Source organism: Bacillus sp. FSL H8-0492 (assembly GCF_038006145.1).
GTDB lineage: Bacteria > Bacillota > Bacilli > Bacillales > Bacillaceae_G > Bacillus_A > Bacillus_A mycoides.
This window is the reverse complement of record NZ_JBBOUP010000001.1, coordinates 4403557-4518899: the sequence shown is the minus strand read 5'-3', so window position 1 is coordinate 4518899 and position 115343 is coordinate 4403557. Positions and strand designations below refer to the sequence as shown.

The window sequence follows — 115343 nt, the reverse complement described above, 5'->3', positions numbered from 1 at the left end:
TGAATCGTTCGTTTCATCACTTGAAAAAGAAGGTGTGAAAATAGTTGTAAGAAAGGGAGAAACCATTTCTTATGCTACAAAAATATTTGAAGGTGTATCTTTAAAAGAAGCCATTCCGAAATTTGAATCAGCAAATATTAATAGTCGTGGTACAACGGAACTAGGCGATACATTTTATCGATATGTAAAATTTGATTTTTATTTTCCCGGAGATGAAGAAGGGAGTATATTTGTACTAAAAAGGCAAAGTTCATTTGTCGATCTCACACAAAAGTTATTTCCAATTTTGTTCGGAGGGCTTTTACTGTTAGCCATTTTACTCATAGGGTTATTAAGTTATTTCGTCTCAAGAAGTGTGATAAAACCAATTTTTGTATTGAAAGATGCGACTGGGAGAATTAAAGAAGGGGATTTAGATTTTCAAATTCCAGTTACATCCCATGATGAGATTGGGCAATTAAATCAAGGGTTTGAGGAAATGAGGAAGAGATTAAAAGAGTCGATAGAGATGCAAACACAGTATGAAGAAAATCGAAAAGAACTCATTTCAAACATCTCTCATGATTTAAAAACACCGATTACATCTATTATTGGATATGTAGAAGGCATAAAAGATGGAGTCGCAAATACGCCAGAAAAAATGGATAAGTATTTAACGACCATTCATACGAAGGCAAAGCATATGGATACACTCATTGATGAGCTCTTTTTGTTTTCGAAGCTTGATTTGAACCGAGTTCCCTTTCAGTTTGAAACGATAGAGTTAAACGTGTTTATGCAAGAATTATTAGAAGAGATGCAGATGGATTTAAGTGAGGGAGGTATAGAAGTTTATTTACAATTACATTCATCACCACTATATGTAACGGCCGATTGTGAAAAGATAAATAGAGTGATATCAAATTTAATTCATAATAGTGTGAAATACATGGATAAAGAAGCGAAGAAAATTAATGTAACAGTATTAAGTGATAACAATAAAGTTATTGTAAAAGTGATGGACAATGGATCAGGTATAGAAGCTGATACGCTGCCGTATATATTTGAGCGGTTTTATCGTGCAGAGCAATCGCGAAATTCTAGCACAGGTGGAAGTGGACTTGGCTTAGCGATAGCGAAACAAATTGTTGAAGAACATGGCGGGGAAATTTGGGCGGAAAGTAAGCTTGGGGAAGGTACAAGTATTTTCTTCTCATTGAAAAAAGTACAGGAATGTGGTGAGTAGAATGAAGAGAATTTTACTAGTAGAAGATGAAATAAGTATTGCAGAATTACAGCGAGATTATTTAGAAATTAGTGATTTTCAAGTCGATGTAGAGCATTCAGGTGAAATAGGTCTACAAAGGGCTGTTCAGGAAGACTATGACTTAATTATTTTAGATATTATGCTTCCGAAAATGAATGGTTTTGAAATTTGTAAACAAATACGTGCTATAAAAGACATTCCGATTTTACTTGTTTCAGCAAAGAAGGAGGATATAGATAAAATTCGCGGACTCGGATTAGGTGCAGATGATTATATAACGAAACCATTTAGTCCAAGTGAGTTAGTCGCAAGAGTAAAAGCACATATTTCTCGTTATGAAAGATTATCAGGAAATGTGAGTAAGCAACGCGATACGTTATATATTCATGGAATTTCTATCGATCAGCGAGCGAGAAAAGTTTTTATAAACAATGAAGAAATTGCGTTTACAACGAAAGAATTTGATTTATTAACATTCTTTGTAACGCATCCAAACCAAGTATTAAATAAAGAACAGTTATTTGAACGTATTTGGGGACTAGAATCAGCTGGCGATTTAGCCACTGTCGTTGTTCACATTAGAAAGCTACGTGAAAAAATTGAAAGAGATCCTGCTCACCCGCAATATATTGAAACAGTGTGGGGAGCTGGTTATCGCTTTAACGTGTAATGTACCTGCCAAGTAATTGGTAGGTTTTTTATGTTATTCGAACAAAAAGGGAATAATAGGTAATTTATGTTAAAATATAAAGAGAGATAAAACATAGGAGAGCATGAGAGGACGTGCTACATTTTGGGAGATACATTAAAAGATAATAAATCAAACAAGGCTTTAAAGATTGGAACCAATATCATACTTATCTTATTAATTATCGGTGCAATACAAATGTTTTATGATGAAGATTCTACGAATGATCATTTCGGTGGGTTATTTATGATGGTCTTTTTTGGAATTAAAATAATTTCTAATTTTATGATGAGTATAAAAGCAGGAGATAAAAAGTCGATATTCATTGATGTAGGCTTAATGATTTTTTTGTTCTTCTTGTTGTTTCTAGTGTGAAATATTTCTTTTGAAAAAAGTTCATATTCTTATAGAGGCTGTGAGCTTTCCTTAGTAATAACGGTACTAGTGTAACGATTTATAAAATGTTTGAGTAGTAGAAGTAAACTGAGCAGCTTCTTCTAAAAAAGGATAATGGTTACTCTCCTCAAATATCACAAAGATAGAATTACGTATACCCTCATGCATCTCGATAGAATATTGGATCGGGCACTGTACATCATATCTTCCGCATATAATAAGGGTCTTTGTTTGGATGGAAGGTAAATTCTCTCTTAAATCAAATGACGGATATTCATTGGCGAAAGTGTTCATCCGGTTAGCGGACATAGTTTTTTTGATTGGTTTACAAAAATAAAATTTGTAGTTTTCGGGTTTATACAATGATAATTTTGTTCTCTTAGTAGATAGTTCTTTCCGTTCTTCACTTGTAAGGTGAGGGCTTTTTAAAGTTTCGATGAGTTGTTGCATATAATGAAACTGAGGATGTGCTGGGTGATAAATGCAAAATAGTGTTTCGGTATAGTTACTTGCTGCGGCTCCGGCCATGACTAATGATTGTAAGGAATTTGGATATGTAATCGCATATAAAAGTCCAAGCATACCGCCTGTTGAGTGGCCAGCGAAATGCCATGTTGGGAGTTGTAAAGCTTCTCGTATTGCTTCTAAGTCGTGAACGGTTTCAATCATACTTAATTCTTTTTCTGAATGGGCTTTTGCTGAGTTACCAGCGTTTCGTAAATTAATGAGCAATACACGATGCGTAGCAGTGAAAACATCCGCAAAGTAATCGCCAGTTTCATTAAATTGTGAATAGTGATGTGTAATGCAAAGCGGTTCGCCATTTCCTTTTGTAAAGATTTCAAATGTGCCACGTTTCGTGTTGATTATTTGTTGTGTCCACATAATATCACGACCTTTTCTCATAAAAGTTGGACCGGCTAATTCTTAAATAAAATATAGCAGCGAATCTCAAAATATATCGACTTACCGACAGAAAACGACAATAATAGCTAGCTATAAATAAAAGGAGGCTGTTCAAAAGCGAGCCTCCTCTCTGTTTAATATAAAGATTTTGTCATATTATTCCGAATAATTTCAAGAGATTTCGCTACAGTTAATGCATTTTTTTCTTCGATTTCTGGTTTTCTAGGGATAGGTTGATACATGTTGTCTGGATCTTCCCATGTAAGGGGAAGGTCGGTTTCTGCTTGTCCTTTCCAAGCGTCAATCCATTCTGGAGGGAGATAACCTGAGATGTTTTGGATGTTGTTCATTTCGAGCCAAATGAGTGCCCAAGCTCTTGGTACGACGCGCCAGTGATCATAGCCACCACCGCCGACAGCAATCCAGCGACCGTCGCAATATTCATTAGCGATTTCACGAGCGAGCTTCGGTATTTCACGGTAAATGTTCATCGTTGCGCAAAGGTGTGTAAGTGGATCGTAATAATGTGCATCAGCACCATTTTGCGTTAAAATAATATCCGGTTTAAAGTATGCTGCCACTTCTTTTACAACTGTTCGATATGAATCTAAAAACGATGCGTCTTCTGTAAAAGCGTCGAGTGGAACGTTAAAAGAATAATTATATCCATTTCCTTGTCCACGTTCATTTACTGCGCCAGTTCCAGGAAATAAATAACGCCCAGTTTCGTGTAATGAAATGGTGCATACGTTAGGATCGTCGTAAAAAGACCATTGTACCCCGTCACCGTGATGAGCATCTGTATCAATATATAAAACGCGTAAACCGTATTTCTTCTGAATATATTTCATTGCGATAGAGCTATCGTTATAAATACAAAAGCCAGATGCTTTACCACGGAAGCCATGATGTAAGCCGCCGCCTAAATTGAGGGCGTGCTTTACTTTTCCGGAAAGAACAGCATCGACAGCTGTTAATGTTCCGCCAACGAGTAATGCACTTGCTTCATGCATATTTGGAAACATTGGTGTATCTTCTGTTCCAAGTCCATATGTCATCGCAATTGATTTTTCTAACTTTCCTTCTCCAGCAAGTTTTACCGCATTTATGTACTCCTCTGTATGAATGAATGCAATTTCCTCATCTGTAGCCATTCTTGGCGAGATGACTTGAGAAGGGGAGATAAAACCACTCTTTTGTAATAAGTCATACGTAAGTGTGACGCGTAGTTGGTTAAAAGGATGATCAGGGCTAAAAGAATAGCCCCGAAAGTCATCCGAATAAATGAAGGCGCTGCTCATGCTTGCATCCCCATTATGTTTGGCCATAATACGCGGTAGCCCTCTGCTTCGAGTGCATCGATCACTTTTAGAGGATTCATCGTTTGAATGCGGAAAACGAGCACTTTATCATTCTCATCTTTTGCTGGATAGACGAGAACGCTCACAATATTTATTTGTAAATCACTAAAAATAGCAACGACTTTTCCAAGAATACCAGGCTCATTTTTCACTTGAATTTCAATTTGTGAACTCGGTTGATGAGCTCCTGTTAATTTTACTAACGTGTGCAGCACTGTAGATTCAGAAATGATACCTACGAGTTTTCCAGCTTTCGTAACAGGAAGACAGCCTATTTTATTTTCAAAAAATAAAGTCGCAATTTCCTCAACGAAATCGAGAGGGTGACAAGTCATAACAGGGTGTTTCATTATGAGTTCAAGCGGTTGCTGTAGCATATCGAGTGAAACTTGTTCATCTAAAATAGACGGACTTGCATCTCTTACATCCCGATCAGAAATAATGCCTACGACATGATTATTTTGATCGACAATTGGAATGTGCCGAATGCCTTTCGTACGTATCGTTCGGATTGCTGTTTCAATTGTATCGTTTGGATGCAGTGTCACTACATCTTGACTCATAATTTCTTCTACAATCATTCCAGTTGCCCCCTTTATTAATACATAAAACGATTGTGAAAACGTAGACGATCGAATGCTTGAATGGAATCCGTATCAACACGTTTACCGATGCGGACCATTAAACAGTTGGCAGGATGTGAACAAATTTCAGGATCATCTGTAGCCATCCATTGTAAACCACCAGCATTCATCATTTTTTCCATTACTTTTCGGTATTCCCAAACATTTAAGCCTGTTTGTTTTAAATCCCAGTGCCAATAATATTCAGTCGTTAATATAATGTAATCTTCCATATGATCGTCCATCATTGAAACTTCTAATAAATTTTTTCCGACAGAGCAACCACGAAAGGCTGGGACAACTTCAATCGCCCCGAGTTCAATTAAGTTTTCAATCTTTCCTTCTGACCATCGCTCGAGCGGATCAGGATATAAGTATGTAACATATCCAACGATCGTTTGGTCATGTCTAGCAATAATGAGACGAGCTTCTGGTAATTTAGAAATTTCGACAATTGCTTTATATTGCTGCTCGGCAGGACGAAACGCAATTAAGTCTGGATGAAATTCATACATTTCAAGATTATGTGTAGAGACAGGACCTTCAATAATTAAAGTGCCTTTCGCTGTTTTTAAGTTTCTGGCATTATATATTTTTTTATGAATCAATTTATTGCTCACCACCTTGAGGGTTTGTGAATCTATTAATATCGTACTTTATAATATATGCGATGTGAATCGAATTTTGTCATTAAAAATTTGTCTAAAAATCAACAAAAATACTGAAAATTTTAAATAATGTCATTATAATAGATAATAGAATACATAGGAGGGGGATGTAAAGTATGAAAGTGGAAACGCTTCCTGTCATTAAAGGAGAAAATAATTTGCCGAATTATGAAGAGGCATACGCGAATTTTAACTGGGAAGAGGTTAATAAAAATTTTACTTGGAATGAAACAGGACGAGTAAATATGGCGTATGAGGCAATTGATAAGCATGCGAAATCAGATCGAAAGAATAAAGTAGCACTTTATTATCAAGATGGATCGCGAAAAGAGAAATATACGTTTAAGGAAATGAAGGATTTTTCTAATAAAGCAGGAAATGTCCTGAAAAACTATGGCGATGTTGAGAAAGGCGATCGCGTTTTTATTTTTATGCCGCGTTCCCCAGAATTATATTTCGCACTTTTAGGTGCAGTGAAATTAGGGGCAATTGTTGGACCATTATTTGAAGCATTTATGGAAGGCGCAGTTCGCGATCGTTTAGAAGATAGCGAAGCGAAGGTGTTAATTACAACTCCTGAATTGTTAGAGCGCATACCATTAAATGATTTACCTGCTTTAAAAACAGTCTTCCTTGTTGGAGACAATGCAGAAGAAGGCGGTAAAACTGTAGCGTTCAATCCTTTATTTGAACAAGCTTCAAAAGAATTACATATCGAATGGTTAGGCCGTGAAGACGGTTTAATTCTACATTACACATCTGGTTCTACTGGTAAGCCAAAAGGCGTCCTCCATGCGCAAAACGCAATGGTTCAGCACTATCAAACAGCGAAATGGGTATTAGATTTAAAAGAAGATGATGTATATTGGTGTACAGCTGACCCAGGCTGGGTAACTGGAACAGCTTACGGTATTTTTGCACCGTGGTTAGTGGGAGCATCAAATGTTATTTTAGGCGGGAGATTTAGTCCAGAGGCATGGTATGAAGCACTGCAAGATTACGGTGTAACAGTTTGGTATAGTGCACCGACAGCGTTCCGTATGTTAATGGGAGCTGGACAAGACGCAATTAAAAAATATGATTTATCACAAGTGCGTCACGTATTAAGTGTTGGTGAGCCATTAAATCCAGAAGTAATTCGCTGGGGTATGAGCGCATTTGGACTTCGTATTCATGATACGTGGTGGATGACAGAAACAGGTGGACAAGTTATTTGTAACTATCCTTGTATGGAAATCCGTCCAGGTTCAATGGGGAAACCAATTCCGGGTGTGAAAGCAGCGATTGTTGATAATGAAGGAAATGAAGTGCCTCCATACACAATGGGGAACTTAGCGATTGGTAAAGGTTGGCCAGCTATGATGCGTGGAATCTGGAATAACCCACAAAAATATGATTCTTACTTCATGCCGGGAGATTGGTACGTATCAGGTGATTCAGCTTATATGGATGAAGACGGATACTTCTGGTTCCAAGGGCGCATTGATGATGTAATTATGACGTCAGGTGAGCGCGTTGGTCCATTTGAAGTAGAAAGTAAATTAATCGAGCACGCTGCTGTTGCAGAAGCCGGTGTAATTGGTATTCCTGATCCAGTACGCGGGGAAATCATTAAAGCATTTATCGCGCTTCGCGTGGGATACGAACCGTCTGATGAATTAAAAGAAGAGATTCGTCAATTTGTGAAAAAAGGTCTAGCAGCTCATGCAGCGCCAAGACAAATTGAATTTAGAGATAAATTACCGAAAACGAGAAGTGGTAAAATTATGCGCCGCGTATTAAAAGCGTGGGAATTAAATTTACCAACAGGCGATTTATCGACGATGGAAGATTAAGAGAGAAAGGTCTGAACGATGATACGTTCAGACCTTTCTTTTTGTGTTATGATAAACTTATATATACGTGTTGGAAGGGGAGAAGGAAATGAAAACAGAAAAAGAAAAGATGATACAAGGGGAAATGTACATACCGGCTGATCCCGTTTTAGTAAAGGACAGGGAGCAAGCTCGTATATTAACGAGAAAATTAAATGAAACACCAGAAGTAAAACTAGAAGAACGTAGTGCAATCGTAAAAGAATTATTCGGAACGACTGGAGATAACATTCATCTTGAATCTTCTTTTAGATGTGATTACGGTTATAACATTCACGTTGGTGAAAACTTTTACGCAAACTTTGACTGTACGATTTTAGACGTATGCCCAGTTACAATCGGAGTGAACTGTATGTTAGCTCCAGGTGTTCACATTTATACAGCAACGCATCCGCTTGATCCGGTAGAGCGCATAAGCGGATCAGAGTACGGAAAACCAGTTACAATTGGCGATAACGTATGGATTGGCGGAAGAGCTATCATTAATCCGGGCGTAACAATTGGAGACAATGCAGTTATCGCATCTGGCGCTGTTGTAACGAAAGATGTGCCAGATAATGTAGTAGTTGGCGGGAATCCTGCGAGAATCATAAAAAAAATAAAATAATATTTGAACGAAGCGCCTTCCTCGTCTGTATACATTTATGAAAGAATAGATGAGGGAGGCTTTTTTATGTCTAATAAATTGATGCTGACTTTTGCTTTAATTGGAATTATAGTTGTGTTTTCTTGTGGTATGTTATTACCTATACCAATTGGATTTAAAATTTCAATGATTACAGTTGGGATTATAATGATTGTTATCTTTTCAATCATTATTCCGTTTGATAAGAAGTATATTGTACGAAAAAATGGAAATAAAATTGATTTTACAAAAACAAAAATATATTTTCGTTGGAATGTATTTGATACAATTTCGGTCTGTCTTGCAGTGTATGCATGTATATGTGTGCTGGCGTTAAATATTTTAGTTTCAACCGGCCATACGATTCAAAACCCATATGTTCAATTTTTTACGAATCAGTCACAAGCATGGGTCATTGTCGCAAGTGCATATTTAATTTCCCGTATTTCATTAACGTTAAAAGGAATAAAGGAGATCAAAAAAAATGGCGCAGATTGGGATTGAGGAGGAGCTCATGCTTGCGTACCAAAATGGAGATAAGCAAGCGGGAGAAAAACTATATGTTTTAATCAAACCAGCGCTATATACATTTTTGTATCGATTTAATCGTGATGAACAACTGAGTATAGATCTCGTTCAAGATACGTTTTTGACTTTAGAGCGTAAGAAACATATGTATGAAACCCGAAAAGGAAAAATTAAAACGTATTTATTTCAAATCGGTTATCGTCTTATGATTAATAAATTAAATAGAAGAAAAAAGTGGCGTTCGCTCTTACCGTTTTTAGTACCAGTGCAAGAGGTAGAGTTTTCCCACGAAGACCGGCTTACGGTAAGAGAAGCAATTTTGAAAGTTCCTGAAGAACAGCGAGCGGTCCTGATTCTCTCTTATTATCATGATATGCAGCAAAAAGAAATTGCAGAGGTACTGGATATTCCTGTTGGAACAGTGAAGTCGAGACTTCATAACGGGATAAAGAAATTGAAACAATTGCTGGAGGTGGATGAAATTGAACGAAAATCCCTTTAAGAATGAATATAAATTAAAGCAGCATTTAGATAGCGATCATGTAGAAATACCGGATTTTCCAAAAACGGTAAGCCGCTTCGAGCGATTTCTTGGATTTCTTGCTTCTCCAGCGAAAGATCCTGTGGAAGCGACGATTGGGAATGATTTATCGGTTGTGTTTCATGTGTCGTTATTAGTTGGTGTTCCAGTTATTTCTCTTATTACGATATTCCTTGCGACTTTATAAAGGATTGGTAGGGAAAGAACTCATACCTCTATTTGACACGCCTATATAAATGATGGTATAAAGAAAAGTATATGAATAATTGAGCGTGGAAAGGGAGAAGTAGTGATCATTTCCCTGTTTTAGAGAGCTGATGGTCGGTGGAAATCAGCACATAGATGATCGCGAATTACGCCCCTAGAGCATCTTTTTTCGATTGAAGTGTATTCAAAAGGGAAAAGACGGTGCTAAGCCGTTATGTAAATAAGGTGGTAGGCTTTTTTTGCCTGCAACTAGGGTGGTAACGCGATAATCAAAATCGTCCCTTATTTAAGGGGCGATTTTTTTATGTTTTCAACCTTCACGCCAGTAATGAACTTAAAGGAGAGTATGTAGGATATGGGTATTTTACAAGATCTTGAATTTCGCGGTTTAATTAATCAGCAAACAGATGCTGAGGGACTTGAGCAATTATTAGAAAAAGAAAGCGTTAAATTATACTGTGGTTTCGACCCGACAGCGGATAGCTTACACATCGGTCATATGTTACCAGTATTAATGTTACGTCGTTTCCAATTAGCTGGTCACCAACCAATTGCACTTGTTGGCGGTGGTACTGGCATGATCGGTGACCCAAGTGGTAAAAAAGCAGAGCGTACATTAAATACGAAAGATACAGTTGCTTACTACACAGAAAGCATTAAAAACCAACTTTCAAACTTCTTAGAGTTTGAAAACGTGGACAACCCAGCAACAATGGCTAACAACTATGATTGGCTTGGTAACTTAGATGTAATTTCATTCTTACGCGATATCGGTAAAAACTTCGGTTTAAACTATATGTTAGCAAAAGATACAGTAGCATCTCGTTTAGATACTGGTATTTCATTCACTGAGTTTAGTTATATGATTTTACAATCATACGACTTCTTAAACTTATACCAAAACCATAATTGCCGTCTACAAATCGGTGGTAGTGACCAATGGGGTAACATTACAGCTGGTCTTGAATTAATCCGTAAATCAGAAGAAGATGCGAAAGCGTTCGGTTTAACAATTCCACTAGTTACAAAATCTGACGGTACGAAGTTTGGTAAAACAGAAGGCGGCGCAATTTGGTTAGACCCAGAGAAAACAACTCCTTACGAGTTCTACCAATTCTGGATTAACACAGATGACCGCGACGTTGTTAAATACTTAAAATACTTCACATTCTTATCTCATGAAGAAATTCTTGAGCTTGAAAAGCAAGTAACTGAAGCACCAGAAAAACGTGCAGCACAAAAATCATTAGGATCTGAAATGACAAAACTTGTTCATGGCGAAGAAGCGTTAGAGCAAGCAATTAAAATTTCAGCTGCATTATTCAGTGGCTCTGTAGCAGAACTTACTGCAAGCGAAATCGAGCAAGGATTCAAAGATGTACCATCTGTAGAACGTACTGCAGAAGATACAGTATTAATCGACTTACTTGTAGAAAGCAAAATTTCACCATCTAAACGTCAAGCACGTGAAGATGTAACGAACGGTGCAATCTACGTGAACGGTGAGCGTACACAAGCGTTAGACTACGTTGTAACAGAAAACGACCGCATCGAAGGTAAATTCACAATCATTCGCCGCGGTAAGAAGAAATATTTCTTAATTCGTTACTAATCAGAAACGAATTTAAAACAAATAGTACCCCGAATGTTAGGCTGAAAAGTCTATCGTTCGGGGTTTTTATGTATGCATTTAAATTGCCTCATGATTTCTTTTAAATAGAATATGAAGAATTAATACGAGCATGTAAAGTAAGCTAATTAGCATAACGACAAATGCCCCGGGATAAAATTTTGCCGCATATATAAAGAAATCGATTTGATAAATATCGTCATAATGTGAAACGTACCCTTTAAAATAATTCGTAAACTTAGCGCTATATTTCCATTCATCAGGATAATCTATTAAATTACTCCCTTGATACCAACTCATAAGTGCTGAAGTAATAAACAGCATAAATGCACTGCCTAACTGAACCATTTGGTTTATTGTCAAAATGAAACAACCTCCTATTTAATGGTTATTATAGCGTGCATTCGTATTCCTGTAACCTTTTTGTTGTAATCTCCTTTTCGAGTTCATACGGAAATCACATGTAAGCGGTATGATAAATGTATAACAAATAGAAAGGAGTGGTAAAACAAAATGTCACTAGAAGCGCTCATTATTTTTTCTTTGCTAAACGCTGGTCAGCTTGCAGAGCATTCGAAGGTTGATGTACATAAAGAGCAGAAAGATGCTTATGTATATGTTCAAAAAGAGGAAAATAAATAATTTTATTTTATATATAAACGAAAAAAGCCAATCCAGAGGATTGGCTTTTTGTCATTAACGAGAGTAGAACTCGATAGTATCAAAAAGCCTTATTATATCAGTGTTCGTAGCATGTTTATTATTAACTAGCCCCAAAATTAGCCCCACTTTCCGCTAAACTCTGGCTAAATAACTCTACTGACATGGACTCCATTTCCTTCAATACATGTCCATAAATTTCATAAATCATTTGTGGAGTATTCCCTAAACGTTCGGCAATTACTTTCACATTTAAACCTTGATTTAGTAGTATGGTACAGTGTGTATGACGTAATCCATGTATCGTAATTGAAGGAAGGCTTGTTTTATTTAATACTCTTCTGAATGCATAAAGAACACTGCTATCTGTTATAGGTTTCCCGGTTTGGTACGATGTAAATACAAACGATTCATCTTGTAGCTTGTATCCAAAAGATAGCATTACTTCTATGCACCACTTACGATATGTTTTTAGTTGGCTTATAAGTACATCATCTATTAGAATTGTTCGATAGCTATTTTTGGTCTTGGGTGATCGTATTCCCTTATTATCTCTGGTACGTTCAATAGTAATTGTTTTATTCTCGGGTTATTTTCAAGCAATCATACTTTACATTTAAGGTAACAAATTAGCAGAAATAGTTGGCGGAAATTTGAACCTTTAGATGACGAAATTCCAATTGAAGAGCCACAAGTACTAAAACAAGCCATTCAAGTTCTCTTAAAGAATAATATAATTACTGTTGAAGAATTGGAAATGGAGCTAGGGTTAACAATGGAGATGATACAAGAATATTGCTTGGGGCGTAATTGTTATGAAGCGAAGGAAATAAAATTTCAAAATAATGTTGTATCATTGTTTTAAAGTATTTTATCATTAATAAAAAAATTCCCTCTGTATAGTTAAGTAGGGAATTTTTTATAAGCTTTGGATGCTTGAATATTATAAACTTTAGGTGTATTTTGTTTTTGTGTTTTTAAATCATTCTTATATAGTTTTTTATATAAGAACGAACACTTCTAATGAATGCCTATTTAGCTTGTTTCTTCTAAATTAAAAAAGAATTCTACTATATCCCTCCCGAATTTAGATATCTCGAAACTGTCTTTCGAATTTAGCTTTTTTAATTTTAAATTGGATGTTCTTTTTCCTTTAGCTTGCTTTTCTAAATAATCATGAATGTCTTTTATGGATTGAAAAAGATTTTTCAAATCATCAAGAATCTTTTTCTCTGTCTTTGTAGTGAGAATACCTAATCTGAAGAGATTATTTCTGATAGAGTCATATTGATCGTAACTTAATCCATGTTGTTTCATCACATCTTCAAAAGTTAGACGTTCTTGATCGTAGGAGTAATTATATAACCTTAATACTGCAATATCGACTATTCTTAGTTCTTTTAAAACATCATAATAAGTCAACACAAAATCCTCAGTTACATCTTCGTGTTCTGTTAATTTAACAAAGCCATTTACCATGTACTTTATTTTATCTTCTTGTTGCTCATCGATAACATAATCCATTACATATCCGTATAATTTGTCAATTTGTTGTTTTTGTTCGCTTGTTTTATTTTCTAAATTAGCTTGAAGCTCAGTAATTTTAGAGGCTAAATCCTCTGAAAAAGTTTGCATATTTCTTTCAAGTTTCGCTCGTTTAATACTTCCATAAACTCCGGATAGACCTGGTACTAATGAGGCTGCTCCATCTATTGCTAACTCTGCAACAAGCCCGGTAACAGATTCTTTTGCGAAATCAGCTACAGCATCACTTCCGACTTCAAGAACTGTGGTTATTGTTGTTTCTTTTGTTATTTCTTTTAGATCTTGCTTCTTGTTCCTATTCATTTATGTCCCTCCATATTCCTAGATGATAAAATTTATATTTCTACAAAAACAAACAATGTCTTCTTTTATTGAAAGGCGTTGTTATGTAGTATTTAGCCCATATCAGAATCACAAATATTTTTTCTATAGTTACTAATAACCACTAATGGATATCTGTTTCCTGTTTCTTGTTCTATTAAACTTTGTAACTCTTCAAGATTCTTTTCTAGATTATTTTTAATAATGTTTAAAACTTGTGATCGCTCGGCAATCCCTATAAGTGAATTTGCTTTCCGCTCATAAGTCATTTTATAGTTTTCTTTATTTTTGTCTTTATTTATTATACTACCAATACTTGAGGTTATATCTTTACTAACATTTTTAATGATGTCATCAACTTCTTCTTTCGTATATGTGGACTGTTTGCTAATGCCTTCACTATATATTTCTGCTGTTTCCTCACCAAGTCTATTGAGCATTTTAGGATCTAGTTTAGCATCAACAGTTTTTATATTAGTTGATATTTCATTTAACACATGAGCTACCTCATTGTTCACCCGCTGATTATCACTTTCTTGTTTAAGCGCAATGAAAATAGCAACTAAAGCTAAAGCTATGGATACTGCGCTAGATATAATAGAAAAATTCGCTTCAATGTTTGGGAAATTGAAAAAATCAGCTATTAATAATATGATTACCATTACCAAAATACTTACAGTCCAAAACCAATCCCTGTTTCTCCATCTTTTATTCTCCATAAATATCGCCTCCAGAAAACATTATCCGACAATATGGAAGATTTATTTATAAAATATAAAAGAAATATGCCGTTTTAATTTTTAAAGGTATTAACATACCTCTAAGCGAACTTATCTATGTTTAAAATAAAAAAAGAAGAACGTTAATCCTCATGACAAGGCGTTCTTCTTTCATTTCTATTATTCTTCTGTATTTTCAACTTCTTCAGACGGCCTGTAATTAAACTGTAAGCCATATCCAGCAGCATGTAACTGATCTCGTAAGAGAGCATAAAACTCTTTTCCATATGCGGTAAGTTCATGTAAAGCATACACTTGTATAACAAATTTATTTTTCCCTACTGTTTCTGGTGTTGTTTCATAAACTTCGCCGCTTTCGATAAAGGCTAAATAATTATTAATTTTATCTTGTAAGAGTAATGCATGTTCATGCTCTTCTTTCCAATTTAATGCATCAAAAATAGTTAAGTATACAATATCTTTATTGTTATTATCTAAGGAAATTAAATCAACCTGATCTATATCATGTAACGCCATATAAATCCTCCTATTCTTTTTTTCGTATCACGTTAACTTTAGTGGGTGGGATTTCTTCGAGATATTCAAAAGGTGGCTTATTTTTACTTCTAATAACAGCGCCACTTTCTTCAATTTCAGGAAATGCTTTTTTCTGATTTTTGGTAAGTGGTGCTGTTGGCGATGATTTTAACTCAATTAATTCTATTTGACCATGTATGTCTTTCCCACCTATGTCTACACGGGTTCGAACACCTGATTTTGTCATTATAGTGACTTGATTATTTAACTCGAATTGTGCTTTCTCATTTTTTATAACTGTTTCCATTTCTTTTTCAAATGCTTTTCCGACTTTTATATTTGTATCTAAAGTTTTTCTTTGTTTTTCTAGTTTTGTTGCTGCATCTATTGTATTTGCAACCTTTTTACCTGATTTTAATATTTTAACACCTTTACCAATCGGTGTGATACCAGCTACTAACATTAGTCCTGCTGCACCACGTTCCCATGCTGAAAGTGTTTCGCCAGTGTCAGGATCTACACCCTCTATCAAACGCCTTGCATCATATTCTCCGGTCAATTCTCCGGCTATATCACGAGCTAATTTCCCGCCATCAATTCCTTTTTCTCCAGAAGATTTCCCACAAAATGCACCCTCTTCTAGTGTAACTTCTTGACTATCAGCTTTACGGAATTTTTCAGCAGCCTTTTCGAGTTCTTCAGCAATTTTATCAAATTCCATTAAGACGGTGAACATTTTCGGTTTAGCTTCGTTAAAATTTTGGTAGAAGCGTTGACTAGTTGCTCCACTCCACATTGAAGCTATATACTCAGTTTGAGTGTATAAATCTTGATGTAATTGATATAAGTAGTTTCGTGAATTTCTCACAGTTTTTGCCACCTGTTCTAACTCTTCAGGTGTCACCTTTATTTCCGCCATGTCATCCCTTCTTTTTCTAATATTTTACAAGAAAATTATACGATATTGATAATTTTCTGTTAGAGGGATTTTGGGTAAAATCTAGTATGGCTCTTTATTATGTATTGGATGTAGAAGGAGCCCGTGATATTAGATAATTCACCAAATAAAAAAAGTGAACGATTATGAAAAATATTCGTTCACTTTTATTTTACTCTTTATAAATGTAATTCATAATTTCCATCAGTACTATCTGGCTTTCTAAATATTTCCTCGTATAAACTAACCTTTTTTGAAAAACCATTTTTTAATGCAAAATGGTAACCTTCTTCAGTTATAACTTCTTGTAATACTAAGCGCTTGAATCCCTTTTCCTTTGCGAATTCCTTAAACCATTCAAGAACAATACTGCCTTTACCTTGATTACTTGGGGTAATACTTATAGAAGTAATCGCCAAGTGTGGATCGGGAACAAATTCGCTTCTAAGATTAATTGTGACCATAGATTCTTTAGAAGAAATAATTAAAGCGTATTTAGAAAAATTTTCAATGAATTCTATTTCGTCTAATAGCATTTTTAATTTTTGAAAGTCTTGTGCGTGAAGAGGAATCTTAGTAAATTTTTCTTTCAAAATAAGTAACTCCTTCTATCATCTGTTTTTTACACTTATCCATTACTATACACACGCCAGCCTTTTTTATTGTGGCCCCAAACTGGCCCCAATTCCATTCTTTTTTATGCCTTATCTTGCATTATTAAATAAAATAAAAAAAGCCCAGGCCCCTTGATAAACAAGGTTCCTAAGGCTTTTAATAATACTCTTTTCAGAGTACCGAGATTAACGAGAGTAGAACTCTACGATTAATGCTTCGTTGATTTCAGCTGCTAACTCAGAACGCTCAGCGTGACGAGTGTAAGTAGCTTCTAACTTATCAGCATCGAAAGTTAAGTATTCTGGTACGAAGTTGTTAACTTCGATCGCTTCTTTAACAACAACAAGGCTGTTAGATTTTTCGCGAACGCTGATAGTTTGGTTAGGTTTAACGCGGTAAGATGGGATATCTACGCGAGCGCCATCAACCGTGATGTGACCGTGGTTTACTAATTGGCGAGCTGCACGACGAGTGCGAGCTAAGCCCATGCGGTAAACTAGGTTGTCAAGACGAGCTTCAAGAAGGATCATGAAGTTTTCGCCGTGCTTACCAGGCATTTTACCTGCTTGGTCAAATGTGCGACGGAATTGACGCTCAGTCATGCCGTACATGTGACGAAGTTTTTGTTTCTCTTGTAATTGTAAACCGTATTCTGAAAGTTTCTTACGTTGGTTAGGACCGTGAGGACCTGGTGCGTAAGGGCGTTTTTCTAATTCTTTTCCTGTGCCGCTTAGAGAGATTCCAAGACGACGAGACAGTTTCCATGCTGGACCTGTATAACGAGCCATAGTTGACTCCTCCTTTAAAAATGTTTTTATTTTCGTAAAATAAAAACAGACGTAATCGATATTTACGGGTATTTTGTTTTCATGTACCTTCGCTCCAGCAGCAGGGAGTTACGAGATACACCTCCGCAGAGGAACAAAATACAAACGATAAACTCACATTACAAGGCTGCCTTTTTATTTTACACAAACGCTATTATATCTTTTACTTACAGTTTCGTCAAGAGACTCCCTTTTTGTTTTATGCAGATAAATTTTGGAAATGAACAAGAAGGAATTTAACGTATTATCAAAAAGAAGTCTCTTTCTCAAGCGCCTGAAGGATGATAGTCCAACGGCAGGTGGGAGATGAATTCTGGATTGTAATAATCAGAAAAATTTGTTTTTTTATTCATTTAACTTCTGATATAATCAGTCTTATAAGAGGTAAAGTTTGGTATAACAATGAAATTAGATAATAATAATGCAGTGTTCATGTTGTGTTATCACCGCCACAGATAAAGTAGAACCGTTTATGGGAAATCAAGGCGAAAAGTGAGATGAACTAATATGACAAAGCGTAATAAGGCGTACAAATTTCGTCTGTATCCAACAGAAGAACAAGCAAATCTGATACGTAAAACTTTTGGGTGTGTACGCTTTTTGTATAACAAAATGCTGACTGAATGGAAAGAAGTATATGAAAAGTACAAAGAGAACAAGGAAGAACTAAAGAAACAAAAATTGTCTACTCCTGCGAAATACAAAGTAGAGTATGAATGGTTGAAAGAAGTCGATTCATTAGCGTTAGCAAATGCTTAACTAAACTTGCAAACCGCGTATAAGAATTTTTTTAGTGGTCAAAATGATTTTCCTACATTCAAAAGTAAAAAAAGTAGAAAATCCTACACAACGAATATGGTAAACGGAAATATTATGTTATTTCATGGTTATATCAAATTACCGAAACTGAAAATGGTGCGACTGAAGCAACATAGAGAGATACCACAAAAACATATCATCAAATCATGCACGATTTCGATGACACCAACTGGTAAATATTACGTGTCTGTCTTGACTGAATATGAAAAGGAAATCGTTCAAAAAGAAGTAGAAAGTGTGATTGGATTAGACTTCGCAATGGCTGAATTGTACGTGAGTAGCGAAGATGAGAAAGCCAATTATCCTCGTTTTTATCGTCAGATGTTAGGTCAATTAGCAAGCGCACAACGAGTATTAGCAAGACGTGTGAAAGGTTCAGCACGCTTTAATAAACAACGTATCCGTGTAGCAAAGTTGCATGAAAAGGTCGCAAATCAACGTAAAAATTTCCTTCATCACAAGTCTAGAGAATTGGCCACTCATTTTGACGTTGTAGCAATAGAAGACTTAAATATAAAAGGAATGTCACGAGCACTTCGCTTGGGTAAAAGTGTTGCGGACAACGGTTGGAGGATGTTCACGACATTTTTAGCATATAAGCTACAAGAACAAGGAAAACAGCTTGTAAAAATAGATAAATGGTTTCCTTCTACAAAGATGTGTAGTCGTTGTGGAAACAGAAAAGAAATATCATTATCTGAACGCACGTATGAGTGTTCGTGTGGACTAAAAATAAGTCGTGACTATAACGCAGCTATCAATATCAAAAAGGAAGCCATACGGTTATTAGCGTGGATATAAATAGTAAGAAACAACCTTTGGAACAAGGGGGATAGCTCAGCTGTCCTAAGACAAATTCGTTAGCTATCAAAAGTAACGAGTAACCGAGAAGCCCTCACTTCAAGTAAGCTCGCAAGAGATGCTAAGTGGTGGGTAGTTCACAACAATATAAAAGAAAAGATAGAAACACAAATAAAACGCTTACATAAAATGTAGTAAAAACGTTCATCAGTTTTTTACTGGTGGATATGTGGAAATAAAGACATAAGGGGGATGTTTTTATGAAAAAGAAGCATATGGAGACAGCGTTAATTCATCACGGTTATACATCAGAGGAACATAAAGGAAGTTTAACACCACCTTTATTTCAAACTTCTACATTTACGTTTGAGACAGCACAGCAAGGAGAAGCGAGTTTTGCGGGAGAAGATCCATCTTATATTTATTCAAGGCTTGGGAATCCAACTGTGAGATTATTTGAAGAACGTATGGCTGTTTTAGAAGGTGGAGAGGAAGCGCTGGCGTTCGGTTCAGGTATGGCAGCCATTTCAGCAACGTTAATCGGTTTTCTAAAGGCTGGAGATCATATTATTTGTTCAAATGGATTATATGGATGTACGTACGGTTTTTTAGAAGTATTAGAAGAGAAATTTATGATTACTCATTCGTTTTGTGATATGGAGACAGGGACTGATATTGAAAATAAAATTCGTCCAAATACAAAGCTCATTTTCGTTGAAACACCGATTAATCCAACGATGAAATTAATTGATTTAGAAAAGGTAATCGGGGTAGCGAAGCGCAATGATTTGCTTGTTATTGTTGATAATACGTTTTGTTCGCCTTATTTACAAAGACCTCTTGAACTTGGTTGTGACGCCGTCGTTCACAGTGCGACAAAATATATTGGTGGTCACGGGGATGTTGTAGCGGGTGTAACAATTTGTAGAACGAAAACGTTAGCTGACAAAATCCGTCCGATGCGAAAAGATATCGGCGGTATTATGGCGCCGTTTGACGCGTGGTTATTGTTACGCGGATTAAAAACATTAGCAGTAAGAATGGATCGTCATTGTGATAATGCGGAAAAAATTGTATCGTTTTTGAAAAATCATGAAGCAGTAGAAGGTGTTTGGTATCCGGAGGGAGAATTAGCATCTCGGCAAATGAAACGAGGTGGGGGCGTTATTTCTTTTTCAATTAAAGGCGTGAAAGAGGAAACACAGTCGTTTATCAATGACCTCCATTTTATTACAATTGCCGTAAGTTTAGGTGATACAGAAACGTTAATTCAGCATCCAGCGACGATGACACATGCAGCTATTCCGGCTGAACTAAGAAAAGAAATGGGTATTTTTGATAATTTAATACGCCTATCTGTCGGCTTAGAATCATGGGAAGATATCGTTTCTGATTTAGAACAGGCACTAAAGAAGATATCTACTGTTAGTAATCAATAAAGTGAAACTTTAATCAGTGGGGGTTTTGTCCATCCCCCGCTGATTAAAAGCCCTCACCAATCGGGATTTTACGGGCAGTTATCTCCCACCTAACTTCCTTGTATTCACCGAATTTACTGCCCGTTAATGCGGGATAAAAAAGAGTGAGCTATCGGTTTCGTACGTTACGTACGTAATCGATAGCTCACTCTTTTCTTTATTAAATATGTTTTAGGAGTGTTTCCACAAACTTTTCTAAATAGTGCTGATCTACTTCATCGAAACGATTTTTTTCAGGACTATCAATATCAAGCACACCCATGATATTTCCTTCTTTCATAATCGGTACAACGATTTCAGAATTAGAGGCACTATCGCAAGCGATATGTCCTGGGAATTGGTGAACATCTGCTACAAGTTGCGTTGTTTTTGTTTCAGCTGCAACGCCGCAAACACCACGTCCGAACGGAATACGCACGCAAGCTGGCATCCCTTGGAATGGTCCAAGAACAAGCTGATTTCCTTCTGTTACATAAAAGCCAACCCAATTAACGCGATCTAAAAATTGATTTAATAGTGCGGACGCATTTGATAAGTTTGCGATTACGTTCGGTTCGCCAGTTAATAATGCATCCAGTTGTTTAATTACTGTCTCATATTGCTCTTCACGAGATCCTGCATAACTTTCTTTTGTAAACATGGAAACAACTCCCTTTTTAGCGAGATATGTAAAACGATAGCAAAATACGATGTATTTCACATGACTTTGTCGATAGAAAATTAAAGGAATTTGTCTTAAAAGTCAAGAAATTTAAACTATAGCTGTTCAGTGAGAGGAAGTGAGCGCATGAAACAGACGAAACAAAAAGTAATTGATGCGGCAATATCGTTGTTTAATACGAAAGGCTATGACGGGACATCAGTGCGAGACATTGCAAAGCGAGCGGATGTGAATGTAGCGAATATTTCATATTATTTTGCTGGAAAGCAAGGGTTATTAGAACAGCTTATTACTGATTTTTTAGAAGGATATATTCACGTAATTGAAACGTCATTTGAACAGAGAGAATATTTATCGGCTAAAGATGTGATGGTGCAAATGGTGCGCGGGATTTTACGATATCAATTTGATAATAGAGAACTGACACGTTTTTTTTATAGAGAGCTTTCGCTTGATACGACATTAATTCGTGAAGTGATGACCGTTTATTTTTCTAGAGAAAGATATTATATAGAGCAAATCATTAAACAAGGACAAATGAAGCAAGAATTTAAAAAAATATCTTTTACAATGTTTATGACGCAATTAAAAGGCATGATAAATATGCCGTTTTTATATCCACAATATATATCAGAGGTGCTACACTCATTTCCGTCTGAGACGTTTTTCTTAGAAATGTATACGAAGGAAATTGAGCAATGGATGGAACGAACATTATATAAAGCGAGTATGTATTATGAACTACCAAGAGCTGTTCATATGTGAAAAATCCCCACCTAACGAACTGAGGTGGGGATTTTTATATGTTGTTTTCTTTGCCATAAATTGTTGCATACTAGCGCAATAATTGTTAATGAACAGCTAATTGTATACCCAGAAATATGTGATGTAAGGAAAATGATTATGAATGTGTTTCAATGTATGGGCGCGAAACCAATAATTGCGATGGTAGGAGCTGGACTTGGTATAACATTGCTTCCGGAAACCGCTTTACAGTAAGCCGTAATGCAAGGTAACGTACGTGCGATTTCTGTAGAACCACCACTAATGCGAAAGATTTATTTCGTCTCTCATATGAAAGAGAGCTCGTTATCCTGCATTAACTGCCCGTAAAAGTCTTACCTTTATTGCATTCATTTGAGGACGGATAATGGAATAAGTGTAATATTAAGAAATATTACAATCACATGTAAAGAAACATGAAATTTTAAAAAAAACTAGGTCAAAAACACGTCATTACATGGTATGATTAGAACATTGTTAGTTGTTAAATATAGGGGAATTCCCTTTTTATACATAATGCCTTCCATTTCATAAACGGAACGGACAAAAAAAGAGATATAACTAGGAGGCTTTTTTGCATGGATTCTATCCTGACGATCGTTATCATTGTAGTAAGCTCTATTCTAGTGCTGCTCATGATAGAGCTTGTGATAAGAAATCGTTCATATAAAGATATTGAAGCACTGGAGCAGTGGAAACAAGAGATAAAAGATAAACCTGTGGCAGATGAACTAAAGCGGGTAAAAGATTTAAATATGACAGGTCAAACAGAAGAGCTGTTTGGTAAATGGCGTGAAGAGTGGGATGAAATTGTATCAACAACTCTTCCGAAAGCTGAAAAAGATTTAGGGCAAGCGCGAAAATTCGCCTCGCAATTCTCCTTCCGCAAAGCAAAGCATGCGATGAAAGAATCCATAGGTGGTTTAGATGACGCTGATAATCGTATTACAGACATTTTAAATGAATTACAGCAACTGTTAGAAAGCCATGAGAAAAATAGCGCGGAAATTGAAGGGTTACGTGATACATATCGTAGTATGAAAAAGAGCGTTCTTGCTCATCGACACATGTATGGAGCAGCTGAGCAAAAAATTGAAGAGATGTTAGATGTTGAATCCGAGAAGTTCAAAACTTTTGAAGAGGCAACAGATAATGGTGATTATTTAAAAGCGAGAGAAATTGTTATTAGTTTAGAAGAAGGTTTAGCAAGTTTAGAAATCGTTATTCATCAAATTCCGGATTTATTGGTAGAGTGTCAAGCGACATTACCAGTTCAGCTGGAAGATTTATTACAAGGTCATGATGATATGATAAGACAAGGCTATGTATTAGAGTATTTGGAAATCCCTAAAGAAGTCCGCGATATGACGACACAACTACACACATGTTTAATGGATATACAGGAACTTCATGTAACAGAAGCAGCAGAAAAAGTAGAGAACTTAAAAACTCGTTTAGACAGTTTTTATGATCAACTTGAACAAGAAGTGCATGCGAAACATTATGTGGAGCAAAAAACACTGTCTGTTTATGAAGATTTAGAAGAAATTCGTACAGAAACAATTGAAACGAAAATAGAAACACAACTTGTGAAACAAAGTTATCAATTACAAGACAAAGATATTGAGTCACAAAAAGTAATTGAAAAGCAAATGCATATTTTAATGAAACGTTTTGAAGTGTTACAAATACGCGTTGCTGAACAAGATATTGCATTCTCTATTATTCGTGAGGAACTAGAAGAGGTTTATGAGCAATGTGAAACTTTAAAAGTACTTCATGCAGAATATAAAGAAATGCTGCAAACGATGCGCAAAGAAGAATTTGAAGCACGTGAGAAGTTACAAGAAATGCGAAATACAATTTTTGAGACGAAACGTTTTATGCAAAAGTCGAATTTACCAGGTCTTCCAGAGAGTATTATGGAAGATTTACAAAAAGGGCAAATGGCGATGCAGGCTGTATATGAGCAATTAGAAGTAAAGCCGTTAAATATGAATACTGTAAATAGCAGTTTAGAAGAAGCATACACAGTTGTGAATGGTGTATCTGAAATGACAGAAGAATTAATTGGACAAGCTTATTTAGTTGAAAAACTAATTCAATACGGTAACCGATACCGCAGTCATGATGAGAATCTTGCAGAAAGCTTAAATTATGCGGAGAAATTATTCCGTGAATATCAATACGATGCAGCTTTAGAACAAGCGGCTTCTATATTAGAGCAACTTGAACCTGGTGTTGTTCAAAAAATAGCTGAATATGTAGACAATGAGCAAACCCTTTAATAAAGGGTTTGTTTTTTTGTGTAATTTTGAAGTCGATGTTGCTATAATGAATAGCGGAATACAGTAAGGTTGTTCGTTTCAAAATAAAGTGAAACTTTAATTAGTGGGAGGGGGGCCATCCCCCCACTGATTATTAGTTGAACCAATCGGGCATTTACGGGCAGTGGATTTCCCACCTAACTTCTTTGCTCCAGCTGAATTTTGAGGTGGGAGTCTTACTGCCCGTTAATGCGGGATAAAGTGAAACCATAAGTGATGGGGTTTCATCCACCACTGATTATTAATCTTCACCACTCAGTATGCCTGCAAATGGCCGGGGGAAATGTACACTTTTATATAAAAACGGAACCTTTGAGTAGTCTTAGCGTAATTACACGTATTTGTGATATGATTATATGATGTGATAGCGCTGAAAGGGGAAGAACGATGATCTATTTTGATAATAGTGCGACGACGAAGCCATATCCAGAAGCGCTTCAATCGTACGTAACGGTTGCAGGGAAATATTTTGGTAATCCTTCTTCTATCCACTCGCTTGGAGGAGAGGCAGAGCGTCTATTAACACAATCGAGAACGATTGCGGCACAGCTCCTTCACGTTAAACCTTCTGAAATTATTTTCACATCAGGTGGAACGGAAGGGAATAACCTTGCGATTAAAGGGATAGCGATGAGGAATCGTTCGCGCGGCAAACATATCATTACAACAAATATTGAACACGCGTCTGTGTTTGAAGCATATAAACAATTAGAAGATCTCGGTTTTGATGTAACGTATTTACCGGTTAACGAGCACGGTGTTGTATCGGTAGAAAATCTAAAACGAGCACTTCGTGAAGATACGATTCTTGTGTCAATTATTCACGTGAACAACGAGACTGGAGCGATTCAGCCCGTTGCTGAAATTGGAACATTATTAACGAACTATCCGAAAATAAGATTCCACGTGGACCATGTACAAGGGATAGGAAAAGTACCACTTGATTTATACGCTTCTCATATTGACCTTTGTTCAATATCTGGACATAAATTTCATAGCGTAAAGGGGACAGGTCTTCTTTACGTACGTGATGGTGTAAGATTAGATCCAATCTTATCAGGTGGTCAACAAGAGCTCAAGTATCGTTCAGGTACAGAAAATTTACCTGGTATTGTAGCGATGGTGAAAGCACTTCGTATGACGATGGAACAAGTGAAAGAAAAGATAGTTCATTTGCAAAATTTACAAACAGAGCTGGTCCGTTTCTTTAAAGAGATGGAAACTGTAACGATTAATACATCACTTGAATATGCGGCACCGCACATTTTAAATGTATCATTTGTCGGTTTAAAACCAGAAGTAGTCGTTCATGCTTTAGAAGAGCATGGTGTATATGTATCGACGAAGTCTGCTTGTTCTTCAAAAGCAAATGAAGTGAGCAGAGTACTAGTGGCAATGGGAGTACCGCACGCCGCAGCTACAAGTGCAATTCGCATTAGTCTAGCACCAGACAACACGATGGAAGAAGTAAAACAATTTGAAGGTATTGTTAAAGAGACGATGCCAAAATTATATGAAGTGATGAGGTAAAGAAATATGATGACATATGAATATATTTTAGTTCGTTATGGAGAAATGACGACAAAAGGAAAGAACCGTTCTAAGTTTGTAAGTACGTTAAAAGATAATGTGAAATTCAAATTAAAAAAATTCCCAAACATTAAAATTGATGCAACACATGATCGTATGTACATTCAGTTAAATGGTGAAGACCATGAAGCAATTTCTGAAAGATTGAAAGATGTATTTGGTATTCATAAGTTTAACTTAGCAATGAAAGTACCATCAGAATTAGAAGATATTAAAAAAGGTGCATTAGCAGCTTTCTTACAAGTAAAAGGTGATGTGAAAACATTTAAAATTACAGTGCACCGCTCTGATAAGCGCTTCCCAATGAAGACGATGGAGTTACTTCCAGAAATCGGTGGGCACATTTTAGAAAATACAGAGGATATCACAGTAGATGTTCATAATCCAGATGTGAATGTACGTATAGAAATTCGCAGTGGTTACAGCTATATTATGTGTGGTGAGCACATGGGAGCTGGCGGTTTACCAGTTGGTGTTGGCGGAAAAGTAATGGTACTTCTTTCTGGTGGTATCGATAGCCCGGTAGCAACTTACTTAACGATGAAACGCGGCGTATCTGTGGAAGCAGTTCACTTCCATAGTCCACCTTTCACAAGCGAGCGCGCGAAACAAAAAGTAATCGATTTAGCACAAGAGTTAACGAAATACTGTAAACGTGTAACACTTCACCTTGTTCCATTTACTGAAGTGCAAAAAACGATTAATAAAGAAATTCCATCTAGCTATTCTATGACAGTTATGCGTCGTATGATGATGCGTATTACAGAGCGTATTGCAGAGGAGCGTAATGCACTTGCAATTACGACTGGTGAAAGTCTTGGACAAGTAGCAAGCCAAACGTTAGATAGTATGCATACGATTAACGAAGTAACAAACTATCCTGTTATTCGTCCGCTTATTACGATGGATAAATTAGAAATTATTAAAATTGCAAAAGAAATTGGAACGTATGATATTTCAATTCGTCCATATGAAGACTGCTGTACAGTATTTACACCAGCAAGTCCATCGACGAAACCGAAGCGTGAGAAAGCAAATCGTTTTGAAGCGAAGTACGATTTCGCGCCGTTAATTGAAGAGGCTGTAGCGAACAAAGAAACAATGGTATTACAAACAGTAGAAGTAGTGGCTGAAGAAGAAAAATTCGAAGAACTTTTCTAAACCCATAAATTACCACATTCAAATGTGCATGAAGTCATGTTGTTTATCACACTCTATACTCACAAGGAGGTGATACAACATGGCAAGCACAAATAAATTAGCAGTATCTGGTGCTCAAGCAGCATTAGATCAAATGAAATACGAAATCGCTCAAGAGTTTGGTGTTCAACTTGGAGCTGATGCAACATCTCGCGCTAACGGATCTGTTGGTGGCGAAATTACTAAACGTCTAGTTTCACTAGCTGAGCAACAATTAGGCGGTTACCAAAAATAATCCCATATACGATGGCTTAGAAAGAGCGGGTTCTCCCGCTCTTTCTTTTTGTCGTTATTTGCCGGTGAATCGTTATGTTAAAAACATCGTCGCTATACATTCATACATCATTTCGACATAAATATAAAAAAATTGTCAAAAGAAGAGGGTTCAAAATTTACTGAAAATTCTTTATTATATAAGGGAGGCATAGAAATAAAGGAGGATGTTATATGAAGAGAGAGGAATTGTTAGCGCCGCCGTCTTATAATTTAGTTTCGGAAATAGAGAAATATACGAGTGATAAAGAGAAGCTGGCTTTAATTTGGCAAGATGATAAAGGGAATAGACGAGAGATTACATATTTTGAATTAATGCAAGGTGCGAATAAAATTGGAAACGCTTTTATAAAAAGTGGCTTACAAAAAGGGGACAAGCTCCTTATTATGATGCCGCGCTTAATTGAAGCTTACATGACGTATATTGCTGCGATTAAAGCAGGATTTGTCGTTATTCCAAGCTCAGAAATGTTGCGTAAAAAAGATATTGAGTACCGTATTGGACACGGAGAAGTGAAAGCAATTGTAAGTTACGAACCGTATATTGGACAATTCGACGGCGTAGAAGCGGTGGAATCTCTTCAAAAATTCGTTTTGAGCGAGCGTTCAGTAGATGGATGGACGAATTTAAAAACAGCATTAGAAACGGAAAATGATACGTTAGAAATGGCGAAGACGGATAAAGAAGATATGGTCTTTTTATCTTATACGTCAGGGACGACAGGAAATCCAAAAGGAGTTGTTCATACGCATGCATGGGCATACGCTCATTTACGTACAAGCGCCCCGAACTGGCTCGGAATCGAAGAAGAAGATGTTGTATGGGCAACGGCTAGTCCAGGTTGGCAAAAATGGATTTGGAGCCCGTTTGTAGCGACTCTCGGTTCAGGTGCAACAGGATTTGTATACAATGGTAAGTTTGAACCAAAAACGTATTTAAATTTATTAGGCGATAATAAGGTGAATGTGCTTTGTTGTACGCCGACTGAGTATAGATTAATGGCAAAGGTAGAAAATTTAAGTGAGTACAATTTAGAAGCGTTACATAGCGCTGTATCAGCTGGTGAGCCGTTAAACAGGGAAGTTATTGAAACGTTCCAAAGGCATTTTGATATTACGGTAAGAGACGGTTATGGGCAAACGGAAAACACATTACTCGTTGGGATAATGAAAGGGATGGACATTAGACCAGGATCAATGGGAAAACCGACGCCAGGAAACCATGTTGATATCGTAAATGAAGAAGGAACTCCTGTACAGGTAGGAGAAGTTGGTGATATTGCAGTTCACATTGAAACACCAGCACTCTTTAAACAATATTATAAAGACGATGAGCGCACAGCGATGCAATTCCGCGGTGATTATTATATTACCGGTGATAAAGCGAAAAAAGATGAAGAAGGCTATTTTTGGTTTGAAGGTCGCGGTGATGATATTATTATTAGCTCTGGTTATACAATCGGACCGTTTGAAGTCGAAGATGCACTTGTAAAACATCCATATGTAAGAGAATGTGCGGTTGTCGCAAGCCCTGATGAAATTCGCGGAAGTGTCGTGAAGGCATTTATCGTATTAAGAGAGAATATAGACAAGAACGAAGAAACATTAATTCCAGTGCTCCAACAACACGTCAAAGAATTGACTGCACCATATAAATACCCTCGCAAAATTGAATTTGTAGATGAACTACCAAAAACGATTTCCGGAAAAATTCGCCGTATTGAACTTAGAAAACAAGAAATGGAGCTTCCTTCAAAATAATTTTGAAAATAGGGAAGTAAATAGTTGAATGAAATGTAAAACGATGATATTATAAAAACGAACACAAGTTCGATTTTATAAATTAAAAAAAGAGGTGTCCGTATGATTTTAGGTATTAATCCGTACTTAGTTTTAGATGGTAGTGGGCAAGAGGCTGTACAGTTTTACAAAGAGGCGTTAGACGCAAAAGTAGAAGTAATGCAAACTTTTGGTGACATGCCTGAAAATCCAGAATACCCAATTCCAGCTGAAGCGAAAGAGCGCGTTTTACATGCTACTTTAAAAGTTGGTAATACGGACCTTATGATTTCTGATACATTCCCAGGTCAAGGGCATGCAATCGGATCTCAAGTAACAATCGCAATTCAAATTAATAATGCAGAAAAAGCGAAAGAAGTATTTGATAAGTTACAAGAAGGTGGAGAAGTTATTATGCCACTTCAAGAAACTTTCTGGAGCCCAGCATACGGACAACTAAAAGATAAATTTAACATTGAATGGCAAATTACAACGAACCCTACTGAACAAAATTAATTTTTGGAAAAGCACCATTTTTAATCGAAATGGTGCTTTTTTTATACGAACGAATTTCGTAGACTAAAGGGAAAAGGGGGACGAGTATATGGGAGAAATTTGGTATGGCGGCACCATTTACACTATGCGAGAAGACAATGAAAAAGTAGAAGCTATTTACGTTGAAAATGGCGTCATTGTTCATATAGGGAATAAAGAAGAGTTAGAAAACCGATATTCAGAAGTGAAGTTATATGACTTAAAAGGGAAAACGATGATTCCAGGACTCGTTGATAGCCATATGCATCTTATTGGGCATGGGGAGAGGTTGCTTCGTCTAGATCTATCAAATTGCAAATCTTATAGCGAAGTACTTACTCTTGTTCAGAAGCGCGTAGAAGAAGCGCCAAAAGGATCTTGGATTATCGGAGAAGGATGGAATGAAAATAATTTTACAGATACAAAACAAGTTCATGTACGTGATTTAGATGAAATCTCTAAAGAACATCCGATTTTATTAAAGCGCGTTTGTCGTCACGTGACATGGGTGAATTCATACATATTGCAAGAAGCGAACATAACAGAAGCGACGCAAGATCCAAAGGGCGGAAAAATTGGTCGTGACTCATTAAATAAATTAACAGGACTTTTATATGAGCAAGGACAAGAGTTAATTAAACATGTTCAGCCCGAAATAGATGGAGTGTATTTGCAAAGTGCTCTGCAAACAGCGATTTCAGACTGCTGGCAATACGGACTCGTTGGCGGACATACGGAAGACTTAAATTATTATGGCGGCTTTCAAAAAACGTACAATGCGTTTTCACACGTTATAAAAGAAATGCGGTTTAAGGCGCATTTACTCGTTCACCATGAAGTAGCGAATGAACGAAAAGAATATGAAAATGAGCACTATATTGAATTTGGTGCGATGAAAATTTTTTCTGACGGCTCTTTTGGCGGAAGAACAGCTTTATTAAGTGAACCGTATGAAGATGCGAAGGAAACAAATGGAGTTGCCATTTTCTCACGTGAAGAGCTTGCAGGTTTAGTGAAAAAAGCACGAGATTTACATATGCCAGTTGCGATTCATACAATTGGTGATTTATCGCTTGAATATGTCATTGATGCGCTTGAATTACATCCACCAGCAGAAGGATTACGTGACCGTATTATTCATTGTCAGCTAGCTCGTGAAGAGTTGATTGAAAGAATGAAACAATTGCCAGCTATTATTGATATTCAACCAGTCTTTGTTTCATCGGATTTTCCATCAGTGATTGAAAAACTAGGAGAACGCCGTCTTCGTTATGCGTATGCTTGGAAGACGTTACTGGATGCAGGATTACACTGTAATGGAGGCTCTGATGCTCCAATTGAACAAGTGAATCCGTTTTTAGGTATATATAGTGCTGTTACACGTAGAAGTTTTATTGATGGTGTATGCTATATGCCAGAAGAAAGATTAACGGTATATGAGGCTGTTTCTTTATTTACAACAGGAAGTGCGTATGCAATTGGAAAAGAAGGAAAGCGAGGACAAATTACAAAAGGATATGAAGCAGACTTTACGATATTAGACCGCAATATTTTTGAAATTGAGGCGGAAGAAATAAAAGAAGTACAGGCAGAAATGACCGTCATTGATGGGAAGATTGTTTATAGAAAAGACGTGTGAAAATTTGAGGGAGCGGCTCCGAAAATACATTTTGGTGCTGCTTCCTCTTTTTAGATAGGTTGATGATGTCGGTAAATTGATATTTTGGGTAAAATCGTTGATATAATTTCATATACTGTTGTCCTGTTCCAAAATGTTTTGTGAAACAGCGTCAAGTTGCATTTGATAAATAAAAAACCCTCGAATTATGGAAATTCCATAATTCGAGGGTTTTTTGATTACTATAAAAATGTTCTCTGTACTTTTTCCCAGAAAGAGTTGTTTTTTAATTTAACAGTTTTAATTTGTTTATCGCTTAAACGAACAACGGCTTTCTCCACTTGTTTAATGCTAAGTGCTTCGTTATCCATTCCGATAACAGGATAATCATTTCCATCTGGTTTAAGTGTTAAAGTTAACGTACGCTCGTGATTTAAAAGGAACGGTGACCCGAGTGTACGGTATGTGTTGTTATTTAAAGATGCTAGTTCGCTTACTTGGAAACATGGGATAAGTGGATCGACAACTGCACCATGTAATGATTTATTGTAAGCGGTACTTCCTGTTGGTGTGGAGATAACTAATCCATCACCTCTAAAGGTTTCGAAATGTAAATTGTCGACGTGTACATCTACGACAAATGTTTTAATGATACTAGAGCGTAATGTGAATTCATTTAAACAATGGAAAGATGTACCGTGATCTACATCTACTTTAATTGTTGGATATTTTCGCACTTCAATTTCGTTTTTTGTAATTTCTTGAAGGGCTGTATCAACGTGATCGATGTGGAAATCGCAGTAGAAAGAAATTTCATCTTTCGTAGAAATACCTGCGTATAAGCAATCTTCTCTAAAGCCGGTTTTACGAACGGCTTGTAAGAAAGTCCCATCATCTCCAACGCTGACGATAGCGTTTGCATTTTTTGGATGATCTAATATGGTAAATCCATTCTCCTCTAAAATACGATATACTGGTTTCATTTTTTCAACGAGCGTTACTTTGTCATCACCATAAAAGAAAAATAAATTGCGACGATTTGCCATTATGTATCCCTCCACTGCAGTTAAATTTTCTAGTTTTAGTGCTACATATCGTCAGAGTATGTTTCTGGATGATATGTTCAAATAGTATATTTCGATATAAATTGTCAAAATTCCTTTTTGTTTTTAGAAAAATTTTTATATTCAATTTTATCAAAGTCTGTTTAATGATGAATAAACTTGTCGATAATGGGTATGGAGTGAAAGGATGGTACGAATGAAGTGGCTCGTAATTGGAATGATAATTCTTCTACTTTTTATTTTGCTTATACTATTATCGAAAATATCGCTTAAGGTGACGTTTTTATATTCAGAAATGGAAAAACAATGTTTGTTTCAAGTGAAAATATGGATGATTCGATATACGTTTGATGTATTGGAAAGAATTGAAAAACAGCAGAAGAAGACAGGACAAAAAATTAAAAAAGCTGAAGAGGACGGCGGAATAGATAATAAAATTATGGCACAACTCGATAGTATAGGGGAACTGATAAAAAAGCTTCAAGACGTTCATACTATTGTTAAAGATTTTCTCAAAAGAGTGAAAATCAATGGTTGGAAATGGCATACGCAAATTGGAGCAGGCGACGCGGCTAGTACTGGAATTGTCACTGGATATGCATGGGGGACAAAAGGAATGGCTGCTGGAGTTGTAGGACAATATATGCATATTGTCGACGTACCAGAATTTGAAATTACTCCTGTTTTTCAAGGAAAGGGATTTGCATCAAGATGCGAGTTAACAGCATCTTTTCGTATATTCCGTACTGTAAAAACAGCGATAAAATTACTCATGTTTATGAGAAAGCAAAAATCTGGTATGACAGAAAAATCTGTTCAAGCATAGGGGGGATATAGAATGGACCATCCAATTCAAGGTTTAATGACAACCGCAATGCAGCATTTAAAACAAATGACTGATGTAAATACAATTGTTGGTGACCCAATTAAAGCGGCAGATGGAAGTGTAATTCTTACAGTTTCGAAAGTCAGTTTTGGATTTGCTGCTGGTGGAAGTGAATTTGGTAAAGTAGAACATTCAGGCCGTCATCCATTTGGCGGGGGAAGTGGTGGAGGAGTTTCTATTAATCCTGTTGCCTTTCTTGTTATAAATGGAGAAGGTGTGAAAGTATTACACTTAGATAAGCAAACACACGTCATCGATAAAATAATTGAATTAGCGCCACAAGCTGTTGATAAAGTGAAAGAAATGATGGATAAACGAAAAGAAGATGATCCTGAATTTCAAATTTAACGAATAAAGAAGCTGATCAGTGGATTAGCTTCTTTAATTTTTTTGTAAATAAAGCGATTTTATTTGCATTATCGATAGGGACAAACTATCATTTACATTGTACATATTTTGTTTAAAATAAGGGAGGATTTTTAAGTGGCAAATGTAACTTTTAAAGGTAACCCAATGACTTTAGTTGGAACAGAAGTTAAAGTTGGCGATCAAGCGCCTAACTTCCAAGTATTAGCAAATGACTTATCTCCAGTAAGTTTAGAAACATACAAAGGTGAAGTGAAATTAATTAGTGTTGTACCTTCAATCGACACAGGTGTATGTGATGCACAAACTCGTCGTTTTAACGAAGATGCAGCAGGTATTGAAAACGCGAAAGTATTAACAATTAGCGCTGATTTACCATTCGCTCAAAAACGCTGGTGTGCAGCAAACGGTTTAGAAAATGTTGTAACACTTTCTGATCACCGTGACCTTTCATTCGGTGAAGCTTACGGCTTAGTAATGAAAGAACTTCGTTTACTTGCTCGTGCAGTATTCGTAGTAGATAGCAATGACAAAGTAGTTTACGCAGAATACGTAGGCGAAGGTACAAGCCATCCAAACTATGAAGCAGCATTAGAAGCAGCTAAATCTGCGAAGTAATGCAAATGAAGACGACCTCTCATTAAAGTTTTACTTTAGAAGAGGTCGTCTTTTCTCATGTATTGTTAACTGAACCAATATATGAGAAAAGACGTTACATCATAAACAACTTGAAGGGGAGCTCTTTGCAAGAGGTCGCTTTTTCTTTTGGGAAAAATTTAGATTATGGTATGATATAAGTTATGTGTAAAAGAGAGAAGGAGGAATGTACGTGAGTCAGGCAGTAGAAACATTATTTTCTATTTTTGATTCTTCTACGGTAGTTTTACGTAAAGAATTAGATGTAACATATTTAGAGGCGCTTGTAGAAACAGGTGATAACTTGTTTGAAGGAGCGATTTTACAAGAGGAATTATCCGAATCAACAATTGAAAGGTTGAATCGTGAATATAGTACGTTTAATGAAGAAACATATAAAGGGGAAGAAATTCGTAAAGCATTTCAGCTAGCCATTTTAAAAGGAATGAAAGAGGGCGTACAAGCGAATCACGAAATGACGCCAGATGCAGTTGGAATGTTCATGAGCTACTTATTCCATAAATTTATGCAAGGTCAAAAAGAAATTACTGTTTTAGACCCTGCAATTGGAACTGGTAACTTAATGACTACATTGTTTAATAGCGCCAAAGAAGAACTAACAATGAGTGGATTTGGTGTAGAAGTGGATGAGGTGTTAATTAAACTTGCTTTAGTAAATGCAAATTTACAAAAGCATGCAATCGAATTCTTCCACCAAGATGGACTAGCACCACTTTATATTGATCCAGTTGATGCAGTCGTTTCAGATTTACCAATTGGTTATTATCCAAATGAAATTGTTGCAAGTGAATATACATTAAAAGCAGATGAAGGAATGTCATATGCACATCACTTATTTATTGAACAAAGTGTGAAACATACGAAAGAAGGCGGGTATTTATTCTTCTTAGTACCAAACTTCATTTTTGAAAGTGATCAAGCGCCAAAGCTACATGCATTCATTAAAGAGACATGCTTTATTCAAGGATTATTACAGCTTCCTGTTTCCATGTTTAAAAACGAGAAAAATGCAAAAAGTATATTTGTTCTCCAAAAGAAAGGCCAAGGTGTAACAATGCCGAAACAGGCACTACTAGTGGAATTACCTAAATTCTCTAACATGAAGGCTATGGAGAACATTATGGAGCAATTGAATACTTGGTTTGCAACACATAAATAATACGATATATATGTAACAGGGTTAGTAATTAATGTAGTACAGTTTTATAGGATATGTAATGTTTTTTAATATATACAAGATTTAACTGAATTTTTTTGAAATCTGTAATATATTTTTTTTCTTGGTGTTATAATTTTTTCACTTGAAATATATGTCGGACGATGTTTAAATTAAAATCGTGAGTATAAAATTTACTAATGATGAAACGTTTTCATAATGAGTGAATTTAATTAGATAAAATCGAGCGGTTTGTGGAATGATCCACACAACTACCAAGAGAAAAAGGGGCGAAAGACTAGATGTCAAAAATCATCGCGATTAACGCAGGAAGCTCTTCCTTAAAGTTCCAATTATTTGAAATGCCAAGTGAAACAGTATTAACAAAAGGTTTAGTAGAACGTATCGGTTTAGAAGATAGTATCTTCACTATTACTGTAGATGGCGAAAAACAAAAAGAAATTACAAACATCCCAGATCATGCAGTAGCAGTTAACATGCTTCTTAAGAAATTAACTGAAAACGGAATCGTAAAATCTCTTGATGAGATTGGCGGTATCGGTCACCGTGTTGTACACGGCGGCGAAAAATTTGCTGATTCTGTTTTAATTGATGCTGAAGTATTAGCTGATATCGAAGAATTAAGCGATTTAGCACCACTTCACAACCCAGCAAACCTTGTTGGTATTAAAGCATTCCAAGAAGTACTACCAAACGTACCAGCAGTAGCAGTATTCGATACAGCATTCCACCAAACAATGCCGGAATCTGCATTCCTATACAGCTTACCATATGAATACTATGAGAAATTTGGCATCCGTAAATACGGTTTCCACGGAACTTCTCATAAATACGTAACAGAGCGTGCGGCTGAATTATTAGGTCGTCCACTTGAAAGCTTAAGCCTACTTTCTTGTCACTTAGGTAACGGTGCAAGTATCGCAGCAGTAGAAGGTGGTAAGTCTATCGATACTTCTATGGGCTTCACTCCACTTGCTGGTGTAACAATGGGTACACGTTCTGGTAACATTGACCCTGCGTTAATTCCATACATCATGGAAAAAACAGGCCAAACTGTAGAAGAAGTAGTTAGCGTATTAAACAAGAAGAGTGGTATGTTAGGTCTTACTGGTTACTCTAGTGACCTACGTGACATCATTGCGAAAGAAGAAGAAGGCGACCACCGTGCGAAAGTAGCACTTGACGTGTTCGTGAGCCGTATCCATAAATACATCGGTTCTTACACAGCTCGTATGAAAGGCGTTGACGCTATCATCTTTACAGCTGGTGTAGGTGAAAACAGTGCAATTATTCGTGAGCGCGTATTAGAAGGCCTTGAGTACATGGGCGTATACTTCGACGTAAAACGCAATAACGTATTCGGTGAAGAAGCATTCATCAGCTTTCCACACTCTCCAGTAAAAATTATCGTAATTCCAACTGACGAAGAAGTTATGATTGCTCGTGACGTATTACGTCTTGGAGATATTGGTTAATATACTATATGAAAAAAAAGACGAGATCCTATAGGATCTCGTCTTTTTTCTTTTGGATATATTTCAAAATTCCATCTGGATATAGTAATTTTTCTTTTTGAATGAATGCAGTGAGGGAAATCCATTTTGCATATGACAGTGTTTGTTCATCTGATATATTCAGTATTTCCATTTCATATAGTGACATGTCTAATAAGCGTAAAGAATATAGCTGAATGATTTCATGACCAATTTCTCCATCTAGATGAAAGATGTTTTCTAAGCAGCCTAAATAATTGGTGATTTCCACTTCTATGTGAAGCTCTTCTTGAAATTCGCGAATAACAGTATGTGCTGATTTTTCACCAAGTTCAATTGATCCGCCAAGAGGTCGGTAATATGTTTCATCGCCTGTATGATATTCTTGTACGAGAAGGCGACCGTGATGTATAGCAATGCCAAAAGCTTTTGCACGAGGATACATATATAATCACTCCTTATTTATTTTGTATAAGGATGATTATAAGGCAGGGTGTGATAAAAGGTGACGTGTATTTAAGCGTTTGGCCGAATTGTGATGCCATTAAATAAGTCATTCCAAAATGCTTCATTGTACTGGTATATATCCATCACTGGGCATTTTATAACACAAATATTTTGTAATCCCCAATCTTCTTGGGCGATAGTTGGTACATCTTCAGGAATGAGTAATAGGACAGAGAATGTATGTTTAACTATTTGAGATAAAATTTGTTCCAAGGAACGTGCTTCTTCGTATGTTCCTCCCGTTCGAATAAACAATGTGGATTCTGCCGTTTCGATTGTAGTTAGAAAACGATTAATTCGATGCTCATAGTTTAACTTAATTTCTGTATAAGAAGGCCAGGATGTTGGTGTGTTTACATCGGTTTTAAAATCATGGCAGGAGTCGATTTCATAAAGATTGTCTCTTAGTCGTAACTTAGCATCATCATCCCAAAATGAGATGAAAGACAAATTTTCTAATTCTAAAAAACGGTCAAATCGATTTTGTAATAATAAATTCACTTTTTCTAATGAAGGGCTTAGCATAAAATCGATAACACCAAAAAATGGTGATAATTCGAATTGATATAAAGCCCAAGCAGGCCAGCAGTTTTGTCCTAAGCTGAATACTGCATTATAATTTTGTTTTATATTGGATAAATTCATGTGAGGCATCTCATCCTTTTTGCTAATATTTTATGTCATTAAAAAATGGTATGTGAATAGAGATAGACAAGCATATTTGCAAAGAAGAAGCAGAAATATGTTACAATAGAAAAAAATCGAACGAGGTGGTTGTTACGATGCGATCGAAGCGAGAACAAGCCATTTTAGACAATATAAAAGAGTGGGAAGGGCAATTAGTAGAGCAAGAAGCGACCGATTTTCAAAAGATGTTTGATAAGTGGTTGCATACGACAATTGCGAAACTGCCTGAGAAAAAACGAAAAGACTTTTTTACGAAAGCAGATGGATGGCTCTTTCATTTGCATGCGCTTATTCAAAGTTCACAATCACAGCTAGATGCACGTAATCGTATTTTAGGAACGTCGAGATTATTTGATGAATCGATTGAGCAACTTGAAGATTTGAAGGCGTTATCTATTGATCAATTAACATACATAGCAGAGCAGCAAACAGCACGTCATCGTCTATATTCATTCGTACAAGGCGGAGCAACAGGTGCTGGTGGTTTATTATTATTAACGGCTGATTTTCCGGTTATGATTGCGTTAAATGTGAAGGCTGTCCAACTTGTTGCGACATCATTTGGGCATGATGTGAACAAGCCGTATGAAATGATGCTTGCGTTAAAGGTATTCCATGCAGCATTATTGCCGGCGAGACTTCAGCAATATGCATGGTACAATTTACTGAGAGAACTCGAACAAGAGGATTCATTCTTCTATGAAGGAGACGAAGCAGTATTAAAGCCAGCTTCTACTGAGGTTGTGTTAAAACAAATTTTGAAGACGTTTTCGATTTATGCTCTTCGTCGTAAAGTATTCCAAGGCATTCCTGTACTCGGAATGGCGATTGGCTCTACAGTGAACTATCGCTTAACGAGGAATGTTACTGAATTTGCAAATAAGTTTTATCAAGTACGCTACATATTAGAAAAAGAAAAGAGAGCATGAAAAAAGCGAGAGGCCGAAGCCTTTCGCTTTTTAGTTTGTCGCATGTTTTTTGGATATTGGAATAGAAACGGGTTGCTTTGCTGCTTTCTTTTCTGTTTTTGGATAGTAAATTAAATCCAATGTTTTTGCCTGTACGGCAATCGAAAGAATAGTAAAAGCAATTTCTGTCCAATTTAAATAATATAATGAAAGCGCAAGAACAATCGCGTCAAAGACGAAGAAAATTTGCCCAATTGTAAACCGAGTTCGTTTACTTAATATAATTGTTAAAATATCGTCTCCACCGGTTGCACCGCCAAATCGCAATATAAAACCGAGTCCAATACCAGCTAACGCACCGCCAACTACTGCAGCTACAAATAAATTATTTGATAAATCTACCGTAAAAGGAGAATAATTTTCCATAAGGGAATAAAATACTCCAAATGAAAGTGAACCTAAGAATGAATAGCCAACCATTTTTCTACCTAAAAATGAAGCACATAGTAAAATAATAGGGATATCCATTACTACAGTTGAAATAGATGGTGAAATATCATAAAAATTTTGGATAAATAGTGCAATACCTACAAAGCCACCTTCTGTTAAGTGGTTTTGGAAGTGAATGTGATATAGCGCTGCTGCTAATATAAATGAACCGATTAAAACCATAAAAACTTCTTTAATAATTTGTCGACTTTGGATGTTCCTCATCGTTATTCCTTCTTTCCGTAGTTAGTAGTCCTTTTGGTGTTGTAAACTAACTACGAGCTCACATGTAGCTTTCAGTTAGTTTACGAAAAAAACTAACTACGCTATATGTCGCTGAAGAAATAACGAATAATCCTCTCGTCCATCAATTCTCCCTACCTTCGTTTTAGTTTAAGTCTTAAAGCGACTAAACAAAACGGGGAGTAGGATTCTTCATTTAGCAATCCTGCTCTTCTTTGTTTTGTTTAGCTAGTAACAATTAAGTCCTAAACAAAACGCTATGTGTAAGAAGAGTCTTTTTTTTGCCAAATTATCCTTCGGGCAATCATAATTTCCCCACTCTCGTATTTTTTTCGCTAGACTAAAGTATCTGAGCTGAAAAATACGCTACGTGTATGATTCGTCAATACGATGCCACATGCTCCTTCGAGCGATCATGATATCAAAATCCCTTCCTTCAAGATTTATATTATTATATCATACTTTCAAAAAATACATGCGGATGGAAACCGACAATAACCGGAGGGAATCTACAAAAAATGTTATGTTTAAATATTTTTGTAGAAAAGCCTAAGTGATTTTGCAGGATTGGGCAGTTTTTAGAAGTTTGTCCAATAAGTAAGAAAAGAAGGGTTTTTATTCAATTGTATTGTTCTTATCACTTTTATCTTTAAAAAATGCATCCCAGCTAATGATACTTAAAAAAGTTAAAGCGATAATAATGAAAGCTCGCATAAGTTTGAGACCTCCTTTTGTACATAGTATATGAATAATTTGTTTCAGAATGTGTCATTTTTTTACAAGCTCTAACTATTATGAGAGTATATTAATATAGATAGATGAGGGGGAGAATGGAGATATGCTAAAAGACATGTTTAAAAGAAAAGAATTAAAATGTGTTTCATGTCAGAAAAAGATTCAATATGAAGAAGAGCTAGTTGCTTTTGTAAAGTTGCCGAAAGAAAGAAGTATATTAGTAGGCCCGTTTGATGTATGTTTAGCAAAAACGGCGCAAGAAATATATTGCAAAGCTTGTTACGACAAAAAAGCATGACCCAAATTAATTGAGGGGCATGCTTTTTTCATTGGTGTGCTTTTCCCTCAGATACGTTTTGGGTTAGACGATACCAAAGCCAAAGATCGTTAATAATTGAAGCAAGATCGGCAATTTCTGAATTTAGCTTGCAAGAAATTCCAAAGTCTTCTTCGTTATTTAAGTGGTGTTGTTTAGCGTTAATATGGTGCTCAAGTTCCTTTATGCGATCAGGTATTTTTCCGCGAACTTGCTCCCATTTTAATAAAATAGAATGCTGTGCTTGTTCAGAGATGTCTTCCCATTTTTCTTGTATGTTCGGTACTTCAATTCCTAGATGTTCATTGTATATAAAATACTTTTTCATGGACACCCCTCCATTTTCCTTCCTCTATTTTACATAAAAAAAGAAAGAAGTTCGACGAAATTGTTTGAAAAAATTTTATAAATTCCCCTTGATTCATTTTATGAAAGGTGATAAAGTTTGGATTATTATAAGAAAAGATGAATATTTATTCTTTAGGGGGATGCAAAATGGAGAAGAAAAAAGTTGTATTAGCATATTCCGGAGGTCTTGATACTTCCGTTGCAATTAAATGGTTACAAGAGAAAAATTATGATATTATCGCGCTTTGCTTAGATCTAGGGGAAGGTAAAGACTTAGCGTTTGTAAAAGAAAAAGCACTTTCAGTAGGTGCAATTAAATCATATATGATTGATGTTCAAGAAGAATATGCGAATGAATATGCATTGATAGCGATGCAAGCTCACACGTTATACGAAGGGAAATATCCTCTTGTCTCTGCATTATCTCGTCCGCTTATTGCAAAAAAATTAGTAGAAATTGCAGAGCAGGAAGGCGCAAGTGCAGTTGCACATGGATGTACAGGAAAAGGGAATGACCAAGTTCGTTTTGAAGTTTCTATTCAAGCGTTGAATCCATATTTAGAAGTTATTGCGCCCGTACGTGAATGGAAATGGTCACGTGAAGAAGAAATTGCATATGCAAAAGAAAATGATATACCGATTCCAATTAATTTAGATAGCCCGTTTTCAATCGATCAAAACTTATGGGGACGCAGCAACGAATGTGGAATTTTAGAAGATCCATGGGCAGCGCCGCCAGAAGACGCATACGAGATGACGTTGGCATTAGAAGATACACCGAATAAACCAGAGTTTGTAGAAATCGGATTTGAAGCAGGGGTACCGACGACTTTAAACGGCACTGCATACCCACTCTCAGAACTAATTAAAACGTTAAATGCACTTGCTGGAAAACATGGCGTGGGACGTATCGACCATGTAGAAAATCGCCTTGTCGGTATTAAATCTCGTGAAGTATATGAATGCCCAGCAGCAATGACATTAATAACAGCGCATAAAGAACTTGAAGATTTAACACTTGTGAAAGAGGTCGCTCATTTCAAACCGATGATTGAGCAAAAACTAACAGAATTAATTTATAACGGTTTATGGTTCTCACCTTTAAAACAAGCGCTCAATGCTTTCTTACAAGAAACGCAAAAAAATGTAACAGGTACAGTACGTGTGAAATTATTTAAAGGTCATGCGATTGTAGAAGGGCGTAAATCTGAGTACTCTTTATACGATGAAAAATTAGCAACGTATACTGCCCAGGATGAATTTAATCATGATGCAGCAGTTGGATTCATTTCATTATTCGGTTTACCTACGAAAGTATACAGTCAAGTGAATCAAAAGAAGGTGGAAGCGTGAGCAAACTTTGGGGCGGACGTTTTACAGAAGAAGCGGAAGCGTGGGTTGAAGAGTTTGGAGCATCCATCTCCTTTGATCAACAATTAGTAAATCAAGATATAAAAGGGAGTATCGCACACGTAACGATGTTAGCAAAGCAAGGCATTGTTACGAAAGAAGAAGCAGAGAAAATAAAGATAGGGCTTCAATATTTACTAGAGGAAGCGAAACAAAATAAATTGAATTTCTCAGTCGAGGCTGAGGACATTCATTTAAATATTGAAAAGATGTTAATTGAAAGAATCGGTGAAGTAGGAGGGAAACTTCATACAGGCCGAAGCCGTAACGATCAAGTAGCGACAGATATGCATTTGTATTTAAAAGAAAAAGTAGAAGATATTATAAAAGCTACAAAACAATTGCAAACTGTTCTTGTTCATCAAGCGGAAAATAACATTGAAACAATTATGCCCGGCTATACGCACTTGCAACGTGCACAGCCGATTTCATTTGCGCATCATATTCTTGCTTACTTTTGGATGTTAGAGCGCGATGTGAATCGTTATGAAGATTCGTTAAAGCGTATTAACATTTCACCATTAGGAGCAGGAGCACTAGCTGGTACAACATTCCCGATTGACCGAGAATATAGTGCGGAGCTTCTCGGATTTAATGGAATCTATGAAAATAGTTTAGATGCGGTAAGCGATCGTGATTTCATATTAGAGTTTTTAAGTAACTCATCTATGCTTATGATGCACTTATCACGCTTTTGCGAAGAACTTATTTTATGGAGTAGCCAAGAATTTCAATTTATTGAAATGAGCGATCAATACGCAACAGGAAGCAGTATTATGCCGCAGAAGAAAAATCCGGATATGGCGGAACTTATTCGTGGTAAAACGGGCAGAGTATACGGTAATTTATTCAGTTTACTTACAGTAATGAAAGGATTGCCGCTCGCTTACAATAAAGACTTACAAGAAGATAAAGAAGGAATGTTTGATACAGTGAAAACAGTAGAAGGATGCCTTCATATTATGGCAGGCATGCTTGAAACGATGACTGTAAACAAAGAAAAAATGGGGCAAGCTGTGACGCAAGACTTCTCTAACGCAACAGAAATTGCCGACTATTTAGCAAGCAAGGGACTGCCGTTCCGTCAAGCTCATGAAATTGTCGGGAAACTAGTTCTTCATTGTACGCAAAAAGGAATCTATTTATTAGATGTACCACTTGAAACGTATAAAGAAATGAGTCCGTTATTTGAAGAAGATTTATATGAAGTTCTTTCACCTTATGCAGCTGTAAAGCGCCGTAACAGTGCTGGCGGGACAGGATTTGAGCAGATTGTAAAGGCTTTGGAGAAGGCGAAGGGGGTAACTAAAGAAGTTATTAGGAATTGAGTTGGAAAGTACGCCAGTCTGTGAAAGTCTGGCGTACTTTCTTTTTTACTAGTGTGTAAGTTATAGTATAGTGAAAAAACACAATTTAGGGGAAATTTATGAAAAAAATAGTATTTATCATTTTACTGTTAATTAGCTTAATTGCAAACGTGAAAGTATTTCTTTTGGACAAATATATGTTTGTTGGTGAAAAAGAAAAGCGAGAAGAAGCGATTATCGCAACGATGTGGCACTTGCAAGAGAAAGGATATAAAGAAAGTGATATTTCATACATAAAACCGGCCTTTTATAGTAAAATCGGTTCTTACGGTATGAATGTACAGTTTAAAGATGAACCAAATGAATCGTATACATATAGAGTTTCGAAAGATGCTAAAACAAATAAAATAACTGTACACCAAGATAGCAATGAGCCAGGTGGTATGGGTGGGAAGCATCAAGAGCTTAAATAGATATAGGAGACTGCTGATAAGTAATATGAGCAGTCTTTTATATTTTTAGAAGGGAGTCGAGCATTTTATAGTTGTTCTTCATAATGCTAAAATGATGCTTCTCATGAATCGCTAATAGTTGGATAGATTGAATAAGGTTAGGATAGTGAGCAATTGGATCTAAAAATACGATATGTCCTGCAATATCTTCTTCTATATTTTGAACTAGTTTTTTTATTTCATCTGTTTCACGTGAAAGTAATTCTTCTAATTCGTTTACATTCATAGAGTAATAGACTTTTTTGAAGGGATTAAAATCCAAGGAGCTTTCATTCCTTTACCGTGTTTTTCTTTATATTCGGCATAAATGTCCTGCATGTCAGTTGCAAATGGGGCGTTTTTTCTTAGTTTGGCATAAGGGATAAGAGTGAAAGAGAATTTAATCGCTACTTTTAGCATCCTTGCAATTAAATATAAGTGATAAAAGTGTTCACCAATAGACCATTTTCCGTCCTCTTTTTTATGCCATAGTTGTTCTTGTGAAAGTGAATGAAGCTCAGGAAGGAACTGGTTTCTTTGCACATGTAATGTGTGAAAATGTTTTGAGATATTTTCAGATTTCATATTTTGGTATCCTCTGCATTTTTTCCTAATTATAACATTTTTCGTATAGATGTAATTAGGCCTAGAACAATATGTTCTAGGCTTAAAGCTTCATCGATTAATCATACTTGTGGCGATCTTCTGTAATTCGAATGTATTCAATATCCATTAAATCTCGAAGCAATGCACCGTGACTTAGTTCAACACCATGTTTTTCTTTAAAATGTTCGCGAATCGTATTTAACATTTCGAGTTCTGTACCGTTCACATCTAAAATAATACGTTCATAATCATCCATGTAGCACCCTCCTTTTCTAAACACATATATTTTGTCCGTCTATTACTAAAAAATGTATGTTAATGTAATGTTAGGTAATGAGAAAGGAATGGAAGATGAGACGTATTTACCCCGCATTAACGGGCAGTAAGACCCCCACCTCAAAATTCAGCGAAAGCAAAGAAGTTAGGTGGGGGATCAACTGCCCGTAAAAGCCCGATTGGTTCAACTAATAATCAGTGGGGGATGAACAAAACCCCCACTGATTAAAGTTTCACTTTATTCGGTGCTTTTAATCATTAGTGGGGGTGAAAAACATACTTGGTTTATTTTGTTGTGAACTGAGTATGTAAAGGAAAAACTAACTATGACTAAATACCTTAGAATGTTTATTAACCTAGTGAAGGAAACGTGATTCTTTCACTAGGTTAATAATTTTGTTTTTTTTATGAAAAATTCTGAAAAATTATATTTTTTCTTTCTATTTCAAATAATCGGAATTTTGAAAGGGTATTTGTGAATAATAATTCACAGAATCTTTCTAGCAAACTAGTAAGAAGAAAGGTACAATGATAGGAGTTGTGCCTTTAAAATAATTGATATAATGGAGTTTGGTTTATGATGAAAAAGTTAAAATATATTTTTATTTTCGGTATTATATTTGCTGTCGTGTTCTTTTTCGAGAAAGATAAAATTATGAAAAAGGCACAAGAATTTCGGTTAGACCTTTTCTCTGAGATGAAAGAAAGTGCAATGATTACAGAGGTTCCGTTTATTAGACAGTTACCTGAATTACCTAGAGGTTGTGAAGTGACAAGTTTAACTATGCTACTACAACATAAAGGTGTACAAGTAGATAAGATGCAACTTGCTAGTGAAATTCATCGCGTTCCATTTAAACAAGATGGTTTGCATGGAAATCCGTATGAGGGATTCGTCGGAAATATTTACACGAAAGCTGAGCCGGGATACGGTGTATATAATCAACCGATTTTTAATTTAGCAGAAAAGTATGTTCCTGAAAAAGTAATTAATTTAACGGGTAGAGACGTGCAAGATCTATATAAAGTAATTAGTTCTGGTTCTCCAGTATGGGTGATTATTAATACAACGTTTAAACCATTAGCCGAAAGTAGTTTTGAAACATGGAATACGAGTTCAGGTGAAGTGAAAATTACATATTATGAGCATAGTGTTGTAGTAATTGGATATGATCAAAACTTTGTATACGTAAATGATCCTCTTGCAAACAATCCACGAAAAGCTGTTCCTCGTGCTGAATTTGAAAAGGCATGGGAGCAAATGGGGAAACAAGCAATTACTATTTTATAAAATGAAAAGTCATCTTGAGATGGCTTTTTCTTTTTGAATATTCATTATAGAAAATTCTGAAAATTCTTTCGGAAGTTAACAATTCACGCTATAATAACATTTAACTTGGTAAAGAAGGGGAGAAGAGAAATGGATGTCGCAAAGGAACTTGTTTTATCAAAGAATCAGTTGATTGAGTGGAGAAGGCATTTTCATAAGTATCCAGAGTTATCTTTTCAAGAGGAAAAAACATCTCAATTTGTATTCGACATACTTCGGGAAATCCCATATTTAGAAGTCTCAAGGCCTACTAAATATAGTGTAATGGCAAGGTTAACTGGTAGGCAGCCTGGTAAAACTATCGCGGTTCGTGCTGATATGGATGCTCTTCCTATTCATGAAGAAAATAAGTTTGATTTTATTTCTATATATCCAGGTGTGATGCATGCGTGTGGTCACGATGGTCACATGGCAATATTGCTTGGTGTAGTACATAAGTTGGTAGAGGAAAGAGAGAAAGTTAAAGGAGAGATTCGCTTTTTATTTCAACATGCAGAAGAAAACTTTCCGGGCGGTGCAGAGGAAATGGTCGCAGCGGGAGTGATGACAGGTGTGGATTACATTATTGGTGCTCATCTTTGGGCGTCATTAGAGGTTGGAAAAGTAGGTGTAATTTATGGTCCTGCGATGGCGGCGCCGGACGTTTTTAAAATTACGATAGAGGGAAAAGGTGGGCATGCTGGAATTCCGCATGAAACAGTTGATAGTATCGCCATTGGTGCGCAAGTAGTTTCGCAAATTCAGCAAATTGTATCTCGCCTCACGAATCCGTTAGATTCTCTCGTAGTATCTGTTACGCAATTTCATTCTGGGACAACTCATAATGTTATCCCGGAACAAGCGGAGATTGAAGGGACAGTGAGAAGTTTAAGGCATGAATTAAGAGAAGAAACAAAGAAGAAGCTTGAAAGGATTGTAAAACATATTACAGAATCCTACGGTGCTAAGTATACATTTTCTTATGAATATGGATATCGCCCAGTTGTGAACGATTATGAAGTTACAGAGCGTATTGAACATACAGCATTACAGCTGTATGGAAGAGAAAGAGTTGTTCGTTTACAGCCAACGATGGCAGGGGAAGATTTTTCAGCATTTTTACAAAAGGCACCAGGGACGTTCTTTTTTATAGGGGCAGGAAATGAAGAGAAGGGAATTATATATCCGCATCATCACCCTCGTTTTACAATTGACGAAGACGCATTACCAATTGGAGTGGAAGTCTTTGTATCATCTATTATGAATTTTATAAGTAAAGGAGAATGAGATGAAAAAAATACACGTGCTAGCACTTATTCCAGTTCTTTGTTTAGTAGTTGGACCAGTATTTGCAAATTCGGTCACTCCTTACGTATGGGGGATGCCATTTTTATTATTTTGGGTACTATTATCAGTGCTCATTACGTCTCTTTGTATGGGTCTTGTGTACGTATTCGATCCTGCTAATAAGGGGGACGTAAAATGACTGCATTATTTATCATTATTATATTTTTGTTTCTCGCACTATTTTTAGGAATTCGGGCACAACATGGAAAAGATATGAATTTAGAACAATGGTCAGTTGGAGGAAGAGGATTTGGAACTATTTTCGTTTTTCTCCTTATGGCAGGGGAAATTTATACGACGTTCACATTTTTAGGAGGAAGTGGCTGGGCTTATAGTAAAGGAGCTCCCACATTTTATATTTTAGGGTATGGTGCATTAGCTTATATTTTATCGTATTTCTTATTGCCTCCAATTTGGAAGTATGCAAAAGAACATAACCTCATTTCACAATCAGATTTCTTTGCGAAGAAATACAGGAGTAAGACGCTTGGGGTAATTGTTTCAATTATTGGTGTTATTTCGATTATCCCGTATCTTGTTTTGCAATTAAAGGGATTAGGAATTATCGTTTCGGAAGCTTCCTATGGAAGAGTGACACCTGTTATTGCGGTATGGATTGGTGCTATTGTTATAACTATTTATGTAATGGTTTCAGGTATACATGGATCGGCTTGGACAGCTGCTTTGAAGGACATTATGATACTATTTATCGTTATGTTTTTAGGTATATATTTACCGTATCACTATTACGGAGGATTTCAACCGATGTTTGAAGCTGTAGAAGCTGCAAAACCAGGTTTTTTATCTTTACCTGAAAAGGGAATGAGTATTTCTTGGTTTGTTTCTACTATTATATTAACGGCTCTCGGTTTTTATATGTGGCCTCATACATTTGCCTCAGCTTTCTCAGCGAAAAGTGAAAAAGTATTTAGGAAAAATGCAGCAATTATGCCTCTCTATTCTTTAGTTTTGCTTTTTGTGTTCTTTGCAGGTTTTGCTGCTATTTTACAAGTTCCAGGGTTAAAGGGAGCGGATGTAGACCTTTCATTATTCCGTCTTGCTCTTCAAACGTTTGATCCATGGTTTATTGGTATTATTGGTAGTGCAGGAGTGTTAACGGCATTAGTTCCAGGTTCCATGCTTGTTATGGCGGCATCTACGTTGTTAGCAAAAAATATTTACCGAACAATGGTGCCATCTGCTTCAGATAGACAAGTTGCAAAAGTAGCTAAGTTATTTGTACCTGTTGTAACGCTTGTTGCAGTATTGTTTACATTTAAAGGGGGAGAAACGATAGGGGCTCTTCTTTTAATGGGGTACAGTATAGTTACGCAACTTTTCCCTGCACTTGTATGTAGTTTGTTTCCACGTCAAATTATTACGAAGCAAGGAGCGATTGCAGGAATGGGGATTGGGTTGTTAATTGTCGCATATATTACCTTATCTGGTTCAACTATAGCTACGATGTTTCCGAGTTTTCCGCAATATATAAAAGATTTAAATGTAGGTATAGTCGCATTGTTAATGAATATGATTGTGATGTTTATCGTTAGTGGATTCACAAGAAATGTATCTGTAAAGACCGACAATATAATAGTAGAAAAGTAATTCGTATGTTAGAGCTATCTTCGAAAAGAGATAGCTCTTTTTTGTATATATTTTCTTCTATTAGCGGAATCTAACTAAAAACTTGTTGAAAAGGAAGTTAGGTGGGGAAATTGTTAGAGCTAAAAGGTAACTTGTTTGAAGTTATGAAGGAAATTAGAGATGAGTTAGGTTCACCTAATGATTTAACAATTAGAGAAGTTGCTCTTGCTGGTAGTTTTACACGTTGTGCGGTTGTTTTCTTATGTGGATTGACAGATAAGGATAATGTTTATAAATATGTAGTTCGTACACTTCAATATGAAGAAATACCAAATGAAGCAGCTGTGGTTCAGATATTATTGGATCGTTTTATTTCTATTGCAGAAGTCGGTATGAAGACGACTTTTCCAGATATTATAAATGCGGTTTTAGCAGGAGATACAGTTATATTAATTGATAATATTCAAACGGCTATTGTTGTTAATAGTAGAGCTTGGGAAAAAAGAAGTCTAGAGCCGCCAGTGACAGAAGATTTAATTCGTGGACCGAGGGTTGGGTTAAATGAAGATATTAATGTGAATAAAATGTTAATTCGCCGTGGTTTACGTGATCCGAAGTTACGGTTTCAATCTTATATTATGGGGAAGCGATCGCAGAAAGAAGTAACCCTAGTATATATAGAGGATATTATTAACCCTTACATCGTAAACGAGCTAGATCGGCGTCTTCAATCCATAGTGACAGATGTCATTTTTGAGACAGGAACGATTGAACAATTAATTCAAGATAATAATTTATCGCCGTTTCCGCAGTTTTTAAATACAGAAAGACCAGATAATATAGTGGCTGCATTGGCGAAAGGGAAAGCGGCCATTTTAGTAGATGGGTCACCATTTGCTCTTATAGCTCCACTAGTGTTTGTTGATATTTTTCAATCTGTAGAAGATCATTATGAGCGTTGGATAATTGGAACGTTATTAAGAATGTTACGTATGGGATCAGGGATCGCTGCTGTTTTATTACCTGCCATGTACGTAGCGCTTGTATCGTATCATCAAGGGCTTATTCCATCTAAACTAGCTTATTCCATTGCGGGAGCGAGAGAAGGGGTACCGTTTCCTGCTTATATAGAAACGTTAATGATGGCATTAACGATGGAATTAATACGAGAAGCCGGGATTAGGCTTCCGAAACCGATGGGGCAAACAATTGGCATCGTAGGCGGTCTTGTAATTGGAGAAGCGGCAGTAAATGCGGGGATTGTAAATCCGTTTTTAGTAATTATTATTGCGGTTACCGCAATTGCTACATTTTCACTTCCTGTATATAGCATTACGATTACATTTCGAATTTTACTTTTCGTCTTCGTGTTAGCTGCAACTGCTTTTGGGTTATACGGAATCATTTTAGCTCTTATTGCACTTGCGATCCATATTACAAATTTAAAGAGTGTTGGGGTACCGTATACAACACCTATTGCCCCTGCTTTTTATAAAGATTGGGAAGAAGAATTGGTTCGTCTACCAAAATCAATGTTAAAAGAGAGGCCAGAATATTTACAAACGAAAGACTCTACACTACGTCCAAAGGAGCGAGAGTAATTGAAGCCATTTGAATATGGGGATGAAGAAATTGGATCTCGGGAACTTGGTTTTGCGGTATCGTCAACAATTATCGGTATAGGTGCATTATCTATGCCTCGAGATATTGCTGACCAAACTTTATTTTCGGATGGTTGGATTATTTTGCTTTTGGGTGGATTGATATGTGCGGTTTTAGGGTGGTTTGTAACGAGGATAGCTATTTTATTCCCAAAACAAAACTTTGTTCAATATACAAGTGCGCATTTGACGAAACCTGTTGCGTACACAATTAGTAGTATTTTAGTATTAACGTTTGCAGCTTTGACAGCATATGAATCGCGAATGATTGCGGTTATTTCACAAACATATTTATTTAGTGATACACCAATACAGCTATTGTCTTTCTTCTTCTTATTAGTTGTTATTTATGGAGTAGCAGGATCGAGAGCGGCTTTATTAAGGTTAAATGTTCTATTCTTACCAATTGTGTTAATTGCGATAGTGCTTCTTTCTTTATTGAATGTGAACTTAATGGAAATAGATAATTTACTACCGGCTTTTCAAACGAATGTCAGTCAGTATGCTGTAGGAGTTAAGAATTCTATTTTTACATTCATCGGATTTGAGGTAGCTCTGTTTTATGCTGTGATGTTGAACGATAAGACAGCGAAAAAAGCGCCAATGGCAGTTGCAAAAGCAGTGATGGTAAACGTGTTGTCATACATTTTAATTTATGTAACTTGTATTAGTGTTTTTACGTATATGACAACACGTGGATTGACATATCCAACAATTGAATTAGGGAAAGAAATTGAAATTGGTGGAGGGTTTTTAGAAAGATTTGATGCGATTTTTTTTACTACTTGGATTATTACTATTTATAACACTACAGCAATGTATTATGACGTCGCATCTTTATTATTTTGTGCTATGTTTCCGAAAGTGAAGAAACATATTTTCATTTTTGTAAGTGCCCCGATTATTTTTATGGTGAATATGATACCTAGTAATTCGAAAGAATTGTCAAATTACGGGACTTATTTAGCTTGGATAGATATGGGGTTTGTCGTGCTAGCGCCTTTGTTAGTTTTTATTGTATATAAAATAAAAAGAAGGAATGGTAGAAATGAAACACCTTCTTAAAATTATAATGGTTATGGTTTTAGCTGGATCTATAAGTGGGTGCTCTGAGTTAGAAGAAATAGAAGAAAGAGGATTTGTAGTAGGTGCAGCTTACGATATTGTGAAGGAAAAGAAATCGAATCCAATTATGAAAGGGACGTATCAGATGGTACTTCCCAGTAAGTTAGCGCAACAAGGTGGCCAAGGCGGTGGAGATAGCGAAAATTATATTAATGTTAGTGCGAAAGCAGATAGTGTCTTTGAGCAAATACGAATTATCGCTAAAAAAATTAGTCGCTCATTATTCTTTCCGCATATACAAGTGATAATTTTTTCTAAAGATTTACTAGCGAATCCATATGTTTTACAAAATACGTTAGATGTATATATTCGCGATCACGAGATGAGAAGAAATATTCGTTTGTTCGTTTCTGAGAAAAATGCAGAAGCTATTTTAAAGCAGAGTGCCAAGCCTGAGAACTTACCGGCACAGTATATTGATATGTTAGCTGAGCATCCTCCGAAAAATGCTCAAATGATTGAAGCTGCAAGAATTGGTGAGGTACAGCAAAAAATGATTGCTAACCAAAGTTTCGTATTACCTATTCTCGAACTAACAAAGCAGGGGGTACAAATGAACGGGGCAGCGTTGTTTCGTGGAAAAGATAATAAGTGTGTAGGCAGTTTGAATGGAGAAGAAACATTAGGAATGAATTATGTAATAGGTAAAAAAATTGGAGGGTTCTATACTATCCGTAAACAAGGTCAGCTTGTTACATACGAAATTCATAAGATGCACCGAAAGATTAAAGTATCTACGGAAAATGCTACAAAACCGAAGTTTGATATCCATTTATCTTTGGAAGGGACCTTAGCAGAGTTGCATTTTAGTGATCATAAACAAATTATGAATGAAAAGCGATTAAAGAAAACCATTGCGGAGGAAATGGAGAAGCGTATCCAAAAATCGATTAAGCTTGTTCAAAAAAAATATAAGGTAGATGTATTAGCGTTAGGAGAAGTATATAAGCGGCATAATTATAAAGAATGGAAGAAGATAGATAAGAATTGGGATCAAGGTGAAAAATATTTTAGTAATGCTGAAATTACTGTTCATGTTCATCCAACGATTGCACATTCAGGTTCAGCTTTACCGAAGAGAGTGAAATAAGGTGATGTAAGTTGTTTACTGGACTAGGAATTAGTTGCACGATATTAATGGCGGTTCTTCCGGGAGCCATATACTTTATTCATAAAAAACTCACAACGTATGGAGCGCAGCCGTGGAAAGAAAAAAAGAAACCTGAATAATTTCAGGTTTCTTTCGCGCAAAGCATATGTGAAGGGGGATACCTTCTATGTATGCTTTGTTTTTTTATAGAAGTCCTAACCAATGTACCAATTGTGTAGAGAGGAATGTAACAACAATGGCAATAACAGTAGGGATTGCGAACGATAAGAATGTCCATTTTGCACTTTTTGTTTCTTTATATATGTTAACTAGTGTTGTTCCACATGGGAAATGAAGAAGAGAGAACAACATTGTGTTTAACGCGGTTAACCAAGTCCAACCGTGTTCTAAGAATAGATTTTTAATTTGATTAAAATCATCTATTTCAGTTAAAGCACCAGTTGATAAGTAAGACATTAATAAAATCGGAATAACAATTTCATTAGCTGGTAGTCCAAGAATAAACGCTGCTAGAATAAATCCGTCAAGTCCTAACATTTTAGCAAATGGATCTAGGAAGTTTACAAAATACATAAGTAAGCTTGTGTCACCGATGAAAATATTAGCAAGTAACCAAGTTAATGCAGCGGCAGGGGCAGCTACAACTACAGCTCGTTTTAAAACATATATTGATTTATCGAGTGTTGCGCGTACAATTGTATTCCAAACTTTTGGCTTACGGTACGGTGGTAACTCAAGTGTGTAGTGAGTCGGAACACCTTTTAAAGCTGTTTTTGATAGTACCCAAGAAACGGTTAATGTCATAATGACACCAATTACAACCATTCCAACTACAACGCCAGCAGTAACAAGTGTTTGCATACTACCTGTATAACCAGCAGCCATAAATAATGAAGCCATTAAAATTAACATAGGCCAGCGACCGTTACAAGGAACGAAGTTGTTTGTTAAGATTGCAAGCATACGTTCACGTGGTGATTCAATAATACGTGTTGACATGATGGCAGCTGCATTACAACCGAATCCCATTGCCATTGTTAAAGATTGCTTGCCATGTGCACCAGATCGTTTGAATAAGCGGTCCATGTTAAATGCGACACGTGGTAAATATCCGTAGTTTTCTAATAGCGCGAACATAGGGAAAAAGATTGCCATAGGTGGTAACATAACGCTAATAACAGCACCGATACCACGGAATAAACCAAGTATTAAAATGCCATGTAGCCATTCTGGTGCATGCATTGCTTGGAACCAAGATGTTAAATATCCTTCTACCCAGCCAAAGAACTTAGCGATCATATCAGAAGGTACGTTAGCGCCTGCAATTGTAAGATAAAAAATAATAGATAAAATACCGAGCATAATTGGGAATCCCCAGATTGGAGATGTGAAAATTTTATCTAGTTTTTCAGAACGATACAATTTATCGGTATTTGTATATTGGACAGCTTCTTTACATATACTTGCGGAGGTTCGATAAATATCTCCGACAATATCATCTCGTATATCTTCTTTTGAAAGTGTTTGTGCATGTTGAACAATATAGTCCAGTGGAAGAGCTTTACTGGCTGAGTGAGATTCCATTGATTACAACCTCCCTTACAAGTGGTTCGTTATGGTGTTTTTGAAGTGTAGTTAAGAAATTCTTATCTCCATCTAATATACGTAATGCAATCCAACGTGCTGGATACGTATCACCGAATACTTTATAAATTTGTGGTTCTAATTCCTGAATCATATTTTCGATTTTATCGTTATAAGTAATTTTAATTGGTGTTGGAATTAGTTTTTTATTTGCTACTTTAGCGATGACATTTAGCAAATGACCAATGCCTACTCGGTTGCGAGCAGAAATCTTCACTACAGGTACACCGAGTGATTTTGCTAATTTCTTTTCGTCAATAATGATTCCTTTTTTCTCCGCTTCATCAATTAAGTTAATACAAATGACCACATCGTTTGTCATTTCCATCACTTGGAGTGCTAAATTTAAATTTCTTTCCATTGCCGTTGCATCTATAACAACTACAGTTACTTCTGGCTTTTCAAATATAATATAATCTCGTGCTACTTCTTCATCTGCCGAATTTGAATATAGTGAGTAAGTTCCAGGTAAATCTATTATTGTATATATATTTCCGCCGTGCTTATATTCCCCTTCAGCCTTTAAAACAGTTTTCCCCGTCCAGTTTCCAGTATGTTGTTTTAAGCCTGTTAAAGTATTAAATAATGTACTTTTTCCGGTATTCGGGTTACCAGCTAACGCAATGCGGTGGTTACTCATCTGAAATCATCTCCTATTAATACCCCGAAAATAAGGGAGCTTTCTTCACTACGCAGTGCAATAGTTGTGTTGCTTACTTGATAAGCAACTGGGTCTCCAAGTGGGCTGCGTTGTAATACTTTAATTGTCGCTCCAGGAAAAAAGCCTAAATCTAATAAACGTCGTTTCATAGTTCCTTCTAATTGTATCTTCTCAATTTGTACAAACTCTCCTGTTTTAAATTCAGAAAGTGGTTTTGTATTAGCCGATACCATAAAAGTTACCTCATCTCTATATTGTTAGTTTAAGTTTAAAAAGTTTCCTTAGGTAAACTTTTTGATACTAATATAGTAGACTACATTTAATGATGCTGTCAATTAGTACTTTAAAAATATTCAATTATTTTTAGAATTGTTCCAATTTATTGAGTTGTACCGAAAAATATTACTGGAATTCTTCTTAATGTAAATAAAGTAAGAGTGTAAAGTTTTAAAAATATAGTGGATTTGTAAATATAGTTTTAACTTAAAGGGCAAAATAAAGAAAAATATTTACATTGGATTTACATTGTTAAGAATAAATTTACAATACTGCGTGTTTAGTGTGGGTTTTGTTGGCTTTTTCAACTGTAAATGTTGGAATGTCTAGCTTTTATGGGATGTTATCTCTATTTACTTAAACTTAAAAATTGCTTAACACTCACATAATATTGTTGTCCTACAATGAATTTGTGTTCGAAAGAAAATGAATTCGAAAAGTGATAATCCAAATGGGGGTACAAGACATGGTTATGAAAAAGGGTATTAAATTTTCTTTAGCGGCTTTAGTTGTTGCAGGTGCATTAGTTGGATGTGGAAAAGCAGAAAGTACGGATAATAAGGAAGCTGCTAAAGGTAGCGATGCAAAACAAGAATTATCAGGTACGATTGCAGCGGCTGGCTCTACAGCTCTTCAACCTCTTGCGGAGGAAGCTGGAAAGAAATTCATGGAGAAAAATTCAAAAGTTTCTATTCAAGTTCAAGGTGGCGGTAGTGGAACTGGGATTAACCAAGTAGCATCTGGTGCGGTACAAATTGGTAACTCAGATGTTCCAGCTGGAGATAAAATAAAAGATGCTGAAAAAGCAAAAGAATTAGTAGATAACAAAGTTGCGGGTATCGCATTCGCACTTGTCGTAAATAAAGATGTAAAAGTTGATAACTTAACAGTAAAACAAGTGCAAGATATCTTCACTGGAAAAGTAACGAACTGGAAAGAAGTAGGCGGAAAAGATGAAAAAATCAATGTAATTAACCGACCAGCTTCATCTGGTACACGTGCTACTTTTGAAAAGACAGTGATGAAAGACGCGAAAATTAATGATGGAACTGGTACAACACAAGATTCTAATGGTGCTGTAGAGCAAGCGATTAACTCTACTCCAGGTTCAGTTAGTTACTTAGCGATGTCTTACATGGTTGGTGAGAAAAAAGGTGCGTTACAAACGGTTAAAATTGATGGATCTGAACCGAAAGTTGAAAATATTTCTGCTGGTAAATATCCATTCTGGTCTTACGAGTACATGGTAACGAAAGGTGAGGCGAAGGAAGCAACTAAGGCTTACATCGACTATGTAAAAGGTAAAGACTTTGAAAAACAAGTAGAAGATATGGGTTACATTCCAATGTCTAAATTAAATAAGTAATAAAATTTTATGGGGCTGGCTGCAAGGCCAGTCCTGTTCAATGCAATCTATGAAGTGGGGTCTGTCCTGTGATGAAGGGGAAAAAACAAATTAATTACGTAAAGAGTGAATATATAGGTAGATCACTTGTTACGTTTTGCGGTATCTTTATTGTTTTTATTACATTAGCTATTATTGCGTTTATTTGCGGCAAAGGAATTCAATCTTTCACGCAAAGTGGTATCTCGTTTTCTGAGGTGTTAACTTCGACAAAATGGAATCCAAATGCTGATCAAGGTACGTATGGTGCTGTAATCTTTATTGTCGGTTCGACACTTGTGTCGTTAGGTGCTGTTGTCATAAGTGCACCAATTGCTATAGCTCTTGCTATATTCATGAATTTAATTTCGCCGAAGTTTGGGAATAAAGTATTAAAGCCTGTTTTAGAATTATTAGTTGGTATTCCATCAGTTGTATACGGATTATTAGGGGTTACGATTTTGGTTCCTCTATTACGTGATTCGTTCGGTGGAGTGGGCTTTAGTTTAATTGCGGGTATTATTGTCCTGAGTATTATGATTTTACCTACTATTGCTAGTATTGCCTCTGATGCGATACGCTCTGTTCCGTTTGATTACTTGGAAGCTTCTTACGGTCTAGGATCGACGAAATGGCAAGCGATTAGCCGGATTATTGTTCCTGCTGCAAAACAAGGAATTTTAACAGGTATAGTTTTAGGGTTAGCGCGTGCTTTTGGTGAAGCGTTAGCGGTTCAAATGGTAATCGGGAACACGATTAAATTACCGGAAGGAATATATAGTCCAACAGCAACGTTAACTGGTATTCTAACAATGGATATGACGAATACATTGAACGGAACAGCTTGGAACAATGCGCTATGGACGTTAGCGATGATTTTACTTGTTATTTCATTCCTGTTTATTTTAGTAATTCGAGCGATTGGTCAAAGAGGTGAGCGATAATAATGAATGCAAGAACGGTAAATAAAGTTTGGACAGGTATCTTTTATGCGGTTGCAGCTTTAGTTGTAGCTTTGCTGGCTTTTTTAATGTACGAAATTCTGCAAAAGGGATGGGGATTTTGGGATCCTAGCTTCTTATTCGGAGAACCAAGCAATACAAGAGCTGGTGGGGGAATTGGTCCACAGTTATTCAATTCTTTCTACATGCTTGTTATAACACTTATTATATCTATTCCTCTTGGACTAGGGGCTGGAATATATTTAGCGGAGTATGCAAAACAAGGTCGTTTTTTAAGTTTTGTTCGTTTATGTATTGAAACAATGGCGTCTTTACCTTCTATTGTTGTTGGACTATTTGGCTTATTAGTATTTGTTACCATGACAGGCTGGGGATATACAGTAATGGGTGGAGCTCTTGCTTTAACTATTTTGAATTTACCTGGTTTAACACGTGTTTGTGAAAATGCGATTTCTGAAGTTCCTCATAATGTAAAAGAGGCGAGTCTTGGACTAGGTGCAACGAAATGGCAAACAATTGCCCGCATCATTATCCCGTCTTCGTTACCACAAATCATTACAGGTATTATTTTAGCGGCAGGCCGTATATTCGGTGAAGCTGCGGCGTTAATTTATACAGCGGGTTTAACATCACCTATTTTAAATTCAGCAGCGGACTTCTCGAGCCCCTCGCATCCTTTAAATCCATTTAGACCAGCTGAAACGTTAGCTGTTCACATTTGGAAATTAAACTCTGAAGGGATTATCCCGGATGCGAAGTTAATTGCAACAAAATCTGCAGCTGTATTAATTATTATGGTATTACTCTTTAATATCATTTCTCGTTTCGTAGCATCTGTATTACACAAGCGTTTTACAGGAGCGAAAAAAAGTCGTAAAACGACGAAGAAGGTAAAAGCGGCATAAATTGAAGGTAAGAGCTCTCTGTTTATAAACAGGGAGTTTTTTTACGGTCATTTTGTTGTTGGCAGTAAAAGGCCTTTACATGGTGAATATCTTATTGTGGATTCTGGAGAGCCGCTAGAGAAGTATGGTAAAAAAGTGATGGATTATATTATGGATAGGTAGAGGGATAAAAAAGGCGTTATCTTCATAATTGAAGATAACGCCTTTTGGTTTAAATATCAGGTGTTTCTGTTGAAGTACTTATTTTTCTGCGGGAGCGTCTTTTTCTCCCGATTTTATCTAATAGTTCATACATAACGGGAACGACTACTAATGTAAGAACGGTTGAGACTGCCAAACCACCGATTACAACGACGGCCAGACTTTTCGATACCATACTTCCCGCTTGAGATTGGCCGAATAGGAGTGGTAGCATAGCGACGATTGTTGTTATAGCTGTCATAATAATTGGGCGTAATCTAGTAGATCCTGCTTCTAGTAAGGCTTCTCTTGTTTCCATACCGTTTTCCCGATTTTGTTGTACTCTTTCTATTAATACAATAGCATTTGTAACGACAATCCCGATTAACATTAATGCGCCGATTAATGAATTTACGTCAACAGGTGTTCTTGAAATGATTAATCCTAAAATACCGCCGACAGCAGCTAATGGTAAAGAGAATAAAATCGCGAAAGGAGCACGTGCTTGCCCGAATGTGATAACCATAATTAAATATACAATCCCGATTGCGATTCCCATAATTTTGAATAGATCTGTGAAGTTCTCTTGCATAGATTCAGTAGCACCTGCGACATTTACTTTTGCTCCGTTAGGTAAATCTAAGTCGGCTATAGCCTTGTTTACTTCTGCGCTTACTTTGCTTAAATCTTCACTTGAAGCTTCTGCGGTAATTTGAATCGTTTCTTTCCCATCTTTATGGAAGATTTCCGTTTGAAGTTGTTTTTCTGAAATAGTTGCAATGTCTTTTAAAGGAATTGGTCCGTTAATAGGTGATAGTATGTTTGTGTTTAAAATATCTTCTTGTTTGTTAATGGATGCCTTTTTATGTTCTATCATAATGGTTGTTTTTTCATTATTGATTGAGATTTCCCCAATAGGAGATTTCTTCATAAGGAATGATACTTGTTGTGCTACTAATTCTGGTGTTAAACCGTGTTGTTCCGCTTTTGTTTGATCGATATGAATTTGCCATTCTTTTTTAGAGTCTTCTATATTTGTTTTTACTTTAGAGAGATCGTCCATACCTTTTAGTTTTGTTTCGACGATGTTAGCGGCCTTTTTTAAATTTGTTTCGTTAGTAGCGGTTACGTTAAATTGTAAGTTGTTTCCGCCTCCAGAGTCAGAGTAACTCGTTTTTATATAATCAAGTTCAGCTGGTTCAAAAGTATTATGATCCTTTTTTAATTCTTTAATATATTGGTCGATATTAGATCCTTTTTTAAAGACTACAAATATAGTTGCAAGATTGTTTTGAGTTGTCTGTCCCCATTGTGCATCTTCTGCGCTAGATCCCAGTCGCAAAATAACATCTGTTACATCAGGGTTAGAGAGTAGTTTCTTTTCGAAATCAAAGGCTTTTTGTTTTTTAGCTTCAGAATCATAATCACCTGGAAATGTCATGTTAACGGAAAGCATTGTATCGTCCTCAGACTTTATGTTCGCTTTCGGAAGTAGTATGTAGGCTGCAATTGATCCTGCAAATAATAAAAAAGAAGTGAGTAGAATGATAAACTTATGAGAAAGAGCCCACTTTAATGTAGCGACATATCGCGGTGAAGAATGTGAATTGCGACGTTTTGTTTTTTTGAGCAGTAAAAAAGCCATAAGTGGAACGACTGTTAATGCCACAATTAAGGAAGAAAGTATAGAATACACAACTGCTAACACCATAGGTAACATTAGTTTTCCGATTACTCCCGATACGAGACCGATAGGTAAAAAAACGGCGACTGTCGTTAAAGTAGAAGAGGTAATTGCGACGGCGACCTCTTTTGTTGCATCGAGAATAATATCTTTAGAGAAAGATTCTTTTTGTAAACGACGGAAAATATTCTCGATGACAACGATACTATCATCGACGAGACGTCCAACTGCAACAGCTAAGCCACCAAGAGTTAGAATGTTAAGTGTGATGTTAGATTGATGGAGTAAAAATAGTGTTAATAAAATAGATAATGGAATACTAACGACAGCGATGAGTGTTGTTCGGAAGCTGCGTAAAAAGATTAAGATAATGAGAGTTGCAGCAATTGCCCCAAGGATTACTTCTTTTCCCATACTAGTAACAGCATTTTCAACTTGCTCATGAGTTGAAGCTAAAAGTTTAATAGAGAATTGATCTTTATATTGCTTGCTTATATCTTTAATCTTTTTATCAATCTCTTTTCCGATTGCAACCGCATTTTTACTCGGCTCTTTCATGATGATTAATCCTGTTCCTTCTTCCCCGTTTATGTGCGAGATTGTATCGTAATGTTGTTTTAATTCAATTTGAGCAACATCTTGTAATTTTACTTGAGGTGTAACGGTGATGTTTTTTATGTCATTTACATTTTTTATATCCCCGATGACACGAAGATTGTATTCTGCCTTATTAACGGTAATTGCTCCGGCTGGAGTGGAAGTTTCTTTTCCTTGTAAAACTGTTAATACTTGCTGTGATGTTACGTTTTTATCTTTTAGTTGGTTAGGATCAAGTACGATGGATAATTCGGAAGTTGATTTTCCGAAAAACATAACATTGGCAACACCATCAATGCTTTCGAGTTGTGGTACGATTTCTTTCTCAATTTGTTTTTCGTCAGCTTTTGAAAATCCGTTTTGCTTCTGAATGGTAATTTGAGCGAGTGGAATCATAGAAGTGTTTAATTGGCTAACAACAGGTTTAGTTACATCTTTAGGTAATTTAATCGTATTAATTGTTTTTTCGACTTCGCGTGCCGCGTCTTTCATATTTGCCTTGGATGTATATGCAATGTCGATGCGTGATAATCCCTCATGTGTGGAAGAAGTGATGCCATCGATATGTTCTAAATTACGAAATTGTTTTTCAAGGGGATCAGTTACGTCCTTGGTCATCGTTTCAGCATCGAGCCCTTGAGATAATGTCGTAACAGTTATTGCAGGGTTATCGATGCTTGGTAAAAATTCCATAGGTAATTTAGAGCCGGAATAAACACCGAGTATGGAAATGAGAAAAACCATGATAATAATAGCGGCTCGGTTTTTTAATGAAAATTTTGTTAACCTATCCATAAAATAATTCCTCCATTAGTTTATTTATAGTTTTGTGGGCACTTTCTTACTATATAACAAAAATTGGATATCTTTCATTAATTAAATGTAAAAAAATTCTAACAATAATCTTAAGTTAATATTTCGAGGGGAAGTTTGTTATTTGTGGAAGCAAAATTCCTGATTGGAGAGAAAAATCAGGAATTAAAGTTTTGCTCTAGTATAGTGGCCACTTTTTTTGTTACTCTACATTTAAATGATTATTTGTCCTTCTTAAGTAGAACTATGGTAATTATAAAATTAAAAAAGGAGAAGACTAAAGGTTAGGGAGTTATTGTGAAATACTGCCTGGTTGATGATAGTGTATAGTAACTTGTATACAATCAAAATGAATGTTTTTAGTAGAAAGGATAAGGGTTCTTTCTATAGAAGAAAGTAGGATAGATAACTTTTTGTATTTTTTTATAAAAAATACTTGTTATTTAAAAACCATGATGGTATATTAATAAACGTCGCTGATGCGGAAACGCAGAAAACGACAAAAAAGAAATTCGAAAACATAGTTGACATCGAAAAATGAAGATGTTAATATGATGAAGTCGCTTTTGAAGCGGCAGACAAGTTCTTTGAAAACTGAACGAAACAAACAACGTGAACGTCAATTTTTATTTTTAGATGCTAGACAAACTAACTTTATTGGAGAGTTTGATCCTGGCTCAGGATGAACGCTGGCGGCGTGCCTAATACATGCAAGTCGAGCGAATGGATTAAGAGCTTGCTCTTATGAAGTTAGCGGCGGACGGGTGAGTAACACGTGGGTAACCTACCCATAAGACTGGGATAACTCCGGGAAACCGGGGCTAATACCGGATAATATTTTGAACTGCATAGTTCGGAATTGAAAGGCGGCTTCGGCTGTCACTTATGGATGGACCCGCGTCGCATTAGCTAGTTGGTGAGGTAACGGCTCACCAAGGCGACGATGCGTAGCCGACCTGAGAGGGTGATCGGCCACACTGGGACTGAGACACGGCCCAGACTCCTACGGGAGGCAGCAGTAGGGAATCTTCCGCAATGGACGAAAGTCTGACGGAGCAACGCCGCGTGAGTGATGAAGGCTTTCGGGTCGTAAAACTCTGTTGTTAGGGAAGAACAAGTGCTAGTTGAATAAGCTGGCACCTTGACGGTACCTAACCAGAAAGCCACGGCTAACTACGTGCCAGCAGCCGCGGTAATACGTAGGTGGCAAGCGTTATCCGGAATTATTGGGCGTAAAGCGCGCGCAGGTGGTTTCTTAAGTCTGATGTGAAAGCCCACGGCTCAACCGTGGAGGGTCATTGGAAACTGGGAGACTTGAGTGCAGAAGAGGAAAGTGGAATTCCATGTGTAGCGGTGAAATGCGTAGAGATATGGAGGAACACCAGTGGCGAAGGCGACTTTCTGGTCTGTAACTGACACTGAGGCGCGAAAGCGTGGGGAGCAAACAGGATTAGATACCCTGGTAGTCCACGCCGTAAACGATGAGTGCTAAGTGTTAGAGGGTTTCCGCCCTTTAGTGCTGAAGTTAACGCATTAAGCACTCCGCCTGGGGAGTACGGCCGCAAGGCTGAAACTCAAAGGAATTGACGGGGGCCCGCACAAGCGGTGGAGCATGTGGTTTAATTCGAAGCAACGCGAAGAACCTTACCAGGTCTTGACATCCTCTGAAAACTCTAGAGATAGAGCTTCTCCTTCGGGAGCAGAGTGACAGGTGGTGCATGGTTGTCGTCAGCTCGTGTCGTGAGATGTTGGGTTAAGTCCCGCAACGAGCGCAACCCTTGATCTTAGTTGCCATCATTAAGTTGGGCACTCTAAGGTGACTGCCGGTGACAAACCGGAGGAAGGTGGGGATGACGTCAAATCATCATGCCCCTTATGACCTGGGCTACACACGTGCTACAATGGACGGTACAAAGAGCTGCAAGACCGCGAGGTGGAGCTAATCTCATAAAACCGTTCTCAGTTCGGATTGTAGGCTGCAACTCGCCTACATGAAGCTGGAATCGCTAGTAATCGCGGATCAGCATGCCGCGGTGAATACGTTCCCGGGCCTTGTACACACCGCCCGTCACACCACGAGAGTTTGTAACACCCGAAGTCGGTGGGGTAACCTTTATGGAGCCAGCCGCCTAAGGTGGGACAGATGATTGGGGTGAAGTCGTAACAAGGTAGCCGTATCGGAAGGTGCGGCTGGATCACCTCCTTTCTATGGAGAATTGATGAACGCAGTTCATCAATAAACGTTGACTTGTTTTGTTTCGTTCAGTTTTGAGAGAACTATCTCTCAAGTTTAAATGTATGTTCTTTGAAAACTAGATAACAGTGTAGCTCATATTTTTTTAATTTTAGTTTGGTTAAGTTAGAAAGGGCGCACGGTGGATGCCTTGACACTAGGAGTCGATGAAGGACGGGACTAACGCCGATATGCTTCGGGGAGCTGTAAGTAAGCTTTGATCCGAAGATTTCCGAATGGGGAAACCCACTATACGTAATGGTATGGTATCCTTACCTGAATACATAGGGTATGGAAGACAGACCCAGGGAACTGAAACATCTAAGTACCTGGAGGAAGAGAAAGCAAATGCGATTTCCTGAGTAGCGGCGAGCGAAACGGAATCTAGCCCAAACCAAGAGGCTTGCCTCTTGGGGTTGTAGGACATTCTATACGGAGTTACAAAGGAACGAGGTAGACGAAGCGACCTGGAAAGGTCCGTCACAGAGGGTAATAACCCCGTAGTCGAAACTTCGTTCTCTCTTGAATGTATCCTGAGTACGGCGGAACACGTGAAATTCCGTCGGAATCTGGGAGGACCATCTCCCAAGGCTAAATACTCCCTAGTGATCGATAGTGAACCAGTACCGTGAGGGAAAGGTGAAAAGCACCCCGGAAGGGGAGTGAAAGAGATCCTGAAACCGTGTGCCTACAAATAGTCAGAGCCCGTTAATGGGTGATGGCGTGCCTTTTGTAGAATGAACCGGCGAGTTACGATCCCGTGCGAGGTTAAGCTGAAGAGGCGGAGCCGCAGCGAAAGCGAGTCTGAATAGGGCGTTTAGTACGTGGTCGTAGACCCGAAACCAGGTGATCTACCCATGTCCAGGGTGAAGTTCAGGTAACACTGAATGGAGGCCCGAACCCACGCACGTTGAAAAGTGCGGGGATGAGGTGTGGGTAGCGGAGAAATTCCAATCGAACCTGGAGATAGCTGGTTCTCCCCGAAATAGCTTTAGGGCTAGCCTTAAGTGTAAGAGTCTTGGAGGTAGAGCACTGATTGAACTAGGGGTCCTCATCGGATTACCGAATTCAGTCAAACTCCGAATGCCAATGACTTATCCTTAGGAGTCAGACTGCGAGTGATAAGATCCGTAGTCAAGAGGGAAACAGCCCAGATCGCCAGCTAAGGTCCCAAAGTGTGTATTAAGTGGAAAAGGATGTGGAGTTGCTTAGACAACTAGGATGTTGGCTCAGAAGCAGCCACCATTTAAAGAGTGCGTAATAGCTCACTAGTCGAGTGACTCTGCGCCGAAAATGTACCGGGGCTAAATACACCACCGAAGCTGCGAATTGATACCAATGGTATCAGTGGTAGGGGAGCGTTCTAAGTGCAGTGAAGTCAGACCGGAAGGACTGGTGGAGCGCTTAGAAGTGAGAATGCCGGTATGAGTAGCGAAAGACGGGTGAGAATCCCGTCCACCGAATGCCTAAGGTTTCCTGAGGAAGGCTCGTCCGCTCAGGGTTAGTCAGGACCTAAGCCGAGGCCGACAGGCGTAGGCGATGGACAACAGGTTGATATTCCTGTACCACCTCTTTATCGTTTGAGCAATGGAGGGACGCAGAAGGATAGAAGAAGCGTGCGATTGGTTGTGCACGTCCAAGCAGTTAGGCTGATAAGTAGGCAAATCCGCTTATCGTGAAGGCTGAGCTGTGATGGGGAAGCTCCTTATGGAGCGAAGTCTTTGATTCCCCGCTGCCAAGAAAAGCTTCTAGCGAGATAAAAGGTGCCTGTACCGCAAACCGACACAGGTAGGCGAGGAGAGAATCCTAAGGTGTGCGAGAGAACTCTGGTTAAGGAACTCGGCAAAATGACCCCGTAACTTCGGGAGAAGGGGTGCTTTCTTAACGGAAAGCCGCAGTGAATAGGCCCAAGCGACTGTTTAGCAAAAACACAGGTCTCTGCGAAGCCGTAAGGCGAAGTATAGGGGCTGACACCTGCCCGGTGCTGGAAGGTTAAGGAGAGGGGTTAGCGTAAGCGAAGCTCTGAACTGAAGCCCCAGTAAACGGCGGCCGTAACTATAACGGTCCTAAGGTAGCGAAATTCCTTGTCGGGTAAGTTCCGACCCGCACGAAAGGTGTAACGATTTGGGCACTGTCTCAACCAGAGACTCGGTGAAATTATAGTACCTGTGAAGATGCAGGTTACCCGCGACAGGACGGAAAGACCCCGTGGAGCTTTACTGTAGCCTGATATTGAATTTTGGTACAGTTTGTACAGGATAGGCGGGAGCCATTGAAACCGGAGCGCTAGCTTCGGTGGAGGCGCTGGTGGGATACCGCCCTGACTGTATTGAAATTCTAACCTACGGGTCTTATCGACCCGGGAGACAGTGTCAGGTGGGCAGTTTGACTGGGGCGGTCGCCTCCTAAAGTGTAACGGAGGCGCCCAAAGGTTCCCTCAGAATGGTTGGAAATCATTCGTAGAGTGCAAAGGCATAAGGGAGCTTGACTGCGAGACCTACAAGTCGAGCAGGGACGAAAGTCGGGCTTAGTGATCCGGTGGTTCCGCATGGAAGGGCCATCGCTCAACGGATAAAAGCTACCCCGGGGATAACAGGCTTATCTCCCCCAAGAGTCCACATCGACGGGGAGGTTTGGCACCTCGATGTCGGCTCATCGCATCCTGGGGCTGTAGTCGGTCCCAAGGGTTGGGCTGTTCGCCCATTAAAGCGGTACGCGAGCTGGGTTCAGAACGTCGTGAGACAGTTCGGTCCCTATCCGTCGTGGGCGCAGGAAATTTGAGAGGAGCTGTCCTTAGTACGAGAGGACCGGGATGGACGCACCGCTGGTGTACCAGTTGTTCTGCCAAGGGCATAGCTGGGTAGCTATGTGCGGAAGGGATAAGTGCTGAAAGCATCTAAGCATGAAGCCCCCCTCAAGATGAGATTTCCCATAGCGTAAGCTAGTAAGATCCCTGAAAGATGATCAGGTTGATAGGTTCGAGGTGGAAGCATGGTGACATGTGGAGCTGACGAATACTAATAGATCGAGGACTTAACCATATAATATGAAGCAACGTTATCTAGTTTTGAGAGAATATAAAAAACTTATTGACTTTCTAAGTGAATCAAGTATAATAATGTTTGTCTCAATCGAATATAGTCTGGTAATGATGGCAGAGAGGTCACACCCGTTCCCATACCGAACACGGAAGTTAAGCTCTCTAGCGCCAATGGTAGTTGGGACCTTGTCCCTGCGAGAGTAGGACGTTGCCAGGCAAAATGGAGGATTAGCTCAGCTGGGAGAGCACCTGCCTTACAAGCAGGGGGTCGGCGGTTCGATCCCGTCATCCTCCACCATATATGTCGGAGGGGTAGCGAAGTGGCTAAACGCGGCGGACTGTAAATCCGCTCCTTCGGGTTCGGCAGTTCGAATCTGCCCCCCTCCACCATTTCTTAATTATTGGGCTATAGCCAAGCGGTAAGGCAACGGACTTTGACTCCGTCATGCGCTGGTTCGAATCCAGCTAGCCCAGCCATTAAGAGCCATTAGCTCAGTTGGTAGAGCATCTGACTTTTAATCAGAGGGTCGAAGGTTCGAATCCTTCATGGCTCACCATTTTCTTTAAAAATATGCGGGTGTGGCGGAATTGGCAGACGCACTAGACTTAGGATCTAGCGCCTTTGGCGTGGGGGTTCGACTCCCTTCACCCGCACTTTTAATAAAATAACTCAAACATGTCTTGCGGAAGTAGTTCAGTGGTAGAATACAACCTTGCCAAGGTTGGGGTCGCGGGTTCGAATCCCGTCTTCCGCTCCAATTTTCATTATGACATGCCGGGGTGGCGGAACAGGCAGACGCACAGGACTTAAAATCCTGCGGTGGGTGACCACCGTGCGGGTTCGACCCCCGCCCTCGGCACCATATGCGCCCGTAGCTCAATTGGATAGAGCGTTTGACTACGGATCAAGAGGTTAGGGGTTCGACTCCTCTCGGGCGCGCTTTTATTAACGGGAAGTGGCTCAGCTTGGTAGAGCACCTGGTTTGGGACCAGGGGGTCGCAGGTTCAAATCCTGTCTTCCCGATTTTCCCAAAAACATGGGGCCTTAGCTCAGCTGGGAGAGCGCCTGCCTTGCACGCAGGAGGTCAGCGGTTCGATCCCGCTAGGCTCCACTTTATTTTTTATATGTCGGAGGTATACCCAAGTTCGGCTGAAGGGATCGGTCTTGAAAACCGACAGGCGGCGAGAGTCGCGCGGGGGTTCGAATCCCTCTACCTCCTCCATTTATTTTTAAAACATAATATCGTCGCGGGGTGGAGCAGTACGGTAGCTCGTCGGGCTCATAATCCGAAGGTCGCAGGTTCAAATCCTGTCCCCGCAACCAATGGTCCCGTGGTGTAGTGGTTAACATGCCTGCCTGTCACGCAGGAGATCGCCGGTTCGACCCCGGTCGGGACCGCCATTTTATGTTGGCTCGGTAGCTCAGTCGGTAGAGCAGAGGACTGAAAATCCTCGTGTCGGCGGTTCGATTCCGTCCCGAGCCACCATTTTTTTGTTTTTTTTTATGCCGGCTTAGCTCAATTGGTAGAGCAACTGACTTGTAATCAGTAGGTTGGGGGTTCAAGTCCTCTAGCCGGCACCATTTAGGGGCATAGTTTAAAGGTAGAACTGAGGTCTCCAAAACCTCCAGTGTGGGTTCAATTCCTACTGCCCCTGTAAAGTATATGGGCCTATAGCTCAGCTGGTTAGAGCGCACGCCTGATAAGCGTGAGGTCGATGGTTCGAGTCCATTTAGGCCCACCATATATATTCCGCAGTAGCTCAGTGGTAGAGCTATCGGCTGTTAACCGATCGGTCGTAGGTTCGAGTCCTACCTGCGGAGCCATGGCCCGTTGGTCAAGTGGTTAAGACACCGCCCTTTCACGGCGGTAACACGGGTTCGAATCCCGTACGGGTCATAAAAAAAGAGTCAGCATATTGCTGACTCTTTTTTATTATGTATAAGCCTCTTTTTATCACCTTATTTTCCTGAAATAAATAAAGGGATTTAGGAAAAGCTATGGTATGTATTAAAAGGAGGAGATGAAAAATGACGCAAGTTAGAGAACTTATGAGTACTCATATCGTACATTGTACACCATTAGACAATGTATATGAGGCAGCTGTAAAAATGAAGGAAGAATCGGTTGGATTGATTCCTGTTATTGAAAATAAACAAGTTGTTGGGCTTGTTACTGATCGAGACTTAGTTGTTCGTGGGATTGCTGAAAAACATCCTGGATCTAATCAAATTACAAATGTAATGACAACAAACATTGTTTCAGTTTCTCCAGACGATTCTATTGAAAAAGCTACAGAATTAATGGCACAATATCAAATTAGACGGTTACCGGTTGTTGAGAGCGGTCAACTTGTTGGGATGCTAGCACTAGGTGATTTAGCTATAAGAAAATCAGCAGATGATCAAGCAGGGTTTGCTTTAAGTGAAATCTCAGAGCATATGGAATAAATTATGTATAAAGATCAGATACATTATTCTAGTATATACGGATTAAACTAATATGTTAGCGTGATGTATCTGAGACATTATATAATAAGTATAGAGTCAATATTTTTGACAGTTTTTTTAAATTTGTCATTCCTAATTTTTAATAAGAGAAAAAATGATATACTGAGAGATATAAGTGTTATTATAGATTTTGAATATAACAATATTCGTTGTTAATGATGTAATAATGAATTAATATTTCCTACGTAGATAAAGTGAAACTTTAATTATTGGGGGTGTCCATCCCCCAATAATTATTAGTTGAACCAATCGGGCTTTTATGGGCAGTTTTATCTCCCACCTAACTTCCTCGCATTCGCAGAATTTTGAGGTGGGAGTCTTACTGCCCGCAAATAGCGGGATAAAAAGGGAAGGGGAATTATATGAGGGCTGTACAGGGCGATCCAAATTGGAATTTGGTTACAGATACATATATAGAACCAAATAATTTCGCTGAGTTATTTTCTTTGCTTGTACCTTGTCATCCAAAAGGTGAAAGGAAAGAGCGAACTATATTAGTATGGAAAGAAAAAGAATTTTATAAAGAAGAAAATTTAGCGGCATTTATCGTATATGGCATGAATAAAGTAAAGAATTTACCGCAGTTTCATAAAGATGAAATTCCAACTCTAGTACGTATTCTTCGTTTATGTCAAGAGATTGGTTGGTATGAAGAGGCAAATGCTTTTATGATAACCCAAGGGCTAGATGAATTTGTCCGAACTTCATTGGAGTATGAAACATGGGATCTTTTGACGAAAGCAGTTGCTTTAAACTATTTAATTATTAAATATCGTATTGGTGAATTAACAGCTGAGGATGTAGAAATTTGGGATCGAGTTAAATTTAGTGAGAAATGTATAACAGATTGCAAACATCTATTATCTCATAAAGAAGTATTGGAATTTACATTCTTTTATATGTGTAAGCGAGCGAAAACACTGTCAAAAGAGAAATTAAATAGTGATATGATGAGTCTGGCAATGTATTGTAATACTTTTGTGTATGATTTATATACACATGACTTATTACGAAAGTATCGTAAGTGTACAGACTTCCTATCATATTATGGACCTAGTCAAGCGGTTTTAGCTTGTCAAAGAGCTGTACTTTCACAAATTTTCGATCGATTAGACCCTTTAAAGACAACTCATGTAGATGATTATTTATATGTGATGAAAGAAATGATGGAGCATATGACGATAGGGGTAATGGATCGGTATGGTCATTTTATTGGAAAGCTACTATCATATGTACCATTTTTCGAAATGATCCAAGTTCCACAGCATGCATATTATTGTGAAGAATTACTGTATATTTGTAAGGGAATTGAATACAAAGAAGAAATACTACGCAATTATATATTTATACAATTACATGATTGTTTACCATCATTCTTTAAACTATTTCTTAAAAATAAGCGTTATGCAACGATTCATGATATTCTTTTCTATTGGTGCGACGATGAACAAAGAATGAGCTTAGAGAAAAAATATAATCTTAGTTTCATTTATGAAAAATATGCTTGTGGATAAACCATATTTTACATATTAAAAATCAATATAAATTAAAAAGGATCTCAAGTTTATGTGAGATCCTTTTTTTGTTAGTAAAGCAAGGAGAAAGTAACTAAGATAAGAAATAACATTCCATAAAGGAGAAATTGTGCAGTATAACTTCCTTGTATACCAAAAAAAGTATTCATTTTTTCATATAAATTCAATATATATTTCATTGGATTATCTTTGAAAGATTGGTACACAGTGTTTCCTCTTTCTAAGCTTCTTGTTCATGTTTTTGGTTATTAGGAACATGAACGTATCTAGCTATGAATAATAAAACACCTATAAAGAATACAGGAAGTACGGTAGATAAATAAAAACCATTACTAATTATATTTGTTATAAGAGCACTTAAAAGAAAAATTACATTATAAATATGGGCAATTTTTTGTTTTAGCCGCATTTGTAATGCTTCCATAATGATTTCTAAAGCAACAAAAGCAATAATAATAGATAAAAATACAGTGTTCGTATTATAAATGATTAAACAACAGATTAAACCTAAAAAGGCCAGGTATTCAATAAAGAGAGGTATATTGCGTGGCATATAATTTACCTAACTAAATATGGCAGTGGGTTTACTGCATTTGTTTTTTCAAAATTCCATTCCCCATTATGTAATTCAAAATGGAGATGTTGCCCGTATGAATGACCTGTGTTTCCCATATGACCTACTAATTGTCCAGTTTGTACTTGATCACCAGCTTGTACAGTGCGATCCTTCATATGAGCATAAACTGTTGTATATAATTTCCCATTTATTTGATGGGCGATGAACACGACATTGCCGTAGCTAGCCGAATAATAAGATTTCACAACCTTACCTGCAGCAGCAGCTTGAATAGAGACATTTCCTTGTGCTGCTATATCTATACCATAATGCATTTGCTCCCAGCGCATATCAAAAGTGGAGCTGATTTTCCCTTGAGTAGGGAATTTGAAAACTGCTGGAATTGATGCAGGTTGAGCTGTTTTAGCTTGTGCTTGATTTTGATTTTGCACTACATAGTGTTTTGCTACATATCCGTATCCTGTGCCAAAACGAATTTTATACCAAGTACCTACCGTTTCTACTACTTGTACTTGTGTACCATTTTGTAATGAGCCAAGTAGAGTGCCACTTGTGCTAGCATTGCTACGTACATTTAATTTTGGTGTTGCAACAGTATAAGAAGGAGAACCTTGTACTGTTACACCTTTTACTAGAGGTGTGGATCCATTAGATACAAATGTTTTTTGTACGTAACCAATTTGACCGTTATGTAATATTTTGTACCAATCTCCTTGTTCACCTTGAATGGTAATGAATTGACCATTTGGTAATATATCTAGAATAGAAGACTCTGTATTAGGTTCAGAACGAACGTTTAATGCGTTTGCATTTACGATATATTGAGACTTTGGTTGAACATTTTTTTTGAATAGAATTGCATCTTTTTTCATATAGCCTGTTTTGTTGTTAACAGATACTTTATACCAATCTTGAACTGTTTCAAGAATAGTAACCGGGCTATTAAATCGAATGGTATCAATTATTGCACTGTCTGTATGGCTATTTTGATGTAGTGCAACGTTGTCAATTTTTACATATCCAGTTTTTACTGTAGATGGTTGCTTAGCAGCCGCTGTTTGTATATCGGATTCTCCCATAGAAGGAAGTAAAGAAGCAATTGCGATAGTAGTTGCTGTTAAAGCTGTAGCTTTCATATTCATGTAATAAAGACCTCCTCTAGTTGTATAGTTGTAATTTTATTATAGTATAAAGATATAATATATTGGTCGTATTCACATAAATGTAATATGAAATCAATAAAAATAATGTCAGAAGAGAGATTCGTATATAAATATTGTATATATCATTTGTGAGGTCTCATTTATATTTGTTTAACATGTTAATAATTAATTCTCAATTAAGAAAATTAAAACAGTTGATGATGTCTTATGGCGGTGTTATACTGACAGTGATAATTTTATAGTTTGCTAGGAGGGCTGGTGTTGCCAGCTGAGAGTAGGGCCGTAAGCCTTTGATCCTTTTTATTACCTGATCTAGATTATGCTAGCGTAGGGAAGCAATTCGGACATTAACAATGAGTCCCCGTTTCTTTGCGTATAGAAACGGGGCTTTTTTATTTGAAAATTTCATATTAACACCACTAGGGGTGCTTTTCGTGCTGAGAGAGGAATAATCCTTAACCCTTACAACACCTGATCTAGATAATACTAGCGAAGGGAAGTGGAACAACGAATAAATTATAATTTTATTTGCTGTAACCACTTCTTATATACAGAAGTAGTTTTTTTATTGAGATAAATAGATATATAGGAAGGGGAATTATTAATGAAATTTTGTGAAAGATTATTTGATACGGTGCAGCCTGTTTGGGAGAAAAGTCATAATCATCCGTTTGTAGTAGGTATGGGGGATGGTACGTTGGAAAAAGACAAATTCCAGTACTATATTATTCAAGATTATTTATATTTGTTAGATTATGCAAAGCTATATGCAATTGGGGTTGTAAAGGCAACGAATCCACAAGTTATGGCAAAATTTGCAGAGCAAATTGATGGGATTTTAAATGGAGAAATGACGATCCATAAACAGTATGCAAACAAACTTGGCATTACTGTAGAGGAGATAGAATCTGCGAAACCATCTGCTAAAAATTTAGCCTATACAAATTACATGATGTCTGTATCTCAAAATGGCACACTTGTAGAATTAATATCAGCTTTACTTCCATGTATGTGGAGCTATTGGGAGATCGGAAAGCGTTTAAATGATATTCCTGGAGCAAGCAATCATGAGTTCTTTGGAGAGTGGATTCAAGGATATTGTTCTGAAGAATACGGTAACCTTTGTATTTGGTTAATAGATTTATTAAATGAAATGGCAGTTGGAAAGTCAGAGAAAGAGCTAGACCGATTAGAGGAGATTTTCTTATATTCCAGCCGATTTGAATATTTATTCTGGGATATGGCTTATCGTAAGGAGATGTGGGGTTTTGAGGAGCAAGAACATACTACAGTTTCATAATGTTTCCTTTCATTATGATGAGAAACCAATCATCAATGAATTAAATGCTTCTATACAAGATAAAGAGTTTGTAAGTATTATCGGGCCGAGTGGATGCGGGAAAAGTACTTTATTTCGCCTTATTACAGGCTTAGAAGAGGCAAGTACTGGACAGATAGAGCTGACAAAAACAAAGAGTCATCCTGTAGGGTATATGCCCCAAAAAGATATGCTCTTGCCGTGGAGGACGATTATTGAGAATGCTGCCCTGCCGCTAGAGTGCCAAGGTGTGCAGAAGAAAGAAGCGCAAGTAAAAGCGAAAGAACTGTTACATAAATTTGGTTTACAAGGGTACGAGAAAAAATATCCGAAAGATTTATCTGGTGGTATGAGGCAACGCGTATCTTTTATCCGAACTTTATTAACAGGCGGGGAGATATTATTGTTAGATGAACCGTTTAGCGCATTGGACGCTTTAACGAAGGCATCTTTGCAAGAATGGTTGTTTGAACAATGGAAAGAGTGGGAAAAAACAATTTTATTTATCACTCATGATGTTGAAGAAGCATTGTTTCTTTCTAATCGAATTTTGGTTGTAGAAAATCAACCGATAGCAACTTTAACTGAGCGAATTGTGCCGCTTGATCGTAACCGAACAAGAAAAGATTTATATAAGCCTGAAGTGTTAGCGCTTAAAGAAGAGCTCCTTAGTATGTTACAAAGGCAGGTACTCGTATGATGAATCGCTTGAAGGAGTTATTACCTGCCCTAATATTAAGTGGAATTTTACTTGCTCTGTGGGAAGTAGGAGCAAGAATTGTAGATGAGATGTACATTTTGCCATCACCTTCTGCAATTGTAATGAAGATATGGGCGCTGAAAGATATATTATTTACGGTTCATTTACCTGCAACGTTGTACGTCGTTTTAACAGGCGTTGTTATTTCTATCGTACTGGGCGTAGGGCTAGCAATGTTAATGAATGCGAGTACGTGGATGGAAAGAGCATTTTATCCGTTATTAGTTGCTTCACAAACCATCCCGATTACTGCGCTTGCGCCGCTCTTCGTTTTATGGTTTGGATATACCATCTGGAGTAAGGTTGTTGTTACCGTTTTAATTACGTTTTTCCCAATTGCGGTCAATACGTATGATGGACTGCGCAGTACGAAAAAAGAATGGGAGGAGCTATTAGTTACATATGGTGCAACGAAAAAAGATATTTTTCTAAAGCTAAAGTTGCCATCTGCTCTTCCTTATTTTTTTTCAGCGTTAAAAATTGCGATACCACTTAGCGTTATTGGGGCAGCGATTGGTGAATGGCTCGGTGCACAAGCTGGGCTTGGATATTTCAGTAAAAGAATGATGACGCAGTTAGACGGAGCTGGTGTATTTGCACCAATTGTATTGTTATCATTATTAGCTATTTTCTTCGTCATACTTGTTTCGATATTAGAAAAGAAATTTATTAGTTGGAGGAAACATTCATGAAATTATTAAAACGCATCTTTGTGTTTACATTATTAGTTGCAATGATTGCAGGATGTTCGAGTAACTCGGCATCAGATAAGAATAAATCAGAAAAAGAAATAACAGTAATGCTTGATTGGTACCCGAATGCGGTACATAGCTTTATTTATACGGCAATTGAAAAAGGATACTTTAAAGAAGAAGGAGTCAAGGTGAATATTAAATTCCCTTCTAATCCGACTGATCCATTAACGCTAGCGGCAGCAGGGAAAGTGACAGTTGGTTTGTATTATCAACCAGATGTTGTCATGGCAAAAGCAAATGAACAAATTCCAGTGAAATCAATTGGAGCTGTCGTACGTTCACCGTTAAATCATGTTGTATCACTGAAGTCAGCAGGCATTCAATCGCCAAAAGATTTAGAGGGGAAAACAGTTGGATATTCTGGAACACCTTTAAGTGAGATGTATTTAAAAACGATGGTAAAAGAAGCTGGTGGTAATCCAGATACAGTGAAAGTAGTCGATGTTGGCTTTGATTTAGTACCAGCATTAATTACGAAAAAAGTGGATGCGGTAACAGGGGCATACATTAACCATGAAGTACCTGTTATGCGTCATGAAGGTCATGAACCAGCATACTTTAATCCAGCAGATTATGGTGTACCGAACTATCATGAGCTTGTGTTTGTAACGGGTGATAAAACGTTGAAAAAAGATAAAGAAGCATTGCAAGCCTTTTTACGTGGGGCACAAAAAGGGTATGACTTTATGAAGAAAAAACCCGATGAAGCATTAAATATTTTATTAGATCATCAAGAAAAAGAAAACTTCCCGCTTGTACCAGAAGTTGAAAAAGAAAGTATGAAAATTTTATTAGAGAAGATGGAAACGAAAGATGAGCCATTCTTATCGGATTCAAAAGAGTCATGGGAGAAACAAAACAAATGGTTGAAAGACAAAGGAATGACGAAAGAAATCGTTCCAGCCGATGAATTATTTGAAAACATTTTAAAGTAGGCGAATGAATATGAAAAATGAGCTCCATGTAATCTCAAATGGCCATATGCCATTCGAAGAGTTAGTGAATGTAGCGATGCAAATTGAGAGTGAGATCGATTATTTGCATATTCGTGAGCGTGAGAAAAGTACGAAGGAATTGTATGAAGGTTTGGAAAGTCTTTTGGGGAAAGGCTTTCCAGCATCGAAGATAGTGATAAATGATCGAATTGATATTGCTATTCTATTAAATATTCCGCGTGTTCAGCTAGGATATCGAAGCGCAGATGTAAGGTTAGTAAAAGAAAAGTTTTCTTATTTGCATGTCGGTTATTCAGTACATTCGCTAGATGAAGCGATAGTAGCATTTAAAAATGGAGCAGATTCACTCGTTTATGGTCATGTATTTCCGACAGATTGTAAAAAAGGTGTGCCAGCGAGAGGATTAGAAGAAATTGCTCATATGGCAAGTTGTTTATCCATACCAATAACTGCAATTGGTGGGATTACCCATGAAAATACAGGTGATGTTCTTGCAAATGGTGTAAGTGGCATTGCTGTTATGTCCGGGATTATAAGCAGTAGTAATCCGTATAGCAAGGCGAAATCTTATAAGGAATCAATAAGAAAGTGGGCGGAAAAACATGTGTAAGAAGTATGATGTAGCGATTATTGGCGGAGGTGTAATTGGTAGTTCAGTTGCACACTTTCTAGCAGAAAGAGGGCATAAAGTAGCGATTGTAGAGAAGCAAAGAATCGCATCTGAAGCTTCGAAAGCAGCTGCTGGTTTGCTCGGTGTTCAGGCAGAATGGGATGCATGTGATCCGTTGTTTGAGCTTGCTAGAGAAAGCCGTGCTATATTTCCACAACTTGCAGCAGTTTTACGTGAAAAAACAGGCATCGATATTGGGTATGAAGAAAAGGGCATTTATCGCATCGCTCAAAATGAAGATGAGAAGAAAAGAATTCTTCATATTATGGATTGGCAGCAGAAAACAGGTGAAGATTCCCGATTTCTAACGGGGGACCATTTACGGGAAAAAGAGCCGTTTCTTTCCGAGTCAATTATAGGGGCGGTATATTATCCGAAAGATGGTCAAGTTATTGCACCAGAGCTTACGAAAGCATTCGCACATTCTGCAGCAATTTCCGGAGCTGATATATATGAACAAACAGAAGTGTTTGATATTCGTATTGAAAATAATAAAGTGACTGGAATTGTGACAAACGAAGGTGTAATCACATGTGAAAAAGTCGTTATCGCCGGAGGATCATGGAGTACGAAATTGCTACATTATTTTCAGAGTGATTGGGGTACATATCCTGTTAAGGGGGAGGTTGTTGCAGTAAGAAGCAAGAAACCGCTCTTGAAAGCTCCTATTTTCCAAGAACGTTTTTATATTACGCCGAAACGTGGTGGCCGTTACGTAATTGGGGCAACAATGAAGCCTCATACATTTAATAAGTCTGTACAACCAGAAAGTATTACTTCCATATTAGAGCGTGCCTACACAATATTGCCTGCTTTAAAAGAAGCAGAATGGGAAAGTACGTGGGCTGGGTTAAGACCGCAGTCTAATCATGAAGCTCCTTATATGGGAGAGCATGAAGAAATAAAAGGTTTATATGCTTGTACGGGCCATTATCGAAACGGCATTTTATTAAGTCCTGTTTCTGGTCAGTATATGGCTGATTTAATAGAAGGAAAGCAGGAGAATCACTTGCTAGATTCATTGCTTTCTAAAACGGTTTAGAAAGGGGATGGAAGTTTGAATTTAAAAATTAATGGTAACCAAATTGAAGTACCAGAGAGTATAAAAACAGTAGCTGGGCTACTTACACATTTAGAGTTAGATAACAGAATTGTTGTAGTAGAACGTAATAAAGATATTTTACAAAAAGATGATCATAACGATACATCTGTTTTTGATGGGGACCAAATTGAGATTGTAACTTTCGTAGGAGGCGGTTGATTATGTTAAACATTGGACAATTTTCATTTCATTCTAGACTTTTATTAGGAACAGGGAAATTCCCTGATTTTGATGTGCAGCAAAAGGCAATTGATGTTTCTGAGGCTGAGATTTTAACATTCGCAGTACGTCGTATGGATATATTCGATGCGAAGCAGCCTAATTTATTAGAGAAACTTGATGTAAAAAAATATACGTTATTACCGAATACAGCAGGAGCAAAAAATGCTGAAGAAGCTGTTCGTATTGCAAAATTAGCAAAAGCTTCTGGACTTTGTGACATGATAAAAGTAGAAGTTATTGGTGATGATAGAACGTTATTACCTGATCCAGTAGAAACGTTAAAGGCATCTGAAATGTTACTAGAAGAAGGATTTATCGTTCTTCCTTACACATCTGATGATGTTGTATTAGCACGCAAACTACAAGAACTTGGCGTGCATGCGATTATGCCAGGAGCATCACCCATCGGATCAGGACTTGGTATTGTAAATCCATTAAATTTAAGCTTTATTATTGAACAAGCGACAGTACCAGTTATCGTTGACGCAGGTATTGGTAGCCCAGCTGATGCGGCATTTGCGATGGAATTAGGAGCGGATGGTGTGTTATTAAATACTGCAGTATCTGGAGCGAACGATCCTATTAAAATGGCATACGCAATGAAATTAGGTATTGAGGCAGGACGATTAGGGTTTGAAGCAGGTCGTATTGCACGTAAGCGCTGCGCGACAGCAAGTAGTCCTTTAGAAGGAATGAGCGTAGTTGAATAATCGATATTCTCGCCAAGAACTATTTTCTCCAATTGGGGAAGAAGGGCAACAAAAGCTAGGAGAAAAGCATGTACTTATTATCGGTGCAGGTGCATTAGGTAGTGCAAATGCAGAGATGTTTGTAAGGGCAGGCGTTGGTAAGGTAACAATTGTTGACCGCGATTATGTAGATTGGAGTAATTTGCAAAGACAACAATTGTATGCAGAGAGTGATGTAGAGAATAATCTTCCGAAGGCTGTAGCGGCAAAAAAACGTCTAGAAGAGGTTAATAGTGAAGTAAGAGTAGAAGCTCTCGTTCAGGATGTAACGGCTGAAGAGTTAGAAGAACTCGTTACAAATGTTGATGTAATCATCGATGCGACTGACAATTTCGAAACACGTTTCATTGTGAATGATATATCGCAAAAATATTCTATTCCATGGGTTTACGGGGCATGTGTAGGGAGTTACGGTCTTTCTTATACTATTCTTCCAGGAAAAACGCCATGTTTATCTTGTTTATTACAATCGATTCCACTTGGCGGAGCGACATGTGATACGGCGGGTATTATATCACCTGCTGTATCTCTTGTCGTTTCTCATCAAGTAACGGAAACACTTAAACTGTTAGTAGAAGATTATGACTCGCTTCGAGATGGGCTTGTATCATTTGATGTATGGAAAAATGAATATTCATGTATGAATGTGCGAAAGCTTCGTAAACATAATTGTCTATCGTGTGGTGAACAAGCAGTATATCCATATTTAAATAAGGAAAACACTTCAAAAACAGCAGTGTTATGCGGGAGAAATACAGTTCAAATTAGACCACCTTATAAAGAGGAAATGGATTTTGAACAATATAAAAAATTGTTGAATGATCGTGTGACTGATTTAAATGTAAATCCATATTTATTATCATTTTCGGTTGAAGAAAAGAGATTAGTTGCTTTTAAAGATGGCCGTGTCCTTGTACATGGAACGAAAGATATAAGCGAAGCGAAAACAATTTATCATCGCTATTTTGGGTAGAAAAGGATGAGTGGAATGAAAGTGAATAAAGCTTTAACGATTGCAGGGTCTGATAGCGGAGGCGGCGCTGGGATTCAGGCGGATTTAAAAACATTCCAAGAGCTTGGTGTATATGGAATGACGGCTATTACAGCAATTACTGCTCAAAATACGCTTGGCGTTCAAGGGGTGTATCCTGTTTCTTTAGAAGGAATTACGGAACAGCTGCATTCAATTGGCACGGATTTAACGCCAGATGCTGTGAAACTGGGAATGTTATTTAGTAGTGAAATTATTCAAATTGTGGCAGAGTATATTAAGAAATTTTGCTGGAATAATATTGTGCTAGATCCTGTTATGATTGCTAAAGGTGGTGCGTCATTATTACAACAAGAAGCAGTACAAGCATTAAAAGAATATTTATTGCCAGTAGCAACGGTTGTCACACCGAATGTTCCGGAAGCAGAAGTGTTAACTGGAATGGAGATTCAAAATATAGAAGATAGTAAGGAAGCTGCAAAAGTATTGCATGAATTAGGAGCTAAATATGTGCTTATGAAGGGCGGACATGCAGAATATCAAGGTAATGAAGTAATTGATTTACTCTTTGATGGTGAGCAGTTTATTGAATTTAGAAGTGAACGAATTCCTTCGAAGCAAACGCACGGAAGTGGATGTACATTTGCTTCAGCGGTTACAGCAGGACTTGCGAAAGGCTACTTGATGGAAGAGGCAGTTCAAGAAGCAAAACGATTTATTAGTATAGCAATTGAAGAGCCATTGAATATTGGAAGTGGTCATGGGCCGACGAATCATTTTGCATATAAATTGAATAAGACGCATGTATAAAGATACGAGAAGCCAGTTTGTTAACTGGCTTTTTTTGTGTTTACTTTTTCCAAATACAGGAGTAATATATCAGCCAGAATACATTTTTTGTAATACGCTGAATTCAAATTTATGGAGCGGAGGAACCAATTTGTGCGTCGTCACTAGGGGTGAATCTTTCAATGTTGAAAGTAGGGCTACTCTCAAAGCCCGAATCCGACAGCTAACTTCGTAAGCGTCTTGAGAGAGGACGGTGCCATGATGGATACATCACTTCATCGGTCTGATTAGTATAGGAGAATATCAATCTATGTTTGAGTTCTTTTATGCTAAGGAGGATGAGGTACATGGAACTAACACTTATTTGTGTTGGAGAAAAAAACAAGGTAAAGAGTTTAAGAGAGCTAGTAGCATTTCAGCATGAGTTAATTATTTTTACAGCCAATGAAGAGATAGCGGATGAAGTTAGAGAGTATGGGTTTGAATCAGCTTATAGCTGTAATAAGGAGAAGGATTTTACTAGTATTTGCACACGTATTAAGAAGGTGATTTTACTAGGGGATGAGCTTCCGATAGTTAGTTTCTTCACAGAACACATTCGTTTTTCTTTTCAAGCGCCTATTACTGTTGTTACAAAGAATAAACGCTATCCGGCCAGGCTCTACGAAACAATTGGAGCTAAATTTGTAGTGTTTACGAACTGTGATAATATTTCTTTTTTATTTTTTGAATAAGGTGGGGGAAATGAAGATGAAAGTGTTGTTACTAGGAGATATAGCGAATCGTTGGGCGATATCGGTAGAGAGAGTTCACGAATTGGTAGTGCTCGATCCTCTTTTTCCAGGTCCATATATTATATTACCATCAAAAGATGTTTTGTATTTAGAGGCGGATATTACCGAATATGAGCAGTTACATGCGGAATTATCACAAGTTTATATTCGAGGGAGAAATTTGCGTGCTTTTTTGCGTGGAGAATAAAGGTTGAATGAAAAAAGAGCGAATGCTGAGTGCAACAAGCTATGCACTTCATGTAATTCGCTCTTTTTATTTCGTATTTAAAAGATCATTTCTGTGAAAAAGAAAGGAAAGACGAGAAAACAGATGAAAAAATATTAATAACAACTAATGTAAACGCTTAAATAGATGGATATTTTCTTATTTTCAGTAATTTACCCCTTTACAAGTTAAATTTAGAGGAGTATATTTACTCTCATAAATCATTCATTAAATTTCCAAAAAAAACCTAAAATCGCTGAGTTCCAGAAATGGAGCGGGGGAACCAATTTTGTGCATTGTCACTTGGGGTGAATCTTTCAATTTTGAAAGTAGGGCTACTCTTTAGGCCCGAATCCGACAGCTAACCTCGTAAGCGTTTAGAGAGGAGGTTTACTTTGTGTTGTTCGTTTCGAACACTAAGTAGAGCTTAGTGTTCTTTTTTTGATAACTATATGGTAAAATTTAACAAAAAAGTGAGGGGTAGTTATGTTAGATGTTGTAATGATCGGTATTTTTGTTGGGTTAGTCGCATCGATGGCAAGTCTTGCAAGTTGGTCAGATAAAGTTGTGAAAGAAGGGAAGCAATCATGATGATTGCCTTATCGGTTATTGTTGCAGCGATTACGGTGTACTTAGTATACGCATTATTAAATCCAGAAAAGTTTTAATTAGGGGGAATCATTCATTATGATTTGGGTTGCAGTCATTATTACAATGCTCTTGTTTATTTTAGTAGCAAAGCCAATGGGGATTTATTTAGAGAAAGCCTTTCAAGGTAGCAAGAAGCTAGATAAAGTATTCGGGCCTTTTGAGAAACTTATTTTTAAAATTACAGGTGTAAAAGGATACAATCAAACGTGGAAACAGTATGCATTATCATTAGTTCTACTCAATGGATTTATGATTGTTGTCGTATATTTCATTTTCAGATTACAAGGCGTATTGCCATTAAATCCAGCGCATATTGAAGGGATGGAGCCTACGCTCGCTTTTAATACAGCGATTAGTTTTATGGCTGATACAAACTTACAGCATTATAGCGGTGAAAATGGCTTATCTTATTTATCACAATTAATCGGGATTACATTTTTAATGTTTACGGCACCAGCAACGACGTTAGCGCTCGTTATGGCTTTTATAAGAGGACTCGCTGGAAAAGAACTCGGTAACTTTTTCGTTGATTTTACGAGAGCATTAACGAGAGTTTTTCTTCCTATCGCATTTATTGCGGCGTTGGTCTTTGTCGCACTTGGTGTACCACAAACGTTAGATGGAGCGGTTATGGCACAAACAATTGATGGTGCGAAGCAAAGTATTTTACGTGGTCCAGTTGCATCATTCGTTTCAATTAAGGAACTTGGAAATAACGGCGGTGGATTTTTCGGGGCAAACTCTACACATCCTTTTGAAAATCCAGGGCAAATGAGTAATATTTTGCAAATGATGCTTATGATGTTATTGCCAACAGCACTTCCATTTACGTACGGAAGAATGATAGGAAATAAAAAACAAGGACGTATCCTTTTCGTTTCACTATTTATGGTGTTTTTACTCGGATTTATAACGATTACTACATCTGAATTAAATGGTAATCCGGCATTAAATGGAATGGGTATCGAACATGTACAAGGAAGTACAGAAGGAAAAGAAGTGCGATTTGGAACAGTATTTTCTTCACTATACGCAACAGTAACGACAGCTGCTGAAACAGGGGCCGTTAATACGATGCATGATACGTTAACACCAATTGGTGGTCTAGTTCCACTCGTAAATATGATGTTAAATACAGTATACGGCGGTGTTGGAGCAGGTTTTGTGAACATTATTATGTATGCAATTATTGCAGTCTTTATATCTGGGTTAATGGTTGGACGGACACCGGAGTTTTTAGGTAAGAAAATTGAAGGTAAGGAAATGAAATTGATTGCGGTAACGATTTTATTTCATCCATTGCTTATTTTAGGGTTTTCAGCATTAGCTCTTTCAACAAGCTTAGGAACGGATGCAATTTCTCATTCAGGTTTCCACGGTTTAACGCAAGTTGTATATGAATACACATCGTCAGCTGCGAATAACGGATCTGGATTTGAAGGATTGGGGGATAATACACCGTTTTGGAATATTACGACTGGTTTAGTTATGTTTTTAGGACGCTATTTCAGTTTAATTACGATGCTAGCTGTTGCAGCTTCACTGAAAGAGAAGACGGTAGTACCAGAAACAGTCGGGACATTCCGTACGGATAATGGTTTATTTGGAGGGATCTTTATTGGAACAATTGTAATTGTTGGTGCGTTAACATTCTTCCCGATGTTAGTACTTGGCCCAATTGCAGAATTTCTTACATTGAAGTAATGGAGGGTACATGATGAGACCGGTAGTAGTAAAAGAAAAAAGAGTAAATGAGTCACAAATACATGCTGTAGAAGATGAGGTTAGACAAGCAAAAACGATGGATCGTGATATCGTGACACATGCGATGAAACAATCCTTTGCGAAATTGAATCCGAAAGTAATGATAAAGAATCCGATTATGTTCGTTGTGGAAATTGGATTTATCATTACGTTAATTTTATCCTTTCTTCCAAGTAGTTCTAGTAGTGTACCAGGGTGGTTTAATATAACAGTTTCTCTCATTCTATTATTTACAGTTTTATTTGCTAACTTTGCAGAAGCTTTAGCTGAAGGGCGTGGTAAAGCGCAAGCCGATTCTTTAAAACAATCGAAGAAAGATGTGTTTGCAAATGTTGTAAAAGAAAATGGAGATATTGTTCAAGTTTCAGCAACTGATTTGAGAAAAGGTGACGTTGTTATTGTAAAACAAGGAGAAATGATTCCGAATGATGGTGAAGTAATTAAAGGTTTAGCGTCTGTAGATGAATCTGCAATAACAGGAGAATCAGCTCCTGTTATAAAAGAGGCGGGTGGTGATTTTTGTTCCGTAACAGGCGGTACGATGGTCGTAAGTGATGAAATTACAATTGTAATTACGAGTAATCCTGGTGAATCATTTATTGATAAAATGATTTCGTTAGTAGAAGGGGCTGCACGTCAAAAAACACCGAATGAGATTGCTTTAAATACAGTATTAACGAGTTTAACTCTTATTTTCTTAATCGTTGTTGTGACGTTGCCGATTTTTACAAATTATCTAGGGTTTCAAATTGATACTGCTGTACTTGTAGCGTTGTTAGTTTGTTTAATTCCAACGACAATTGGCGGGTTATTATCAGCGATTGGTATTGCCGGGATGGACCGTGTGACAAAGTTTAATGTGCTAGCAATGTCAGGGAAAGCAGTAGAAGCTGCGGGTGATATTAATACAATTATTTTAGACAAAACGGGTACGATTACTTTCGGGAACCGTATGGCACATACACTACTCCCTGTGGGAAATGAAACGATTGAACAAGTAGGAAAATGGGCTGCCATTAGCTCAGTTTTAGATGAAACACCAGAAGGTCGATCTGTTATTGAGTATGTGAAAGGGAAATCAATATCATATAATAGAGAACTTGCAGAACAAGGTGAGTTTGTTCCGTTTAAAGCAGAAACGAGAATGAGTGGTGTTGATTTAAAAGACGGAACGAAAGTGAGAAAAGGTGCTGTAGGTAGCGTGATTGAATGGGTTCAATCACAAGGCGGAACGATTCCGAAAGATGTGAATCAAAAAGCAGATTTAATTTCAAAAGAGGGCGGGACACCGCTTATAGTTGCAGTAAACGATCGTATTTACGGTTTAATTTATTTAAAGGATACAGTAAAACCTGGTATGCGTGAACGTTTTGAACAATTACGTCAAATGGGAATTAAAACCGTTATGTGTACAGGTGATAATCCATTAACAGCAGCGACAATTGCAAAAGAAGCAGGGGTAGATGAATTCGTTGCTGAGTGTAAACCAGAAGATAAAATTGCGGTTATTAAAGCAGAGCAAGACAAAGGGAAACTTGTAGCGATGACAGGTGATGGTACAAATGATGCCCCGGCATTAGCGCAGGCGGATGTTGGATTAGCGATGAATAGTGGTACGACAGCTGCGAAAGAAGCAGCGAATATGATTGATCTAGATTCGAATCCAACAAAAATCATTGAGGTTGTAGGAATTGGTAAGCAATTGTTAATGACGCGTGGTGCGTTAACAACGTTTAGTATTGCAAACGATATAGCAAAATACTTTGCAATCATTCCAGCAATGTTTACACTTGCGATTCCGCAAATGGAAGCATTAAACATTATGAAATTAACATCACCGCTTTCAGCAATCTTATCAGCATTAATATTTAATGCGGTTATTATTCCGTTACTTATTCCTCTAGCGATGAAAGGTATCGCATATAAACCGATGAGTTCGAATGCACTACTTAGCCGAAACTTACTCATTTATGGGCTTGGTGGAGTGATCGTTCCATTCATTGGAATTAAAGTAATTGATATGATTGTCGGCTTGTTCATATAAGGAAGAGGGGAAAAAAAGATGGCGAAAAAACAAAGTATACTTTCACCAATTATTCGTATTACTTTTACATTTCTAGTTTTGTGCGGCCTCGTATACCCGCTTATTGTAACTGGTATTGCGCAAGCGGTAATGAAGGATAATGCGGATGGAAGTCTTATATATAATGATAAAGATGAAGTAGTTGGTTCAAAATTAATCGGTCAAAATTTCACAGATCCACGTTATTTTCATGGACGTGTCTCTAGTATAGAATATAAAGCAGAAGCATCTGGTTCAAATAACTATGCACCGTCTAATCCAGATTTAGCAAAACGAGTTGAGAAAAGTATTGCAGAGTGGAAGGAACAAAATCCAACCATTCCAGTTACAGAAGTACCGATAGATTTAGTGACGAATTCAGGTTCAGGGCTTGATCCTGACATTAGTCCGAAGGCGGCTTCTGTGCAGGTAGATCGCATCTCAAAATTAACGAATATTCCGAAAGAAAAGCTAGATCAATTGATTAAGGATCAAACAGAAGGAGCTGCACTCGGTTTATTTGGAGAGGATCGTGTAAACGTCTTAAAGCTAAATTTAGAATTGCAGAAATTAATGAAATAGTAACAGTGCTACCTCAATCTAACGGATTGAGGTAGCGTTGTTTCGAAAGAAAGGTTGTGAGTGTTTTGTATGCGGATAACTATAAACCGACGTTTCAAAGGCGAACGCCAGAAGAGTATTTAGAATATATTCAGCAGCAAAATCGCGGGAAGTTAAAGCTATACGTAGGTGCGGCTCCAGGAGTAGGGAAAAGTTATAAAATGCTCTATGATGCTAGAGAAATGAAAAAAGATGGTATGGATATTGTCATTGGTTTAATTGAAACGCACGGCAGAATCGAGACGGAAGAAGCAATTGCTGATTTAGAAAAAGTTCCTTTAAAAGAAATACAGTATAAAGGGAAAGTATTTTATGAGCTTAATGTGGAAGAAATTATAAAGCGTGCGCCGCAAGTAGTTGTAGTGGATGAACTTGCACATAGTAATATTCCTGGATCTAAAAATAAGAAACGGTACATGGATGTACAGGAATTGTTAGATGCGGGTATATCTGTATTATCAGCGTTTAATATTCAACATTTAGAAAGCGTTCATGATATTGTAGCTCAAATTACGAATGTAAAAGTAAGAGAGCGTATTCCAGATTTTATTTTACAAAAAGCAAATGAAATTCAGCTCGTTGATGCAACGCCGGAAGTGCTAAGGAAGAGATTAATAGATGGAAAAATATATAAGGAAGAAAAAATAGAGCAAAGCTTACAAAATTTCTTCACGCTTAATAATTTAGGCGCACTAAGGGAATTATCGCTTCGCGAAGTTGCAGATGATATGGATGAGAAAATTAGTCAAACCGTTATAGAACCAATCGGTGTGAAAGAGAAAATTCTCGTTTGTGTACAATACAGTTCAACAGCAGAGAAATTAATAAGACGGGGATGGCGCATGGCCGATCGGTTAAACGCTGAATTGTATGTGTTAAACGTAGAAAGGGAAAATATAGATTCCCTTTCAGCAGGGAAAAAGCAAACAATTGAAGAGTGGAAATCGCTAACGAATCAATTTGATGCGAGCTTTGTATTAGAAGAGGCGAACGGAAGAAAGCCAGCTGATGTTATTATTGAAGTCGCGAACAGACTACAGGTGACACAAGTTTTACTCGGGCAATCGGCGAGAACACGGTGGGAGGAAATACGAAAAGGTTCTATTGTAAATGAAATTATGAGACAGACGAAGTATATTGATATTCATATCGTCGCTGATCAAAGAGCTTAAGAGACCATCTATAGGTCTCTTAAGCTCTTTGTGCAGCATGGGAATGTAGCATTTTCCTTGCGTGTAAAACTATAAGTAGAAATATAATTGCCCCTAGGAAGAAAATCCAAAAGTAATTTTGATTAAATAAAAGAAACCCACCTACAATAGGCCCTGTACCCATACCAAGATAGCGAATGAAGTTGTACATACCGATGGCAGTTGCGCGTTCTTGTACGAATTCTTCCGTTAATAAAGTAGCGTGAGTCGGCATGGAAAGTCCCATACTAAAACCGTATAAAGAGGTAACGATAATTACGGATGGGATATTGATGCTATATGTGAAAGAGAATAAAGTGACACATATAATATTGAAGAAACTAGTGATGAATAAAGCCTGCTTTGTTGTGAAATGTTTTTGCAAAAATTTGTAGCAATAGCTTCCTAACATAAGAGAAAGGGACATCGGTACAAACATAAGACCAATTTCACTTGCGCTTAGATGAAATATATTTGTTAATATGCTAGGTAAAAAAACGAGGAAACAGAAATATATACAAAATTGAATAAAGCCAATAAGTGTAATGGAAAATCCAGTTTCATTTTTTAAGATAAGCCAGTAATTCTTTTTTGCTTTAGGTTTCTCAATTACATTTGTTTCTGGAAGTAGTGAAATGTTTATAATTAATAAGATTATGCCAATTGTGGATAAAAACAGAAATACAGATAAGTGGCCATTTATACTGCCGAGATAACCACCTATGAGAGGGCCGATCGCAGGTGCGAGAGCAAGTAACATTTGATAAAGGCTCATCGCTTCTCCGCGTTCTTTTCCTTCAAATAAATCACCGATAATCGTTGCTGCAACTACAGGTATAGCCGCTATTCCTATAGCTTGAACAGCTCTAAAAAAAAGAAATAAGTAAATGTTTGGTGAGAAAGCACAACCAATTGAGCCGATTGTACTAATGATTAAACTAGGGATAAGGACAGATTTTCGTCCCTTTGTATCAATTAAAGGTCCATATATGAGCTGCATAATCGCAAGAACGAATGTGAAAAGTGAAACGGTTAAATTTGCAAGATAAAGAGAAGTATGAAACGAATTTTGAATCATCGGTAAGATCGGTGTGTAAATATTTTGAGCGAAGGAACCGAGTAAGGCACTAATACAGACAACATATAAAATGAAATTCAGTTTGGTTTTTTCCATAATGCTAACCTCCTTGTTATTTAGTTTCCTTGGAAACTAAATTAATTTTAACATGATTTTCTCACTTGTAAAGATGGAGAAATGATTTTAAAATGGTATATAGTTAAATTGTTTCTTTGGAAACTTAGGAGGCGAACGGATTGGAACGTACAGCGAAACAAATGGAAATACTTTCGGATATTCGTACACTTTTTCATAAAAAAGAAGAGCATTTGAAAGAAAATAATGAAAAGTTTCTTCGTGAGACAGGTGTAAGTGGTATGTCTCTATCTGAATTACATGTTATCGAGTGTATCGGAAAAAATGGTCTCATGAATGTAACTGCTATTACGACAAAAATGGGAATGACGAAGGGTGCAATCTCTAAAATTTGTACAAAGTTGTTTCAAAAGCAATTCGTTGAGAAAATGCAAATGTTAGATAATCAAAAAGAAATTTTCTTCCGCTTAACGGAAAGAGGAAATGAAATATATAAAGCTCATGAAAAATTGCATAAACAAGCTGAAGAAAAGTGGCTGTTACTTTTAGATGGATATACGAAAGAAGAGCAAGATTTTATTCAAAGGTTTATAAAGGATATCTCTGGTCATTTGGAAATATAATTGGAAGAAAAAACCCCTCCATTTCAAGCCTTTTCAATATAATTTCTGAAAGAACTCATATATAATAGAAAAAGATACTTAACATAGTGAATAATTAAAGAGTCAATATATATAAAGAGGAGAGAATAACATGCTTGAAAATACGGGGTTAGTATTAGAAGGCGGCGGTATGCGTGGTGTATATACGGGCGGGATATTAGAATATTTTATGGAACAAGATTTATATTTTCCATATGTAATTGGTGTATCAGCTGGTGCTTGTCATGCAGCGTCGTATCTTTCCAGACAAAGAAATAGAAATAAAACAGTAAATATTGATTATGCATCACATCCGCAGTATTTATCGTATAAAAACTTGTGGAAAAAACGTCAGCTATTTGATATGGAATTCATTTTTCATGAAATTCCAGAAAAGCATGTACCGTTTGATTTTGAAACATACTTTAATAGTCCAGAGCGTTTCCTTGTAGGAACAACTGATTGTGAAACAGGACAGTCTGTTTATTTTGAAAAAGAGGGAACGAATGATGATGCACTAAATTTATTGCAAGCATCTAGTTCATTACCTTTCATTGCACCGGCAGTAAACTACCGAGGTAAGCAATTGTTAGATGGCGGGATTTCAGATCCGATTCCAGTTCGTAAAGCACAGGAAGATGGATTTAAAAAATCAGTCGTTATTTTGACGAGAAATCATGGTTACGCGAAGAAAAAATCAAAATTTGGTTGGATTGCAGCAAAGGCTTATAAGAAGTATCCAAACCTTGTAAATACGATGCTGAATCGTTATGAAGTGTATAATGAAACACTTCACTACATTGAAAAAGAAGAGCAAGCTGGTAATTTATTTGTTATTCGCCCAGAAGTGCCGCTTCAAGTAGATCGTATGGAAAAGGATACGGCTAAATTACAAAGTTTATATGAGCAAGGCTATGAAGATGCAAAGAGACAATTTGCAGATTTACAGGCGTTTTTGCAAAAATAATAATTAGGCTGTGGAGAAGGAGTTCTCTGCAGCCTTTTTTATTAGTGGTTTCAATACCGAATGTTGGTTATATACATTTTGGGATTATGGTATAATATGGATAAAATTATGTAGAGAGGTGATACATATGGAAAATGTATATAAAGGGCTTAGACATACTGGATTTACAATGTTGCTTATTTTTGGTGGCGTATTTCTACTGCGCTGGTTCATTCATGATGAAATGTTATTAGATCAGCTTATTGGTTTTAGTATAGGAATGGTAATGGTTATTTCATCAGTATTCATTCAAAAGTATAGTAAAGAATTGCAGGTAAATGAGAAATATTAAAGGTTTCTAACCTCTTTTAAGTAGTTTGGTCGTAGAGGAGGCTTTCATATGACTTTTTTATTTGCGGTATATTTTGTTTTTATTATGACATTGTTAATTACATTTCTTCTTTCTAAAAGATCATTTGAGAAGCCTTTTATTAAATATATACCAGCGTTCATATTGTTTATTTTGGCTTGCATTTCTTCTATTATTTTTATATTTAATAACGGAATGGGAGAGCCTATGATAGCAATCTTCTTAGGTGTTACAGCAATAGCGAACGGTCTTTTGCTTTTTGCGTTGAAAGTAGTTCGTGTGATTGTTGCAAAAGGAAAGTAGCGCATCGGAATTCGATGCGCTACTTTTTTATTTACGCTTCTTTTTAATAAATGAAAAGGCTAAAGCTGCAATTAAAATACTGCCTTTAATGATATCTTGCGCATAATAAGGAACGTTCATCATTGTAAGGCCGTTTAATATGATTCCAATTAATACGGAACCAAGAAATGTTCCGATGACATTTGGTTTCTTAGCACCGAACATTGCATAACCGATATAGGCAGCTGCAACTGCATCCATTAATAATGGGGCGCCAGCTGAAACTTGTCCTGTTCCAACGCGGCTACATAGAATAATACCGCCAATAGAGGCAAGTAAACCGCTAATCATATAAGCATATACACGGTAACGATCAGTAGGAATACCAGCTAGTCTAGCAGCTTCTCGATTCCCACCTGTCATATAAAAGAAACGACCGTACGTTGTTTTTTCTAAAAATACATATGCAATTAAAACGACGATAAGCATGATAATGACAGGGACTGGAATTCCTAACACAGAACCTTGACCGATAAATAAAAAGGATGGAATAAAATGTCCTTTGGCACCAGACATTCCTTCATAAATAGAAGATCCTTTTGAAAATGTTAAGTGTAGTCCATTCACGATATACATGATACTTAATGTAGCTAGTAAATCTGGTAGTTTAATTCGGATAACGAGTAGTGCATTTAATAATCCAACTAATAGCCCACAAAGAATAGGAACAAGGAGTGTGACTAATAGTTCTTGTCGATATAAAATGAGACAGGAAGCAGCGGCAATGGTTGCTAAACTAGCGGTAGAGCCGACTGATAAATCAAATCCATCTACAATTAATGTAAAGGTAACACCAATTGCAAGTAACGTTACGATAGAAATGGAACGTAAAATATCACTAATATTGTTGTATGTTAAAAAAGAATCGTTGACGATAGAGAAGAAAATTGTAACACCTATAATGATAGCAATCGTACTAAATTGATAAAAAAGATGAGTAGGTAAATATAGTTTCTTAGTTTTTGTTTTATGAACGAGATTCAATGGAATAACTCCCTTCAGATAAATGTAAAAGCTGTTCAGGAGATAGTTCGTCTGGTAAGTATTCACCTACAAATTCTCCGTTTGCGAGTATAAGAATGCGATCAGCGATATGTAGTGCTTCATCTTGTTCTCCTGTGAAGTAAATTACGGAACTTCCGTTTTCAGTAATGTTACGAATGAATTGAAAAATGTCTTGTTTTGCAGCTATGTCTACACCTTTAGTTGGCTCGTCCAAAAGAAATAGATTCGGTTTGAATCCATGCCACTTTGCAATGGAGACTTTTTGCTGGTTTCCACCGCTAAGTGAATGAATAAATGCTTTTGGGTCATTGGGTGAAATGCTGAAAGAAGAAATTGCTGTAGTAGCATTATTTACTTCGGTTTGCTTTCGTCTCCAACCTGATTGGTGTAAATTAGTGTGGCTTATAATATCTTCCGAAAGAAATACGCCTTGTTTTCTTCTTTCCTCTGGTACAAGTGCGATCTTTGCTTTAATCGCATCTCGCGGTGTTTTAATTGTTATTGTTTGACCATCTATTTCTGCGTGATAAGTATGACGAGTACCAAATAACGTTTCAGCAAGTGTTGTTTTGCCACTGCCAATTAATCCGTATATCACAACAGTTTCACCTTTCCGTACGGTGAGAGAAAGAGGAGAATGGTCTTTGTGTAATGGAAGTTCTTGTACTTTAAATAATTCTTTGTTCCCTCGTTTTGGCGCTGTATTAATAGGAAGTGTAAGTTGTTTTCCAGTCATCGCTTCCACAATTTGTTGATCTGTAACCTTTGTAATCGCTTCAGAAATTGCAACTTTACCGTTATGTAATACGGTTACATCATCCGCGAAATTTCGAATCTCTGATAAACGATGAGAAATTAAGATGATGCCAATTCCTTTCAATGTTAAATCTTTTAATAGTTGCCCGAAGGTTTCAACTTCTTTCGGTCCAAGAGAAGAAGTAGGCTCATCTAATAAAAGATAATTTGTATTGTTGGATAAAGCTCTTGCGATAAGAAGTAATTGTTTTTCATGTAATGAGCAGTTTGAAACATCTTCCGAAACATTTAAATCAGCCTGTACAGTTTGCAAATGTTGTTTAGCGAGTGAGACTAATTTTGACTTTGAAAATAGTACTTTATTTTGCATTGCTAAATGATCGATTAGTACATTTTCTAATACAGATAATCCAGGAATAAGTCCGTGATCCACTTCTTGTGTTACGAAAGAAATACCATGCTTTTTTGCATCGCGTGGTGAAGTAAAGGAAATAGACTGATTATCAATTTTTATATTCCCAGCAACTGGTTGAATTTCACCAGTTGCTATTTTTAGTAAAGTACTTTTTCCTGCACCATTCATTCCTAGTAAAGCGTGAACTTTTCCTTTTTGTATGTTAATAGAAACATTTTCTAGTACAGGGGTAGAGATGTGATAAGAATGTGTAATGTTTTGAAGAGAGAATGTCATCATTTTTTCTCCTTCTCTAATTTTTTCATCCAAGGTGAATATGCATCTTTCGAGTCTCCCCAACCGTTTATATGTTTTGATAATTGATCCATCGTTATATTTTCTTGTGGCAAACTATTTTTCTTTACTAAATAAGGTTCTAGTGAATAAATATCTGGCGTTTGTTCACCAGCGATTTTCTTGTATAAGAAACGCACTTGAACTTTACCGACTTCAGCTGGATCGGTTGCAGCCGTAGCAGTCCAAGGTGAATTTTCTTTTTGCATGAGTTGTAAATCTTCATTACTTAAGTCAATGCTGTATACTTTTATATCTGTACGACCAGCTTGTTCGAGTGCTTTGACGGCCCCCTTAGCAAACTCATCCCACGAAGCGAAAATAGCTTGTAAATCACCTTTTTTCGGATATTTTTTTAGTAAAGCCTCTACTTGTGTTTGCGTATCAAGTGGTGTGTTATTACTAGCGGTACCAAAGCGTGCAACTTCTTTTATATTTGGATAACGTTTATAAAAAGCATCAATGATAACATTGCGACGTTCCATTGGAGCAAATCCGCCAACCCATACGACGGCGATATTCCCTTGTCCATTCAGATCTTCCGCTAACGTTTTTAATGATTTCCATGCAAGACTATAGTCATCTTGATCAATAATCGTTACGCCTGGTAAGCGTAGGTCGTTATCAAATGCAACTACAGGAATATTCGCTTGTAATGCTTTTTCTACTCCGGGTTTTAGTGCTTCAGAGCGACCGTGATCAATTAAAATACCATCAACTTTTGAATTAATAGCAGTATCTAGATTTGCTGCCATTTTTGCTAAATCATTATCAGAATTGTAGACTTGCACACTGCCGCCGAATAGCTCGACTTGTTTTTTGACACCCTCAATATATTGAGAGGAAAAAGTTCCGATGGACATTTGCATAATTAATGCGATTTTTAATGGCTTTTTTACTTGGCTTGGAATTTCTGTTTGTAAATGATTTGCTGCTGTAGTAGTTTCTTTCTTCACCGTTTGTTGCTTTTGTGAAGAGATAGCATCTTGTTCATTTGTGCAAGCTGTTAATGCGAGTAAGAGAATAATGAGTACGGTGGAACATAATTTTTTCATAAAAAAATCCCTCCTAAATTAAGAAAAGAGAGGAGGGAGTGAAAATAAAAACGTCTTTTCATATAGAAAAGACGTCTTATCATATTACTCTTATCTTTCAACACAATGTGTTGTAAGAATTAGCACCGTGCCCATAAATGGGTCGGTTGCCGGGCTTCGTAGGGCTCATCCCTCCACCTGCTCTTGATAAGACATCGAATATTTAACTATTTCGAATTATTCCATAAGTGTATGCTGTTGTCAAATGTTTTTTTGTAAATAAAAAATCCCTCACAACGAGGGATTTTAATGTGGTAAGAAAACTAATTGATAAGCGAACAAGATCCCGAATAAATACACAAGTGGGTGAACAGCACGGAATTGTCCTTTTGCCACTTTCATAAGTGGGTATGAAATAAATCCAAGTGCAATACCTGTTGAGATACTTGATGTAAGTGGCATGCTTAAGATTACTAAAAATGCTGGGAATGCTTCATCGAATGTATCCCAATCGATGTGGCGAACTGAGCCCATCATAAGACTACCAACGATAATTAGTGATGGTGCTGTAATAGCTGAAACGCCAGAAACAGCGCTCACTAACGGTCCGAAGAATGCTGCTAATGCAAATAGAACAGCTACTGTAACAGTTGTTAAACCAGTACGACCACCAGCTGCAACACCAGCAGATGATTCAATGTAAGCTGTTGATGGTGTTGTTCCGAACATAGCTCCAATTGTTGCTGAGAATGAGTCAGATAGAAGAGCTCGTCCTGCTTTTGGAAGCTTTCCATCTTTCATAAATCCACCTTGTTGTGCAACGCCAAGTAGTGTACCTGTTGTATCAAATAGTGTAACAAGGAAGAATGAGAAGACAACGCCGTATAATCCGTAGTTAATTACATCAGATACAGCAGTAATTGGATTTGAAACGATAATTCCTTCTGGTAATCCAGGCATTGATGTAACGCCGCTTGAGAATGTTAATTGACCTGTGAAGTAAGCGATAATACCAGTTAATAACATTCCGATAAATAGTGCCCCGTTTATATTTAAAGACATAAGGATAATTGTAATTCCAAGGCCAGCTAATGCTAGTAGAACTGGAGCAGAGTGAAGATCGCCAAGCCCAACTAAGTTTGCATCATTTTTTGTAACAATTCCCGTTAAGCGCAAACCGATAAAAGCAATAAAAAGACCGATACCAGCAGTAAGTGCATGTTTTAAGTTCTCAGGAATTACTTCCATTAATTTCGTACGGAAAGATGTGAATGATAACAAAATTAAAATCATACCTGCTACGAATACAGCAGAGAATGCAATTGCGAAAGTCATGCCTTCATGGGCTTTTACAACAGAATAAGAGAAGTAAGCATTTAATCCCATACCTGGTGCAATTGCGATTGGTAAATTAGTAAAGATCGCCATAAATAATGTTCCGACAACAGCAGCGATAATTGTAGCTGTAAATGCTTGTTCAAACGGAACACCTGCATCCCCAAGGATGACAGGGTTTACGACAATGATATATGCCATTGTTAAAAAGGTAATAATACCTGCCATAATTTCAGTTTTAATAGAAGTTTTATGTTTTGAAAGGTTAAACATATAAACATCCTTTCTTTTTACGAATAATTTTCACAACAGTTATATATAATATTCGTTTTTTAACTATTTTGCAATAGTTTTGCATAAAAACTTTAGAACAACTCATATTTTATGTCGTAAATTCGAATATTAATCGTAAAACTGTGTGTGCATTGCGGTTCTTTAATGTGTAAGTAGTTTTTTTTATTGTGCGCATTATAAGGGGAAAGGAGTTGAAGGAAGTTATGCCGCAGCAAAAAAACTTTTTAACAATGCCAGCACAACATCAAAATAAACAACCTGGTATTGAATCGTTAATGAATCCTCTTCCAAAGTTTGAAGATCCAAATTATAAAGGAAGTGAAAGGTTAAAAGGAAAGAATGTATTAATTACAGGAGGAGATAGCGGGATTGGAAGAGCTGTTTCTATCGCTTTTGCAAAAGAGGGAGCAAATATTGCGATTGCTTATTTAGATGAGGACGAAGATGCAACTGAGACGAAACAACTTGTGGAAAAAGAAGGCGTGAATTGTGTATTATTGCCGGGAGATTTGAGTAATGAACAACATTGTAAAGAGATTGTAGAAGAGACCGCCCAGCAGCTAGGGGGGCTAAATGTTCTTGTGAATAACGTCGCACAGCAATATCCGCAGCAAGGGCTAGAGTATATTACAGCGGAACAGTTAGAAAAAACGTTCCGTATTAATATTTTTTCTTATTTTCATGTTACAAAAGCAGCCCTCTCTCATTTAAAGCAAGGGGATGTAATTATAAACACGGCATCTATCGTTGCGTATGAAGGAAATGAAATGTTGATTGATTATTCTGCAACGAAAGGAGCGATTGTCGCTTTTACAAGATCGCTCTCTCAGTCGTTAGTACAAAAGGGAATTCGTGTAAATGGTGTTGCACCAGGCCCAATTTGGACACCGCTTATTCCATCCAGTTTTGATGAGAAAAAAGTATCACAGTTTGGGAGTAATGTTCCTATGCAAAGGCCTGGTCAGCCGTATGAATTAGCGCCTGCATATGTATATTTAGCGTCTAGTGATTCGGCATATGTAACGGGACAGATGATGCATGTGAATGGTGGAGTAATTGTGAATGGATAGTTTTCATTTATAAGAGCAAAGTAAAGTTAATTGTATTTATCCCGCATTAACGGGCAGTAAAATTCCACCTCAAAATTCAGGTGGAGCACAGAAGTTAGGTGGGAGATTAACTGCCCGTAAATGCCCGATTGGCGAAGGCTAATAATCAGTGGGGGATGAACAAAACCCCCACTGATTAAAGTTTCACTTTATCCCGCTATTTGCGGGCAGTAAGACCCCTACCTAACAATTCGGTGAATACAAGGAAGTTAGGTGGGAGATAAATGTCCGTAAATGCTCGATTGGTGAAGGCTAATAATCAGTGGGGATGGACAAAATCCCACGACGAGTAAAGTTTCACTTTATTATGATGTTAGTGCTAGGGAGGATTTAGATGAAGAAAGTATGGTTTATCGTAATCCTATTTTTCTGCCTGCCAGCTAGCGTTTTTGCTAATACAGATCATTTAATATTAGTTAACCTTACGACGAATCAGCTGTCTTTTTTTGAAGATGGAAACTATACTAGAACATTTCCGATAACGACAGGAAAAGACAGGACCCCGACGCCTGAGGGTAATTTTTGTATTATAACTAAATATAAAAATAAAGAATACCATCGTAAAAAAATAGCTGGGGGTGCTCCGAATAACCCTCTCGGTACGAGGTGGTTAGGTCTAGATAAAAAGGAATATGCAATTCATGGAACAAATCGGGAATGGACGATTGGAAGCAGGGAGTCGAATGGTTGTATTCGCATGCACGATCGGGACATACAATGGTTATACGACCGGGTACAATTACAGACGAAAGTAATTATTTCTCGTTTTCATACGGGTCCCGAATATGAAGCGTATAAGCTTGGTTATCGGGTTGTGAGTTGGAATGGTCGTAAAGTAGAAGAAGAACAAATTGGAATGCTTACGTTAGTAGATCGTGTAAATATATATTGGCAAGAACCAAATGGACAATTGACGAAAGTAAAAACGGTATTGCCAAATGAAAAATATACAGTGTATTCAAAACGAAAAGATGGAACCTATTATATAGGAAACAATTTGTATATTGTAGATGTAACGGGAGAAAAAATTCGTTATGAGCAATTACCTTATTCGATTTTAAGTAACATATATAAAAGGAAATATAATGTTCCATAATAGCTACCGTGTATAGGCGGTAGCTTATTTGTGATGAAGTTTAGTTGGTTTTAATGATTTCATACCAATCGCGCGCCTGTAAATAGTGAGATAAAAAAATTGGAACAGCAACTATTATGTTTTGCTGAATATAATACAGTACAGACTGGGGGGCGGTCACATTATGAAAAGTGAATTTGCATTTAAAATTTTCTTAATCACGACTTGTTTATTTATCGTGTATTTATATGCGTTACTCGTCTTCTCCTTTTATGTTCCATATATTGATTTAATATTGTTCGTTGGATTTATTTGGGCATTTGTTAAAGCGAGGGAAGGGGAGAAGAGTGTATATCGGCGCATTACTTTATGCGGGACGGTCCTTCTCGTTATTTTGTACTTTTTTATGATGCATGATGTTTGGAGAGGAATGTAAAAAAGCATACGACTAATCGTATGCTTTTACGTTTAATATTTCGGTTTAAATGTATGACAACACGTTTCTACACTCGTTGTTACAGAACTTTCAAGCGTCTCGTTTGTTAAAGTAGCGTTTGTATATGAACTGTTTTCAATTTGACCTGCTTCTTGTGCATCAGGTTGAACAACGATTGCACTTGCTTGACAAAGGTTACCTTGTCCCCAAAATGAGCAATTGGAAACAGAGCATTTCACTTCTGGCATAAAACCCCCTCCTCATACATTAGTGTGGGATTTTACGCCCATTTCATGTATAGAAGGAGTTTCCTTTTCTTATTATTTTTTCGTTTGCTCAAGCCACTCTTTTAATTTGTCTTCCGGTTGTTCGCCGCTAATACGGCTCACTTCTTTACCGTCTTTAAAATGAATGATTGTTGGAGTTCCTTTAATTTTATATTCATCCCAAGGAGCATCTAATTTTTCAATATCCATAACTTTCATATCAACATTCAAGTCTTTAGCCATTGGTACTACGATAGGAGATAATTTTTGGCAATGAACGCAAGATGTTTGATAAAAGTATACTGTTTCTTCTTTTTTCTCTTTTAAATTCTTTTGGAGATCTGAAAGAGAGATTTTATTTGTGTAGTAGTCAGAACCATCTGTTTGACTAGTAGCATTATCAATTTTTTGGCTTGTTGAAGCATTTTTTTCTTCCATTTGTGTTACAGCGAAAATTGCTGCAAACAAGGCGATAATAATACCGCCAAATATAAGCATTTTTTTCATTCTTTCATCTCCTTATTTGTTTTTAATTACGATGAAGCTACAAACAGCGATTGTGATAAAGCCGATAAGTGCTAAAAACGGGATTGTCACAAAGCCGAACCAGTTTATGTATTCTCCCGTACAAGGTACGCGGCCGCAAGCTGCCCCAGCAGCTGAAAATGCTGCGATTTTTTGAATTGCATAGTGATATAAAGAAATACAAGCACCAATACTTGCGATTGGTAAAGAATAACTTGCAATGCGATAGTCTTTCTTTACTACAGCGATACCGAGCCATAAAACAAATGGATACATAAAAATACGTTGATACCAACAAAGGACACAAGGCTCAAATTTCATAATTTCGGAAAAGTATAGACTTCCTAATGTAGCAATAAACGAAGCTCCCCATGCAGTAAGTAAAGCATATTCTTGCTTTTTTTCTCGTCCCATATTTTATACCTCACTTATAATAGTTACATACTAAATTATAGTATGAAGTGGTAGGGAAAAGAAAGAAAAAATATGTTTATCAATAAAAGTTTTATAAGGAGAAACTTTTATTGATATAAACATTTTAAAAAAGCGCTATTCTCATAAAGAGAATAGCGCTATATTTTACATTTGAATTTGCTCTACTTCTTCTACATGTGACTTTTGGGATGCGTGGTCAATATATTGAAATAGGAGCTGCAATTGTTTATCAACTTCTGGTAGTTCTTTACTGTATTGATAAGCGTGTAAAAAATGCTCAATACGCTTAGAAAATAATTGATCGTTCGTTTGAACCATGAGAACGAGTAATTTATCCCAATTACAGCAATACGTGTAATAGAGAGCTTTATCATAGTCGTTATATGTTTGCACTGTGTACCCTCCTTACCGAGGAGTTATATATAGTGTGTGACAAGTAAGGAGAAATACACTTGAAAGAATTTGTTAAGAAAAAAGGTGAATGAAAAGAGAAAAACGAGGGATTTCCTCGTTTTTATGCTTTTGGCATTGGCGTAGGTGTTGGCTTGCCATACCCTTCTTTGTATTTATTGTCGATATAGTTACGAATTTCGAGCGTTGATTTTCCTTTTTGTTTCATGGAAGCCGATTCAACCGCGATTTCTAGGCAGTTGACACAAGTTGTTGCGTGGGAATCCCAAACAACTTCACCATTCTTTTTAATTTCACGAATAAAGCAGTTTTTATTGTTTTTATGTCCTACACTCTCACCGCAACCGCAGTAACATGGAATCCAATCTAATAGCTCTGCATTTTGTCCAGCGACAGTGTAGATATCTTTCATTTGCGGATCAAGCTTGTCTAGGAAGGTAGGGAGTGTGTCGACTCCTTTTGTCTTTTCTTGAATATCAGCTTGCTGAGTATGTGATGCGTGGTCATGCTCTTCTTTTGATTCAGAAGATTTTTTTTCATTTGTACTAGTACTCCCGCATCCAGCAAGAATTAGGCTCAGTACTGCAAGTAAAGAAAATACATACTTTTTCATTCGCTTGTCCCCTTTACAAATGTATTAACCAAATTGTATCAAATATCATGGTGTGTCGGGTGAAGATTTTTTCGACTGATTTTTGAAGCGCCATCGTAGTGAATGGAATAGAAATAAAATTGGGATATAAGCGTATACAATATATAAACCAGCTTGAGACAGTACTGTATTTAATGTATTGATACTTTCACGGTTTGTGAAAAATAAGGATGAAATAAATATAGCTGCAATAAAAAATGGAAGTGTAATTTTAAATGGTACGTGAAAAGACCTTTTACTAATGCAACAAGAAGACCAAATTGTTAAACAAAGATTAGGTAAAATAATAAGATACCACATGAAAATAATGATGTACTCAAACCTTTGGATAAAAGGAATCTTTATGATTTTTAGCATTGTTAATGTTGGCCAAATTGTATGATGTAGTTGTCCTTGGCTATAGTACATAAGGGAAACAATGGCTAGTATTACGTATAGAATTGTTGTAAAAGCAATACCACCGTGCGCCCATTTATTTAATGATTTTTCTTTTTTTATAAATGGATAAAAAACAAGAATTGCTTCAAATCCAAGAAATTCTAATGCAGATGATTTCGCTGCAGTTAGAATTTCTAAAGGTGAATGAGTTAGAATTGGGAGAATGTTACGGACATGCGCGTATTTCATTGGGAAAACTAAGAAAAATAGGACGAAAATCGGTATTACGACGCCCCAAAAACATATTCCTGTTACAGAGCGAAAACCACCTTTAATTACGTAGTAAGTCACAAGTAAAAATAATAAAGTTAATTTCCACGGTTTAATTGTAGGGAAGACCCAAACTTGAATGACTTCAATATATGTACGAAGGACAGTAAGGCAAAATAATAGAAGGTATGCAGCAAAGCATACGGACAAAAATGTTCCAATCCACTTTCCGAAACATGTCGTATGAATATTCATTAAATCATTATCTTTTTCTAACATTTTAAGCATGCAAAATAGCACGATATGAGTTGCAATGCCCGCAATAATAAGAGAAATCCAAGAATCATAACCGGCATATTGCGCAATAATCCTTTGGTATCCTAACACACCTACTCCAATTTGAAGGGAGTGTAATAAAAGAAATGTGAAATAAGGGGAAACAGTATGTGTTTTATCTTGTCCAGCCATTACAGCACCTCACTATTCTCCGATACCAGATTGCACGACATTGATTTGCACATGAACAGCAACGTCTACATTAGGGTACATTTCTTGAATTTGTTTTATAGTCCATTTTCTTGAATGACTACGAATTTCTTCTTGTATACCTATCGGATCGATTTCTTTTTCTTGGAATTGTTTTATTAATTCGTTTAAATGCTTCTCAAGCGTTTTTTCTACATGTTTTTTTACGTAAGTTATATTTTCGTGCTTTGCTAAATCGAGCCAGTCGGGAGCATTTTTTATAAGTCCGTTTAACTTTAAGTGGATGTTAACTTTCGGAATGTCACCGTTTTGGGAAAGAGAACAAAAACTTTTCCCGGATAAGTTTTGAGTAGCGATCAATCCTTTATGCTTACCTTGACGTATCGGAACTTCGTAACGACCATTTTTAGTTGGATTAATGAGTAGTTTTAATAAAAAAGATCCTTTTTTATCTGTGTACATAACCACTTTATCCTTTTTTAAAAAAGCAATTCCTTTAATGGAAGCAGACTTGTCTTCATCAACTTTAATATAAGGAAGAAATGGATCGCATCCAGATGAATAAAAGTTATATAAAAAAATATTTAAAGCTGTCCGAGGGATTGTCTCGGTTTCTATATTTTGCTCCAGTAAATCAGATAGATATAGCGATCCATTCGTTTTGACATGTTTAAGTAATTCTTCTGTTGAACCATCTACAAGCGCTAGTTGCACATCTCGGCCAATATTAGGATCACGTTGTAAGTTGTTAATAACATCCCCAATTCCACGTTCACCAAATGATTTTCCAAATAGGACAACACGCATTTGACCTACAGCGATCGTATGTGGTGATTTGGCGTTTAGAAGTGAAGAAATTGTTTCAATTGTATCTGCGGTAGTTGACTGAGTTTCTGGTTTTGATTGAACGCCTTTTGTGTAATCGGGATATAAGATTGTCCCGCGAAATTTTTTATCTTTCGTTATATCAAATCCACCTATATGAATCATTCGCTGTGTGTCTACTATATTCGGTTGTGTACAGCCGGATTGGAAAATTAAAATGATAATGGAAAAGCATAATAAAGTATTTTTCATTTCTCTTCACCATCATGTTTTTCTTTCGCTTTGTTTGGATCATAGCGCCATTTCTTTTTTGGTCTTAGAAAAGAGGCACGTCCTGCAGTTTGACTAAATGGCAAGCGAAAGAGACCTTCTGCCGTTCCTAAACCGCGAAATGGATATAGAGGTAATAAATAAGGTGATCCAAGTGATTTTAAGCGAATTAAATGAGCTAATATGAGTACGAATCCTACAATGAGACCTAAGCCCCCAAATGCACCAGCTAAAAGAATAAGTGGAAATCGTAGTATCCGGATAGTAGAAGACATTTTTACAGTTGGTGTTGTAAAAGAAGCGAGTGCTGATAAAGCAACTGCAATTAATAAAATGGTACTCGTTAAAGCAGCCTGAACAGATGCTTGGCCAATTACAATCCCGCCAACGATGCCGATTGTTTGTCCAACTTTTGTAGGTAATCGTGCTCCAGCTTCACGGAGCAATTCGATTGTGATTTCTAAAAAAAGTGCTTCTAAAATGGGCGGAAATGGTACATTAGCTCTTGAAAAAATAATCGGACCTAGTAAATCCGCAGGAATCATTTGATAGTGATACGTTAATACAGCTGTATAAATAGCTGATGAAAATAGCGAGAATGCTGCTCCGAAAAAGCGAACCATTCGAAGAAATGAGCCTGCTATCCATGGTAAATAATAATCTTCTGGAGAGACGAAGAAATCGAGTAATGTCGCTGGTCCAGATAATGCGTAAGGTGAACCGTCTGTTAAAATGACGACTCCTCCATTCAATAATGCATAAACGGAGCGATCTAAACGCTCTGTAGGGAGTAAAACAGGGAAGGGAGAGTTGCTGTTATCACTAATAAACTGTTCAATCATAGTTGCATCGAAAGGAACATCAAAGTCAATGTCTTGTAGGCGCTGCATCGCAGTATTAACGTGCTGCTCATTCGTAATATCTTCGATGTAAGCAACTACGACTTTTGTTTTTGATATAGAACCAACTATAACTTCTTTGAAAACTAATTGTTCTGTGACGATATTTCGCCGAAGTAAGTGTATATTTGTATCGATATTCTCAACGAAGCCGACTTTTGGACCGATGACACTATATTCATTCTCTGTATCGTTATATAACCTTGTACCTAAAACTGAACTTTCAGCACGAATAAGTGCATATTCTGCTGAGTGAGAATCATTTTTTAGCTGAATAAGTACATACCCACTTAATAATTTTTCACGAATATCATCAATAGTAGGGCCAGTGATAATCTCCTCAAGTGTGACGATATTTGCTATATCACTTATATTTTCAATGTGATCTAATTCTCTTTTTATAGGTGTTAAAATGAATCGATTAATGAGGAGTGATTCAGCCGTAGATTTATAGTAAAACAAACATAATGTCCCATCTTCTACGATGTTATAAGAAACGAAATCACTCGATTCTTTCATAGTATGGATAAACTCTGGAATGGAACAGATTGTTTTTTTCTTCTTTTTAGACGATAAACGAAACATTTTCTCACCCCTTACTACATCATTTTCTTATGTTAGTTTTTGGGAAAGACGGGAATTTATACTTGAAAATTGAAAGTTCATAAAGAAAAGGAAGAGTATTGAATATCTCTTCCTTTTTGACAGGCTAATTTGTTTTCTTTTCTTTAATAGACTTCACTAATTTAATCATTTCTGCCCGTATATCTTCTTTTTTAACATTTAATTTTTCCGCAATTTGTTTAATATCCATCCCATCTTTTTTCATTTTTAGTACATCGTCAAGAGGGGTATTACTTTTTTGAGAGATGATTGTTAACACGGTAAGTTGGCGTAAGCCGATGTTATATTCTTTCATTTTTTGTTTCAGTCCATCTGGTGTGGACTTTTGCATATTTGCTAATTTTTGCAGTAGTGCTTTTTTCGTTTCTTTATTCATATGATGCTTTTTCAATTTACTTGGGTCTACACCGAAATGCTCGGCTGTTTTCTCCCAAGATTTATTTTGCTTATAGTAAGCTAAAACGTCCTTAATTTCTTTTTTACTTATTCTTGCAATGTGGGCAGCTTTCCAAATTTCATGTTTATTATAGCCGAGTTTTTCGAGCGACTGCATTTCTTCTTCTGAAATAGGCTTATGAGGGTGCATTGTTACTTCTTTTGGCGTGGCAGCGGAAGCAGGAAAGACAGATATCCCGCACAATAATGCTGCCATAGTCATACTTACTACGATTTTCTTATACATGTAAACTCCTCCTAGATGGGTAATGTGGAAAACTTACACATATCATTTCCATAAAATGTGAAAAACTTGTGAACAAGTTAAGTTTTTTTATTCACAGTATAAAAAGAAGTTTTTCATGGTTTTCCAACATAAAACATTGATTAATAGTGAAAAACTAGGTTATAATCGAAATTGAAAATCAATATCAATGACGGATTTATACATATAGATAAAAATAAGGGAGAGAAAAATATGACTACATATACTTCCATCGCAAACGTTATTAAAGAAAGACGTTCTGTTCGTACATTTACAGATAAAGCAGTAGAAAAAGAGCTATTAATTGAACTATTAAACGACGCAACATGGGCACCGAATCATAAACACCGTGAACCATGGAATTGTAAATTATACATTGGAGAAGGCCGTCAGAAATTAGTAGACGCAGTACTAAACTCTTTCACAGAAGAAGAAAGAGCGAAACGCGGCAAGATTTTATCTGATCGTTTCTTAAGCACACCTGCACAAATCGTTGTTTACATTAATGAAGATCCGCGTCAAATTCAACGTGACGAAGATTACGCTGCAACATGTGCATTTATGCAAAACTTCCAATTACTTGCTTGGGAACGCGGATTAGGCTGTGTTTGGAAATCAGGTGGATTAAACTACAATCCACTATTTATAGAAGGAATTGGTTTAACACGAGGCCAACGCATCATTGGAATTCTTCATATCGGCTATTTCGATAAAGCACCAGAAGGAAAAGCGCGTACGCCGATTACGGAGAAGATGGAGATTATTGAAGGTTAATTAGAAAGAGGCATTCTCGTTTTTTTAGAGGGTGTCTTTTTATTATGCAATCAATCCTCATGAAAGCTTGTTCCTCATCATACACTTTCTTAAGGGAAAGTGTAAGGAGGGAAAATAATGAGAGCAAGTGATGATAAAGCACTACAATATGCGATTGCTGAAATTACGGAAATTGCGACTGGATTTGGTCTTGATTTTTATCCGATGCGCTATGAAGTATGTCCAGCGGAAATTATCTATACATTTGGTGCATATGGGATGCCGACGAGGTTTTCGCATTGGAGTTTTGGAAAGCAATTTTTCAGAATGAAATTACAATACGATTTAGGACTTAGTAAAATTTATGAACTCGTTATTAACTCTGATCCATGTTACGCCTTTTTATTAGATACGAATTCTTTAATTCAAAATAAATTAATCGTGGCGCACGTTTTAGCACATTGTGATTTCTTCAAAAATAATATTCGTTTTTCTAATACGAAACGCGATATGGTGGAGAGTATGGCAGCGACAGCAGATCGTGTGAAGGCGTATGAACATAAGTATGGAAGAGAAGAGGTAGAAACATTTTTAGATGCCGTACTTGCCATTCAAGAACATATTGATCCATCGCTTATGCGTCCGAAACTTGCATGGAGTATTGAAGATTTAGAAGAGGATGTAGAAAAGAAAAAGATATCACAGTACGATGATTTATGGAATTTAGATGATCGAAACAAAAAGAGAGAACGACCTAATATGCATAAAAAGAAGAAAATCCCACCGCAGCCAGAAAAAGATTTACTCCTCTTTATTGAAGAATATAGCCGTGAGCTAGAAGAGTGGCAGCGCGACATATTAACGATGATGCGTGAAGAAATGTTATACTTCTGGCCACAGCTTGAAACGAAGATTATGAATGAAGGTTGGGCTTCCTTCTGGCATCAACGCATACTTCGTGAAATGGACTTAACATCTGGTGAAGCAATTGAATTTGCGAAATTAAATGCAGGTGTCGTACAGCCATCAAAAACAAGTATTAATCCATACTACCTCGGTATTAAAATGTTCGAAGATATTGAAGAGCGCTATAACAACCCGACAGAAGAAATGAAACGACGCGGTGTGAAACCTGGTTCTGGTCGTGACAAAATCTTTGAAGTACGGGAAATTGAATGGGATGTATCGTTCCTAAGAAACTATTTAAATAAAAAACTTGTAATGAGAGAAGATATGTACTTATTCCAGCGCCAAGGAAAAGAATATAAAGTAATTGATAAAGAATGGGAGCATGTGCGTGATCAACTTGTAAATATGCGTACAAATGGAGGTTTCCCGTACTTAGTAGTAGAAGATGGAGACTACTTAAAGAATGGGGAATTGTACATTAAACATAGCTATGAAGGAATTGAACTAGATTTAAAATACTTAGAAAAAGTATTACCGTATCTTCATCAGCTATGGGGAAGAACAGTGCATATGGAGTCGATGGTGGAGAGTAAGGGTGTTGTGTTTTCTTATGATGGGAAGATGGTGCATAGGAAGTATGTGTGAAAAAGGTAGTTACCTTGGATATATAATATCTAAGGTAACTACCTTTTTATATAGGATATAGAAAAGAATTGAGAATTAAAAATATGTTCGTTTCATAAATGCTCAATTTGTGATAAAACGGTAATATAAGTATTATTTTGTATTTTTATTTTTTATTACTGATATTATGTATCGGTGAGTCTAAGGAGAGAAAATATTTGAGTAGAACGGCGGATTATACAGTACAAGGCTTTTTATACCAATTTCATAAAGGTTTGTATGAATTATTAGATAGTACAGATGAAACAGAAATTACTGTTGAGGGGATAGTAGAAGATATAGATGTAACAGTAGAAGACGGAATTAGAGCTATTCAGTGTAAATATCACGAAGCAAAAACTGTTTTTAATTTGAGTGACATCTATAAACCAGTGTTACAAATGATGGAGCATTTTTATCAAAATGGAAATGTATCTAAAAATGTTAAATATGTTCTTTTTGCATATTTTCCTAATTATGAAGGAACGACTTTTGCGTTAACAGAAGAGCATATTAATGAAATATTCGAAAGTAAAAACAAAACTTACCAAAGGTATATTAATCTATTGAAAGGGAATTTAAAAATCAATGATTTTTTAAGTTGTTTTGAATTGGAATTTGGACCATCCATGGAAAAACTAGTTGAGGATATACAACAGCGATTTGAACAGGAAGGGTTTGATAAAGTTGATATTGAGACGTTATTATATCCAAATGCCATTCAAAAAATAGCGGAAATTAGTTCGAAACACACAGTGCAGCAGAGGGGCATTGTAAAAAAGGATTTTATTCATAATCTTAAACGAATCAGAAAAACCGCAATTACCAAGTGGACCATGGCACTTAAAAATTACCGTCAGATTCTTAAGACTAGAAAAGATCAATTGAGAATAAACCTACAACAGAATTCTAGATCAAGATACTTTGTTATTAAGGATAATGTTGTTAAAGATTTCGATGTACATATTGTGAATTTTATGAAAGAGTATTGTGACAAATATTTTGTTAAGCCGATACAAAATAAAACACCATTATTTTGTATTGACTGCCCAAAAGAGAAACTTTTGGAAATAGAAAGACGTTTATTTGAAAAAGGCATCAATACAGAAACTGGAAAGATTGGACAGGCATTTTATAAAACGCGCTTTGTTCGTGAACCGATGGTTAAAACAAAGAATGGTAAAATTCTAGAAAGAGAATTTGATGTAAAATTATTACATTATTCGAATTTTGACGTAATAAAGGAACATAAATGCGATGATCTATTTCTCATTAGTAATAATCTAGATATTGATATAAAAGATGTTGAAGTTGAAAAGATTGAATTGAGCACTTTTGATGAGATTAAATACATATTAGGAATGAGGGCTACATATGAGTGAGCAAGAAAGAATTGGATTTGTTTTGGAGAGTACACAAAATAATATTGTAGTAGGTTTAGATGGATTTGAAGTTTTTGATAGGAATAAAGAAAATTTACAAATTGGTAAGTATATTAAGATTCAAGATGGAAATCATCGATTTATTTTGGCATGTATTTTAAATGTAAGGGCAATAAAGAAAGTAGAGCAAAATGAAGTCGAATCTGAAAATCCTTTTGAAGGTTACAAGTTTCAAATAGATACACAACCTATTGGAACGATTGAAGAAGAGTTTTTTCAAAGGGGGAATACATGTTTACCAGTTCCGACAGAATCAGTTTTTCTGGTAACAGAATCAGATTTAATGAGTGTTTTTGAAACATATGGTGAACATAATTTTACTTTTGGAAAGCTTACACAAAATAATAATATAGATTTAAAGATTGATGGAGATAAATTTTTTGGTAAACATGTTGGGATTGTAGGATCTACGGGAGCAGGAAAATCTTGTACAGTTGCTAAGTTATTACAGCAATGTGTTGGAATTAATAATGGACAGAATGTTTTTAAAGAGCAACAAAAAAATTCGCACATTATAATATTTGATATTCATGCGGAATACAATGCAGCATTTAATTTGTCTCAAGAACAGGGATTTAACTTAAATAAATTAAATGTTTCAAATCTTATCTTGCCATACTGGTTAATGAATTCGGAAGAGTTAGAAGCAATGTTTATTGAAAGTAATGAAGCAAACTCACATAATCAAATATCACAGTTTAGAAATGCAGTTGTTCTAAATAAACAAAAATATAATCAAAATGTGAACGATATAGCTTTTGATACGCCTGTTTATTTTAATATCCAAGAGGTGTGTAATTATATCGGAAATTTAAACAATGAAGTTGTTAGTAAAAACCCTGGAGAACACACGCCTAAAATATTACTACACGATAATACTACACGTTTAATTACTAATCGAGAAGAATATTTTAATGAACTATTTGAATTTGTACCTCAGTCAAATACAAAGGACAATAAAGCAAGTGGCGGACCGTTTAAAGGTGAGTTTGATCGATTTATTATGAGATTACAAAATAAAATAAATGATAAACGATTAAGCTTTATCATGAATAATACAAAAGAGGATAGTTCAAATTATACTACGGATGATTTTGAACTTATTATCAAGCAATTTTTGGGATATGTAAATAAGGCAAATGTAAGTATTGTTGACTTAAGTGGAATTCCCTTTGAAGTATTAAACATCTCTGTTAGCTTGATATCTAGATTAGTCTTTGATTTTTGTTTTCATTATTCAAAAATTCAACATGAGAAAGATCGTTTGAATGAAATTCCTGTATTAATTGTATGCGAAGAGGCACATATTTATATTCCGAAGGAAAATGGCAGTCAATATAAAGCTTCTAAAAAATCCTTAGAAAGAATTGCAAAAGAAGGGCGTAAATATGGTTTAAGTCTTATGGTTGTTAGTCAAAGACCTTCAGAGGTTTCTGATACAATCTTTGCCCAATGTAATAACTTTATTTCTTTAAGATTAACAAACTACAATGATCAAAACTATGTAAAGAGGTTAATGCCAGATACAACTAATGGTATAGCTGATGTACTTCCTAATTTAGCACCTGGAGAATTTGTAATTGTAGGAGATGCAGTTATAATGCCGAGTATTGCTAAAGCTGAAAGGCCTAATCCAGAGCCTGAATCTAAGAACGTTAATTTTCATACCGAATGGCAGACGGATTGGAAAGAGGTTGAATTTACGAATGTTATTTCTAGATGGCGGAAGGAAATATATGAAGAAAAAGTGAAAGTAGAGGTTACTAATTGATTGATAGTAACATTGAGTATTTTATGCAAAAGAAGTGTTTTTAATGAAAGTCATCAAAGAAGAGAGGTGATATATACAGATGTTTAAAAATAGGGTTATAGGGTTATAGGATTTTATGATATTTAAAAGGAGAAAAAAATTGGGAAGAATGAATGAAGATTATGAATTAGTTTATGAGAAAAAACAGATTGATGAGAGAAGTGAATATTATTGGAACAGTATTAAGAAAAAGGTTGAAAATTATTTTTCATGGATAAAAGGTATTTCAATAATATTATTAGCCGTGATGTTCGTAATTTCTACTGTGCAACCAATTAATTTGAAATTTCCAATCGAGCATATTAGTAAAGGCACAATAATTTTATCGATTTGTGGCGGTATTGTATTTCACATGATAATAACTTTTATAATACATGTCATAGCATTTTATTTTGTTACAGGGGAAGGGAATTTTAAAAAGTATGCACCAAGTGACGTGTTTATGGATAATGTGGTAGACCAAGAAATTACAGGTGAAGTGGTAGCGGGTGAGAAAAGAAATTGGTTCCTCAAGCTCCCTAGACAAATATTTAATTGGACGGTTAATATTGACTATACCTTAGCCAGTGTATATAAGAAGAAGTTAGAGAAAAACATTTTTATGAAGTGTAATTGTAATACAAGGTATATAAGTAGAAAAAATAAAAGGTGTATGGATTGTTACGACTTATACAAATTTTTGAATAAATTTTTCATTAAATTTTCTAATTGGTTAAATGTATCCTGTGTTGCATTAGGGATGTCGTCATTATTGTTCTTTTTAATTTGGGGAGATAACTTTAAAGAAATTAAAGATATATTTATCATAGTAGCATCTGCTGCTTTGTTTTATAGGTTGGTGTCACGTTCGTTGGAAATTGGAAAGGCTTTTTATGCTGATGCTGTTCGAGTAGATTCAAAAATATTTTTTTTGAATAGATATCAAAAAAAGGAAGCTGAAAATGATGAAGGTACATATATACAATATAAAGAAAAAGTATATCTTCATAAGTGGAAAAACTCATATATCAGAAAGCCTATGCGGATATCTTTAGCTGTACATAGTTTATTTGAATTAACATTAATGTTTGCTATGATGTATATCTTAACTTTTTTAATTTTTGATGTGAATTCTTTAGATCATTCAAAAGTAGGAGAGTATATTAAAGGAGACTGGAGTTATGAGTTTCTTTTATATAGCATTTCATTGTCATTTTTTAATATATCTTTTGTTAATTATGACTTGTGGATTTGGAATATCTTACATGTATGGCAAGTTGCAATGAGTATGGTACTTATTATCCTCTCAATTGCAGCGTATTTAGGAGAAAGCGATGATGTATCTGAAAGAGAAAGTGATTTTTATGCAGCTGTTTTAGATAAGGAAAAAAGCTAAGCACCTTAATAATACGAAGACAGGGCATCGTACTGGCATCAACGCATACTTCGTGAAATGGATTTAACATCTGATGAAGCAATTGAATTTGCAAAATTAAATGCAGGTGTCGTTCAGCCATGAAAAACGAGCATTAACCCATACTACCTCGGTATTAAAATATTTGCAGATATTGAAGAACACGAAATTGAATGGGATGTATTATTCTTAAGAAACTACCTAAACAAAAATCTCGTAATGAGAGAAGATATGTACTTATTCCAACGCCAAGGAAAAGAATATAAAGTAAATAGATAAAGAATGGGAACATGTATGTGATCAGCCCGTAAATATGCGTACAAATGGTGGCTTCCCGTACCTAGCAGTAGAAGACGGGGACTACTTAAAGAACGGACATAGCATTCTATGTCCGTTCTTTTTATATGGAGTTTTTGTTTACCAAACAGGTCGTATGCTCGAGGATAATTTTCCTGTATTTTCTTTAGTAACGAATGTTGTTAAATCCTCTTTAAGCATTTGCATTCGTTCTGCACCTATGTTTGCAATCCATCGTTGTTCTATTTCAGCTACTATTTCTTCTTTTGCTTTCATTACTGCTAAACCACGCTCGGTTAAAACAATAATTTTACCTCTTTTATCAGTAGGATGCGTTTGGCGCGTGACATAACCACTGTTCTCAAGAGAATCTACCATTTTACTTATGGCTTGTTTTGAAACCCCTAAATATTCAGCTAGTTCTATACCGGTTGCTCCATTAGGAAGGATACGTTTGAACATAAAACCGTGTGCGGGCCTAATATCTTCAAATCCCAATTCACTTAATTTGTCGTGTAGTTCAGTAATTAATGTGCTGAAGGATAGTGATAAAAGTGAAGTAAGATCTAGTTCGTTAAGTGTTTGATGAGTCATGTATATAACCTCCTTGCTTATAGTCAATTAAATTGACTATAAGTAGAATCTATTGTACTATACAGGATATAGTCAATCAAATTGACTATATAAAAGTAATAGAACAAATAATGATTTATCTAAATAAAATCAATGAATTATGGAGGTTTCACATGGTTAATATCGTTAAAATTAGAGGGAGTGTATTTGCACCGTATGCTTTGCTGAAACCTATTCAGGATCCTGCGACGGGAAGAGTGTTTGAATATGCCGGAGATGCACGTGAATTTACACCATACGTTGTGAACACAAAGCGTTCAAGATTAGAACAAG

At 36.7% G+C, this 115343-nt stretch carries 111 protein-coding genes, 19 tRNA genes, 3 rRNA genes, 6 pseudogenes, 5 riboswitches and 1 other annotated feature (2 of these 145 only partly in view); of the genes and pseudogenes, 97 read left to right on the top strand and 42 right to left on the bottom strand.

Annotated elements, in window-relative coordinates:
- From MHH66_RS23270 to MHH66_RS23260, 3 genes are all read left to right on the top strand, one after another.
- Nucleotides 1-1225 carry the 3' portion of a sensor histidine kinase gene (locus tag MHH66_RS23270; protein ID WP_078184642.1) on the top strand. Its footprint begins 230 nt before the window's first position, so 1225 of the gene's 1455 nt are visible here — the last part of the coding sequence; its start codon lies beyond the left edge, outside the window; it ends in the stop codon at nt 1223-1225.
- A gap of 1 nt (nt 1226) precedes the next feature.
- Nucleotides 1227-1916, top strand: coding sequence for a response regulator transcription factor (locus tag MHH66_RS23265; RefSeq protein WP_078184641.1), 690 nt, complete (start codon nt 1227-1229; stop codon nt 1914-1916).
- 123 nt (nt 1917-2039) lie between these two features.
- Nucleotides 2040-2309 (top strand): hypothetical protein, encoded by a 270-nt coding sequence (locus tag MHH66_RS23260; protein WP_002129432.1) that lies wholly within the window; start codon nt 2040-2042, stop codon nt 2307-2309.
- A 66-nt stretch (nt 2310-2375) separates the two neighbouring features.
- Here the strand turns inward: MHH66_RS23260 and MHH66_RS23255 are convergent, their stop codons facing one another.
- The 4 genes from MHH66_RS23255 to acuA all read right to left on the bottom strand — a co-directional run bounded on the left by MHH66_RS23255 (nt 2376) and on the right by acuA (nt 5828).
- Nucleotides 2376-3236, bottom strand: coding sequence for an alpha/beta fold hydrolase (locus MHH66_RS23255; RefSeq protein WP_078184640.1), 861 nt, complete (start codon nt 3234-3236; stop codon nt 2376-2378).
- 134 nt (nt 3237-3370) lie between these two features.
- Nucleotides 3371-4537, bottom strand: coding sequence for an acetoin utilization protein AcuC (gene acuC / locus MHH66_RS23250; RefSeq protein WP_078184639.1), 1167 nt, complete (start codon nt 4535-4537; stop codon nt 3371-3373).
- Complete coding sequence (locus tag MHH66_RS23245) at nt 4534-5178, bottom strand: acetoin utilization AcuB family protein (RefSeq protein ID WP_078184638.1); 645 nt, start codon at nt 5176-5178, stop codon at nt 4534-4536. The genes acuC and MHH66_RS23245 overlap by 4 nt, the downstream gene beginning before the upstream one ends.
- Before the next feature lie 17 nt (nt 5179-5195).
- The gene (acuA, locus tag MHH66_RS23240) at nt 5196-5828 is read right to left on the bottom strand and encodes an acetoin utilization protein acetyltransferase AcuA (protein WP_002112293.1); all 633 of its coding nucleotides are present in this window, start codon (nt 5826-5828) and stop codon (nt 5196-5198) included.
- Between the two features lie 176 nt (nt 5829-6004).
- Between acuA and acsA the strand changes: the two genes are divergently transcribed.
- The 6 genes from acsA (at nt 6005) to tyrS (ending at nt 11275) form a co-directional block, all read left to right on the top strand.
- Nucleotides 6005-7723, top strand: coding sequence for an acetate--CoA ligase (acsA, locus tag MHH66_RS23235; protein ID WP_002067621.1), 1719 nt, complete (start codon nt 6005-6007; stop codon nt 7721-7723).
- 88 nt (nt 7724-7811) lie between these two features.
- Complete coding sequence (locus tag MHH66_RS23230; RefSeq protein ID WP_002129424.1) at nt 7812-8369, top strand: maltose acetyltransferase domain-containing protein; 558 nt, start codon at nt 7812-7814, stop codon at nt 8367-8369.
- Between the two features lie 66 nt (nt 8370-8435).
- Entirely contained in the window at nt 8436-8891 is a 456-nt protein-coding gene (locus tag MHH66_RS23225) for a hypothetical protein (protein ID WP_078184637.1), read from the top strand.
- Nucleotides 8872-9417: an RNA polymerase sigma factor gene (locus MHH66_RS23220; RefSeq protein ID WP_078184636.1), complete on the top strand. Its 546-nt coding sequence runs from the start codon at nt 8872-8874 to the stop codon at nt 9415-9417. The genes MHH66_RS23225 and MHH66_RS23220 overlap by 20 nt, the downstream gene beginning before the upstream one ends.
- Nucleotides 9398-9643 carry a hypothetical protein gene (locus tag MHH66_RS23215; protein WP_002129419.1) on the top strand — a complete coding sequence of 82 codons (246 nt, stop codon included), beginning with the start codon at nt 9398-9400 and terminating at the stop codon, nt 9641-9643. The genes MHH66_RS23220 and MHH66_RS23215 overlap by 20 nt, the downstream gene beginning before the upstream one ends.
- A gap of 77 nt (nt 9644-9720) precedes the next feature.
- Nucleotides 9721-9949, top strand: a binding site (T-box leader).
- Between the two features lie 69 nt (nt 9950-10018).
- Nucleotides 10019-11275: a tyrosine--tRNA ligase gene (gene tyrS / locus MHH66_RS23210; protein ID WP_002015575.1), complete on the top strand. Its 1257-nt coding sequence runs from the start codon at nt 10019-10021 to the stop codon at nt 11273-11275.
- A 78-nt stretch (nt 11276-11353) separates the two neighbouring features.
- Here tyrS and MHH66_RS23205 read toward each other — a convergent pair whose 3' ends face one another.
- Nucleotides 11354-11656, bottom strand: a complete 303-nt coding sequence (locus tag MHH66_RS23205; protein ID WP_002190894.1) for a YjdJ family protein — start codon at nt 11654-11656, stop codon at nt 11354-11356.
- Between the two features lie 150 nt (nt 11657-11806).
- Here MHH66_RS23205 and MHH66_RS23200 point away from each other — a divergent pair, with 150 nt between their 5' ends.
- Nucleotides 11807-11935, top strand: a complete 129-nt coding sequence (locus MHH66_RS23200; RefSeq protein WP_000050938.1) for a hypothetical protein — start codon at nt 11807-11809, stop codon at nt 11933-11935.
- A 121-nt stretch (nt 11936-12056) separates the two neighbouring features.
- On the opposite strand, the pseudogene MHH66_RS23195 reads toward MHH66_RS23200, so the two are convergent.
- From MHH66_RS23195 to rpsD, 7 genes and pseudogenes are all read right to left on the bottom strand, one after another.
- Nucleotides 12057-12539: pseudogene (locus MHH66_RS23195) on the bottom strand (site-specific integrase); the annotation flags it as partial.
- 449 nt (nt 12540-12988) lie between these two features.
- Nucleotides 12989-13801, bottom strand: coding sequence for a hypothetical protein (locus MHH66_RS23190; protein WP_078184635.1), 813 nt, complete (start codon nt 13799-13801; stop codon nt 12989-12991).
- Between the two features lie 92 nt (nt 13802-13893).
- The gene (locus MHH66_RS23185; RefSeq protein WP_078184634.1) at nt 13894-14538 is read right to left on the bottom strand and encodes a hypothetical protein; all 645 of its coding nucleotides are present in this window, start codon (nt 14536-14538) and stop codon (nt 13894-13896) included.
- Nucleotides 14539-14718: 180 nt separating this feature from the next.
- Entirely contained in the window at nt 14719-15075 is a 357-nt protein-coding gene (locus MHH66_RS23180; RefSeq protein WP_078184633.1) for a DUF6572 domain-containing protein, read from the bottom strand.
- Between the two features lie 10 nt (nt 15076-15085).
- Complete coding sequence (locus MHH66_RS23175) at nt 15086-15994, bottom strand: WXG100 family type VII secretion target (RefSeq protein ID WP_063218493.1); 909 nt, start codon at nt 15992-15994, stop codon at nt 15086-15088.
- Between the two features lie 197 nt (nt 15995-16191).
- A complete protein-coding gene (locus MHH66_RS23170) occupies nt 16192-16605 on the bottom strand; it encodes a GNAT family N-acetyltransferase (protein ID WP_078184632.1) in 414 nt (137 codons plus the stop codon).
- A gap of 207 nt (nt 16606-16812) precedes the next feature.
- A complete protein-coding gene (rpsD, locus tag MHH66_RS23165; RefSeq protein WP_002015568.1) occupies nt 16813-17415 on the bottom strand; it encodes a 30S ribosomal protein S4 in 603 nt (200 codons plus the stop codon).
- 546 nt (nt 17416-17961) lie between these two features.
- Between rpsD and MHH66_RS23160 the strand changes: the two are divergent.
- Nucleotides 17962-19074: pseudogene (locus tag MHH66_RS23160) on the top strand (RNA-guided endonuclease TnpB family protein).
- Nucleotides 19075-19334: 260 nt separating this feature from the next.
- Nucleotides 19335-20513, top strand: coding sequence for a methionine gamma-lyase (gene megL / locus MHH66_RS23155; RefSeq protein ID WP_063218491.1), 1179 nt, complete (start codon nt 19335-19337; stop codon nt 20511-20513).
- Nucleotides 20514-20712: 199 nt separating this feature from the next.
- Here megL and MHH66_RS23150 read toward each other — a convergent pair whose 3' ends face one another.
- Complete coding sequence (locus MHH66_RS23150) at nt 20713-21192, bottom strand: GAF domain-containing protein (protein WP_063218490.1); 480 nt, start codon at nt 21190-21192, stop codon at nt 20713-20715.
- Between the two features lie 147 nt (nt 21193-21339).
- On the opposite strand from MHH66_RS23150, the gene refZ reads away from it, so the two are divergent.
- Nucleotides 21340-21978, top strand: coding sequence for a forespore capture DNA-binding protein RefZ (gene refZ, locus MHH66_RS23145; RefSeq protein WP_044442170.1), 639 nt, complete (start codon nt 21340-21342; stop codon nt 21976-21978).
- An 11-nt stretch (nt 21979-21989) separates the two neighbouring features.
- On the opposite strand, the pseudogene MHH66_RS28670 reads toward refZ, so the two are convergent.
- Nucleotides 21990-22118 (bottom strand): annotated as a pseudogene (locus MHH66_RS28670) (EamA family transporter); the annotation flags it as partial.
- Here MHH66_RS28670 and MHH66_RS23140 point away from each other — a divergent pair.
- The 8 genes and pseudogenes from MHH66_RS23140 to MHH66_RS23105 form a co-directional block, all read left to right on the top strand.
- Nucleotides 22066-22326: pseudogene (locus MHH66_RS23140) on the top strand (LysR substrate-binding domain-containing protein); the annotation flags it as partial. The pseudogenes MHH66_RS28670 and MHH66_RS23140 sit on opposite strands and share 53 nt — an antisense overlap.
- Before the next feature lie 248 nt (nt 22327-22574).
- Nucleotides 22575-24284 (top strand): septation ring formation regulator EzrA, encoded by a 1710-nt coding sequence (gene ezrA / locus MHH66_RS23135; RefSeq protein WP_063218489.1) that lies wholly within the window; start codon nt 22575-22577, stop codon nt 24282-24284.
- 426 nt (nt 24285-24710) lie between these two features.
- Nucleotides 24711-25853 (top strand): cysteine desulfurase family protein, encoded by a 1143-nt coding sequence (locus MHH66_RS23130; protein WP_078184631.1) that lies wholly within the window; start codon nt 24711-24713, stop codon nt 25851-25853.
- Between the two features lie 6 nt (nt 25854-25859).
- Nucleotides 25860-27074: a tRNA uracil 4-sulfurtransferase ThiI gene (gene thiI / locus MHH66_RS23125; protein ID WP_002067574.1), complete on the top strand. Its 1215-nt coding sequence runs from the start codon at nt 25860-25862 to the stop codon at nt 27072-27074.
- Between the two features lie 79 nt (nt 27075-27153).
- Nucleotides 27154-27348, top strand: coding sequence for an alpha/beta-type small acid-soluble spore protein (locus tag MHH66_RS23120; RefSeq protein WP_000168891.1), 195 nt, complete (start codon nt 27154-27156; stop codon nt 27346-27348).
- 212 nt (nt 27349-27560) lie between these two features.
- Nucleotides 27561-29147, top strand: a complete 1587-nt coding sequence (mbcS, locus tag MHH66_RS23115; protein ID WP_078184630.1) for an acyl-CoA synthetase MbcS — start codon at nt 27561-27563, stop codon at nt 29145-29147.
- A 102-nt stretch (nt 29148-29249) separates the two neighbouring features.
- Nucleotides 29250-29681 carry a VOC family protein gene (locus MHH66_RS23110; RefSeq protein WP_063218487.1) on the top strand — a complete coding sequence of 144 codons (432 nt, stop codon included), beginning with the start codon at nt 29250-29252 and terminating at the stop codon, nt 29679-29681.
- A gap of 88 nt (nt 29682-29769) precedes the next feature.
- Complete coding sequence (locus tag MHH66_RS23105) at nt 29770-31338, top strand: amidohydrolase (RefSeq protein WP_063218486.1); 1569 nt, start codon at nt 29770-29772, stop codon at nt 31336-31338.
- A gap of 221 nt (nt 31339-31559) precedes the next feature.
- Here the strand turns inward: MHH66_RS23105 and MHH66_RS23100 are convergent, their stop codons facing one another.
- Nucleotides 31560-32363, bottom strand: a complete 804-nt coding sequence (locus MHH66_RS23100; RefSeq protein ID WP_002015552.1) for an NAD kinase — start codon at nt 32361-32363, stop codon at nt 31560-31562.
- Between the two features lie 205 nt (nt 32364-32568).
- Between MHH66_RS23100 and MHH66_RS23095 the strand changes: the two genes are divergently transcribed.
- From MHH66_RS23095 to ackA, 5 genes are all read left to right on the top strand, one after another.
- Complete coding sequence (locus tag MHH66_RS23095) at nt 32569-33207, top strand: DUF2953 domain-containing protein (protein ID WP_002129404.1); 639 nt, start codon at nt 32569-32571, stop codon at nt 33205-33207.
- Between the two features lie 12 nt (nt 33208-33219).
- Nucleotides 33220-33615, top strand: coding sequence for a GerW family sporulation protein (ytfJ, locus tag MHH66_RS23090; protein ID WP_000350005.1), 396 nt, complete (start codon nt 33220-33222; stop codon nt 33613-33615).
- 135 nt (nt 33616-33750) lie between these two features.
- Nucleotides 33751-34251: a thiol peroxidase gene (gene tpx / locus MHH66_RS23085; RefSeq protein ID WP_002015549.1), complete on the top strand. Its 501-nt coding sequence runs from the start codon at nt 33751-33753 to the stop codon at nt 34249-34251.
- 211 nt (nt 34252-34462) lie between these two features.
- On the top strand, nt 34463-35449 hold the full coding sequence (locus tag MHH66_RS23080; protein WP_063218485.1) for a class I SAM-dependent methyltransferase: 987 nt from the start codon (nt 34463-34465) through the stop codon (nt 35447-35449).
- Between the two features lie 299 nt (nt 35450-35748).
- A complete protein-coding gene (gene ackA, locus MHH66_RS23075) occupies nt 35749-36942 on the top strand; it encodes an acetate kinase (protein WP_002129402.1) in 1194 nt (397 codons plus the stop codon).
- Between the two features lie 28 nt (nt 36943-36970).
- Here ackA and MHH66_RS23070 read toward each other — a convergent pair whose 3' ends face one another.
- Both MHH66_RS23070 and MHH66_RS23065 read right to left on the bottom strand, forming a co-directional pair.
- Complete coding sequence (locus MHH66_RS23070; RefSeq protein WP_063218484.1) at nt 36971-37405, bottom strand: NUDIX hydrolase; 435 nt, start codon at nt 37403-37405, stop codon at nt 36971-36973.
- 71 nt (nt 37406-37476) lie between these two features.
- Nucleotides 37477-38112 carry a DUF1796 family putative cysteine peptidase gene (locus tag MHH66_RS23065; protein ID WP_063218483.1) on the bottom strand — a complete coding sequence of 212 codons (636 nt, stop codon included), beginning with the start codon at nt 38110-38112 and terminating at the stop codon, nt 37477-37479.
- 137 nt (nt 38113-38249) lie between these two features.
- On the opposite strand from MHH66_RS23065, the gene MHH66_RS23060 reads away from it, so the two are divergent.
- Nucleotides 38250-39083: an EcsC family protein gene (locus MHH66_RS23060; protein WP_002129397.1), complete on the top strand. Its 834-nt coding sequence runs from the start codon at nt 38250-38252 to the stop codon at nt 39081-39083.
- 30 nt (nt 39084-39113) lie between these two features.
- Here MHH66_RS23060 and MHH66_RS23055 read toward each other — a convergent pair whose 3' ends face one another.
- Nucleotides 39114-39776, bottom strand: a complete 663-nt coding sequence (locus MHH66_RS23055; protein ID WP_002015542.1) for a YitT family protein — start codon at nt 39774-39776, stop codon at nt 39114-39116.
- A gap of 856 nt (nt 39777-40632) precedes the next feature.
- Between MHH66_RS23055 and MHH66_RS23050 the strand changes: the two genes are divergently transcribed.
- On the top strand, nt 40633-40827 hold the full coding sequence (locus MHH66_RS23050; RefSeq protein WP_002034321.1) for a hypothetical protein: 195 nt from the start codon (nt 40633-40635) through the stop codon (nt 40825-40827).
- 28 nt (nt 40828-40855) lie between these two features.
- On the opposite strand, the gene MHH66_RS23045 is transcribed toward MHH66_RS23050, so the two are convergent.
- The gene (locus MHH66_RS23045; RefSeq protein ID WP_002129395.1) at nt 40856-41173 is read right to left on the bottom strand and encodes a hypothetical protein; all 318 of its coding nucleotides are present in this window, start codon (nt 41171-41173) and stop codon (nt 40856-40858) included.
- 167 nt (nt 41174-41340) lie between these two features.
- Between MHH66_RS23045 and MHH66_RS23040 the strand changes: the two genes are divergently transcribed.
- The 3 genes from MHH66_RS23040 (at nt 41341) to MHH66_RS23030 (ending at nt 44383) form a co-directional block, all read left to right on the top strand.
- The gene (locus MHH66_RS23040) at nt 41341-42546 is read left to right on the top strand and encodes an argininosuccinate synthase (RefSeq protein WP_002088976.1); all 1206 of its coding nucleotides are present in this window, start codon (nt 41341-41343) and stop codon (nt 42544-42546) included.
- A complete protein-coding gene (gene argH / locus MHH66_RS23035) occupies nt 42543-43931 on the top strand; it encodes an argininosuccinate lyase (RefSeq protein WP_063218481.1) in 1389 nt (462 codons plus the stop codon). The genes MHH66_RS23040 and argH overlap by 4 nt, the downstream gene beginning before the upstream one ends.
- Before the next feature lie 98 nt (nt 43932-44029).
- Nucleotides 44030-44383: a DUF3139 domain-containing protein gene (locus tag MHH66_RS23030; protein WP_063218480.1), complete on the top strand. Its 354-nt coding sequence runs from the start codon at nt 44030-44032 to the stop codon at nt 44381-44383.
- 37 nt (nt 44384-44420) lie between these two features.
- On the opposite strand, the pseudogene MHH66_RS23025 reads toward MHH66_RS23030, so the two are convergent.
- Both MHH66_RS23025 and MHH66_RS23020 read right to left on the bottom strand, forming a co-directional pair.
- Nucleotides 44421-44986, bottom strand: a pseudogene (locus tag MHH66_RS23025) (DinB family protein).
- A 97-nt stretch (nt 44987-45083) separates the two neighbouring features.
- A complete protein-coding gene (locus tag MHH66_RS23020) occupies nt 45084-45263 on the bottom strand; it encodes a hypothetical protein (RefSeq protein ID WP_002034316.1) in 180 nt (59 codons plus the stop codon).
- Between the two features lie 600 nt (nt 45264-45863).
- Here MHH66_RS23020 and MHH66_RS23015 point away from each other — a divergent pair.
- The 7 genes from MHH66_RS23015 (at nt 45864) to MHH66_RS22985 (ending at nt 53402) form a co-directional block, all read left to right on the top strand.
- Nucleotides 45864-46574 carry a C39 family peptidase gene (locus tag MHH66_RS23015; protein ID WP_033708611.1) on the top strand — a complete coding sequence of 237 codons (711 nt, stop codon included), beginning with the start codon at nt 45864-45866 and terminating at the stop codon, nt 46572-46574.
- Nucleotides 46575-46703: 129 nt separating this feature from the next.
- On the top strand, nt 46704-47879 hold the full coding sequence (locus MHH66_RS23010) for an amidohydrolase (protein ID WP_078184629.1): 1176 nt from the start codon (nt 46704-46706) through the stop codon (nt 47877-47879).
- 1 nt (nt 47880) lies between these two features.
- Entirely contained in the window at nt 47881-48078 is a 198-nt protein-coding gene (locus MHH66_RS23005) for a DUF3311 domain-containing protein (protein WP_002029838.1), read from the top strand.
- On the top strand, nt 48075-49547 hold the full coding sequence (locus MHH66_RS23000) for a sodium:solute symporter family protein (RefSeq protein ID WP_002125303.1): 1473 nt from the start codon (nt 48075-48077) through the stop codon (nt 49545-49547). Before MHH66_RS23005 ends, MHH66_RS23000 begins: the two co-directional genes overlap by 4 nt.
- 101 nt (nt 49548-49648) lie before the next feature.
- The gene (gene gerLA, locus MHH66_RS22995; protein ID WP_012260327.1) at nt 49649-51127 is read left to right on the top strand and encodes a spore germination protein GerLA; all 1479 of its coding nucleotides are present in this window, start codon (nt 49649-49651) and stop codon (nt 51125-51127) included.
- Entirely contained in the window at nt 51128-52252 is a 1125-nt protein-coding gene (gene gerLB / locus MHH66_RS22990; protein WP_063218675.1) for a spore germination protein GerLB, read from the top strand.
- Nucleotides 52236-53402 carry a Ger(x)C family spore germination protein gene (locus tag MHH66_RS22985; protein ID WP_063218674.1) on the top strand — a complete coding sequence of 389 codons (1167 nt, stop codon included), beginning with the start codon at nt 52236-52238 and terminating at the stop codon, nt 53400-53402. The genes gerLB and MHH66_RS22985 overlap by 17 nt, the downstream gene beginning before the upstream one ends.
- Before the next feature lie 204 nt (nt 53403-53606).
- Here the strand turns inward: MHH66_RS22985 and MHH66_RS22980 are convergent, their stop codons facing one another.
- Genes MHH66_RS22980 through MHH66_RS22970 form a run of 3 tightly spaced genes read right to left on the bottom strand, consistent with a single transcriptional unit; the run spans nt 53607 to nt 55961 of the window.
- Nucleotides 53607-55007, bottom strand: a complete 1401-nt coding sequence (locus MHH66_RS22980) for a nucleoside recognition domain-containing protein (protein WP_063218673.1) — start codon at nt 55005-55007, stop codon at nt 53607-53609.
- On the bottom strand, nt 54985-55707 hold the full coding sequence (locus MHH66_RS22975; protein ID WP_002063836.1) for a FeoB small GTPase domain-containing protein: 723 nt from the start codon (nt 55705-55707) through the stop codon (nt 54985-54987). The genes MHH66_RS22980 and MHH66_RS22975 overlap by 23 nt, the downstream gene beginning before the upstream one ends.
- Nucleotides 55704-55961 (bottom strand): FeoA family protein, encoded by a 258-nt coding sequence (locus MHH66_RS22970; RefSeq protein ID WP_002134462.1) that lies wholly within the window; start codon nt 55959-55961, stop codon nt 55704-55706. Before MHH66_RS22970 ends, MHH66_RS22975 begins: the two co-directional genes overlap by 4 nt.
- 509 nt (nt 55962-56470) lie before the next feature.
- Here MHH66_RS22970 and MHH66_RS22965 point away from each other — a divergent pair.
- The 3 genes from MHH66_RS22965 to pstA all read left to right on the top strand — a co-directional run bounded on the left by MHH66_RS22965 (nt 56471) and on the right by pstA (nt 59255).
- Nucleotides 56471-57370 carry a phosphate ABC transporter substrate-binding protein PstS family protein gene (locus MHH66_RS22965; protein ID WP_000245113.1) on the top strand — a complete coding sequence of 300 codons (900 nt, stop codon included), beginning with the start codon at nt 56471-56473 and terminating at the stop codon, nt 57368-57370.
- A 71-nt stretch (nt 57371-57441) separates the two neighbouring features.
- Nucleotides 57442-58332 carry a phosphate ABC transporter permease subunit PstC gene (pstC, locus tag MHH66_RS22960; RefSeq protein ID WP_002063837.1) on the top strand — a complete coding sequence of 297 codons (891 nt, stop codon included), beginning with the start codon at nt 57442-57444 and terminating at the stop codon, nt 58330-58332.
- 2 nt (nt 58333-58334) lie between these two features.
- Entirely contained in the window at nt 58335-59255 is a 921-nt protein-coding gene (pstA, locus tag MHH66_RS22955) for a phosphate ABC transporter permease PstA (protein WP_002063838.1), read from the top strand.
- 211 nt (nt 59256-59466) lie between these two features.
- Here the strand turns inward: pstA and MHH66_RS22945 are convergent, their stop codons facing one another.
- Complete coding sequence (locus MHH66_RS22945) at nt 59467-62511, bottom strand: efflux RND transporter permease subunit (RefSeq protein ID WP_078184628.1); 3045 nt, start codon at nt 62509-62511, stop codon at nt 59467-59469.
- Nucleotides 62512-63183: 672 nt separating this feature from the next.
- On the opposite strand from MHH66_RS22945, the gene MHH66_RS22940 reads away from it, so the two are divergent.
- The 24 genes from MHH66_RS22940 (at nt 63184) to MHH66_RS22825 (ending at nt 71825) form a co-directional block, all read left to right on the top strand.
- Nucleotides 63184-64735, top strand: a 16S ribosomal RNA gene (locus MHH66_RS22940).
- 146 nt (nt 64736-64881) lie between these two features.
- Nucleotides 64882-67803, top strand: a 23S ribosomal RNA gene (locus tag MHH66_RS22935).
- Nucleotides 67804-67903: 100 nt separating this feature from the next.
- A 5S ribosomal RNA gene (gene rrf, locus MHH66_RS22930) occupies nt 67904-68019 on the top strand.
- The 16S, 23S and 5S rRNA genes sit together here with 19 tRNA genes alongside, the layout of an rRNA operon.
- Nucleotides 68020-68024: 5 nt before the next feature.
- Nucleotides 68025-68100 (top strand) — tRNA-Val (locus MHH66_RS22925).
- A gap of 8 nt (nt 68101-68108) precedes the next feature.
- Nucleotides 68109-68192, top strand: a tRNA-Tyr gene (locus MHH66_RS22920).
- 12 nt (nt 68193-68204) lie between these two features.
- Nucleotides 68205-68279 (top strand) — tRNA-Gln (locus tag MHH66_RS22915).
- 4 nt (nt 68280-68283) lie between these two features.
- A tRNA-Lys gene (locus tag MHH66_RS22910) sits at nt 68284-68359 on the top strand.
- A gap of 16 nt (nt 68360-68375) precedes the next feature.
- A tRNA-Leu gene (locus MHH66_RS22905) sits at nt 68376-68456 on the top strand.
- A 29-nt stretch (nt 68457-68485) separates the two neighbouring features.
- Nucleotides 68486-68560: transfer RNA gene (locus tag MHH66_RS22900), tRNA-Gly, on the top strand.
- Between the two features lie 16 nt (nt 68561-68576).
- A tRNA-Leu gene (locus tag MHH66_RS22895) sits at nt 68577-68665 on the top strand.
- A 3-nt stretch (nt 68666-68668) separates the two neighbouring features.
- A tRNA-Arg gene (locus tag MHH66_RS22890) sits at nt 68669-68742 on the top strand.
- Between the two features lie 10 nt (nt 68743-68752).
- A tRNA-Pro gene (locus MHH66_RS22885) sits at nt 68753-68826 on the top strand.
- A gap of 15 nt (nt 68827-68841) precedes the next feature.
- Nucleotides 68842-68914 (top strand) — tRNA-Ala (locus tag MHH66_RS22880).
- Between the two features lie 18 nt (nt 68915-68932).
- Nucleotides 68933-69025: transfer RNA gene (locus MHH66_RS22875), tRNA-Ser, on the top strand.
- Between the two features lie 24 nt (nt 69026-69049).
- A tRNA-Met gene (locus MHH66_RS22870) sits at nt 69050-69126 on the top strand.
- 2 nt (nt 69127-69128) lie between these two features.
- Nucleotides 69129-69204: transfer RNA gene (locus tag MHH66_RS22865), tRNA-Asp, on the top strand.
- Nucleotides 69205-69213: 9 nt separating this feature from the next.
- Nucleotides 69214-69289: transfer RNA gene (locus MHH66_RS22860), tRNA-Phe, on the top strand.
- A gap of 19 nt (nt 69290-69308) precedes the next feature.
- Nucleotides 69309-69384 (top strand) — tRNA-Thr (locus MHH66_RS22855).
- 3 nt (nt 69385-69387) lie between these two features.
- Nucleotides 69388-69458 (top strand) — tRNA-Trp (locus MHH66_RS22850).
- A gap of 10 nt (nt 69459-69468) precedes the next feature.
- A tRNA-Ile gene (locus MHH66_RS22845) sits at nt 69469-69545 on the top strand.
- Nucleotides 69546-69552: 7 nt separating this feature from the next.
- A tRNA-Asn gene (locus MHH66_RS22840) sits at nt 69553-69627 on the top strand.
- 1 nt (nt 69628) lies between these two features.
- Nucleotides 69629-69700 (top strand) — tRNA-Glu (locus MHH66_RS22835).
- A 131-nt stretch (nt 69701-69831) separates the two neighbouring features.
- Nucleotides 69832-70251, top strand: coding sequence for a CBS domain-containing protein (locus MHH66_RS22830; protein WP_002010634.1), 420 nt, complete (start codon nt 69832-69834; stop codon nt 70249-70251).
- A 422-nt stretch (nt 70252-70673) separates the two neighbouring features.
- Nucleotides 70674-71825 carry a DUF3965 domain-containing protein gene (locus tag MHH66_RS22825; protein ID WP_078184483.1) on the top strand — a complete coding sequence of 384 codons (1152 nt, stop codon included), beginning with the start codon at nt 70674-70676 and terminating at the stop codon, nt 71823-71825.
- Nucleotides 71826-72066: 241 nt separating this feature from the next.
- On the opposite strand, the gene MHH66_RS22820 is transcribed toward MHH66_RS22825, so the two are convergent.
- A complete protein-coding gene (locus MHH66_RS22820) occupies nt 72067-72399 on the bottom strand; it encodes a hypothetical protein (RefSeq protein ID WP_002010638.1) in 333 nt (110 codons plus the stop codon).
- A 5-nt stretch (nt 72400-72404) separates the two neighbouring features.
- The gene (locus tag MHH66_RS22815; RefSeq protein WP_061675220.1) at nt 72405-73565 is read right to left on the bottom strand and encodes an SH3 domain-containing protein; all 1161 of its coding nucleotides are present in this window, start codon (nt 73563-73565) and stop codon (nt 72405-72407) included.
- Between the two features lie 259 nt (nt 73566-73824).
- Nucleotides 73825-73937, top strand: a riboswitch (TPP riboswitch).
- 60 nt (nt 73938-73997) lie between these two features.
- A riboswitch (TPP riboswitch) is annotated at nt 73998-74101 on the top strand.
- An 89-nt stretch (nt 74102-74190) separates the two neighbouring features.
- On the opposite strand from MHH66_RS22815, the gene tenA reads away from it, so the two are divergent.
- The 18 genes from tenA to kdpDN all read left to right on the top strand — a co-directional run bounded on the left by tenA (nt 74191) and on the right by kdpDN (nt 89167).
- A complete protein-coding gene (gene tenA / locus MHH66_RS22810; RefSeq protein WP_078184484.1) occupies nt 74191-74886 on the top strand; it encodes a thiaminase II in 696 nt (231 codons plus the stop codon).
- Nucleotides 74855-75604 (top strand): ABC transporter ATP-binding protein, encoded by a 750-nt coding sequence (locus tag MHH66_RS22805; RefSeq protein ID WP_002125326.1) that lies wholly within the window; start codon nt 74855-74857, stop codon nt 75602-75604. Before tenA ends, MHH66_RS22805 begins: the two co-directional genes overlap by 32 nt.
- Entirely contained in the window at nt 75604-76356 is a 753-nt protein-coding gene (locus MHH66_RS22800) for an ABC transporter permease (RefSeq protein WP_063218571.1), read from the top strand. Before MHH66_RS22805 ends, MHH66_RS22800 begins: the two co-directional genes overlap by 1 nt.
- Complete coding sequence (locus tag MHH66_RS22795) at nt 76353-77354, top strand: ABC transporter substrate-binding protein (protein ID WP_002140427.1); 1002 nt, start codon at nt 76353-76355, stop codon at nt 77352-77354. The genes MHH66_RS22800 and MHH66_RS22795 overlap by 4 nt, the downstream gene beginning before the upstream one ends.
- Before the next feature lie 10 nt (nt 77355-77364).
- Complete coding sequence (gene tenI, locus MHH66_RS22790) at nt 77365-77985, top strand: thiazole tautomerase TenI (protein ID WP_063218551.1); 621 nt, start codon at nt 77365-77367, stop codon at nt 77983-77985.
- On the top strand, nt 77978-79087 hold the full coding sequence (gene thiO / locus MHH66_RS22785; RefSeq protein ID WP_078184485.1) for a glycine oxidase ThiO: 1110 nt from the start codon (nt 77978-77980) through the stop codon (nt 79085-79087). Before tenI ends, thiO begins: the two co-directional genes overlap by 8 nt.
- A 15-nt stretch (nt 79088-79102) precedes the next feature.
- Nucleotides 79103-79306 carry a sulfur carrier protein ThiS gene (gene thiS / locus MHH66_RS22780; protein WP_002010653.1) on the top strand — a complete coding sequence of 68 codons (204 nt, stop codon included), beginning with the start codon at nt 79103-79105 and terminating at the stop codon, nt 79304-79306.
- Between the two features lie 2 nt (nt 79307-79308).
- Entirely contained in the window at nt 79309-80079 is a 771-nt protein-coding gene (gene thiG / locus MHH66_RS22775; RefSeq protein ID WP_002186754.1) for a thiazole synthase, read from the top strand.
- Nucleotides 80072-81091, top strand: a complete 1020-nt coding sequence (locus tag MHH66_RS22770) for a thiazole biosynthesis adenylyltransferase ThiF (RefSeq protein ID WP_002140432.1) — start codon at nt 80072-80074, stop codon at nt 81089-81091. Before thiG ends, MHH66_RS22770 begins: the two co-directional genes overlap by 8 nt.
- Nucleotides 81092-81106: 15 nt before the next feature.
- The gene (thiD, locus tag MHH66_RS22765) at nt 81107-81919 is read left to right on the top strand and encodes a bifunctional hydroxymethylpyrimidine kinase/phosphomethylpyrimidine kinase (protein ID WP_078184486.1); all 813 of its coding nucleotides are present in this window, start codon (nt 81107-81109) and stop codon (nt 81917-81919) included.
- Nucleotides 81920-82004: 85 nt separating this feature from the next.
- A riboswitch (cyclic di-AMP (ydaO/yuaA leader) is annotated at nt 82005-82152 on the top strand.
- A 93-nt stretch (nt 82153-82245) separates the two neighbouring features.
- A complete protein-coding gene (locus tag MHH66_RS22760) occupies nt 82246-82632 on the top strand; it encodes a hypothetical protein (protein ID WP_002029867.1) in 387 nt (128 codons plus the stop codon).
- A gap of 16 nt (nt 82633-82648) precedes the next feature.
- Complete coding sequence (locus tag MHH66_RS22755) at nt 82649-82879, top strand: hypothetical protein (protein WP_016101779.1); 231 nt, start codon at nt 82649-82651, stop codon at nt 82877-82879.
- A gap of 262 nt (nt 82880-83141) precedes the next feature.
- Nucleotides 83142-83287, top strand: a riboswitch (cyclic di-AMP (ydaO/yuaA leader).
- Nucleotides 83288-83383: 96 nt separating this feature from the next.
- Nucleotides 83384-83488 (top strand): SipW-dependent-type signal peptide-containing protein, encoded by a 105-nt coding sequence (locus MHH66_RS22750; protein ID WP_000887888.1) that lies wholly within the window; start codon nt 83384-83386, stop codon nt 83486-83488.
- The gene (kdpF, locus tag MHH66_RS22745; RefSeq protein WP_000972378.1) at nt 83485-83565 is read left to right on the top strand and encodes a K(+)-transporting ATPase subunit F; all 81 of its coding nucleotides are present in this window, start codon (nt 83485-83487) and stop codon (nt 83563-83565) included. Before MHH66_RS22750 ends, kdpF begins: the two co-directional genes overlap by 4 nt.
- Nucleotides 83566-83584: 19 nt before the next feature.
- Entirely contained in the window at nt 83585-85252 is a 1668-nt protein-coding gene (kdpA, locus tag MHH66_RS22740) for a potassium-transporting ATPase subunit KdpA (RefSeq protein WP_078184487.1), read from the top strand.
- A gap of 13 nt (nt 85253-85265) precedes the next feature.
- Nucleotides 85266-87356, top strand: coding sequence for a potassium-transporting ATPase subunit KdpB (gene kdpB / locus MHH66_RS22735; RefSeq protein WP_078184488.1), 2091 nt, complete (start codon nt 85266-85268; stop codon nt 87354-87356).
- A gap of 18 nt (nt 87357-87374) precedes the next feature.
- Nucleotides 87375-87956, top strand: coding sequence for a K(+)-transporting ATPase subunit C (kdpC, locus tag MHH66_RS22730; RefSeq protein WP_063218557.1), 582 nt, complete (start codon nt 87375-87377; stop codon nt 87954-87956).
- Between the two features lie 56 nt (nt 87957-88012).
- Entirely contained in the window at nt 88013-89167 is a 1155-nt protein-coding gene (gene kdpDN, locus MHH66_RS22725) for a KdpD-like non-kinase potassium sensor (RefSeq protein ID WP_100248557.1), read from the top strand.
- Between the two features lie 19 nt (nt 89168-89186).
- Here the strand turns inward: kdpDN and MHH66_RS22720 are convergent, their stop codons facing one another.
- Complete coding sequence (locus MHH66_RS22720; RefSeq protein WP_078184490.1) at nt 89187-90359, bottom strand: MFS transporter; 1173 nt, start codon at nt 90357-90359, stop codon at nt 89187-89189.
- Nucleotides 90360-90499: 140 nt separating this feature from the next.
- Between MHH66_RS22720 and MHH66_RS22715 the strand changes: the two genes are divergently transcribed.
- The 4 genes from MHH66_RS22715 (at nt 90500) to MHH66_RS22700 (ending at nt 92598) form a co-directional block, all read left to right on the top strand.
- Nucleotides 90500-90961, top strand: a complete 462-nt coding sequence (locus tag MHH66_RS22715; RefSeq protein ID WP_078184491.1) for a MarR family transcriptional regulator — start codon at nt 90500-90502, stop codon at nt 90959-90961.
- A 130-nt stretch (nt 90962-91091) separates the two neighbouring features.
- Nucleotides 91092-91946: a patatin-like phospholipase family protein gene (locus MHH66_RS22710; RefSeq protein WP_002140445.1), complete on the top strand. Its 855-nt coding sequence runs from the start codon at nt 91092-91094 to the stop codon at nt 91944-91946.
- A gap of 127 nt (nt 91947-92073) precedes the next feature.
- Nucleotides 92074-92277 (top strand): hypothetical protein, encoded by a 204-nt coding sequence (locus MHH66_RS22705; RefSeq protein WP_000432819.1) that lies wholly within the window; start codon nt 92074-92076, stop codon nt 92275-92277.
- Between the two features lie 48 nt (nt 92278-92325).
- Nucleotides 92326-92598, top strand: a complete 273-nt coding sequence (locus tag MHH66_RS22700) for a hypothetical protein (protein WP_063218561.1) — start codon at nt 92326-92328, stop codon at nt 92596-92598.
- A gap of 27 nt (nt 92599-92625) precedes the next feature.
- Here the strand turns inward: MHH66_RS22700 and MHH66_RS22695 are convergent, their stop codons facing one another.
- The 4 genes from MHH66_RS22695 to MHH66_RS22680 all read right to left on the bottom strand — a co-directional run bounded on the left by MHH66_RS22695 (nt 92626) and on the right by MHH66_RS22680 (nt 97788).
- A complete protein-coding gene (locus tag MHH66_RS22695; RefSeq protein WP_001054974.1) occupies nt 92626-93621 on the bottom strand; it encodes an ABC transporter permease in 996 nt (331 codons plus the stop codon).
- On the bottom strand, nt 93605-95092 hold the full coding sequence (locus MHH66_RS22690) for a sugar ABC transporter ATP-binding protein (RefSeq protein WP_063218572.1): 1488 nt from the start codon (nt 95090-95092) through the stop codon (nt 93605-93607). Before MHH66_RS22690 ends, MHH66_RS22695 begins: the two co-directional genes overlap by 17 nt.
- Entirely contained in the window at nt 95089-96201 is a 1113-nt protein-coding gene (locus MHH66_RS22685) for a sugar ABC transporter substrate-binding protein (protein WP_002125355.1), read from the bottom strand. Before MHH66_RS22685 ends, MHH66_RS22690 begins: the two co-directional genes overlap by 4 nt.
- Nucleotides 96202-96288: 87 nt before the next feature.
- A riboswitch (SAM riboswitch) is annotated at nt 96289-96394 on the bottom strand.
- A gap of 92 nt (nt 96395-96486) precedes the next feature.
- A complete protein-coding gene (locus MHH66_RS22680) occupies nt 96487-97788 on the bottom strand; it encodes an NCS2 family permease (protein WP_002029878.1) in 1302 nt (433 codons plus the stop codon).
- A gap of 224 nt (nt 97789-98012) precedes the next feature.
- Between MHH66_RS22680 and MHH66_RS22675 the strand changes: the two genes are divergently transcribed.
- The 3 genes from MHH66_RS22675 to MHH66_RS22665 all read left to right on the top strand — a co-directional run bounded on the left by MHH66_RS22675 (nt 98013) and on the right by MHH66_RS22665 (nt 100429).
- Complete coding sequence (locus tag MHH66_RS22675; protein ID WP_063218573.1) at nt 98013-98879, top strand: SDR family oxidoreductase; 867 nt, start codon at nt 98013-98015, stop codon at nt 98877-98879.
- A gap of 373 nt (nt 98880-99252) precedes the next feature.
- On the top strand, nt 99253-100014 hold the full coding sequence (locus tag MHH66_RS22670) for a L,D-transpeptidase (protein WP_078184492.1): 762 nt from the start codon (nt 99253-99255) through the stop codon (nt 100012-100014).
- Nucleotides 100015-100177: 163 nt separating this feature from the next.
- Nucleotides 100178-100429 carry a hypothetical protein gene (locus tag MHH66_RS22665; RefSeq protein ID WP_002029881.1) on the top strand — a complete coding sequence of 84 codons (252 nt, stop codon included), beginning with the start codon at nt 100178-100180 and terminating at the stop codon, nt 100427-100429.
- A 32-nt stretch (nt 100430-100461) separates the two neighbouring features.
- On the opposite strand, the gene MHH66_RS22660 is transcribed toward MHH66_RS22665, so the two are convergent.
- From MHH66_RS22660 to MHH66_RS22620, 9 genes are all read right to left on the bottom strand, one after another.
- Complete coding sequence (locus MHH66_RS22660; RefSeq protein ID WP_002029883.1) at nt 100462-100677, bottom strand: DUF1540 domain-containing protein; 216 nt, start codon at nt 100675-100677, stop codon at nt 100462-100464.
- Nucleotides 100678-100749: 72 nt separating this feature from the next.
- Nucleotides 100750-101202 carry a thioredoxin family protein gene (locus tag MHH66_RS22655; RefSeq protein ID WP_002029885.1) on the bottom strand — a complete coding sequence of 151 codons (453 nt, stop codon included), beginning with the start codon at nt 101200-101202 and terminating at the stop codon, nt 100750-100752.
- 12 nt (nt 101203-101214) lie between these two features.
- Complete coding sequence (locus MHH66_RS22650; protein ID WP_000532269.1) at nt 101215-101634, bottom strand: disulfide formation protein C; 420 nt, start codon at nt 101632-101634, stop codon at nt 101215-101217.
- A 165-nt stretch (nt 101635-101799) separates the two neighbouring features.
- Nucleotides 101800-102048: a YhdB family protein gene (locus tag MHH66_RS22645; RefSeq protein ID WP_001195459.1), complete on the bottom strand. Its 249-nt coding sequence runs from the start codon at nt 102046-102048 to the stop codon at nt 101800-101802.
- A gap of 121 nt (nt 102049-102169) precedes the next feature.
- Nucleotides 102170-102679: a PCYCGC domain-containing protein gene (locus MHH66_RS22640; protein ID WP_000761039.1), complete on the bottom strand. Its 510-nt coding sequence runs from the start codon at nt 102677-102679 to the stop codon at nt 102170-102172.
- A gap of 45 nt (nt 102680-102724) precedes the next feature.
- On the bottom strand, nt 102725-103834 hold the full coding sequence (locus MHH66_RS22635; RefSeq protein ID WP_078184493.1) for a GerAB/ArcD/ProY family transporter: 1110 nt from the start codon (nt 103832-103834) through the stop codon (nt 102725-102727).
- 12 nt (nt 103835-103846) lie between these two features.
- The gene (gene gerYC, locus MHH66_RS22630; protein ID WP_002140451.1) at nt 103847-104929 is read right to left on the bottom strand and encodes a spore germination protein GerYC; all 1083 of its coding nucleotides are present in this window, start codon (nt 104927-104929) and stop codon (nt 103847-103849) included.
- Nucleotides 104926-106431 (bottom strand): spore germination protein, encoded by a 1506-nt coding sequence (locus MHH66_RS22625; protein WP_078184494.1) that lies wholly within the window; start codon nt 106429-106431, stop codon nt 104926-104928. Before MHH66_RS22625 ends, gerYC begins: the two co-directional genes overlap by 4 nt.
- A 124-nt stretch (nt 106432-106555) precedes the next feature.
- Nucleotides 106556-107152 carry a hypothetical protein gene (locus MHH66_RS22620; RefSeq protein ID WP_078184495.1) on the bottom strand — a complete coding sequence of 199 codons (597 nt, stop codon included), beginning with the start codon at nt 107150-107152 and terminating at the stop codon, nt 106556-106558.
- Between the two features lie 231 nt (nt 107153-107383).
- Here MHH66_RS22620 and MHH66_RS22615 point away from each other — a divergent pair, with 231 nt between their 5' ends.
- The 6 genes and pseudogenes from MHH66_RS22615 to MHH66_RS22590 form a co-directional block, all read left to right on the top strand.
- Nucleotides 107384-107944 carry a nitroreductase family protein gene (locus tag MHH66_RS22615; RefSeq protein ID WP_002087479.1) on the top strand — a complete coding sequence of 187 codons (561 nt, stop codon included), beginning with the start codon at nt 107384-107386 and terminating at the stop codon, nt 107942-107944.
- Between the two features lie 117 nt (nt 107945-108061).
- Nucleotides 108062-109477 (top strand): stage V sporulation protein SpoVR, encoded by a 1416-nt coding sequence (gene spoVR, locus MHH66_RS22610; protein ID WP_078184496.1) that lies wholly within the window; start codon nt 108062-108064, stop codon nt 109475-109477.
- A 197-nt stretch (nt 109478-109674) separates the two neighbouring features.
- Nucleotides 109675-110877 carry a hypothetical protein gene (locus tag MHH66_RS22605; protein ID WP_078184497.1) on the top strand — a complete coding sequence of 401 codons (1203 nt, stop codon included), beginning with the start codon at nt 109675-109677 and terminating at the stop codon, nt 110875-110877.
- A complete protein-coding gene (locus MHH66_RS22600; protein ID WP_078184498.1) occupies nt 110870-112708 on the top strand; it encodes an ATP-binding protein in 1839 nt (612 codons plus the stop codon). The genes MHH66_RS22605 and MHH66_RS22600 overlap by 8 nt, the downstream gene beginning before the upstream one ends.
- A 148-nt stretch (nt 112709-112856) precedes the next feature.
- Complete coding sequence (locus tag MHH66_RS22595; RefSeq protein WP_407060702.1) at nt 112857-114122, top strand: hypothetical protein; 1266 nt, start codon at nt 112857-112859, stop codon at nt 114120-114122.
- Between the two features lie 15 nt (nt 114123-114137).
- Nucleotides 114138-114516 (top strand): annotated as a pseudogene (locus MHH66_RS22590) (SpoVR family protein); the annotation flags it as partial.
- Between the two features lie 41 nt (nt 114517-114557).
- Here MHH66_RS22590 and MHH66_RS22585 read toward each other — a convergent pair.
- Nucleotides 114558-115031: a MarR family winged helix-turn-helix transcriptional regulator gene (locus tag MHH66_RS22585; RefSeq protein WP_002087475.1), complete on the bottom strand. Its 474-nt coding sequence runs from the start codon at nt 115029-115031 to the stop codon at nt 114558-114560.
- 152 nt (nt 115032-115183) lie between these two features.
- Between MHH66_RS22585 and MHH66_RS22580 the strand changes: the two genes are divergently transcribed.
- On the top strand, nt 115184-115343 hold the 5' end (the start) of the coding sequence (locus MHH66_RS22580) for a DUF3238 domain-containing protein (protein WP_078184500.1). The gene runs 425 nt beyond the window's last position; only the first 160 of its 585 coding nucleotides appear in the window; the start codon lies at nt 115184-115186; its stop codon lies off the right edge, out of view.

Coding starts and splice junctions, on each gene's coding strand:
- MHH66_RS23265 (WP_078184641.1), top strand. CDS start 1,227: ATGAAGAGAATTTTACTAGTAGAAGATGAAATAAGTATTGCAGAATTA.
- MHH66_RS23255 (WP_078184640.1), bottom strand. CDS start 3,236: ATGAGAAAAGGTCGTGATATTATGTGGACACAACAAATAATCAACACG.
- acuC (WP_078184639.1), bottom strand. CDS start 4,537: ATGAGCAGCGCCTTCATTTATTCGGATGACTTTCGGGGCTATTCTTTT.
- MHH66_RS23245 (WP_078184638.1), bottom strand. CDS start 5,178: ATGATTGTAGAAGAAATTATGAGTCAAGATGTAGTGACACTGCATCCA.
- acsA (WP_002067621.1), top strand. CDS start 6,005: ATGAAAGTGGAAACGCTTCCTGTCATTAAAGGAGAAAATAATTTGCCG.
- MHH66_RS23230 (WP_002129424.1), top strand. CDS start 7,812: ATGAAAACAGAAAAAGAAAAGATGATACAAGGGGAAATGTACATACCG.
- MHH66_RS23225 (WP_078184637.1), top strand. CDS start 8,436: ATGTCTAATAAATTGATGCTGACTTTTGCTTTAATTGGAATTATAGTT.
- MHH66_RS23220 (WP_078184636.1), top strand. CDS start 8,872: ATGGCGCAGATTGGGATTGAGGAGGAGCTCATGCTTGCGTACCAAAAT.
- tyrS (WP_002015575.1), top strand. CDS start 10,019: ATGGGTATTTTACAAGATCTTGAATTTCGCGGTTTAATTAATCAGCAA.
- MHH66_RS23200 (WP_000050938.1), top strand. CDS start 11,807: ATGTCACTAGAAGCGCTCATTATTTTTTCTTTGCTAAACGCTGGTCAG.
- MHH66_RS23190 (WP_078184635.1), bottom strand. CDS start 13,801: ATGAATAGGAACAAGAAGCAAGATCTAAAAGAAATAACAAAAGAAACA.
- MHH66_RS23185 (WP_078184634.1), bottom strand. CDS start 14,538: ATGGAGAATAAAAGATGGAGAAACAGGGATTGGTTTTGGACTGTAAGT.
- MHH66_RS23180 (WP_078184633.1), bottom strand. CDS start 15,075: ATGGCGTTACATGATATAGATCAGGTTGATTTAATTTCCTTAGATAAT.
- MHH66_RS23175 (WP_063218493.1), bottom strand. CDS start 15,994: ATGGCGGAAATAAAGGTGACACCTGAAGAGTTAGAACAGGTGGCAAAA.
- rpsD (WP_002015568.1), bottom strand. CDS start 17,415: ATGGCTCGTTATACAGGTCCAGCATGGAAACTGTCTCGTCGTCTTGGA.
- megL (WP_063218491.1), top strand. CDS start 19,335: ATGAAAAAGAAGCATATGGAGACAGCGTTAATTCATCACGGTTATACA.
- MHH66_RS23150 (WP_063218490.1), bottom strand. CDS start 21,192: ATGTTTACAAAAGAAAGTTATGCAGGATCTCGTGAAGAGCAATATGAG.
- refZ (WP_044442170.1), top strand. CDS start 21,340: ATGAAACAGACGAAACAAAAAGTAATTGATGCGGCAATATCGTTGTTT.
- ezrA (WP_063218489.1), top strand. CDS start 22,575: ATGGATTCTATCCTGACGATCGTTATCATTGTAGTAAGCTCTATTCTA.
- MHH66_RS23130 (WP_078184631.1), top strand. CDS start 24,711: ATGATCTATTTTGATAATAGTGCGACGACGAAGCCATATCCAGAAGCG.
- thiI (WP_002067574.1), top strand. CDS start 25,860: ATGATGACATATGAATATATTTTAGTTCGTTATGGAGAAATGACGACA.
- MHH66_RS23120 (WP_000168891.1), top strand. CDS start 27,154: ATGGCAAGCACAAATAAATTAGCAGTATCTGGTGCTCAAGCAGCATTA.
- mbcS (WP_078184630.1), top strand. CDS start 27,561: ATGAAGAGAGAGGAATTGTTAGCGCCGCCGTCTTATAATTTAGTTTCG.
- MHH66_RS23110 (WP_063218487.1), top strand. CDS start 29,250: ATGATTTTAGGTATTAATCCGTACTTAGTTTTAGATGGTAGTGGGCAA.
- MHH66_RS23105 (WP_063218486.1), top strand. CDS start 29,770: ATGGGAGAAATTTGGTATGGCGGCACCATTTACACTATGCGAGAAGAC.
- MHH66_RS23100 (WP_002015552.1), bottom strand. CDS start 32,363: ATGGCAAATCGTCGCAATTTATTTTTCTTTTATGGTGATGACAAAGTA.
- MHH66_RS23095 (WP_002129404.1), top strand. CDS start 32,569: ATGGTACGAATGAAGTGGCTCGTAATTGGAATGATAATTCTTCTACTT.
- ytfJ (WP_000350005.1), top strand. CDS start 33,220: ATGGACCATCCAATTCAAGGTTTAATGACAACCGCAATGCAGCATTTA.
- ackA (WP_002129402.1), top strand. CDS start 35,749: ATGTCAAAAATCATCGCGATTAACGCAGGAAGCTCTTCCTTAAAGTTC.
- MHH66_RS23070 (WP_063218484.1), bottom strand. CDS start 37,405: ATGTATCCTCGTGCAAAAGCTTTTGGCATTGCTATACATCACGGTCGC.
- MHH66_RS23065 (WP_063218483.1), bottom strand. CDS start 38,112: ATGAATTTATCCAATATAAAACAAAATTATAATGCAGTATTCAGCTTA.
- MHH66_RS23060 (WP_002129397.1), top strand. CDS start 38,250: ATGCGATCGAAGCGAGAACAAGCCATTTTAGACAATATAAAAGAGTGG.
- MHH66_RS23055 (WP_002015542.1), bottom strand. CDS start 39,776: ATGAGGAACATCCAAAGTCGACAAATTATTAAAGAAGTTTTTATGGTT.
- MHH66_RS23050 (WP_002034321.1), top strand. CDS start 40,633: ATGCTAAAAGACATGTTTAAAAGAAAAGAATTAAAATGTGTTTCATGT.
- MHH66_RS23045 (WP_002129395.1), bottom strand. CDS start 41,173: ATGAAAAAGTATTTTATATACAATGAACATCTAGGAATTGAAGTACCG.
- MHH66_RS23040 (WP_002088976.1), top strand. CDS start 41,341: ATGGAGAAGAAAAAAGTTGTATTAGCATATTCCGGAGGTCTTGATACT.
- MHH66_RS23030 (WP_063218480.1), top strand. CDS start 44,030: ATGAAAAAAATAGTATTTATCATTTTACTGTTAATTAGCTTAATTGCA.
- MHH66_RS23020 (WP_002034316.1), bottom strand. CDS start 45,263: ATGGATGATTATGAACGTATTATTTTAGATGTGAACGGTACAGAACTC.
- MHH66_RS23015 (WP_033708611.1), top strand. CDS start 45,864: ATGAAAAAGTTAAAATATATTTTTATTTTCGGTATTATATTTGCTGTC.
- MHH66_RS23010 (WP_078184629.1), top strand. CDS start 46,704: ATGGATGTCGCAAAGGAACTTGTTTTATCAAAGAATCAGTTGATTGAG.
- MHH66_RS23005 (WP_002029838.1), top strand. CDS start 47,881: ATGAAAAAAATACACGTGCTAGCACTTATTCCAGTTCTTTGTTTAGTA.
- MHH66_RS23000 (WP_002125303.1), top strand. CDS start 48,075: ATGACTGCATTATTTATCATTATTATATTTTTGTTTCTCGCACTATTT.
- MHH66_RS22985 (WP_063218674.1), top strand. CDS start 52,236: ATGAAACACCTTCTTAAAATTATAATGGTTATGGTTTTAGCTGGATCT.
- MHH66_RS22980 (WP_063218673.1), bottom strand. CDS start 55,007: ATGGAATCTCACTCAGCCAGTAAAGCTCTTCCACTGGACTATATTGTT.
- MHH66_RS22975 (WP_002063836.1), bottom strand. CDS start 55,707: ATGAGTAACCACCGCATTGCGTTAGCTGGTAACCCGAATACCGGAAAA.
- MHH66_RS22970 (WP_002134462.1), bottom strand. CDS start 55,961: ATGGTATCGGCTAATACAAAACCACTTTCTGAATTTAAAACAGGAGAG.
- MHH66_RS22965 (WP_000245113.1), top strand. CDS start 56,471: ATGGTTATGAAAAAGGGTATTAAATTTTCTTTAGCGGCTTTAGTTGTT.
- pstC (WP_002063837.1), top strand. CDS start 57,442: ATGAAGGGGAAAAAACAAATTAATTACGTAAAGAGTGAATATATAGGT.
- pstA (WP_002063838.1), top strand. CDS start 58,335: ATGAATGCAAGAACGGTAAATAAAGTTTGGACAGGTATCTTTTATGCG.
- MHH66_RS22945 (WP_078184628.1), bottom strand. CDS start 62,511: ATGGATAGGTTAACAAAATTTTCATTAAAAAACCGAGCCGCTATTATT.
- MHH66_RS22830 (WP_002010634.1), top strand. CDS start 69,832: ATGACGCAAGTTAGAGAACTTATGAGTACTCATATCGTACATTGTACA.
- MHH66_RS22825 (WP_078184483.1), top strand. CDS start 70,674: ATGAGGGCTGTACAGGGCGATCCAAATTGGAATTTGGTTACAGATACA.
- MHH66_RS22820 (WP_002010638.1), bottom strand. CDS start 72,399: ATGCCACGCAATATACCTCTCTTTATTGAATACCTGGCCTTTTTAGGT.
- MHH66_RS22815 (WP_061675220.1), bottom strand. CDS start 73,565: ATGAATATGAAAGCTACAGCTTTAACAGCAACTACTATCGCAATTGCT.
- tenA (WP_078184484.1), top strand. CDS start 74,191: ATGAAATTTTGTGAAAGATTATTTGATACGGTGCAGCCTGTTTGGGAG.
- MHH66_RS22800 (WP_063218571.1), top strand. CDS start 75,604: ATGAATCGCTTGAAGGAGTTATTACCTGCCCTAATATTAAGTGGAATT.
- MHH66_RS22795 (WP_002140427.1), top strand. CDS start 76,353: ATGAAATTATTAAAACGCATCTTTGTGTTTACATTATTAGTTGCAATG.
- tenI (WP_063218551.1), top strand. CDS start 77,365: ATGAAAAATGAGCTCCATGTAATCTCAAATGGCCATATGCCATTCGAA.
- thiO (WP_078184485.1), top strand. CDS start 77,978: ATGTGTAAGAAGTATGATGTAGCGATTATTGGCGGAGGTGTAATTGGT.
- thiG (WP_002186754.1), top strand. CDS start 79,309: ATGTTAAACATTGGACAATTTTCATTTCATTCTAGACTTTTATTAGGA.
- thiD (WP_078184486.1), top strand. CDS start 81,107: ATGAAAGTGAATAAAGCTTTAACGATTGCAGGGTCTGATAGCGGAGGC.
- MHH66_RS22760 (WP_002029867.1), top strand. CDS start 82,246: ATGGAACTAACACTTATTTGTGTTGGAGAAAAAAACAAGGTAAAGAGT.
- MHH66_RS22755 (WP_016101779.1), top strand. CDS start 82,649: ATGAAAGTGTTGTTACTAGGAGATATAGCGAATCGTTGGGCGATATCG.
- MHH66_RS22750 (WP_000887888.1), top strand. CDS start 83,384: ATGTTAGATGTTGTAATGATCGGTATTTTTGTTGGGTTAGTCGCATCG.
- kdpF (WP_000972378.1), top strand. CDS start 83,485: ATGATGATTGCCTTATCGGTTATTGTTGCAGCGATTACGGTGTACTTA.
- kdpA (WP_078184487.1), top strand. CDS start 83,585: ATGATTTGGGTTGCAGTCATTATTACAATGCTCTTGTTTATTTTAGTA.
- kdpB (WP_078184488.1), top strand. CDS start 85,266: ATGAGACCGGTAGTAGTAAAAGAAAAAAGAGTAAATGAGTCACAAATA.
- kdpC (WP_063218557.1), top strand. CDS start 87,375: ATGGCGAAAAAACAAAGTATACTTTCACCAATTATTCGTATTACTTTT.
- MHH66_RS22720 (WP_078184490.1), bottom strand. CDS start 90,359: ATGGAAAAAACCAAACTGAATTTCATTTTATATGTTGTCTGTATTAGT.
- MHH66_RS22710 (WP_002140445.1), top strand. CDS start 91,092: ATGCTTGAAAATACGGGGTTAGTATTAGAAGGCGGCGGTATGCGTGGT.
- MHH66_RS22705 (WP_000432819.1), top strand. CDS start 92,074: ATGGAAAATGTATATAAAGGGCTTAGACATACTGGATTTACAATGTTG.
- MHH66_RS22700 (WP_063218561.1), top strand. CDS start 92,326: ATGACTTTTTTATTTGCGGTATATTTTGTTTTTATTATGACATTGTTA.
- MHH66_RS22690 (WP_063218572.1), bottom strand. CDS start 95,092: ATGATGACATTCTCTCTTCAAAACATTACACATTCTTATCACATCTCT.
- MHH66_RS22685 (WP_002125355.1), bottom strand. CDS start 96,201: ATGAAAAAATTATGTTCCACCGTACTCATTATTCTCTTACTCGCATTA.
- MHH66_RS22680 (WP_002029878.1), bottom strand. CDS start 97,788: ATGTTTAACCTTTCAAAACATAAAACTTCTATTAAAACTGAAATTATG.
- MHH66_RS22675 (WP_063218573.1), top strand. CDS start 98,013: ATGCCGCAGCAAAAAAACTTTTTAACAATGCCAGCACAACATCAAAAT.
- MHH66_RS22670 (WP_078184492.1), top strand. CDS start 99,253: ATGAAGAAAGTATGGTTTATCGTAATCCTATTTTTCTGCCTGCCAGCT.
- MHH66_RS22665 (WP_002029881.1), top strand. CDS start 100,178: ATGAAAAGTGAATTTGCATTTAAAATTTTCTTAATCACGACTTGTTTA.
- MHH66_RS22660 (WP_002029883.1), bottom strand. CDS start 100,677: ATGCCAGAAGTGAAATGCTCTGTTTCCAATTGCTCATTTTGGGGACAA.
- MHH66_RS22655 (WP_002029885.1), bottom strand. CDS start 101,202: ATGAAAAAAATGCTTATATTTGGCGGTATTATTATCGCCTTGTTTGCA.
- MHH66_RS22650 (WP_000532269.1), bottom strand. CDS start 101,634: ATGGGACGAGAAAAAAAGCAAGAATATGCTTTACTTACTGCATGGGGA.
- MHH66_RS22640 (WP_000761039.1), bottom strand. CDS start 102,679: ATGAAAAAGTATGTATTTTCTTTACTTGCAGTACTGAGCCTAATTCTT.
- MHH66_RS22635 (WP_078184493.1), bottom strand. CDS start 103,834: ATGGCTGGACAAGATAAAACACATACTGTTTCCCCTTATTTCACATTT.
- gerYC (WP_002140451.1), bottom strand. CDS start 104,929: ATGAAAAATACTTTATTATGCTTTTCCATTATCATTTTAATTTTCCAA.
- MHH66_RS22625 (WP_078184494.1), bottom strand. CDS start 106,431: ATGTTTCGTTTATCGTCTAAAAAGAAGAAAAAAACAATCTGTTCCATT.
- MHH66_RS22620 (WP_078184495.1), bottom strand. CDS start 107,152: ATGTATAAGAAAATCGTAGTAAGTATGACTATGGCAGCATTATTGTGC.
- MHH66_RS22615 (WP_002087479.1), top strand. CDS start 107,384: ATGACTACATATACTTCCATCGCAAACGTTATTAAAGAAAGACGTTCT.
- spoVR (WP_078184496.1), top strand. CDS start 108,062: ATGAGAGCAAGTGATGATAAAGCACTACAATATGCGATTGCTGAAATT.
- MHH66_RS22600 (WP_078184498.1), top strand. CDS start 110,870: ATGAGTGAGCAAGAAAGAATTGGATTTGTTTTGGAGAGTACACAAAAT.
- MHH66_RS22595 (WP_407060702.1), top strand. CDS start 112,857: ATGAATGAAGATTATGAATTAGTTTATGAGAAAAAACAGATTGATGAG.
- MHH66_RS22585 (WP_002087475.1), bottom strand. CDS start 115,031: ATGACTCATCAAACACTTAACGAACTAGATCTTACTTCACTTTTATCA.